Annotated in this window: 58 protein-coding genes and 1 pseudogene; 47 read left to right on the top strand and 12 right to left on the bottom strand. The window is 67.6% G+C overall.

Going from position 1 to position 101,952, the window contains the following annotated elements; genetic code table 11:
• On the top strand, positions 1-1,209 hold a 1,209-nt coding region (locus G9373_RS14160), incomplete at its 5' end, for an HNH endonuclease signature motif containing protein (RefSeq protein WP_167115546.1).
• Between the two features lie 5 nt (positions 1,210-1,214).
• Here the strand turns inward: G9373_RS14160 and mftM are convergent.
• Both mftM and mftR read right to left on the bottom strand, forming a co-directional pair.
• Positions 1,215-2,039, bottom strand: coding sequence for a mycofactocin oligosaccharide methyltransferase MftM (gene mftM / locus G9373_RS14155; RefSeq protein ID WP_133986469.1), 825 nt, complete (start codon positions 2,037-2,039; stop codon positions 1,215-1,217).
• A 38-nt stretch (positions 2,040-2,077) separates the two neighbouring features.
• Positions 2,078-2,701, bottom strand: a complete 624-nt coding sequence (gene mftR / locus G9373_RS14150; RefSeq protein WP_005253797.1) for a mycofactocin system transcriptional regulator — start codon at positions 2,699-2,701, stop codon at positions 2,078-2,080.
• A gap of 133 nt (positions 2,702-2,834) precedes the next feature.
• On the opposite strand from mftR, the gene mftA reads away from it, so the two are divergent.
• The 14 genes from mftA (at position 2,835) to eat (ending at position 19,334) form a co-directional block, all read left to right on the top strand.
• Complete coding sequence (mftA, locus tag G9373_RS14145; RefSeq protein ID WP_005573048.1) at positions 2,835-2,930, top strand: mycofactocin precursor MftA; 96 nt, start codon at positions 2,835-2,837, stop codon at positions 2,928-2,930.
• A 2-nt stretch (positions 2,931-2,932) separates the two neighbouring features.
• Positions 2,933-3,235, top strand: coding sequence for a mycofactocin biosynthesis chaperone MftB (gene mftB / locus G9373_RS14140; protein WP_080578158.1), 303 nt, complete (start codon positions 2,933-2,935; stop codon positions 3,233-3,235).
• A gap of 35 nt (positions 3,236-3,270) precedes the next feature.
• Positions 3,271-4,488, top strand: a complete 1,218-nt coding sequence (gene mftC, locus G9373_RS14135) for a mycofactocin radical SAM maturase (protein ID WP_167115543.1) — start codon at positions 3,271-3,273, stop codon at positions 4,486-4,488.
• Between the two features lie 29 nt (positions 4,489-4,517).
• Positions 4,518-5,699: a pre-mycofactocin synthase MftD gene (mftD, locus tag G9373_RS14130; protein WP_005253801.1), complete on the top strand. Its 1,182-nt coding sequence runs from the start codon at positions 4,518-4,520 to the stop codon at positions 5,697-5,699.
• Positions 5,700-5,715: 16 nt separating this feature from the next.
• A complete protein-coding gene (locus tag G9373_RS14125; RefSeq protein WP_167115540.1) occupies positions 5,716-7,680 on the top strand; it encodes a mycofactocin system FadH/OYE family oxidoreductase 1 in 1,965 nt (654 codons plus the stop codon).
• 8 nt (positions 7,681-7,688) lie between these two features.
• On the top strand, positions 7,689-8,501 hold the full coding sequence (locus G9373_RS14120) for a mycofactocin-coupled SDR family oxidoreductase (protein WP_007295770.1): 813 nt from the start codon (positions 7,689-7,691) through the stop codon (positions 8,499-8,501).
• On the top strand, positions 8,498-10,459 hold the full coding sequence (locus G9373_RS14115; protein ID WP_167115537.1) for a mycofactocin system FadH/OYE family oxidoreductase 2: 1,962 nt from the start codon (positions 8,498-8,500) through the stop codon (positions 10,457-10,459). The genes G9373_RS14120 and G9373_RS14115 overlap by 4 nt, the downstream gene beginning before the upstream one ends.
• A gap of 40 nt (positions 10,460-10,499) precedes the next feature.
• Entirely contained in the window at positions 10,500-11,222 is a 723-nt protein-coding gene (gene mftE, locus G9373_RS14110; protein WP_005571400.1) for a mycofactocin biosynthesis peptidyl-dipeptidase MftE, read from the top strand.
• A 106-nt stretch (positions 11,223-11,328) separates the two neighbouring features.
• Positions 11,329-12,729, top strand: a complete 1,401-nt coding sequence (gene mftF / locus G9373_RS14105) for a mycofactocin biosynthesis glycosyltransferase MftF (RefSeq protein WP_005571398.1) — start codon at positions 11,329-11,331, stop codon at positions 12,727-12,729.
• Entirely contained in the window at positions 12,729-14,201 is a 1,473-nt protein-coding gene (gene mftG, locus G9373_RS14100; RefSeq protein ID WP_065490273.1) for a mycofactocin system GMC family oxidoreductase MftG, read from the top strand. The genes mftF and mftG overlap by 1 nt, the downstream gene beginning before the upstream one ends.
• A gap of 66 nt (positions 14,202-14,267) precedes the next feature.
• Positions 14,268-15,584 carry a helix-turn-helix domain-containing protein gene (locus G9373_RS14095; RefSeq protein WP_167115534.1) on the top strand — a complete coding sequence of 439 codons (1,317 nt, stop codon included), beginning with the start codon at positions 14,268-14,270 and terminating at the stop codon, positions 15,582-15,584.
• 75 nt (positions 15,585-15,659) lie between these two features.
• Positions 15,660-17,183, top strand: coding sequence for an aldehyde dehydrogenase (gene adh / locus G9373_RS14090; RefSeq protein WP_120659358.1), 1,524 nt, complete (start codon positions 15,660-15,662; stop codon positions 17,181-17,183).
• Positions 17,183-17,725, top strand: coding sequence for a DUF779 domain-containing protein (locus G9373_RS14085; protein WP_005572049.1), 543 nt, complete (start codon positions 17,183-17,185; stop codon positions 17,723-17,725). Before adh ends, G9373_RS14085 begins: the two co-directional genes overlap by 1 nt.
• Before the next feature lie 154 nt (positions 17,726-17,879).
• Entirely contained in the window at positions 17,880-19,334 is a 1,455-nt protein-coding gene (gene eat / locus G9373_RS14080) for an ethanolamine permease (RefSeq protein ID WP_005253811.1), read from the top strand.
• Here eat and G9373_RS14075 read toward each other — a convergent pair.
• Complete coding sequence (locus G9373_RS14075; RefSeq protein WP_231137915.1) at positions 19,234-20,523, bottom strand: transposase; 1,290 nt, start codon at positions 20,521-20,523, stop codon at positions 19,234-19,236. The genes eat and G9373_RS14075 overlap by 101 nt on opposite strands.
• A gap of 110 nt (positions 20,524-20,633) precedes the next feature.
• Between G9373_RS14075 and G9373_RS14070 the strand changes: the two genes are divergently transcribed.
• From G9373_RS14070 to G9373_RS14050, 5 genes are all read left to right on the top strand, one after another.
• The gene (locus G9373_RS14070; protein WP_054245399.1) at positions 20,634-22,046 is read left to right on the top strand and encodes an ethanolamine ammonia-lyase subunit EutB; all 1,413 of its coding nucleotides are present in this window, start codon (positions 20,634-20,636) and stop codon (positions 22,044-22,046) included.
• A complete protein-coding gene (eutC, locus tag G9373_RS14065; RefSeq protein WP_061041812.1) occupies positions 22,043-22,810 on the top strand; it encodes an ethanolamine ammonia-lyase subunit EutC in 768 nt (255 codons plus the stop codon). Before G9373_RS14070 ends, eutC begins: the two co-directional genes overlap by 4 nt.
• 78 nt (positions 22,811-22,888) lie before the next feature.
• Positions 22,889-23,434, top strand: coding sequence for a hypothetical protein (locus G9373_RS14060; protein WP_005253815.1), 546 nt, complete (start codon positions 22,889-22,891; stop codon positions 23,432-23,434).
• A 171-nt stretch (positions 23,435-23,605) separates the two neighbouring features.
• Positions 23,606-24,895 carry an MFS transporter gene (locus G9373_RS14055; protein ID WP_085990299.1) on the top strand — a complete coding sequence of 430 codons (1,290 nt, stop codon included), beginning with the start codon at positions 23,606-23,608 and terminating at the stop codon, positions 24,893-24,895.
• Positions 24,896-25,056: 161 nt separating this feature from the next.
• The gene (locus tag G9373_RS14050) at positions 25,057-26,694 is read left to right on the top strand and encodes an AMP-binding protein (protein ID WP_167115531.1); all 1,638 of its coding nucleotides are present in this window, start codon (positions 25,057-25,059) and stop codon (positions 26,692-26,694) included.
• 110 nt (positions 26,695-26,804) lie between these two features.
• On the opposite strand, the gene G9373_RS14045 is transcribed toward G9373_RS14050, so the two are convergent.
• On the bottom strand, positions 26,805-27,389 hold the full coding sequence (locus tag G9373_RS14045; protein ID WP_120659356.1) for a heme-binding protein: 585 nt from the start codon (positions 27,387-27,389) through the stop codon (positions 26,805-26,807).
• A gap of 163 nt (positions 27,390-27,552) precedes the next feature.
• Between G9373_RS14045 and G9373_RS14040 the strand changes: the two genes are divergently transcribed.
• The 3 genes from G9373_RS14040 to G9373_RS14030 all read left to right on the top strand — a co-directional run bounded on the left by G9373_RS14040 (position 27,553) and on the right by G9373_RS14030 (position 29,796).
• A complete protein-coding gene (locus tag G9373_RS14040) occupies positions 27,553-28,755 on the top strand; it encodes a sensor histidine kinase (protein ID WP_120659355.1) in 1,203 nt (400 codons plus the stop codon).
• Positions 28,752-29,378 carry a response regulator transcription factor gene (locus G9373_RS14035; RefSeq protein ID WP_054245395.1) on the top strand — a complete coding sequence of 209 codons (627 nt, stop codon included), beginning with the start codon at positions 28,752-28,754 and terminating at the stop codon, positions 29,376-29,378. Before G9373_RS14040 ends, G9373_RS14035 begins: the two co-directional genes overlap by 4 nt.
• A 148-nt stretch (positions 29,379-29,526) precedes the next feature.
• Positions 29,527-29,796, top strand: a complete 270-nt coding sequence (locus tag G9373_RS14030; RefSeq protein WP_005575191.1) for a GlsB/YeaQ/YmgE family stress response membrane protein — start codon at positions 29,527-29,529, stop codon at positions 29,794-29,796.
• Positions 29,797-29,903: 107 nt separating this feature from the next.
• On the opposite strand, the gene G9373_RS14025 is transcribed toward G9373_RS14030, so the two are convergent.
• Positions 29,904-30,509: a TetR/AcrR family transcriptional regulator gene (locus tag G9373_RS14025; protein ID WP_005253821.1), complete on the bottom strand. Its 606-nt coding sequence runs from the start codon at positions 30,507-30,509 to the stop codon at positions 29,904-29,906.
• Positions 30,510-30,625: 116 nt separating this feature from the next.
• Between G9373_RS14025 and G9373_RS14020 the strand changes: the two genes are divergently transcribed.
• The 7 genes from G9373_RS14020 (at position 30,626) to G9373_RS13990 (ending at position 73,733) form a co-directional block, all read left to right on the top strand.
• A complete protein-coding gene (locus tag G9373_RS14020) occupies positions 30,626-32,215 on the top strand; it encodes a carboxyl transferase domain-containing protein (protein WP_005253822.1) in 1,590 nt (529 codons plus the stop codon).
• A 14-nt stretch (positions 32,216-32,229) separates the two neighbouring features.
• A complete protein-coding gene (locus G9373_RS14015) occupies positions 32,230-34,239 on the top strand; it encodes an acetyl/propionyl/methylcrotonyl-CoA carboxylase subunit alpha (protein ID WP_037203009.1) in 2,010 nt (669 codons plus the stop codon).
• Positions 34,236-35,396, top strand: a complete 1,161-nt coding sequence (locus G9373_RS14010; RefSeq protein WP_005253824.1) for an acyl-CoA dehydrogenase family protein — start codon at positions 34,236-34,238, stop codon at positions 35,394-35,396. Before G9373_RS14015 ends, G9373_RS14010 begins: the two co-directional genes overlap by 4 nt.
• Positions 35,393-35,878, top strand: a complete 486-nt coding sequence (locus tag G9373_RS14005) for a MaoC family dehydratase (RefSeq protein ID WP_005239560.1) — start codon at positions 35,393-35,395, stop codon at positions 35,876-35,878. The genes G9373_RS14010 and G9373_RS14005 overlap by 4 nt, the downstream gene beginning before the upstream one ends.
• Complete coding sequence (locus G9373_RS14000; RefSeq protein ID WP_005575198.1) at positions 35,875-36,720, top strand: CoA ester lyase; 846 nt, start codon at positions 35,875-35,877, stop codon at positions 36,718-36,720. Before G9373_RS14005 ends, G9373_RS14000 begins: the two co-directional genes overlap by 4 nt.
• A 48-nt stretch (positions 36,721-36,768) precedes the next feature.
• Complete coding sequence (locus tag G9373_RS13995) at positions 36,769-38,712, top strand: acetoacetate--CoA ligase (RefSeq protein WP_167115529.1); 1,944 nt, start codon at positions 36,769-36,771, stop codon at positions 38,710-38,712.
• Positions 38,713-39,941: 1,229 nt separating this feature from the next.
• The gene (locus tag G9373_RS13990) at positions 39,942-73,733 is read left to right on the top strand and encodes a non-ribosomal peptide synthase/polyketide synthase (protein WP_277346573.1); all 33,792 of its coding nucleotides are present in this window, start codon (positions 39,942-39,944) and stop codon (positions 73,731-73,733) included.
• 72 nt (positions 73,734-73,805) lie between these two features.
• Here G9373_RS13990 and G9373_RS13985 read toward each other — a convergent pair whose 3' ends face one another.
• From G9373_RS13985 to G9373_RS13970, 4 genes are read right to left on the bottom strand one after another with little or no spacing between them, the layout of a single operon-like run.
• Positions 73,806-74,765 (bottom strand): diiron oxygenase, encoded by a 960-nt coding sequence (locus G9373_RS13985; protein ID WP_054245390.1) that lies wholly within the window; start codon positions 74,763-74,765, stop codon positions 73,806-73,808.
• Positions 74,762-75,694, bottom strand: coding sequence for a prephenate dehydrogenase/arogenate dehydrogenase family protein (locus G9373_RS13980; protein ID WP_167115526.1), 933 nt, complete (start codon positions 75,692-75,694; stop codon positions 74,762-74,764). Before G9373_RS13980 ends, G9373_RS13985 begins: the two co-directional genes overlap by 4 nt.
• Positions 75,691-77,763: an aminodeoxychorismate synthase component I gene (gene pabB / locus G9373_RS13975; RefSeq protein WP_054245388.1), complete on the bottom strand. Its 2,073-nt coding sequence runs from the start codon at positions 77,761-77,763 to the stop codon at positions 75,691-75,693. The genes G9373_RS13980 and pabB overlap by 4 nt, the downstream gene beginning before the upstream one ends.
• Positions 77,763-78,200, bottom strand: coding sequence for a chorismate mutase family protein (locus G9373_RS13970; protein WP_054245387.1), 438 nt, complete (start codon positions 78,198-78,200; stop codon positions 77,763-77,765). Before G9373_RS13970 ends, pabB begins: the two co-directional genes overlap by 1 nt.
• Positions 78,201-78,430: 230 nt before the next feature.
• Here G9373_RS13970 and G9373_RS13965 point away from each other — a divergent pair, with 230 nt between their 5' ends.
• The gene (locus tag G9373_RS13965) at positions 78,431-79,366 is read left to right on the top strand and encodes an alpha/beta fold hydrolase (protein WP_054245386.1); all 936 of its coding nucleotides are present in this window, start codon (positions 78,431-78,433) and stop codon (positions 79,364-79,366) included.
• Between the two features lie 27 nt (positions 79,367-79,393).
• Here the strand turns inward: G9373_RS13965 and G9373_RS13960 are convergent, their stop codons facing one another.
• Both G9373_RS13960 and G9373_RS13955 read right to left on the bottom strand, forming a co-directional pair.
• Positions 79,394-80,089, bottom strand: coding sequence for a GntR family transcriptional regulator (locus tag G9373_RS13960; protein WP_054245385.1), 696 nt, complete (start codon positions 80,087-80,089; stop codon positions 79,394-79,396).
• Between the two features lie 47 nt (positions 80,090-80,136).
• Positions 80,137-81,279 (bottom strand): acyl-CoA dehydrogenase family protein, encoded by a 1,143-nt coding sequence (locus G9373_RS13955; RefSeq protein ID WP_167115523.1) that lies wholly within the window; start codon positions 81,277-81,279, stop codon positions 80,137-80,139.
• A gap of 158 nt (positions 81,280-81,437) precedes the next feature.
• On the opposite strand from G9373_RS13955, the gene G9373_RS13950 reads away from it, so the two are divergent.
• From G9373_RS13950 to G9373_RS13940, 3 genes and pseudogenes are all read left to right on the top strand, one after another.
• Positions 81,438-82,970: an aldehyde dehydrogenase family protein gene (locus G9373_RS13950; RefSeq protein WP_167115520.1), complete on the top strand. Its 1,533-nt coding sequence runs from the start codon at positions 81,438-81,440 to the stop codon at positions 82,968-82,970.
• 23 nt (positions 82,971-82,993) lie between these two features.
• Positions 82,994-83,887 (top strand): annotated as a pseudogene (locus G9373_RS13945) (oxygenase MpaB family protein); the annotation flags it as partial.
• Positions 83,888-84,086: 199 nt separating this feature from the next.
• Positions 84,087-84,833 (top strand): class I SAM-dependent methyltransferase, encoded by a 747-nt coding sequence (locus tag G9373_RS13940; RefSeq protein ID WP_054245382.1) that lies wholly within the window; start codon positions 84,087-84,089, stop codon positions 84,831-84,833.
• A 410-nt stretch (positions 84,834-85,243) separates the two neighbouring features.
• On the opposite strand, the gene G9373_RS13935 is transcribed toward G9373_RS13940, so the two are convergent.
• On the bottom strand, positions 85,244-86,482 hold the full coding sequence (locus G9373_RS13935; protein WP_054245433.1) for a TetR/AcrR family transcriptional regulator: 1,239 nt from the start codon (positions 86,480-86,482) through the stop codon (positions 85,244-85,246).
• Between the two features lie 272 nt (positions 86,483-86,754).
• On the opposite strand from G9373_RS13935, the gene G9373_RS13930 reads away from it, so the two are divergent.
• The 13 genes from G9373_RS13930 (at position 86,755) to G9373_RS13870 (ending at position 101,835) form a co-directional block, all read left to right on the top strand.
• A complete protein-coding gene (locus G9373_RS13930) occupies positions 86,755-87,990 on the top strand; it encodes an acetyl-CoA C-acetyltransferase (protein WP_005564960.1) in 1,236 nt (411 codons plus the stop codon).
• A gap of 20 nt (positions 87,991-88,010) precedes the next feature.
• Positions 88,011-90,185 (top strand): 3-hydroxyacyl-CoA dehydrogenase NAD-binding domain-containing protein, encoded by a 2,175-nt coding sequence (locus tag G9373_RS13925; protein WP_167115517.1) that lies wholly within the window; start codon positions 88,011-88,013, stop codon positions 90,183-90,185.
• Positions 90,186-91,175 carry a nitronate monooxygenase family protein gene (locus G9373_RS13920; protein WP_005564959.1) on the top strand — a complete coding sequence of 330 codons (990 nt, stop codon included), beginning with the start codon at positions 90,186-90,188 and terminating at the stop codon, positions 91,173-91,175.
• Positions 91,172-91,963, top strand: a complete 792-nt coding sequence (locus G9373_RS13915) for an enoyl-CoA hydratase (protein ID WP_005564958.1) — start codon at positions 91,172-91,174, stop codon at positions 91,961-91,963. The genes G9373_RS13920 and G9373_RS13915 overlap by 4 nt, the downstream gene beginning before the upstream one ends.
• Positions 91,964-92,089: 126 nt before the next feature.
• The gene (gene fadD5, locus G9373_RS13910) at positions 92,090-93,682 is read left to right on the top strand and encodes a fatty-acid--CoA ligase FadD5 (RefSeq protein WP_005564957.1); all 1,593 of its coding nucleotides are present in this window, start codon (positions 92,090-92,092) and stop codon (positions 93,680-93,682) included.
• 63 nt (positions 93,683-93,745) lie between these two features.
• Entirely contained in the window at positions 93,746-94,555 is an 810-nt protein-coding gene (locus tag G9373_RS13905) for an ABC transporter permease (protein ID WP_005239607.1), read from the top strand.
• Positions 94,555-95,415: an ABC transporter permease gene (locus G9373_RS13900; RefSeq protein ID WP_005564955.1), complete on the top strand. Its 861-nt coding sequence runs from the start codon at positions 94,555-94,557 to the stop codon at positions 95,413-95,415. Before G9373_RS13905 ends, G9373_RS13900 begins: the two co-directional genes overlap by 1 nt.
• Positions 95,415-96,467 carry an MCE family protein gene (locus G9373_RS13895; protein ID WP_167115514.1) on the top strand — a complete coding sequence of 351 codons (1,053 nt, stop codon included), beginning with the start codon at positions 95,415-95,417 and terminating at the stop codon, positions 96,465-96,467. Before G9373_RS13900 ends, G9373_RS13895 begins: the two co-directional genes overlap by 1 nt.
• Positions 96,464-97,480, top strand: a complete 1,017-nt coding sequence (locus G9373_RS13890) for an MlaD family protein (RefSeq protein WP_167115512.1) — start codon at positions 96,464-96,466, stop codon at positions 97,478-97,480. Before G9373_RS13895 ends, G9373_RS13890 begins: the two co-directional genes overlap by 4 nt.
• Entirely contained in the window at positions 97,477-98,517 is a 1,041-nt protein-coding gene (locus G9373_RS13885) for an MlaD family protein (protein WP_167115509.1), read from the top strand. The genes G9373_RS13890 and G9373_RS13885 overlap by 4 nt, the downstream gene beginning before the upstream one ends.
• A complete protein-coding gene (locus G9373_RS13880; RefSeq protein WP_346842824.1) occupies positions 98,514-99,605 on the top strand; it encodes an MCE family protein in 1,092 nt (363 codons plus the stop codon). The genes G9373_RS13885 and G9373_RS13880 overlap by 4 nt, the downstream gene beginning before the upstream one ends.
• Positions 99,602-100,651: an MCE family protein gene (locus G9373_RS13875; RefSeq protein ID WP_005564950.1), complete on the top strand. Its 1,050-nt coding sequence runs from the start codon at positions 99,602-99,604 to the stop codon at positions 100,649-100,651. The genes G9373_RS13880 and G9373_RS13875 overlap by 4 nt, the downstream gene beginning before the upstream one ends.
• A complete protein-coding gene (locus G9373_RS13870) occupies positions 100,648-101,835 on the top strand; it encodes an MlaD family protein (protein ID WP_005564949.1) in 1,188 nt (395 codons plus the stop codon). The genes G9373_RS13875 and G9373_RS13870 overlap by 4 nt, the downstream gene beginning before the upstream one ends.
• Positions 101,836-101,952: the final 117 nt, after the last annotated feature.

The following is a 101,952-nucleotide window of genomic DNA, read 5'->3' as shown; positions in this document are numbered from 1 at the left end:
GCGGGGTTGGGGATCGAGTGGCTCGATGCGATCGAGGCGTTGAAGTCGGTCGGGTGCGCGGTGCAGGCGGTGATCACCGATGGTGTCGCGACGAGTATTCGGGCGGACCGCAGGGCTCGGGGGTTGCCACGGGTGGAGTGGGACCGGGGTATCGCCTCGCAGATTGCTTTGGCGCGCAGAGAGTCCCCGAACCGAGGCGGGCGACATCTGGGTTTCGCGCAGGCTCTGGTGCACGAGATGCCGCACACCCTGGCCCTGTTGCGGTCGGGTCGGTTGAACGAATGGCGTGCGACGTTGCTGGTGCGGGAGACGGCGTGCCTGTCGGCGGTCGATCGGGCGATCGTGGATCGCCGGTTGTGCTCGGACCCGGCCATTCTCGACGGCGTCGGGGACCGCGGGCTGATCGCACGCGCGAAAACGTTGGCGGTGGAACTCGACGCCGCGGCGGTCGTGGCCCGGCACCGCAAGGCGGTGTCCGAGCGTCGGGTGACGACACGGCCGGCGCCGGATTCGATGGCCTATCTGAGCGTGTTGATGCCGATGGAGCAGGCGGTGTGTCTGCAGGCGACGCTGGGGCGGGATGCGGACAGTGTCATCGCCACCGGCAACAGTGGTGGCCGGACCCGCAATCAGCTGATGGTGGACCTGTTGTTCGACCGCGGCACCGGGCGGGCCGCTGCTGGTGGTGTTCCGGTGGCGGTGAACCTGGTGCTCTCGGACGAGGCCTTGCTGGCCGGCGGGCACGAGGCGGCACAGCTCCAGGGGTTCGGGCCGGTGCCGGCAGGCATCGCCCGGCAGTTGGTGGCGGACGCCGTCGATGGAGATACCGAGACGTCGTTGCGGCGGGTGTATTCGTGCCCGCAGTCGGGGGCGCTGACCGCGATGGAATCGCAAGCCCGCACGTTCCCGAAAAGCCTGCGAAAGCTGATCGACCTGCGGGATCGGACGTGTCGAACCCCGTGGTGCGATGCGCCGATCCGGCATCATGACCACATCCGCTCACGGCGGAGGTCTGGTGAGACAAGTGTGCACAACGGGTCCGGGCTGTGCGAGGGGTGCAACCATGCGAAGGAAGGCGACGGGTGGTCCGCCCGCCCCGTACACAACCCTGGCCGCACCCATCTCATCGACGTCGGCACCCCGACCGGGCACCACTACCGATCAACCGCGCCGCCGCTCCCGACCTCGGCGCATCTGTGGGCGTCGTGAGGTGGTCAGCAGTCGATGACGAGCCATCCGCCGTGGTGTTCGAACACCTCGAAGGGGCGTCCCGTCGATTCACCGAGCTTCGTGAGCGACGGAGTGTCGAAGGTGCGAATGTGTCCGTGGCAGGCCGTTGCCTCGTCCTCGTAGGGGACGGCGACGACAACCCTGTCGCGGGCAACGCGGAGGGCCTCGGATATCACTGCGGCCCCGATGTTTTCGTCGACATGTTCGAGGAGGTGGATTGCGGTGACGGTGTCGGCGCTGTCGTCGGGAACCGGCACGTGCGCGGCGTCGCACACGAGGGTGCGCAGATCGAGTCCGAGTCCCGGTGCCACGGCGTCGAGGAGGGTCATGGTGCCGGGCAGGATGTCGGTCGCCGTGACGGACCGGCCGGCGCGGGCGAGTCGGAGGGGAAGGAATCCGAAGCACGACCCGAGGTCGAGGACGGAGCCATGGACCAGTTGTTCTGCCTTCTCGTGGATCGGTGCGAAGTCGGCGGTGCCGTCGAGCAGTTCGTTCAGGGAGTTGCGGTAGTAGACGGTCCACGCTTCGAGCGCACCGTCGACGGTGGAGCGGACCAGTCCGACCATGGTCGATTCGAATTCGTCCTGACCGAAGTCGGCGTCCTCGATGGACGTGGTAACCGAGGCGACGAGTCGTTCGCTCAGATCTTCGGGTGTCAGGGCGTGCGTCACCCGCAGCTGCTCGCCGTCACGGGTGAGTGCGAGCGGCCCGGCTGCGACCCGCTCGACCGTGACGTGACCATGTGACCACAGCCCGGATTCGCACGGTGCGAGAGAGTCGAACGCGGGTGTGTCGAGAGTGGAAGTCATTCGAGGCAACCTTGCCGAGAGGTGATGGCGGGAGTGGGTCAGGTTCGGGAGTCGGGCTCGCCGAGGGAACTCAGCCCATCGTAGAGCGATTGCATTCCGCTGGCGAGTAGTTCGTTCAGTTCGAGCGAATCGTCGTCGAGCCACTGCTCGTACGCCGACATCGCAACGCCGAGTAGAAGATAACCGACTGTCCGCGGAACATGGTCGGTAGGTGAGGTTCCGAGCCGGCTCGCGACGTACTCGGCGATGACGTTGCGCCACCCTTCGTACATGACCACCGAATACGCCTGCAGGGCCGGGACTCGCAGGATCAGCCCCATGCGCTTGCGGTGGTTGATTTCCTCGCTCGCGGGGAACGCGTTGAACTGCAGGAGTGCTGCGGTGAGTCCGTCGACGATAGGGATGTCGTCGGGTTGCGCTGCGAGTTGGGCACGCATTTCGGCGAGGTGAGCGTCGAAGTCACCCCACGGGATCGCGTTCTTGGACGGGAAGTAGCGGAAGAGGGTGCGCCGGGCGATGCCGGACGCTTCGGCGACTTCGTCGACGCTGGTGGCGTCGAACCCCTGTTCCGTGAACAGTTCGATCCCGACGGTACTGATCCGATCCTGCGTCGTGGACGGGCGTCGCCCTATCCGACTGGATGGTTTTCGACGACTTCTCAATTTTCGTCCCCTCCCGATCTGTCATTCTGCACTCAATGCCATTACAGTGGTGAGGCGAGTCACAGGGACGGTCTCCTATGACGGGGAACATCCCTCCGGCTCGCGCCGTATCACCGAACAGTAGGAGGAAATCATGTCGGATCGCGACAACAACGTGCTGGAAAACGACTTGGTCGAGGAATCCCTGGTGGAAGAGGTCTCGATCGACGGCATGTGCGGCGTGTACTGATCATGTCCGCTCCAGCTTCTGCTTCAGTGGCCGGCAACGCCGGTATCGATCTCGATGTGGGCTGGAAGCTTCATCCGCAGGTGGCGCTGCGTCCCGAACCTTTCGGGGCGCTGCTCTACCACTTCGGGACGCGCAAGTTGTCGTTCCTGAAGAACCGCACGATCGTCGCGGTGGTCGAAGCGCTTCCCTCACACGCCGACGCCCGGTCCGCACTGCGGGCGCAGGGTATCGGGGACGACACTGCCGCGCAGTATGCGCGCGCGCTCGGCACGTTGGCCGAGTCGCACATGATCGTCCCCGCCTGACCAGCTCTCTCCACCCGTACCAGAGGACACAGCCCATGACCTCCATGCTCGAAAGGCCTTCCGCCCCGGTCGGCCGCCTCGTCGACCAGTTCGAACTCGGTCTCGACGCCCCGATCTGCCTCACCTGGGAGTTGACCTACGCGTGCAACCTGTCGTGCGTGCACTGTCTGTCCTCCTCCGGCCGGCGTGACCCGCGGGAGTTGAGCACCGAGCAGTGCAAGTCGATCATCGACGAACTGCAGCGTATGCAGGTCTTCTACGTGAACATCGGCGGCGGTGAGCCGACGGTTCGCTCGGACTTCTGGGAGCTGGTCGATTACGCGACCGCCCACCAGGTGGGGGTGAAGTTCTCCACGAACGGGGTGAAGATCGACAAGAAGGTCGCCGCCCGGCTCGCGGCCAGCGACTACGTCGACGTGCAGATCTCCCTCGACGGTGCGACGGCCGAGGTCAACGACGCCGTCCGTGGTCCGGGTTCGTTCGCGATGGCGGTGCGGGCACTCGAGAATCTGTCCGAAGCTGGTTTCAAGGACGCCAAGATCTCCGTGGTGGTCACCCGGCACAACGTGTCCCAGCTCGACGACTTCAAGGCCCTGGCCGACAAGTACGGCGCCACCCTGCGTATCACCCGGCTGCGACCGTCGGGGCGCGGCGCGGACGTGTGGGACGAACTGCATCCCACGCAGGCGCAGCAGCGTGAGCTGTACAACTGGCTGGTCGCCAACGGCGAGGGCGTGCTCACCGGAGACTCCTTCTTCCATCTGTCCGCCTACGGCGATGCGTTGCCCGGTCTGAACCTGTGCGGCGCCGGACGGGTGGTGTGCCTGATCGACCCGATCGGCGATGTCTACGCCTGCCCGTTCGCGATCCACGAGCAGTTCCTTGCCGGAAACATCGTGGCGGACGGCGGTTTCCAGCAGTTGTGGCAGACGTCGGAGCTGTTCCAGGAGCTGCGGTCCCCGCAGACCGGCGGCGCGTGCAGCAAGTGCAACCACTACGACTCCTGCCGCGGCGGATGCATGGCCGCGAAGTTCTTCACCGGGCTGCCGATGGACGGCCCGGACCCCGAATGTGTGATCGGCAACGGCGAACTGGCGTTGGCTGCCGCGGGGGAGATCCCGAAATCCAGTGTCGACCACTCCCGCACCGGCCAGCGCCGGACTCCGCGGGCGCCGGTTCCGCTGACGCTGATGGTGCGTCCGCCGGCCAAGATTTGTGACGAGAACCCGCTTGCGGGCATGGACCAGACGTAAGTCGTCTGCCAGGTACGAGAGGTATTGCCATGGGTAAGAATCCGTTCTTCGAGACGGTGGCGGAGGCTCAGCGTCGCGCGAAGAAGCGCTTGCCGAAGTCGGTGTACGCGGCGCTGATCGCCGGTTCCGAGCGGGGCGTGACGGTCGACGACAACATCGCGGCGTTCGCCGAGCTGGGGTTCGCCCCCCACGTCGTCGGTTTGTCCGACAAGCGTGAGCTGTCCACGACCGTGATGGGACAGCCGATTTCGCTGCCCGTCGTGATCTCCCCGACCGGTGTGCAGGCGGTGCATCCCGACGGTGAAGTCGCGGTCGCCCGCGCGGCGGCGGCACGCGGAACGGCGATCGGTCTGAGTTCGTTCGCGAGCAAGTCGATCGAGGAGGTCACGGCGGCCAATCCTCAGACGTTCTTCCAGATGTACTGGGTCGGTACCCGGGACGTGTTGATCCAGCGGATGGAACGCGCCCGTGCCGCCGGGGCGACCGGACTGATCATCACCACCGACTGGTCGTTCTCGTACGGACGCGACTGGGGGAGCCCGGCCATCCCCGAGAAGATGGATCTCAAGGCGATGCTCCAGTTCGCCCCCGAGGGCATCAGTCGTCCGAAGTGGTTGTACGAGTTCGCGAAGACCCGCAAGATCCCGGATCTGACCACCCCGAACCTGGCGCAGCCCGGTCAGGAACCGCCCACGTTCTTCGGCGCCTACGGCGAGTGGATGCAGACGCCGTTGCCGACGTGGGACGACATCGCGTGGCTGCGCGAGCAGTGGGGCGGGCCGTTCATGCTCAAGGGTGTCATGCGGGTCGACGACGCGAAGCGCGCCGTCGACGCCGGGGTCACCGCCATCTCCGTGTCGAATCACGGCGGCAACAACCTCGACGGCACCCCGGCGCCGATTCGAGCGCTGCCCGCCATCGCGGAGGCCGTCGGCGACCAGGTCGAGGTGCTTCTCGACGGTGGTATCCGCCGGGGCAGCGACGTCGTGAAGGCCGTCGCGCTCGGTGCGCGGGCGGTGATGATCGGCCGCGCGTACCTGTGGGGCCTCTCGGCGAACGGTCAGGCCGGCGTCGAGAACGTCCTCGACGTCCTCCGTGGAGGTATCGACTCGGCACTGCTCGGGCTGGGTCACGCGAACATTCACGACCTCACGCCGTCCGACGTCGTGATCCCGCCCGGATTCGCCCGTGTGCTCGGCGCCGAATCCTGACCGACGAACGGCGTAGATGTCTGCGCAATTGACAGACCCGATCACCCTGGCCGGACGCCACGCCCGGTCCAGGGTGCTTCTGGGTCCGCACACCACCAATCTCGGTGCGGGAAGAACGATTTCACCGCGGCACGTCGCGTACTACGAACGTCGGGCGCGTGGTGGCGCGGGGATCGTCGTCACCGAGGTGGCGTCGGTTCATGCCTCCGACTGGCCGTACGAGCGCGCGCCGCTGGCGTCCGACTGCGTCGGCGGCTGGCGGGACGTCGTCGCGGCGTGCCGTCCGCACGGCACGCTGGTGCTGGCCGGGCTGGGTCACACCGGACTTCAGGGGTCGAGTGCGTATTCGCAGGCGGTGCTGTGGGGACCGTCGGGGATTGCCGACGTGATCTCCCGTGAGATGCCGATGCAGATGGGGCAGGCGGAGATCGACGAGCTCGTCGAGGGCTTCCGTGCCGCGGCATCCGCGGCCGTGTCCGCGGACGTGGACGGTGTCGAGCTCGACGCCGGACCGAGAGGGCTGCTGCGACAGTTCCATTCGAACCTCACCAACATGCGCGAAGACGGATACGGCGCCGACCCGCTGCGCCTCACCCGCGAGGTCCTCGCAGCCGTCCGCGACGAGTTGGGCCCCGGCCGGGTCCTGTCCCTGCGCCTGAGCTGCGACGAGGCGACGTCCTGGGCGGGGATCACGCCGTCGATCGCCGCCGGGCACGCACGGGAACTCGCCGGGGCTCTCGACCTGCTCGTGGTGGTCCGGGGCGGGCCGATGACGCCGAACGCCTACCGCCCCGACTTCCATCGGCAACCCGCGTTCAACACCGAACTCTGCCGGGACATCCGCGTTGCCGTCGCAGGCATGGTCCCGGTCGTTCTGCAGGGCAGCGTCGTCGATCCGGCCGATGCCCGGCGGGCGCTCGACGAGGGTGTCGCCGACGTCGTCGAGATGACGCGCGCCCAGATCGCCGACCCCGACCTCGTCGTCAAGATCCGTCGCGGTGCGGTGCCGCGGCCGTGCGTCCTGTGCAATCAGACGTGCCAGGTGCTCGACCCCCGCAATCCGGTCGTCACCTGTGTCGGTAATCCGACGGCCGGACACGAGACCGTCGATCCTGCCGAGGACAGCACTGGTGGGGCCACGGGCGCGGTGCTGGTGGTCGGCGGCGGTCCGGCCGGTCTCGAAGCGGCGCGAGTGCTGGCCCTCAACGGTCACAGCGTGACCGTGGCGGACGCGTCGGCCCGGCTCGGCGGGATTATCCGGGCCGCCGCGGGTGCGCCGCACCTCACGGCGTTGGCCGACTGGCTCGAGGACGAATGCCGCAGGCTCGGAGTCGAATTCCGTCTCGGTACCGCTGTCTCGGACGCCGAACTCGACGCCGCGGAAGGTGAGGGCACGAGGATGATCCTCGCGACCGGCAGCAGGCCTCGCGCGTTGCCGTTCCCGGTCGAGGGGAGCGTCCGGTGTATCGGTGCCGCGGATCTGCTGGACGCCGACGCGTCGACGGAAGGGCCGCACGTCGTCTTCGACCCGGTCGGCGGACCGGTCGGCGTGGCAGTCGCCGAATGGCTCGCGGCGCGGGGCCGGGAGGTGAGCATCGTGACCCAGGATTCCGTTGCCGGCTCACGACTCGGCATGACCGGGGACCTGGCCGACGCCAACACCCGTCTGCAACGAGCCGGGGTGACGCGCCACCTCGACAGCCGCATCGTGTCGATCGGCGACGAAGGTGTGCGCCTACGAAACCGGTACACCGCCGAAGAGTCGGTGGTGCCGTGCGCCGTGCTCATCGACTGCTCGCATCGCCTTCCCGAGGACACACTCGGCTCGTCGCACACGGATGCGGTGCGGGTCGGCGACTGCGTGGCACCCCGCACACTGCTCGAGGCGGTCCGTGAGGGTCGCGCCGAGGCGCTGACCTGGACCGCACACGGACAGAACGAGTTCGACCACCATCCGTTCACCCTCGTCAACGAGAGATAGGACATTTCATGGGACAGTTCGACGACAAGGTCGCGTTCATCACCGGGGCTGCCCGTGGGCAGGGGCGGACGCACGCGGTGCGGTTGGCGCGGGAAGGTGCGGCGATCATCGCCGTGGACATCTGCGGGCCGGTGTCGGAGTACAACAGCTACGAGCCTGCGACGCCGGACGACCTGGCCGAGACGGTGCGGCTCGTGGAATCCGAGGGCGGCAAGATTCTCGCCGAGCAGGCGGACGTGCGGGACAGTGCGCAACTGAAGGCTGTCGTCGACCGGGGAGTCGAACAGTTCGGCCGGCTGGACATCGTGATCGCGAACGCCGGGATCTGCAATTGGAGCCGCTTCTGGGAGATGCCCGACGAGCAGTGGGAGACGCTGATCGACGTGAACCTCACCGGCGCGTGGAAGACGCTGAAGGCTGCGGTCCCGGCGCTGATCGAGGGAGGTCGCGGGGGTTCGATCATCGTGATCAGCTCCGTCGCGGGTATCAAGCCGCTTCCGGGGCAGGCGAATTACGCCGCCTCCAAGTTCGGGCTCGTCGGACTCACCCAGACCGCGGCGAAGGAACTGGGCGAATACGGCATCCGGGTCAACTCCATTCATCCGTACGGGGTGAAGACTCCGATGGGCACCGATCCGGGCAGCCTCGTGATACTCGAGAAGCACCCGCACTATCTGTCGAGCTTCGGCACCATCCTCACCGACCACCCGCTGGCCGACACCGACGACATCACCGACGCGGTGCTGTGGCTTGCCGGCGACGGTTCGCGGAGGGTCACGGGCAGTCAGGTCGCCGTCGACATGGGCAACACCAAGGTGTGAGCACCTCCGCGTACCGCCACCTGTTCACCCGATTGCGCCTGGGGCCGCTGACCCTGCGCAATCGGGTGGTCTTCTCCGCGCACCTCACGGGGTCCGCCGTCGACGGCCTGCCCACCGCGCAGCACGCCGCCTACTATGCGGCGCGCGCGAAGGGCGGTGCGGGCCTGATCATCTCCGAGGAGCACGCCACCCATCCGGGGGACTGGCCGTACGAGAAGGTGATCGCCGGGTACCGGCCGGAGGTCGTCCCGGGGTACCGGCGGATCACCGACGCGGTCCACGAGCACGGTGTCCCGATCCTGGCTCAGGTCAACCACAACGGCGGCCAGGGATCGAGCATGTACTCGCGGCGGCCGCTGTGGGCGCCGAGCGCCGTCCCCGACCCACTGTTCCGTGAAGTTCCCAAGGCGGTCGATCGGCGGGAGATCCGGACCCTCGTCGACGGGTACGCGCGCGTGGCCGAGCACTGTCTCCGAGGCGGATTCGACGGGATCGAACTGCAGTGCTCCCACTCGTCGCTGGTGCGCAGTTTCCTGGCCCCCGCCACGAACCAGCGCACGGACCGGTACGGAGGGTCGCTGGAGAACCGTGCCCGGTTCCTCCTCGAGGTCGTCGAGGCCGTGCGTGCCGCGATCGGTCCGGACCGCGCACTCGGGGTGAGGCTCGCGGGGGAGGATCTGTTCGACGGTGGAGTCCGCCTCGACGAGGCGGTGGAGGTGGCCGCTCTGGTGGAGGCGGACGGCCGGGTCGACTACATCAACACGTCCATCGGCATGGCCACCGAGACGCTCCACATGATCGAGGCGTCCATGGCCGTCCCTCGCGGGTACGCGCTGTTCGTCCCGAACGCCATCCGGCGACGGGTCGGTCTTCCCGTGGTCGGTGTCGGCCGATTCTCGGATCCGCACCAGGCCGACCAGGCTCTGCACGAGGGACACTGCGACCTGATCGGGGTGGTGCGCGGCCAGATCGCGGACCCGGACTTCGCGGCGAAAGCCCTGGCCGGCGAAGAGGGAAACATCCGAACGTGCCTGGCGTGCAATCAGGAATGCATCGGACGCATGGGGCTGGGCCGGTGGCTCGGATGCGTTGTCAACCCGCGCGCGGGCAGGGAAGCGGTCCCGCTGCCCGAACCGACCGTTCGCGGCAGGCGGGTCTTCGTGGTCGGCGGTGGACCGGCCGGGTTGAAGGCCGCGGCGACCGCGGCGCAGCGGGGCCACGACGTGACGCTGTTCGAACGCGCGACTGTTCTCGGCGGCCAGGTCCGGACGGCCGCCGTCGTCCCGGGTCGCCGCGAGTTCCTCGACCTCGTCGTCGATCTGGAATCGGAATGCGTTCGGCGCGGTGTGGACGTGCGGACGGGCACCGACGCGACCGCCGAGACCCTGGTGCGGGGACGTCCCGACGTGGTGGTGCTCGCGACCGGGGCACGTCCGCGCCGTCCGCACTGGGCGGGTGCGTCGGGGCGGGTGGTGGACGTGCGGGACGTGCTGGAGGGTCGCGCGTGTCCGTCCGGGACGGTGCTGGTGGTCGACGAACTGGGATTTCATCAGGGCACGTCCGTCGCGGAGTTCGTCGCCGACGACGGGTGTGCCGTCACGATCTGCACTCCGGGGATGATCGTCGGCCAGGACCTGGGCATCACGCTGGACCTCGAGGGATGGAACCGGCGGGCGCACGGCAAGGGCATCACGCAGGTGACGGACGTGGTGCCGACCGGGTGCGACGTCGTCGACGGCGGGCGGCTCGAGGTCACGCTCCTGCACCACCCGACCGGTGAGCCGCGGCAACTCACCGTCGACTGGGTGGTCTCCTCGGCGCATCAGCAGCCGGAGGACGGGCTCTGGAAAGAGCTGGCCGACAGCGGTATCGAGGTTCATCGCATCGGCGACGCCCTGGCTCCGCGCCGCGCGCATTCCGCCGTCATCGAGGGGGAGCGGGTGGCGCTCGCGCTCTAGTGCGAGCAGCAGCCGGTTCCGCGTCGCCTAGCATCGGGGGATGCCCCATTCCGGACACCTCGACGACGCGGTGTGGCCCGAACTCGCATCCCGTGTGTCGACGGTCGTCGTCCCGGTCGGCTCGCTCGAGCAGCACGGACCGCATCTGCCGCTCGACACCGATACCGCCATCGCCGACGCCGTGTCCCGCGCGCTGCCGCACGTGCTGGTGGCACCCCCGATCGCCTACGGCGCCAGTGGCGAGCACGAGGGGTTTCCCGGGACCGTGTCGCTCGGGGCTGAGGCGCTGGAGGCCGTGTTGGTCGAGTACGGCAGGTCCGCGTGCCGGTGGGCCGACCGTGTGCTGTTCGTCAACGGGCACGGCGGAAACGGGCCCGCATTGGTCAAGGCTGTCGCCTTGCTTCGGTACGAGGCTCGCGATGTGGCCTGGGTGCCGTGTGCGGTTCCCGGGGCGGACGCCCATGCCGGGCGTACGGAAACGTCCTTGTTGCTACACCTTTCACCTGGTCGGGTGAGGTTGTCCAGGGCTGAAGTCGGTAATACGGAACCTGTTGCGAGGTTGATGCCAAGACTGCGCGAAGGCGGTATGGTCGCCGTGTCGGCCAACGGCGTGCTCGGTGACCCGACGGGCGCAACGGCCGCGGAGGGGGCGCAGATCTTCGGCGTACTCGTCCACACAGTCACCAAGGCACTGGCCCGGTGGGAACCGGGCCCCGATGGAAGGCTCCGGTGGGAACCGGGCGCCGATGGGAGGCTCCGATGACCCGCACGGGCGTCCTCGAGTTGCCGAGGGCGGATTTCCGGCATGCCCACGCGACTAATTTCCGGCATGCCCTGCCAGCGCTCTCCGATCCGCATACGATCGACTGATGCGCCAAGCTCGACTTCCCGATGGATTCGGGATCCGAATCGACCCCAAGGTACGCGCATATTCCGGAGGTCGAGTGTTGATCGGCGGTTCGCCGACTCGGATGCTGAAGCTGGCGCCCACCGCGGCGGCCATGATCGGAGACGGCTACCTCGAGGTCGTCGATCCGCAGTCCGCGGTCGTCGCACGCCGCCTCCTCGATTCGGGAGTCGCCAACCCGCGCCCCATGAGTACTCCGTCCCCCCGGGATGTCACCGTTGTCATTCCGGTGAAGAACAACGCGTCCGGGCTGCATCGGGTGCTGGCCTCGCTCCGCGGACTCGAGGTTGTCGTCGTCGACGACGGCTCCGACGTCCCGATCGTCGCCCCCGCGCTGCAGAACGGGTGTGGTGGCCACGTCACCGTCCTGCGCCACGAGACGGCCAAGGGGCCGGCCGCGGCCCGGAACACCGGTCTGCGTTACGCCGCAACTCCGTTCGTGGCGTTCCTCGACTCCGACGTCCTGCCGCGCACCGGCTGGATCGAGGTCATGCTCGGCCACTTCAGCGATCCCGCCGTCGCACTCGTCGCCCCGAGGATCGTGGCGCTCGAACCCGAGGCGAGCACACTCGCGCGGTACGAGCACGCCCGCTCCTCCCTCGACCTCGGACGCAAGGAGTCCGCGGTCCAGTCCGGCGGCCCGGTCTCATACGTCCCGAGCGCTGCGATGATCGCCCGTCGCGAGGTGCTCGACGAGTTCGGCGGTTTCGACGAGTCCATGCACGTGGCGGAGGATGTCGACCTGTGCTGGCGACTCCAGGAGTCCGGCTGGCGACTGCGATACGAGCCCGTGGCCCACGTTGCGCACGATCACCGTGTGACGTTCGGAAAGTGGTTCGACCGCAAGCTGTTCTACGGCACCGGTGCGGCGCCGCTGGCGGCGAGGCACTCGGGCATGGTTCCCCCGCTGTCGATGTCGCCGTGGACGTTCTTCGCGTGCCTCGCCGCCGCCACGTGCACCCGGCTGGGCCTGCTCGGCGCCGTCGCCACAGTCGCGATGATGGTGCTGCGCCTGCGCCGCATGTTCACGGGCCTCGACCAGCCGACCCGCATCGCCGCGATCCTCGCGGCGCAGGGCTTCGCCGGCGGTGCCTGGCAGCTGGCGTCCGCAATGTGTCGTCACTACTGGCCCATCACCCTGCTGGCGGTGCTGCTCTCGAAACGGATTCGCCGCATCGCGCTCGCGATCGCCGTCGCCGAGGGCGTCGCCGACTGGGTGACTCACCGGGAGCCCGGAGGGCTGGGACCCGTGCGGCACACGGTGTTCAAGCGGATCGACGACGTCGCGTACGGCGCCGGGCTCTGGAAGGGCGCCATCACCGCCCGCGACCTCGACGCATTGAAGCCCCGGTTGAAGTCGTAGTGGCCGATCCGATTCGCGCCGCCGACGTCGTAGTCGTCGGCGGCGGTTCGAGCGGATGTGTGGTGGCCGCTCGGCTCAGCGAGCATCCCGGACGATCGGTCCTGCTCCTCGAGTCCGGACCCGGCTACCGGTCGGTGGCCGACTGTCCCGTGCTCGACTACCGGACACTGCCGGTCGGTCCGGGCAGCGCGTTCGCGGAGACGTACGGCGTGGAGTTGGCACCGAGCGTTCCCTCGGCCATGGTGCGTGGGCACGTCCTCGGCGGTTCGGGCGCCGTCAACGGCGCCTACTTCGTCCGTGGGACGGAAGCGGATTTCCGGCACTGGCCCGCGTCGTGGTCGTACGAGAACGTGCTGCCCGTCTTCCGGGCGCTCGAGCGTGACGCCGACTTCGACGATTCCCGGCACGGCACGACCGGGCCGATGCCCGTTCGCAGGCAGCCCGCCGAACGGCTGAGCGAGATCAGTGCGGCATTCCGCGCCGCGGCCCTCGGCGCGGGACATCCCGAGGAACCGGACAAGAACGGTGCAGGCGTCGGCGGGATCGGTCCGGTGCCCCTGAATGTCGACGGCGGCCGCCGTGTCAGCACGGCGGTGGCGTACCTGCTGCCGGCGTGGGAGCGGCCCAATCTGACGGTCGAAGCGAATTCCGACGTCATCCGAATCCTGTTCTCCGGTAACGAGACCGTCGGAGTGGAGGTGGAGTCGGACGGCGTGCGGCGCACGGTCCGCACCGGTCGGGTCGTGCTGGCGGCAGGTCCCGTCGAAACCCCGGTGCTGCTGATGCTTTCGGGAATTGGTCCGGAAGAACACCTGAAAGACAACGACATTCCTGTCATACTCGACGCGCCCGGGGTCGGCAGCGACTTCAGCGACCACCCCGAAGTGGCTCTGCCGTACCGTATCCGGGACACGCTCCGTCGCAGCGACACCAGTCCGGTCGTCGAAACGGTGCTGAATGTCGGCGACCTCGAGATCCGTCCGTACACGGCGCCGTTCGACGTGCTCGTCCCCGGATCCGGGCAGCCCGACCCGGTCCTCGGGATCGGGCTCATGGTGACGGACAGCCGGGGCGACATCCGGCTCACGTCGCGGCACCGCCGGGACCGTCCCCGAATCGAATACCGCTACGCGCAATCGGCCGCCGACCGCCGGGCGCTGCGCGAGGGGCAGGCCATCGCACTGGAACTGCTGCGTTCGCCGGAGCTCGGTCCGTTCGTCGTGCCGCTGTCGGAGGAGGTGTCCGACCGCTCGGTGCTCGCGCATCTGGGGACGTCGCTGCACCTGTGCGGCAGTTGCCGGATGGGCGGACGCGACGACGAGGGGGCGGTGGTGGACGAGTGGTGCAACGTCCGCGGAATGGAAGGGCTGACCATCGCCGACACCTCGGTGTTCCCGGTGGTCCCGAGCCGTGGGCCGCACGCCACGGCGGTGATGGTCGCCGAGCGCGTCAGTACCTTCCTGGGGGAGTGACCGAGGGGGCGACACGGGCCCGTGTGATGCGGGTTACAGTAGGCAGAGACGCCGTGGAGGAGTTCGATGCAAAGTCAACCGCCCACAGGGGGCAATCCGTGGGTCGCCGTGCGCCCGGGAGACGACGTCGCGATGCTGGCACGCAGGGTGTCGTCGGCGCATCAGTTGTTCGTCGAGCGTCACGCACCCTCCGGTCGTGCCCCGGACGGTGAGGGAAATTCCGTCCGTTCCGTCATCCTCGACTCGTGGATGCGCAGCACCAGCAAGGGAGTGAACCCGGACGGGTCGGCCCGCGCGGTCGATCTGGCGGCCGCGGATCTCGCCACGTACCGGGCGTCGCACCCGATGTCGATCATCCGCCCGGTGGTCCGCAAGCTTCTCGTCGAGGACGCCGCCGACACGGGGCTGCTCGTGGCCATCACGGACGAGAAGGGCCAGCTGCTGTGGGTCGAGGGCGATTCGTCCGCCAAGGACCGCGCACTGGAGATGAACTTCGTCGAGGGCGCCGACTGGAGTGAGGACACCGTCGGCACCAACGCCCCGGGTACCGCGCTGGCGCTCGACCATTGTGTGCAGATCTTCGGTGCCGAGCATTTCAGCCGCTCGGTGCACGACTGGAGTTGTTCGGCGGCGCCCGTCCACGACCCCGCGACCGGGCTGATCGTCGGGGCGATCGACATCACCGGTGGTCCGCGGGTGGCGGTGCCCGAGGTGCTCTCGCTGATCAGGGCGACCGTCGCGGCCGCCGAGGCGGAGTTGCGACTGCACCAGCTGCGTTCACCGCACCCGCTCGTCGAGACGGTACTGCGGTTGGAGGTGCTGGGATCGGGACGGCCGACTCTGGTTCGTGGGCCCGAACGCATCCCGCTGTCGCAGCGGCACGCGGAGATTCTCCTGCTCCTGGCGGAGCACCCCGAAGGCCTGAGTTCCGACCGCCTCGCGGTGCTGCTCGACGAGAACGAACTCGACGCCGTCACGATCCGTGCCGAGATGTCGCGCCTGCGTAAGGTTTTCGGTCCCGCAAACCTCGGTTCGCGGCCCTATCGGCTGCTCGCCGAATTGACGTCGGACGTCCGGCAGGTCCGCGGAGCCCTGGATCGCGGCGAGCTCGCCGCCGCCCTCGACGTCTACTCGGGACCGGTCCTTCCCGGGTCGGAGGCGCCCGGGGTCGAGGATCTTCGCGACGAGTTGCGGGCACGCGTCCAGGCGGCGCTGCTGCGCGAGGGTGATCAACGGTTGCTCGCCAAATGGACCACGTCCGTCCACGGCCGCGAGGACGTCGCCGCATGGGAGGCGTATCTGGCAGGCCTCGACCCGCGTTCGCCCCTGTATTACCAGGTCAAGTCCAGGATCGATCTGTTCGATCAGCAGTACGCAACGTAGTTGCAACGGTACGGTCCCTAGTGTTGTGAGTCACACCCAGTTCCACCCGAGTTTCACGACACCAGGGAGTTATCGATGACCGTGTATGCCCGCCCGGGTTCGCCGGACGCCGTCATGTCCTTCCAATCGCGTTACGACAACTGGATCGGCGGCCAGTGGGTTGCGCCCGTCAAGGGCCAGTACTTCGAGAATCCGACACCCGTCACCGGGCAGCCGTTCTGTGAGGTCGCGCGTTCGACGTCCGAGGACATCGAACTTGCGCTCGACGCCGCACACGCTGCGTCTCCGGCCTGGGGTAAGACGTCGGTGGCCGAGCGCGCCATCATCCTGAACAAGATCGCGGACCGCATCGAGGAGAACCTCGAGTCCATCGCGCTCGCCGAGTCCTGGGACAACGGCAAGCCGATCCGCGAGACCCTGAACGCCGACATTCCGTTGGCCATCGACCACTTCCGCTACTTCGCCGGCGCGATCCGGGCGCAGGAAGGTGCACTGTCGGAGATCGACTCCGACACCGTCGCCTACCACTTCCACGAGCCGCTCGGCGTCGTCGGCCAGATCATCCCCTGGAACTTCCCGATTCTCATGGCCGTGTGGAAGCTCGCTCCCGCACTCGCCGCGGGCAACGCGGTCGTTCTCAAGCCGGCCGAGCAGACCCCGGCGTCGATCCTGCACCTGATCTCCGTCATCGGCGACCTGCTGCCCGCCGGTGTGCTGAACATCGTCAACGGCTTCGGTGTGGAGGCGGGCAAGCCGCTCGCCTCGAGCCCGCGGATCCGGAAGATCGCGTTCACCGGTGAGACCACCACGGGTCGGCTCATCATGCAGTACGCGTCGCAGAACCTGATCCCGGTCACCCTCGAACTCGGTGGCAAGAGCCCCAACATCTTCTTCTCCGACGTTCTGTCCTCCAACGACGACTACCAGGACAAGGCGCTCGAGGGCTTCACCATGTTCGCCCTCAACCAGGGCGAGGTGTGCACCTGCCCGTCGCGTTCGCTGATCCAGGAGGACATCTTCGACGAGTTCCTCGCGATGGCGGCCATCCGCACCAAGGCCGTCCGCCAGGGCGACCCGCTCGACACCGACACGATGATCGGCGCGCAGGCCTCGAACGATCAGCTCGAGAAGATCCTGTCGTACATCGAGATCGGCAAGGGCGAAGGCGCCAAGGTCGTCACCGGCGGTGAGCGCGCCGAACTCGGCGGCGATCTGTCCGGCGGCTACTACGTGCAGCCGACGATCTTCACCGGTCAGAACAAGATGCGGATCTTCCAGGAGGAGATCTTCGGTCCCGTCGTCTCCGTCACGTCGTTCAAGGACTACGACCAGGCCATCGAGATCGCCAACGACACGCTGTACGGCCTCGGCGCCGGCGTGTGGTCGCGGGACGGTGGCGTCGCCTACCGGGCCGGACGTGACATCCAGGCCGGCCGCGTGTGGACCAACACGTACCACCAGTACCCCGCGCACGCCGCGTTCGGTGGCTACAAGCAGTCCGGCATCGGCCGCGAGAACCACCTGATGATGCTCGAGCACTACCAGCAGACGAAGAACCTGCTGGTCAGCTACGCCCAGAAGGCTCAGGGCTTCTTCTGATGGACGCAGCCCGGGCGCCTCAGCGCCTGAAGGCAACCGCCGGGGCGGTGGAGCTTCTCCGCCGCCTCGGCGGTACCCACGGGGCGCTGATGATGCATCAGTCCGGCGGGTGCTGCGACGGCTCCGCGCCGATGTGTTACCCCGACGGTGAATTCATCGTCGGCGACCGCGACGTGCTGCTCGGCGTCCTCGACCTGCGTCTCGGTGTCGGGGAGACCCCGTCCACCCGGGCCGAGGGTGCCGATGCCGTGCCCGTGTGGATCTCCGGTTCGCAGTTCGAGGCGTGGAAGCACACTCAGCTGGTGCTCGACGTGGTGCCCGGTCGCGGATCGGGATTCAGCCTGGAAAGTCCCGAAGGCATGCGCTTTCTCAGTCGTGCACGTGCCTTTACCCCGGAGGAGAACGCCAGCCTCGCCGCGGAGGAGGTCATCGTGGGCCAGCAGTGGGAGCAGGGCTGGAGGCCCGCGCCGTCCCCCGAACCGCAAGTGGTCGCCGAAGCCGTCGACGCATGTCCCGTGCCCGCCCGCCGCCCGGTCCCGTAGCACCCGAAGCGCGCTACGACCCAGGTTTTTACGTCGCGGTCACGTTCTGCTGACACGACGTGTACACAACTCGTTCACCATTGGCCTCGGCCGTTCGATTCCGCTCCCCGAGCGGTGCGGGCGAGGCACCATTCGGATCGACGTAGGGGACGGAATGTCACTCGTAGAACCATCCAAGAATTCCGGAACCGGTCAACATCACGATGCTGCCGATTTCCACTCGGAAGACAGCAGCTATCTGGAAAAACGCACGCTCCGCAAGGGTTCGGCGGGCTGGGTGCTGCTCGCCGGCCTCGGTGTCAGCTACGTGATCTCCGGCGACTACGCCGGATGGAACAACGGACTGGCCGAGGGCGGATTCGGCGGCCTGCTGATCGCCGGTGTCGTCATCGCGGGCATGTACCTGGCCATGGTGCTGGGTATGGCCGAGATGTCGTCCGCCCTGCCCGCCGCAGGCGGCGGTTACACGTTCGCGCGGCGCGCACTCGGGCCGTGGGGCGGATTCGCCACCGGCACGGCCATTCTCATCGAATACGCGATCGCGCCCGCCGCCATCGCGACCTTCATCGGCAGCTACGTCGAGTCACTGAACCTGTTCGGTATCACCGACGGGTGGTGGGTGTACCTGGCGGTCTACGCCATCTTCATCGGAATCCATCTGACCGGCGCCGGCGAGGCACTCAAGGCCATGTTCGTCATCACGGCGATCGCACTGGTCGGTCTCGTGATCTTCGCGGTCTCCGCGATCGGTCTGTTCGACGCGGGCAACCTCACCGACATCGCCGCGACCGATGCGGTGGGCGCGTCGAGTTTCCTGCCCTTCGGCGCATTCGGAATCTGGGCGGCCGTCCCGTTCGCCATCTGGTTCTTCCTCGCCGTCGAAGGCGTGCCGCTGGCCGCGGAGGAAGCCCGCGAGCCGGAGAAGAACGTGCCACGCGGAATCATCATCAGCATGCTCATCCTCATCGTCACGGGGGCAACTGTCCTGTTCCTTGCCACCGGAGCGCTGGGTGCCGAGAGCCTGTCGACGTCCGGCAATCCGCTCGTCGAAGCGCTCGGTGACGGAACCGCGGCGAAGGTCGTCAACTACATCGGACTGGCCGGCCTCGTCGCCAGTTTCTTCTCGATCATGTACGCCTACTCGCGGCAGACGTTCGCGCTGTCCCGCGCCGGCTACCTCCCGACGAGTCTGTCGATCACCAATTCGCGGAAGGCGCCCACGCTCGCCCTCATCGTGCCGGGTGTCATCGGGTTCGTGCTGTCGCTCACCGGTGAGGGCGCGATGCTGCTGAACATGGCGGTGTTCGGCGCGGCCGTCAGCTACGTGCTGATGATGGTCAGCCACATCGTCCTCCGCAGGCGTGAGCCGGAGATGAAGCGCCCGTACCGCACCCCGGGCGGCATCGTCACCACATCCTTCGCGCTCGTCATCGCGGCCGCCGCGGTGATCGCCACCTTCCTCGTCGATCCGGTCGCCGCACTCTGGACGCTGATCGCGTTCGCGGCCTTCATGGCGTACTTCGGCCTGTACAGCCGCCATCACCTCGTTGCCAATTCGCCCGACGAGGAGTTTGCTGTTCTTGCGAAGGCAGAGGAAGAACTCGATTAACGGCTCCTCCCGAGAGGCGGAGGATTTCACGCTCAGACTGCACGCACATCCGACCCAGAGGGGAATGCGCATGGCTGACGTCGTCAACACGAGTGTGGCCCCGTTCTGCCACAGCCAAGACCACCCTGGCAGCGTTCCTGTCTCGGTAGTCGGTAAAGCCGCACTCCCGGCACAAGAAGGTTCGTTCTGCGAGCCCGAGTCGCTGCTTGGCTCTCGCGAAACAACTCGAACACGTCATCGTCGTGTATGCGGGCGCGACCAACACCACCTTTCGACCGGCCCGCACGGCACGCTCGATCAACTCCCGTTTCAACGCCCCGATCGCTGCATCGGCGGACTTCCTGGCCATCGTAGACTTGGCGAGGAACTTCGGCGTGAAGTCCTCGACCGCGATCAGGTAGTGATTGTCGACGACGCCCTTCACCCAGGCCCTCCCATCGTGCCGGGCCTGGCGAGCAGCCTTCTTCCGCAAGGTCGCCGCCTCCTTGCGGGCCCGCTGGTATCCCTTGGATTGCGGGCCACGCCTGCCGCTGTGTCGTCGGGCCATCTTCCGCTGTGCTTTGCCGAGTTCGGCGGCGCAGCGCTTACGATGCCCCAAATATGGCAGGTCGAACTCCGGATGCGTGGTCGTGGCCGTGACGGATACACCCCAATCGATGCCGATCGAACTGCCCTCATCGACCGTGGGGGCAGCGACGACTTCGCGTCGCACCACGAAGGATGCGTACCAGTGCCCGAGCGAATCCCGGTGTACTCGCACACTGGTCGGCTCGCCCGGCAACTCCCGCGACCACACCACTGGGATCACGATGCCCTTCGCAAGGCGCAGCCGACCGTCGCGGCAGGAGAACCCTCGGGAGCTGTACTCGAGCGACGGAAGCGTCTTCCGGCGCGGCTTGAACTTCGGGCGCCCGCGGCCTTTCTGCGCGAACGAGTACTCCAGAGATTGCGCATACGTGCGCAAAATCTGCTGCTGAGGAACCTGCGCACCCTCGCGCAGCCAGGCGTTGTGGCTGCGGGCATCGGTCAGGAGCTTTCCAAGCCTGGCGAACGTCGGCTTGAGACCGCTCTTCTGCTGTCGCACAGCCTCGTTCCACAGATAGCGGCAGCGATGCCACTCCGATTCGAGCGCACGTTCAGCCACCACGCCCGGCCGGAGCCGATAGCTGTAACGCACGATTTCCTCCACAGCATGACCATAGTCAGGAGTACCGACATGAAAAGGCGTCAACCTCACACCATCTGGCTGAAGGTCTTCATTCACATTCTGGAAGGTGGGGCACTCACCCGGGAGTCCCGATGACCACCTACAGTCACGGAGTCGCGGGAACCGGGTACACGTTCGACGGTCTCGTCGACCTGATGGCCAAGGCGACACCGCTGCGCAGCGGAGACGAACTGGCCGGGTGCGCGGCGTCCTCCGACGCCGAACGCGCCGCCGCGCAGTGGGCGCTGGCCGACGTCCCGCTCGGCACGTTTCTGAACGAACTCGTCGTTCCCTACGAGGACGACGAGGTCACGAGGCTCATCATCGACTCGCACGACCGGGTCGCGTTCGGCGAGATCTCCCATCTCACCGTCGGCGGACTGCGCGACTGGCTGCTGGACGTCGCGGCGCGAGACGGTGCGGCCGAGACGTTCCGCCGCGTCGCCCCGGGGCTCACCCCGGAGATGGTCGCGGCCGTCAGCAAGATCATGCGCAACCAGGACCTCATCGCGGTCGCGCGGGCCGTCACCGTCACCGCGGGGTTCCGGACGACGCTCGGCGTACCGGGACACCTGGGGACCCGGCTGCAGCCCAACCATCCCACCGACGACCCGCGTGGAATCGCGGCCGCCACGCTCGACGGCCTGCTGCTCGGCTGCGGTGACGCCGTGATCGGAATCAACCCGGCCACCGATTCGCCGCACGCCACGGCGGAACTGCTCCACCTGCTCGACGACATCCGTCAGCGCTTCGACATTCCGGCGCAGTCGTGCGTGCTGTCGCACGTGACCACCACGATGGGCCTGATCGAGGACGGCGTTCCCGTCGACCTCGTGTTCCAGTCCATCGCCGGAACTCAGGGCGCCAATTCCAGTTTCGGTGTGGACATTTCGCTGCTCCGTGAGGCCAACGCGGCCGGCCGGTCCCTGAAACGCGGCACCGTCGGCGACAACGTCATGTATCTCGAAACCGGTCAGGGTTCGGCGCTCAGTGCGGGCGCCCACCTCGGCACGGGTGGCAGGCCCGTCGACCAGCAGACCCTCGAGACCAGGGCGTACGCGGTGGCCCGTGATCTCGAACCGCTGCTCATCAACACGGTGGTCGGGTTCATCGGTCCGGAGTACCTGTACGACGGCAAGCAGATCATCCGGGCCGGGCTCGAGGATCACTTCTGCGGAAAGCTCCTGGGCCTGCCGATGGGTGTCGACGTCTGCTACACCAATCACGCCGAGGCCGACCAGGACGACATGGACACGCTGCTCACCCTGCTCGGGGTGGCAGGCGCGGCCTTCGTCATCGCGGTACCCGGCGCGGACGACGTCATGCTCGGGTACCAGAGTCTGTCGTTCCACGACGCGCTGTACGCACGTCAGGTGCTCGGACTCAGACCGGCACCGGAATTCGAGGACTGGATGCGCCGTCTCGGCATGGTCGACGACGCGGGACGGGTCCTGCCGGTCGACGCCGCGGCGTCGCCGCTGCGGGCGCTGACGGTGGCACGATGAGCGATCCTGTGGTGCACGACTTCTGGGCGGAACTGCGGGCCACGACGCAGGCGCGTATCGGACTCGGCCGCACCGGTGACGCCCTGCCCACGCAGCGCGTCCTCGAGTTCCGGTCGGCGCACGCCGCCGCACGGGACGCCGTCCACCAGCCGCTCGACGCGGAGGCGCTGGCCGAGCAGGTCGAGGCCGTGGGCCTGGGCAGGCCCGTGGTCGTCACGAGTCAGGCGTCGGACCGCAGCGAGTACCTGCGGCGGCCCGACCTGGGCCGCACACCGGCAGACCTGTCCGCGGTACCCGCGGGAACGGCCGAGGTGGGATTCGTCCTCGCCGACGGGTTGTCGCCCCGGGCGCTCACCGATCACGGGGTGTCCCTGCTGTCCGCACTGGTCGACGAGTTCGGCGGGACGTACTCGCTGGCGCCGCCGGTGATCGCGACCCAGGCCCGGGTGGCGCTCGGAGACCACATCGCGCAGGCACTGGGCGTGCAGACCCTCGTCCTGCTGATCGGGGAGCGGCCCGGACTGTCGGTGGCCGACAGTGTCGGCGTCTACCTCACGCACCTCCCACGTCCCGGACGCACCGACGCGGACCGGAACTGCGTGTCCAACATCCACCCACCCGAGGGGCTCGGCTACGAACTCGCAGCCCGCGTCGTGGCGGGTCTCGTGTCCGGCGCCAGGAAACTGGGCCGGTCCGGAGTGGAGTTGAAGGACACCTCCCGCGCGGATGCGCTCGCAGCCCCCTCGGAGATCCTCGAACTGTAGTCGTGTTATCTAAAGGGCGGCAGGTCCGACCGGACCTGCGGAGAACCGCCCTGGACGGGGTGTGACGAGGAGAGATCTATGGCCTTCGCTGGCAATGTGGACGAGTTGGCCCTGCTGCAGGCGGTCCGGTTGAAAGAGCAGGTCAGCGCGGCCGTTCTGGCCGAGCATCTCGGTGTGAGCGCCGCGTCCGCGCAGGCCGCCTACGACGCGCTGCTGACCCAGGGCAAGGCGCAGGAAGTGTCGGACGGCCGGATCGGGCTCACCGAGGCCGGACACTCGGAGCTCGAGGATCAGCTCGACGCCGAGCGGGTGTCCATCGACGAGGACTCCATCGCGGAGGTGTACGAGAGCTTCGTGCCGTTCCACGAGGAGTTCGTCGGACTGATCGATTCGGCCGACGCCGATCAGCTGGCCGACCTGGACCGCCGGGCGTCGGTCGTGTTCGACGACCTGTCGGCGTTCGTACCCCGGTTGTCCCGCTACCAGGACCTGTTCGCCGACGCTCTCGCGAAAGTCGCGGCGGGGGAGTCGAAGTGGATCTCGGAACCCGTGATCGACTCGTACGCCACCGTGTGGACCGAACTCCGCAAGGAGCTGCTCGGCGCGTCCGGCACCGCCGAGTGACGTGACACGCGTCACCACCCCCCTATCCGGGGGTGGTGACACAGTGAGCCGGATCACTACTTTTCCTCTCATCCGGGATACGCCCACCAGGGTGTTCCCCACGGACCACGGAGGAATCGAGTGACCACAGTCTCCAACTCGGGTGCGGGCGCCCCCCACGCCCCCACACCGGTGCGCCAGGGCGGTACCAGCGTCCGCAAGGTGGCCGTCGCCAGCGGCATCGGCACGACCATCGAGTTCTACGACTTCTTCATCTACGGCACCGCCGCAGCCCTGGTGTTCCCCACGGTGTTCTTCCCCGCGCTCGGCTCCACCGCCGGCACCGTCGCCTCCTTCGCGACCTTCGCCGTCGCGTTCGTCGCCAGGCCCGTGGGTGCCATGCTGTTCGGCCACTACGGTGACCGGATCGGACGTAAGAAGACTCTGATCTCCACGCTCATCCTGATGGGTGTCTCGACGTTCCTGATCGGCCTGCTGCCCGGTGCCGAGACGATCGGGGTCGCGGCCCCGATCCTGCTGGTGCTGCTGCGTTTCGGTCAGGGATTCGCGGTCGGCGGCGAGTGGGCGGGCGCCACGCTGCTGACGGCGGAGTACGCACCCCCGGGCAAGCGCGGCCTCTACGCGATGTTCCCGCAACTCGGCCCCGCGGTGGCCTTCATCCTCTCCAGCGCCACGTTCCTCGTCACCGGCACCCTGCTCGGCGACACCAACGAGGTCTTCCTCGAATACGGGTGGCGGATTCCCTTCCTGTTCAGTGCCGTCCTGGTCGGCATCGGCCTCTACATGCGGCTGGCGATCGAGGAGACGCCGGTGTTCCGCGCGGCCCAGCAGGCCGACCGTGCCGACGCGACCCCGCGGACCCTCCCGCTGATGGACGCCTGGCGGTACCAGACCAAGGAGATCCTCCTCTCGGCCGGCGCTCTCGCCACGCTGTTCGCGTTCTTCTACATGGGCACAGCGTTTCTCACCAGCTACGGCACCAAGACCCTCGGGTTCAGCCGCCCGTTCGTGCTGACGGTCGGGATCGCCTCGGCCGTAGTCTTCGGACTCACGATCGTCGTCTCCGCTCTGTACTCGGACCGGATCGGGCGTCGGCGGGTCATCATGATCTCCTGCGGACTGGCCGTCGTGTGGGCGCTCGCGCTGTTCCCGCTGCTCGACACGGGTTCACCTGTGGCGTTCACGATCGGCGTGATGGTCACGCTCGCCATCTTCGGAATCGCCTACGGCCCCTGCGGGGCTCTGCTTCCGGAAATGTTCCAGACGCGCTACCGCTACACCGGCGCCGGCCTCGGCTACAACCTCGCCGGCGTGCTCGGCGGCGCCGTGCCGCCGCTGATCGCCGCACCCTTGGCGTCCGCGTACGGCAGCGCCGCGATCGGCGTCATGCTCGCCGTCCTCGGCGTGGTCAGCCTACTGTGCACGAAGGCCCTGGTGGAAACGAAAGACGACGCGCTCTGACAGAGCCGGCGAGGGGTGTCCGGACTTCGCACAGATATCGGCGCCCCTCGCCGTGCAGTATGCCCTGGATCACATCAACCAAGAGTAAGTTCGACCGCGGAAGGGCCTCCGGGTCCGCCCGTCCCGTAGGTGCCCGAACGGGCTCCTGGAGAGGAAGAGTGATGACAACCCCGCTTCCCAGCTATACCAACGGCGTGTGGGACGCCCCGATGCTCGGCGACACCATCGGAGACAACTTGGACCGGACGGTGGCAGCCCACGCCGATCGTGACGCCCTGGTCGACCGGCCCTCGGGGCGGCGGTGGACGTACGCGGAGCTGAGGCGGGACGTCGACGCCGTGGCGGTGGGGTTGCTGAAGCGGGGTATCGGGAAGGGCGACCGGGTGGGGATCTGGGCGCCGAACTGCCCGGAGTGGACCCTGATCCAGTTCGCGACGGCCAAGATCGGCGCCGTGCTCGTCAACATCAACCCCGCTTACCGGGCGCACGAGTTGAAGTACGTGCTCGATCAAGCCGGTATCCGTCTGCTGGTGTCGGCGCCCGAGTTCAAGTCCTCGGACTACGCGGGCATGATCGAGGAGGTCCGGCCGCAGTGCCCCGACCTCGAGAGGGTGGTGCTCCTCGGAAGTGCCGAGTGGAGCAAGCTGGCGTCGGACGGCATGGCTGCGCACGCCGCCGACCCGTCCCTGCTGCCCGCCGCGCAGGCGGCCTTGTCCTCGGACGACCCGATCAATATCCAATACACCTCGGGGACAACCGGATTCCCCAAGGGTGCGACGCTCAGCCATCACAATATCCTGAACAACGGATACTTCGTCGGCGAGCTGTGCCACTACACGGAGAACGACCGCGTCTGCATCCCGGTGCCGTTCTACCACTGCTTCGGCATGGTCATGGGCAACCTGGCATGCACGAGTCACGGCGCGACCATGGTCATTCCGGGGCCTTCCTTCGACCCGAAAGCCACGCTGCAGGCCGTCGAAGCGGAGAAGTGCACGTCGCTGTACGGGGTGCCGACGATGTTCATCGCCGAACTCGCCGAACCGGACTTCGCATCGTTCGACCTGTCGAGCCTGCGGACCGGAATCATGGCCGGATCACCCTGCCCGGTGGAGGTGATGAAGCAGGTCATCGAACAGATGGGGATGGCCGAGGTCTCCATTTGTTACGGCATGACCGAGACGTCCCCGGTGTCGCTGCAGACCCGGTCGGACGACACGATCGATCAGCGCGTGTCGACGGTCGGCCGCGTCGGTCCGCATCTCGAGGTCAAGATCGTCGATCCGGCAACAGGATTGACCGTTCCGCGGGGCACACCGGGTGAACTCTGTACCCGGGGCTACTCGGTGATGCTCGGGTACTGGAACAACCCGGAGAAGACCGCGGAAGCAATCGACGCCGGACGGTGGATGCACACCGGCGACATCGGTGTGATGGATTCCGACGGCTACGTCGCGATCACCGGGCGGATCAAGGACATGGTCATCCGCGGCGGCGAGAACGTCTATCCCCGCGAGATCGAGGAGTTCCTGTACACGCATCCGGACATCCTCGATGCCCAGGTCATCGGGGTGCCGGACGCGAAGTACGGCGAGGAACTGATGGTGTGGGTGCGGATGAAGGACGGTGCCGAACCCCTGGACGCGGTGAAGGTGCGCGAATTCTGCACCGGCAAGCTCGCCCACTACAAGATCCCGAAGTACGTGCACGTCGTCGACGAGTTCCCGATGACCGTGACGGGCAAGGTGCGCAAGGTCGAGATGCGCGAGCAGTCCCTCGACCTGATCGGGCGCACCTGACCCGCCGCGTCACCTGGTCCGCAGCAACGTCGCGACGGGGGTGAGCGCGAGAATCTCGTTCAGTCCCTACAGCGCGCGTTCCGGTTCGGGCGTCGACACGGGGCGGCTCTTCACCCCAGCGCCCCGGCGATCGCGTCGAGCCCGGCGGCCGCGCACGCCTGATCCCGCATTCCGTCGGGAGCGCCGCCGACGCCGATACCCGCGATCGACCCGCCGGCCGACTTCACGCTCACCCCGCCGGCGAGGAACAACGTGCCGGGAAGGTCGGCGACCGTCGCGCCGTCGCCTTTGGCCCGTTCGCTCAGATCACCGGTGTTCGCGCCGAACGCGGCAGCGGTGTACGCCTTCTGGCGGGCCGCCTCCACGGTGTGCTGAGCCGCGTTGTCCCCGCGCAACATGGCCTGCACGTTGCCGGCGCGATCGACCACCGACACGGTGACGAAGCCGAGCCCGTCGGCCTGGCACTTCGCGAGCGCCGCCTGCGCGGCGGCCTGCGCAGTGCCGATACCGAGACGGTTCTGGCTCACCACGCCGTCCGCACCGTCGATCGGGGCCGGCGCAGCGGCGGCCGCGACCGGAGTGGACGCCGGACTGGCCTCGTCGGACGCGGACGTGCCGCACGCCGAGGTGGCGACGATCGCGGCGAGCGGGACGGTGATCGCCAGAATGCGGGGCAGGCGGTGGAAGGTGCGCATCGGAAGGCCTTTCGGGAAGTGACGAGCTGACCTGACCAGCCTGGCCCGGCGGTGCCGGGGACCGCATCGGGCCGACGGCGCTCCCGAACTCATCCGTCCGGCCCCGGCAGATCATCCGAACGGTTGATCCGCGACCCACGGCAGATCCGTAGGATCAATCGACGTGACGACACCCGTGGACGGAGTGGACAGGGCGGACTGCGCGGGTCTGCGCGGCCCGCTCGCTACCGCCATCCATGTGTCGTTCTACGTCCTCCTCGCGACGTCGACGGCGCGGTATCTGACCTACCACGGAGTGAGCGAGCAGTTCGTCGTCGTGGTCGCGTTGATTGCCGCGCTCGCCGCGTTGTACACGGTCACCGCCGTGGTCGCACGGCGGGAAGGCGTATGGGAACCGTGGGTGTGGCCGGTCCTGACGACGTGGGCGGTGCTCGTCTGGCTCGCGCCGAGTTTCGCCTGGTGCGCGTTTCCCATGTTCTTCCTGTGCACGAGGGCCTACCCGAGCCGGATCGCGTACCCGGTCGTCGGGGTTCTCGCCGTGCTCACGTCGCTGGCGTTCTTCACCTTCTCCGGCCGCAGCGAGTGGGCGGTGCTGGTCGGACCGCTGTGTACCGGAGCGCTGATCGTCGTGGCGTACAGCCAGATCGAGCGGGACGGCCGGGAACGGGTGCGACTGCTCCGCCAGGTGGCGGAGACCCGGTCCCGGCTCGCGGAGACCGAGCGGGAGGCGGGAATGCTCGCCGAACGCGAACGACTGGCCCGCGAGATCCACGACACCGTGACACAGGGACTGACCAGCAGCCTGCTTCGGCTCGAGGCGGCCGAGCAGATCTGGGCGCAGGCAGATCCGCGGACGGAGGCTCGGGCACGTGAGGACGTCCGCGTGGCGACCGGAACATTGCGCGAGAACCTGGCGGAAACACGCAGTCTCGTGCACCATCTCGCGGCGCCCAACCTGGAATCCCAGCCGCTCGACGCGGCACTGCTCGCTGCCGCGCGTACCCACCATCCGCGGGCGGAGCTCCGGGTCGTGGGTACTCCGATCGCGATTCCGGCGGAGGTGACGCACGCTCTGCTGCGGATCACCCAGAGCGCTGTGTCCAACATTGCCCGGCACGCGCACGCCGAGACCGTGGGTGTCACGTTGACGTATCTTCCGGACGCCGTCGCGCTCGACATCTTCGACGACGGCGCCGGTTTCGAACCCGCGCCCGCCGGAACTCGTTCGGCGCGCGGCGGATACGGCCTGCGCGCGATGCGCGGTCGCGTCGAGCAACTGGGCGGCACGTTCACCGTCGAGAGCGCACCGGGCGAGGGCACCGTGGTGGCCGCTCAGATACCGTGCGCGCGAGGAACCGTGGCATGACGACCGTGACCGTGCTGCTGGTCGACGACCACGTGGTCGTGCGCGCCGGGCTGCGAGCGCTACTCGACTCGCAGCCGGACATCGAGGTGATCGCCGAGGCGGGCACGGGGGAAGAGGCGGTCGACGCCGTGAGCACATTCCGGCCGCAGCTCGTGACGATGGATCTCGCCCTCGGCACCGGTATCGACGGGGTGGAGGCCATTCGCCGCATCCGGCAGGTCGATCGGAACCTGCCGGTGCTGGTGTTCACGACGTACGACACGGATGCCGACGTGGTGCGCGCCATCGATGCCGGTGCCATCGGATACCTCCTGAAGGATTCGACGCCCCAGGAGATCTTCGCGGCCGTGCGCGGCGCGGCCGCCGGCCAGAGTGTGCTGTCGCCGCCCGTCGCCTCGCGACTACTGCAGCAGATGCAGCGCCCCGAGGAGGCTCTCACACCGCGGGAGGCCGAACTGCTGACTCTGCTGGCCAAGGGCATGACCAACAAGGAGCTCGGCAAAGCCCTCTTCATCAGCGAGGCGACGGTCAAGACCCATCTCGCCCACATCTACGCGAAGCTCGGTGTCGACACCCGGGCCGCAGCGGTGTCCGTAGCCCTGCGACGGCAGGGCATTCGCTGAACCGAGGGGGTTCACAGCGGTACGCCGCATGAACCTTTTGGCAACGATTTGCCGAAGCCCTGTCGAACGGGTGTCCAGGTGGTTATGTTCGAGATGAGCGGTGACCTTCCGCTCGCACCATGAATTGCGTGTTGAGAGGACAAGGGCCATGGTCGGCAACATCATCGGCACCATCATCTTCGGTGCGGTCATCGGCGTTCTGGCGCGTCTCGTGATTCCGGGAAAGCAGGCGATGGGGTGGGTCATCACCGTCGTGCTCGGCATCATCGGCGCGCTGATCGGGTACTGGGTGTGGGAGGGGCTCCTCGACAAGGGAGACACCGGCGGCATCGACTGGATCCGGTGGGTCATCAGCATCGCCGTGGCGGCCGTGCTGACCCTCGGATACACCTCGATGACGAGCAAGAACAGGGTGTAGACGGCACATCGCACCGTCACGAGGAGGGCCCCGTCCGGTCAGGGCGGGGCCCTTCTGCGGCTTCGCCGCCCGTGAGTACTTGTTAACCGCGGGCGGTTAACAAGTACTCACGGGCGCAGGCAGAGAAGCGTCATGTCGCGCAGCACTTTCCGGGTGCGCGAGGGGGTGGTGGGATCGGCGCTGTGCGGGGTCGAGTTGATGAGCCCGAACGTGGCGTGCGCCTTGGTGCGGGCATCCGTCTCGTCCAGTGACGTGTCCACCTGCAGAAGCACCTTCACCCAGATCTCCACGTAGCGCCGCTGCGTCTGCCGGACCTCCCGGCGGGCCTCGGCGGGCAGGCTCTCCAGGTCCCGGTCCTGGATGCGAATGAGGTCGGGTTCCCCGAGCGCGAAGTCCAGGTGGAAGTCGATCAGACCCTCCAGGGCCGCTTCCGGGGAGGCGGCCTCCGCGACGACGAGCGACCCGCCCTCGAGCAGTCGCGTGCTGATCCCGACGAGCAGTTCGACGAGCACGGCGTCCTTGTTGGGGAAGTGCCGGTACACGGCGGGGCCGCTGATTCCCGCTGCGGAACCGAGGTCCTCGAGGCGGACGCCGAGGAAGCCCCGTTCGGCGATGAGGCGGGCGGCGGCCTCGAGCAGTTGGCGGCGACGATCCGCCTTCATCTGCTCCCGGCGCGTGATCGGCGCTTCGGCGCCGTCGACGTCTGTGGTCATCGCCTTTGCTCTTTCTCGGATGTGGTCTGGACAACTCAGTTAATCACAGTTATCTTAGATTCAGTTATCGAGTATTAACTCACTCGGCACGCGCGTCAAGACGAGAAGGCGGCAGGATGGCACTGAGCGGAACCACTGCACGGGAGGGCTACCGGGCAGAGCACACGAAATTGGTGGACGAGCTGAAGTCGAGGCTGGCCGTGGCCGCGCTCGGCGGCAGCGAAAAGTCGCGCGAGCGGCACGTCAGCCGAGGCAAGCTCCTGCCCCGCGATCGAGTGGACACGCTGCTCGACCCCGGCAGCCCGTTCCTCGAGATCTCCCCGCTCGCGGCGAACGGCCTGTACGACGACGAGTGCCCCGGAGCGGGCGTCATCGCCGGCATCGGCCGGGTGTCCGGCCGGGAATGCGTGATCGTCGCCAACGACGCGACCGTCAAGGGCGGCACCTACTACCCGATGACGGTGAAGAAGCACCTGCGGGCGCAGGAGATCGCGCTGCAGAACCAGCTGCCGTGCATCTACCTCGTCGACTCCGGCGGCGCGTTCCTGCCGCGGCAGGACGAGGTGTTCCCGGACCGCGAGCACTTCGGCCGCATCTTCTACAACCAGGCCACGATGAGCGCGCAGGGCATCCCGCAGATCGCGGCGGTCCTCGGCTCCTGCACCGCCGGCGGCGCCTACGTGCCCGCGATGAGCGACGAGGCCGTCATCGTCCGCAACCAGGGCACCATCTTCCTGGGCGGTCCGCCGCTGGTGAAGGCTGCCACCGGTGAGGTCGTGACAGCGGAGGAACTCGGCGGCGGCGACCTGCACTCGAAGGTCTCCGGCGTCACCGACCACCTCGCGGAGGACGACCAGGACGCGTTGCGGATCGTGCGGAACATCGTCGCGACCCTCGGCCCGCGTGCCGAGCGGCCGTGGGACGTGATCAGCGCCGTCCCCGCGTCGGCGCCGCAGACCGACCTCTACGACGTGGTCCCCACCGACCCGCGCACCCCGTACGACGTCCACGAGGTCATCGACCGGATCGTGGATGGCGCCGAGTTCCAGGAGTTCAAGGCGGAGTACGGCAAGACCCTGGTCACCGGTTTCGCGCACGTCGAGGGCCACCCGGTCGGCATCGTCGCCAACAACGGCGTGCTGTTCGCCGAGTCCGCGATGAAAGGCGCGCATTTCATCGAACTGTGCGACAAGCGCAAGATTCCGCTTGTGTTCCTGCAGAACATCGCCGGTTTCATGGTCGGTCGCGACTACGAGGCGGGCGGCATCGCCAAGCACGGCGCCAAGATGGTGACCGCGGTGGCGTGCGCCCGGGTTCCCAAGCTGACCGTCGTGATCGGCGGCTCCTACGGGGCGGGCAACTACTCGATGTGCGGGCGGGCGTACTCGCCTCGGTTCCTGTGGATGTGGCCGAACGCCCGGATCTCCGTGATGGGCGGAGAGCAGGCGGCGTCGGTGCTGTCGACGGTGCGCAGCGAGCAACTCGACAGCGCGGGCAACCCGTGGTCGGCCGAGGACGAAGAGGCGTTCAAGGCGCCGATCCGCGAGCAGTACGAGGCGCAGGGCAATCCGTACTACTCGACGGCCCGGCTGTGGGACGACGGCATCATCGACCCCGCCGATACCAGAACTGTTCTCGGACTGGCGCTCTCGGTGTGTGCGAACGCACCGGTCGAGCCGGTCTCCTACGGCGTTTTCCGGATGTGAGTGGAATGACTGAAATGACTCGGATAGATACCGTCCTGGTGGCCAACCGCGGCGAGATCGCGGTGCGCGTGATCCGCACACTGCGGGCCATGGGAATCCGCTCCGTCGCCGTGTTCAGCGAGGCGGACCGCGACGCGCGGCACGTCCGCGAGGCCGACACCGCGGTGCTGCTCGGTCCCGCCGCGGCGCGGGAGAGTTACCTCGTCATCGAGAAAGTGATCGCGGCGGCCCGCGCCACCGGCGCGCAGGCGATCCATCCCGGTTACGGGTTCCTGTCGGAGAACTCCAAGTTCGCCGGGGCCTGCGCGGACGCGGGGATCGCGTTCCTCGGTCCCTCCGCTCACGCCATCGAGGTGATGGGCGACAAGATCACCGCCAAGAACGCGGTGGCGAAGTTCGACGTGCCCGTCGTCCCCGGCATCGCCCGCCCCGGCCTGTCCGACGACGAACTGATCGCGGCCGCCGAGGACATCGGATACCCCGTCCTCGTCAAGCCGTCGGCAGGCGGCGGCGGCAAGGGCATGCGTCTGGTGGAGGAGCCGGGCGCACTCGCCGAGGCACTTCGCAGCGCGCGTCGTGAAGCGGCGTCGGCGTTCGGCGACGACACACTCTTCCTCGAGCGATTCGTGCTGCGGCCCCGGCACATCGAGGTGCAGATCCTCGCGGACGGACACGGGAACGTCGTCCACCTCGGCGAGCGCGAATGCAGTCTGCAGCGTCGCCACCAGAAGGTCATCGAGGAAGCGCCGTCGCCGCTGCTGGACGAGGCCACACGCGCCCGGATCGGCGAGGCCGCCTGCAACACGGCGCGCAGCGTCGACTACTCGGGAGCGGGAACGGTCGAGTTCATCGTCTCCGCCGACAAGCCCGACGAGTTCTTCTTCATGGAGATGAACACCCGGCTGCAGGTCGAGCACCCGGTCACCGAACTCGTGACGGGCCTGGACCTCGTCGAGTGGCAGGTGCGAGTGGCCTCCGGTGAGCCTCTCGGCTTCACCCAGGACGACATCACCCTCACCGGTCACGCCATCGAAGCCCGCGTCTACGCCGAGGACCCGAGTCGCGGATTCCTCCCCACCGGTGGACTCGTGGCCGACGTCGTCGAACCCGCCGGCCCCGGTGTCCGCGTCGATTCCGGACTGCAGCCCGGCACGGTGGTCGGCAGCGATTACGACCCGATGCTGGCGAAGGTCATCGCCCACGCCGACGACCGCGCCGGCGCGCTGCGGAAACTGGACCGGGCACTGGCCGGCACCGGTGTGCTGGGAGTGGTCACCAACATCGAGTTCGCGCGCTTCCTGCTCGCCGATCCCGACGTGGTGGCCGGCAACCTCGACACCGGTCTGCTCGACCGACGGCTCGAGGACTTCGCCGCGGCGGAGGCCACCGATGCCGCCCTGATCGCCGCTGCTGCTTTCCGCTGGTTGCAGCGCTGGCCCGAGCGGGCACAGGCCGATCCCTGGGACGTTCCCAGCGGCTGGCGGGTCGGGGTTCCCGCACCCACCAGCATCCGGTTGTCCTCAGCCACCCGCACCGACCACGTGCGGATCACCGGCAGTCCGGCCGAGGCCACCGCGCAGGTCGAGGACGGCGACACCCTGTCCCTGACGGCGGCGCTCGACGGAACCACCCTCTCCGTGGTGATCGACGGCAGACGCGAAACCTACCGGGTCGCCCAGACCGACGGGCACATCTGGCTCGCCGGTTCCGACGGCACGACGATGCTGCGTGAGGTCCGCGAACTCAGTGTCCGCACCGGCGACGTCCATGCCGGCGAGGCCGAGATCACCAGCCCCATGCCCGGATCCGTCATCGCCGTCGGCGCCGAGGCGGGCGCCCACGTCACCGCAGGCCAGACGCTCGTCGTGGTCGAGGCGATGAAGATGGAGCACTCGCTCACCGCCCCCGTCGACGGCGTCGTCGACATCCTCGTCGCACCCGGTGACCAGGTGATGGTCGACCAGCTGCTCGCACGAGTCACCCCGCACACCGACACCACCGACACGAAAGAAGATGCGTCATGACCGAATTCCTTGCCACCGGCCAGCTTCCCGACGAGTACCAGCAGTTGGCGAAGACCGTCGCCGATTTCGCCAAGAACGTGGTGGCACCGGTCGCGGCGGAACACGACGCCAACCACACGTTCCCGTACGAGGTGGTGTCGGGGATGGCCGACATGGGCCTGTTCGGCCTGCCGTTCCCCGAGGAGTACGGCGGAATGGGCGGCGACTACTTCGCCCTCTGCCTGGCACTCGAAGAACTGGGCAAGGTCGACCAGAGTGTCGCGATCACCCTGGAAGCCGGTGTGTCGCTGGGTGCGATGCCGATCTACCGGTTCGGCAACGAGGAGCAGAAGCAGGAGTGGCTGCCGCAGCTGACGAGCGGCAAGAGCCTGGCCGCGTTCGGGCTCACCGAGCCGGGCGCCGGAAGCGATGCCGGCGGGACGAAGACCACCGCGAAGTTTGACAGCGGCGAATGGATCATCAACGGCAACAAGCAGTTCATCACCAACTCCGGCACCGACATCACCAAGCTCGTCACCGTCACCGCGGTGACCGGTACGAAGGACGGCAAGAAGGAGATCTCCACCATCCTCGTGCCGACGTCGACGCCGGGCTTCACTGCCGAGCCGGCGTACAACAAGGTCGGCTGGAACGCCTCCGACACCCACCCGCTCACGTTCTCGGACGTGCGCGTTCCCGAGGAGAATCTGCTCGGCGAGCGTGGCCGCGGGTACGCGAACTTCCTGCGGATCCTCGACGAGGGACGCATCGCCATCGCCGCGCTCAGCGTCGGCGCCGCCCAGGGATGCGTCGACGAGTCGGTCAAGTACGCCAAGGAACGGGAGGCGTTCGGACGGCCCATCGGACACAACCAGGCCATCGCGTTCAAGATCGCCCGCATGGAGGCGCGCGCCCACACCGCGCGCACGGCGTACTACGACGCCGCCGCCCGGATGTTGTCCGGCAAGCCGTTCAAGAAGCAGGCCGCCATCGCGAAGCTCGTCGCCTCCGAGGCCGCGATGGACAACGCCCGCGACGCCACCCAGATCCACGGCGGCTACGGATTCATGAACGAGTACACCGTGGCCCGGCACTACCGCGACAGCAAGATCCTGGAGATCGGCGAGGGCACCACCGAGGTGCAGCTGATGCTGATCGCGCGGGAGGCAGGCCTGTGACCGCCACGACCGAACCGAAGCGAATCGTTCAGCGGGGTCTGTGGTTCGAGGAGTTCGAGCTGGGAGCGGTGTACGAGCACCGGCCCGGCCGGACCGTCACCGAGGCCGACAACGTCCTCTTCACGACGCAGACGATGAACACCCAGGCCCTGCACCTGGACGCCGCGTACAGCGAGAACACCCAGTTCGGTGAGCGTCTCGTCAACTCGATGTTCACCCTCTCGACGCTGGTCGGGTTGTCGGTGGCGCAACTGACGCAGGGGACCATCGTCGCGAACCTGGGGTTCTCGGAGATCAGTTTCCCGAAGCCGTTGTTCCACGGCGACACGCTGTACGCGGAGACGAAGATCGCGGACAAGCGCGAGTCGAAGAGCAGGCCCGGCGAGGGCATCGTCACCCTCGAGCACACCGGCCGCAACCAGAACGGCGACGTGGTGGCGATCGCGGTCCGCAAGACCCTCGTCCAGAAGAAGCCGTCATGAGCTGGGAACTGCCCGGGCCCGCCTGGCTGTTCTGCCCGGCCGACCGGCCCGAACGGTATGCGAAGGCGGCTGCGGCAGCCGACGTCGTGATCCTCGACCTCGAGGACGGGGTGGCGCCCGCGGACAAGGAAGCGGCGCGGGTCGCCCTGATCGACACCCCGCTGGATCCGGATCGCACGGTGGTGCGGGTCAATCCGGTCGGGACCGAGGACCACGAGCGCGATCTGCTGGCACTCGACGGCACCCGCTACACGAGGCTGATGCTGGCCAAGTGCGAGTCCGCCGACCAGGTGCTGTCGCTGGCGCCGCGTGAGGTAATTGCCCTCGTCGAGTCGCCGCTCGGTGCGCTCGCGGTGAGCGAGATCGCGCTGGCGGCGAGCACGATCGGCGTGATGTGGGGCGCCGAGGATCTCGTGGCGGCGATGGGCGGCAACTCCAGTCGCCGCGAGGACGGCAGCTACCGTGACGTCGCCACCCACGTGCGGTCGTCGACACTGCTGGCCGCCAAGGCGTATCACCGGCTCGCCCTGGATTCCGTCTATCTCGACATCAAGGACCTCGACGGGTTGCGCACCGAAGCGGTCGACGCCGTCGCCGTCGGATTCGACATCAAGGTGGGCATCCACCCCAGCCAGGTCGCGGTGATCCGGGAGGCGTACGCGCCGTCCGACGAGGACGTCGACTGGGCGACGCGGGTTCTCGCCGCTGTCGCCGACGAGCGAGGAGTCTTCGCGTTCGAGGGAAAGATGGTGGACGCACCGGTCCTGCGTCACGCCGAGGCGATTCTGCGCCGCTCCCAGGTCGAGTCGAAGGGGACAAGCACGTCCGAGTCCCCTCGGTAGGCGGCGAAAGAGCGCGGAACGGCCGCGCTCTCGGGGAAGATGGTGCCCATGACTGCCGATCCGCAATGGGTGCCCACCGAGTCCGACGTGCGCGACGCGGTCGTCACCGACTTCGCCCGGTTCGTCGCCCGGCGTCACGGCGCCCGGGTCGACGACTACCGGGCGTTGTGGCGCTGGTCGGTCGCCGATCCGGCGGCGTTCTGGCAGGACGTGTGGGACTACTTCGAGATCCGGTCCGCCACCGACCCCGGACCGGCCCTCGCGGACGGTGCGATGCCGGGCGCCGTCTGGTTCCCCGGGGCGACGCTCAGCTACGTCGACCACGTCTTCCGGAACGCCCGCCCCGGAACACCGGCGATCCTGTACGCGGGTGAGGGCGCTACCGACATCTCCGTCGGGTGGGACGAGTTGCGGTCCGCGGTGGCGGGCCTTGCCGCGACTCTCCGCGAGCACGGAGTCGGGGTCGGTGACCGGGTCGTCGGCTATCTCCCCAACATTCCCGAGGCCGTCGTCGCGTTCCTCGCGACGGCGTCGCTCGGTGCCGTATGGGCCGCGTGCGGACAGGACTACTCCGCGCCGGCCGCGCTCGATCGACTGGGTCAACTGGAACCGAAAGCGCTGATCACCGCGGACGGCTACCGGTTCGGGGGCAAGGAACACGATCGGCTCGCGGCGTCGGCCGACCTGCGCAGCGGATTGTCGTCGCCGGCTCTCACGGTGGTCGTGCCGCACCTCGATCCGGACGCCGTCGTCGACGGCACTCTCACCTGGGCGGAGGCCACCGGCCGGGACGCCGCACTCGAGCCCGTCGCCGTCCCGTTCGACCATCCGTTGTGGGTGGTGTTCTCCTCGGGAACCACGGGCCTGCCGAAGGGCATCGTGCACGGTCACGGCGGCGTTCTCCTCGAACACGTGAAGTCGCTCGCGCTCCAACTCGACATCGGCCGCGACGACACCCTCTTCTGGTACACCAGTCCCAGTTGGATGATGTGGAACTTCCAGACGGCGGGACTGCTGGTGGGGGCCACCATCGTCTGTTACGACGGGAGTCCGTCCTATCCGACGCCGGATGCGTTGTGGGCCTTGGTGTCACGCTTGGGTGTGACCGTGGTCGGCACCAGTCCCGGTTATGTTCTCGCGTGCGACAAGGCGGGGGTGGTCCCTGTACGCGAGCACGACCTGAGCACGCTCCGCGCGGTGGGGGTGACCGGGTCCACGCTGCCGGCGGCGTCGTCACTGTGGTTGTCCGAGAACGTCGGGCGCCGCGTTCCCGTCGTGTCGATCACAGGTGGGACCGACGTGGTGTCGGCGTTCGTCGGGGGAGCGCGGAGTGTGCCGGTCTGGCCGGGGGAGCTGTCCGCCCCGTGTCTGGGTGTCGCCGTCGACGCGTTCGACGAGTCGGGGCAGCCGGTGCGAGGCGAGGTGGGTGAACTGGTCGTGACGGCGCCGATGCCGTCCATGCCGGTGTCGTTCTGGAACGATCCGGACGGAAAGCGTTACCGTGAAGCATATTTCGATGTGTTTCCCGGAGTGTGGCGGCACGGCGACTGGATCACGATCACCGATCGCGGGACCGTCCTGATGCATGGAAGGTCCGATTCCACATTGAACCGCAATGGAATTCGGATGGGTAGCGCCGACATCTACCAGGTGGTGGAAAAGCTCCCGGAGGTCGCGGAGGCGCTTGTCGTCGGTGTGGATCTGGCGGACGGGGGATACTGGATGCCACTGTTCGTGGTCCTGTCGGAGGGGACGGAACTCGACGACGCGCTGAAGCAGCGTATCCGCGGAGCGATCCGTGAGCAGGCCTCTCCCCGGCACGTGCCCGACGACATCATCGAGGCCCCCGGCATCCCGCACACCCGGACCGGCAAGAAACTCGAGGTGCCTCTCAAGCGCATATTCCAGGGTGCGGACGCGGACCGCACGGTGGACCGCAGCGCCGTGGACGACCCCGACCTGCTCGACTGGTTCGCGCGGCACGGACGCTGAGCGGCGAGTCCGTCGATGTCAGTGTCGTTGGGTGACAACGGTTAGGTTAGTCTTACTTTGGTTACTTGTTGGTAGAGGTCTGCGGTCCGACGTCCGCGCAATCGGCGAATGTGAGAAATCTCCCGTCTGCCTGCGGCCGGTCGCGCCGCGGCGATCGCGACTAATCGGACATCGGCAGTGTCGCGCAGCGGGAGGACGTTCCAGATGCTGGGATGTCGCCGTGTCGCCGTCGATGTTCATCTCTTCGGCGAAGACGTCTTCGTTGTCCTCGTGGCAGGTCAGCGGGCGATCTGACGGCGCCCGGGTGCTCACCTGAACGTCCAAGTTTTCGTTCGATGCGGCTCGGCGACGGACCTGGTCGATTATTCCCTGTGCGCAACTCCGGGTGTTCTTCGTTTGGAGACCTGCGCGGGGCTTTGGTAGACACGGTGGTTGGCAAAAACTGCGGTCACGGGGGGCAGTAAGTGTTCAACGCCGCGGTCGGTCACCAGATCGATTGCACCGTGCACGGATAACAGTCGGGAGGCGGAACATGAAACTGGATACGACAGTTGTACACCTAGTGAAATTCCGACTCTCGGTACGGTATCCACGTTCTGGTTGTACGCAGTGTCTGGAATGTGGTTCGGCCTGTTGAATATGTGCGCGTCGAAGATCGAATTCAGGCCTGATTCTGGAAGTATCGAGGGTTGGGTACGTCACACCGGCGCCGGTAACGGCAGTGGATCCGACACCGATGTAATTCCCGGCGCAACCGCAGAACCGTACGAACCGAAATCGTCACCACCGAGGGAGAGGAGGCCGAAGCGATGAGCGCGACGAAGTTTCGCTGCTCCACCAGCGCCGTAGACTCGGCTCTCGACTCGGAGGATGACGAGCACCGATTGGGTGGCCGCTTGTTGGATCGATGAGAGAACGGAGCCACGTATGAACCCGCTCACCGTAAGTAGTTCGGGATGTAAGGGCCTTGGAGTGTTCAGCGTCGCAGGCAATCGGGTTTCGGACGATCGTCTGACATCGACTCCGAGTGTGGTGGAACTCTTCGATCAGCGCAGGGCGTCCCATGCCCGGCACGTCCCCGCTACGCGAGATGCTTCGAACCGGCAAGGCCTGTTCATGTGATGGCGTTCATCGGAGAACCGGCCCACGGCGAAGTCCGTGGGACCGAGAGCTACGAATCACCAAAGACACAGGCGGCAGTCGCCACGCGTTCGAGAACGGAGTAACCCTTGGGGTCGGGACAAGCAGCGGGTAGTAGCGGTGCTCCGGAAGGGGCGTTTCCGCTGTCAGCTGCGCAGCGAGGCATCTGGTTCGCGCAACACGCGATGGGCGACGTTCCTCTCACCATCGCCCAGTACATCGAGCTTCGCGGTGACATCGACCTCGATCTGCTGACCGAGGCCACGGTCCGTACCGGCCGGGAGTTCGGTTCCGGCTTCCTCCGCCTCGTCGAGATCGAGGGGATGCCCTACCAGTACGTCGACAAGTCCCTCGACGACGCCATCACCTATGTCGACCTCCGCGCCGAGAACGATTCCGTCGACGCCGCCGAGAAGTGGATGCGGGCCAACTACAGCGCCCCCGTCGACCTCCTCGAGGACCGCCTCGTCGTGGTCTACCTGCTCCACGTCGGGGAGAATCACTACTTCTGGTTCTGCCGCATCCATCACATCGCGCTCGACGGCTTCGGCGCGATGGCGCTGATCGCACGCATCGCCGAGATCTACACCGCCCTGGTCGAGGGCACCGAGCCGCCGGCCTGCCGCGCGGAGGACCTGGTCCGGATCGTCGAGGACGAGCAGCGGTACCGCAACTCCGAGCGGTTCGCGAAGGATCGCGAATACTGGGCCGAACGCACCGCGCACCTGCCCGAGGCCCCGAGCCTCGCCGGTCGTGCGGCCATGGTGGGCAAGTTCGCGCGGCTCTCCTCCGAGGCACTGCCCGAGTCCACCGCCACCCTTCTCGACGAGGCTCTCGGCGGCAGCAACGCCAGCTCCGCGCCCATCGTGGTGGCCGCATTCGCCGCGTACCTGGCCCACATGACCGACCGCACGGACGTCGTCCTCAGCCTCCCGGTCTCGGCGCGCACCACCGCCACGTTGCGCCGCTCCGGCGGAATGGTGTCGAACATCGTTCCGCTCCGACTCCAGATCACCCCGGAGATGACCGTCCCCGAGCTGGTCAAGAGCGTCCAGATCGAGCTCACCGGCGCCCTGCGCCGCCAGCGGTACCGGCACGAGGACATCCGCCGGGACGCCGGAGCGCCCCAGGGGCAGCGTGGCTTCTTCGGTCCCTCGATCAACATCATGATGTTCCACAGCGAGATCAAGCTGGGGACGGTCACCGGACACCAGAACGTCCTCACCACCGGACCGGTCGAAGATCTCTCGCTGAACATCTACCAGGGTGTGGCGGGCAGCAAGATCCACATCGACTTCGAGGCCAACCCCAACCTGTACTCGGCGGACGAGCTGGACCGTCACCACAGCCGCTTCTTCGACTTCTTCGAGCGCTTCCTCGGAGCCGGCGACGATGCTTCGGTGTCGGATCTGGCCGCGATGAGCGACGAGGAACGCGGACAGGTCGTGACCGGGTGGAACGGTGATGTCGTGTCGCCGCCGGCGGGGACCGTCGTCGACCTGTTCGACGCCCAGGTCGCGCGCACGCCCGACGCGACGGCACTCGTCTTCGACGGCGAGGAGCTCACGTACGCCGAGTTCGACGCGCGGGTGAACCGTCTCGCCCGGACGCTGATCGGCAGGGGAGTGGGTCCGGAGACGAAGGTCGCGCTCGCGATCCGCCGCTCGCTCGACTCCATGGTCGCGATGTACGCCGTCGTCAAGGCGGGCGGCGCATACGTGCCCCTCGACCCCGACCACCCCGCCGAGCGCACGGCGTACGTGCTCGAGAGCGCCCGCCCGCTGTGCATCCTCACGGTCACGCGGGACCACCTCGCCTTCCCTGCCGATCAGGACGTCGTGGAGATCGACGCCCTGGATCTGCGCGGCGTCCCGGCGGGCCCGATCCGCGACGACGAACGGCTCGCCGATCTGCGTCCGGCCAACCCGGCCTACGTCATCTACACGTCCGGGTCCACCGGACGTCCGAAGGGTGTGGCGGTGAGTCACGCTTCGGTCCTGAACCAGGTCAGGTGGATCGCGTCGCGCTACGCGCTCGATGCGGACGATGTCGTGCTGCAGAAGACCCCGACGACGTTCGACGTGTCGGTGTGGGAACTGTTCGCCGCACTCGCTTCCGGGTCGCGCCTGGTGATCGCCGCGCCCGAGGGGCATCGCGATCCCGCCTACCTCGCCGACGTGATCGCGCGCGAGAAGGTCACCGCGACGTCGTTCGTCCCGTCGATGCTGTCGGTGTTCGTCGCCGAGTCCGACCGCGAACAACTCGTCAGCCTGCGCGTCGTTCTCGTTGCGGGAGAGGCGTTTCCGCCTGCCGTCGCCGCAGCGTTCCGCGCGAAGTCCGACGCCGGGTTGCACAATCTCTACGGCCCCACCGAGTTCACCGTGCACGCCACCGCGGGAGAGGTGGAGCGGGAGACCCTCCACACGATTCCGATCGGCACCCCGGTGTGGAACACCGAGGCGTACGTGCTCGACGGCCACCTCCGGCCCGCTCCCATCGGATCCGCGGGAGAGCTCTATCTCGCGGGAGCCCAGGTCGCGCGCGGCTACGAGGGCCGGCCGGAGCTCACGGCAGAACGCTTCGTGGCCAATCCCTTCGGCGCCGCGGGAACCCGTCTGTACCGCACCGGCGACCTCGTCAAGTGGCGCGTCGACGGCAGCATCGAGTACCTCGGTCGCACCGACTTCCAGGTGAAGGTGCGCGGCCTGCGCATCGAACTGGGCGAGATCGAGGCCGCGATGTCCTCGTATCCCCATGTGGCGCAGTCCGTTGCGGTCGTCCACGACAGCTCCCTGGGGCAGCGGCTCGTCGGTTACGTCGTCCCCGAACCCGATTCGGCGCTGGACGTCGAGGATCTGACGGTCCACGTCGGCCGTGCGGTGCCCTCGTACATGGTTCCCGACGCCGTCGTGGTGATCGCCGAGATGCCGGTCGGCGCGAGCGGCAAGCTCGACCGGAAGGCCCTGCCCGAACCCACGTTCGCGGCGGAGTCCAGTGAGTACGTGGCCCCTCGCAGCACCATGGAGGAGTCGATCGCAGGACTGTTCGCCGAGGTTCTCGGTCTGCCACGGGTCAGTGTCGGCGACTCGTTCTTCGCGCTCGGCGGCGACAGCATCGTCTCGATCCAGCTGGTGTCCCGCGCGAAGGAAGCCGGTGTCCTGTTCACGGCCCGCGACGTCTTCGAGCGCAAGACCGTGGCCTCACTCGCCGAGGTCGCGAAGTCGGCATCCGAATCGGCGACGGTGCACGTCCTCGAGGAACTGCCGGGCGCCGGTATCGGCACGATGCCGCTGACACCGGTCGTGCACTGGATGACGGAGCTGGGCGGCGACTTCCACCGCTTCTCGCAGTCCATCCTCCTGGCACTGCCACCGAAGGTGGACCGCGACCGCCTGGTGCGCACGCTGGCGGCCGTCGTCGATCGCCACGACGCTCTGCGTTCGTCGCTGCGCCGCACCGACTCTCCGGCCGGATGGTCGCTGGAGGTCGCACCGATCGGCTCCGTCGACGTCGACCGGCTCGTCGATCGCGTCGAGTTCAGCGAGGGACCCGGCACCGACTCGTTCGAGGCGCTTGCCGCGCACGCCCTCGAGCGCACGGTGGACACGTTGGACCCGGCGACCGGCAGCGTGGTGCGTTTCGTCTGGTTCGCGCCCGCTGAGGACTCCGGAGATCTCGCACCGCGGGACGGCGAGGACGGCGACAGCGGGGAGGGTGAGAGCACCCCGCAGTCGGGACGACTGCTCGTCGTGATCCACCATCTCGCCGTGGACGGGGTGTCCTGGCGAGTGCTGGTGCCCGACTTCGCGTCCGCGTGGGCGCAGATCGCCGCCGGGGCGGACCCGCTGCTCCCGGCGGTCGGCACCTCGGTCCGCCGCTGGGCGCACGGCCTCGCCGACAACGCCCGGAGCGCCCGCCGCGTGGCCGAACTCGACTACTGGCGCACCACCCTCGACGGTGCGGACCCGCTGATCGGTTCGCGGGCCCTCGACGGCCGCGATACGGTCTCGACCACCGGCCGGGTCCGCCTCGAGGTCCCGGCCGACGTCACCGACGGTCTGCTGACCGACGTGCCGCGCGCGTTCCACGGCGGTGTCAACGACGGTCTCCTCACCGCCCTCGCCCTGGCCGTCGCGGCATGGCGCGCGGAACGCGGCGTCACCGAGACCTCGACCCTCGTGCACCTCGAAGGTCACGGCCGCGAGGAGACGGTGCTGCCCGGCGCCGATCTCTCCCGTACGGTCGGCTGGTTCACCAGCATGTTCCCGGTCCGGTTGTCGGCCCCCGGCGTCGACGTGCGCGACGCCCTCGCCGGCGGTGCGGCCGCAGGTCAGGCCGTCAAATCGGTGAAGGAACAACTCGCACGGGTACCCGAGCACGGCATCGGCTACGGAATGCTGCGATTCCTCAACGCCGAGACCCGCGCGGTTCTCGCGGCGTTGCCGAGCCCGCAGATCAGTTTCAACTACCTCGGTCGGGTGTCGGTGGGCGAGATCCCCGACGCGTTCCGGGCGGCGGGCTGGGTGCCCGACACCGACACGATGGAGCTGACCGGTACCCGCAACAGCGAGATGCCGGTGCACTTCGCCCTCGACATCAACGCGATGATCGTGGATGTCGAAGGAGAACAGCGGCTTTCGGCCACCGTCGACTTCCCCCAAGGTGTTCTCACCGACTCCGAGGTCGGCGAGCTCACCGGCCTGTGGACCCGCGCGCTCGAAGGGCTCGTCGAACACACGAGGCGGCCCGGAGCCGGTGGCCGGACGCCGTCGGACCTCGACCTCGTTTCCCTGAGTCAGAGCCGGATCGACACCCTCGAGAGCGACTACCCCGCGCTCGCCGACGTCTGGTCGCTGGCCCCGCTGCAGGTAGGCTTGCTGTTCCACGCGTCGCTGGCCGGTACCGCCACCGATGTGTACACCACCCAGCTCGTCATGGACCTGGGCGGATCCGTCGACACCGACCGTCTCCGCCGTGCCGCGGAGTCGCTCGTCGCGAGGCACCCCAACCTGCGCACCGCGTTCGTCGCGGGCGACGACGGCACCGGCATGCAGGTGGTCGTCGACCGGGTGGACGTGCCGTGGACGCACGTCGACCTCTCGGCCGCGTCCGACGCCGACCGTGAGGCGGAACTCGATGCGCTGATGCTCGCGAACCGGACCGACCGGTTCGACATGACCGCACCGCCTCTCGTGCGATTCCTGCTGGTCGAGACGGGCGAGGACCGCTACCGGTTCGCCGTCACCAACCACCACATCCTCCTCGACGGCTGGTCGCTGCCGATCCTCATCCAGGATCTGCTGACCCTGTACGCGGTGGACGGCGACGCGCTGGCACTGCCGCAGCCGCGTCCGTACCGCAGCTACCTGGAGTGGCTGTCCGCGCAGAACCCCCAGGTGCCCGTGGCCGCATGGGCGAAGGCCCTGGACGGTATCGAGGAACCCACCCTCCTCGCACCCGCGCACGCGGAGACCGCCCCGACGCTCACCCCCGGTGAGCTCGTCATCGATCTGCCGGACGAACTGCTCGCCGACATGACCGCACGCTCGCGCGAACTCGGCGTCACCATGAACACTCTCGTGCAGGCCGCGTGGGGAATCGTGGTGGGCAGGCTGACCGGGCGGGACGACGTGGTGTTCGGCACCACCGTCTCGGGCCGTCCGCCGCAGGTGCCCGGCATCGAGTCCATGCTCGGGCTCTTCATCAACACCCTGCCGGTGCGTGTCCGCGTCCGGGCCGGCGACGCCGTCCGCACCCTGCTCGACCGTATCCAGCACGAGCAGACCGAGTTGCTCGATCACCACCACGTCGGGCTCACCGACATCCAGCAGGGACTCGGCCTCGGCGCGCTGTTCGACACGCTGATGGTCTACGAGTCCTACCCGCTCGACCGTGAGGCGCTCACGAAGAGCAGTGACATCGAGGGTCTCCGCGTTCTCGATGTGACGTCCAACGACGCCACGCACTACCCGCTGGCGATCGTCGCGATGACCGACCCGCGGCTGCACCTGACCGCCAAGTTCCTTCCCGAGATCTTCGAGGCCGCCGAGGTCGAGGAGATCATGGAGCGGGTCGTCCGCGTGCTCGGGGCGCTGTCCGGCGACGTCGACACGCTCGTCGCGGACATCGACATCCTCGCTCCCGGCGAGCGTGCGTCCCTGCTTGCGGCGCACGGCACCGACGCCGCCGCACCGCTGTCGCTGCCGCAGATCCTCGCCGCGACCGCGGCGGAGAACGGTGAACGCACCGCTCTCGTCGCGGATGGCGAATCGCTCACCTACGAGGAACTCGACGCGCGCTCGAACCGGCTCGCCCGGGTCCTCGTCGATCGCGGTGTGGGACCGGAAACGTCTGTGGCGCTCGGGATGACGCGCTCGCTGCACTCGGTGATCGGAACGTGGGCCGTCGCCAAGGCCGGCGGCACCTTCGTGCCCGTCGACCCCCGCTACCCGTCCGAGCGCATCGCACACATGGTCGTCGACTCCGGTGCGATTCTCGGCCTGACCTTGGCCGCTCAACGCGACACCCTTCCCTCGGACGTCGAATGGCTCGCCCTCGACTCGTCCGAGTGCGACGCGCTGTGCGCTGCGAAGTCGGCGGAGCCGGTCACCGATTCCGAGCGGACCGCGTCGGTTCGGCTCGAGCACCCGGCGTACATGATCTACACGTCCGGTACCACCGGTCTGCCCAAGGGCGTCGTCGTCACCCACACCGGTCTGGCCAACTTCTCCGCCGAGCAGCGCACCCACTACGGGGTGAGCCCGTCGGCGCGGACTCTGCACTTCGCGTCCCCGAGCTTCGACGCGTCCGTCCTCGAACTGCTGCTCGCCTTCGGCTGCGGCGCGACGATGATCGTCGCGCCCGCCGACCTGTACGGCGGTGAGGAACTCCGAAACTTCCTCGCGGACAACGAAGTCACCCACGCCTTCGTCACGCCGGCCGCGCTCGCGTCGGTGGAGCCGGCCGGACTCGACCGGCTCGAGGTCGTCGTGGTCGGCGGCGAGGCGTGCCCGCCGGAACTGGTGGAACGCTGGGCGACGGGTCGTCGGATGTACAACGCTTACGGCCCCACGGAAGCAACCGTGATGAGCAATGTCAGCGATCTGGTTCCGGGCAGGCTCGTAGAGATCGGCGGTCCGATCCGAGGGGCCGCGGTGTATGTACTCGACGACAAGCTCCGCCCCGTGCCGGTTGGAGTCGCGGGTGAGCTGTACGTGGCGGGGCCGGCACTCGCCCGCGGCTATCACAAGCGTTCAGGACTGACAGCCGAACGATTCGTCGCGAATCCGTTCGGTGCGCCCGGTGACCGTCTCTATCGGACGGGGGACGTCGTTCGATGGACGGCAGTTCGTCCAGGCGGTCACAGCGTCGAGTACGTGGGCCGCAGTGACTTCCAGGTGAAGGTCCGCGGCTTCCGGATCGAACTCGGCGAGATCGACGCGGCGCTGGTCAAGCACCCGGACCTCGAATTCGCGGCCACCCTCGGCACGTCGATGCCGTCGGGTTCGACCGCCCTCGTGTCGTACGTGCTGCCGACAGCGGGCGCCGCGGTGGACGTGGCCGAAGTGACGCATTTCGTCGGCGACACGCTGCCGGCGCACATGGTGCCGAGCGCGGTCGTCGTCCTCGACGAGATCCCGCTCACCACCGCAGGCAAACTCGACCGGAAGGCCCTGCCCGAGCCCGACTTCGACTCGCTGCAGGGAGACATGGTCGAGCCACGCACGCCCACCGAGGAACTTGTCGCCGGTGTCCTCGCCGACGTGCTCGGGCTCGCGAAGATCAGTGTCGCCGAGTCGTTTTTCGATCTCGGCGGGAACTCGCTCGTGGCCACCAAGGCTGTCGCACGGCTCAACGCTGCCGCGGGCACCCGTCTGGGTGTTCGCGAGTTGTTCGATGCGCCGACCGTGGAGCGGCTCGCAGTAAAGGTGGCCGAGCTGGCCGGCGCCGGCTCCGACCGCCCGGTCCTCGTCGCGGGACCCCGCCCCGAGCGTATTCCGCTCTCGATGGCTCAGCAGAGCATGTGGCTGATGAACCGGTTCGACACGGCGTCCTCGGCGTACAACATCCCGCTCGCCGTGCGGCTGTCCGGTTCGCTCGACATCGACGCGATGTCGTCGGCCGTGTCGGATGTGCTCGCGCGGCACGAGTCTCTGCGGACCGTGTTCCCCGATTCCGGCGACGGCCCGTACCAAAAGGTCGTCGAGTCGGAGCAGGTTCCCTTCGACCTGACGCCCGTCCCGGTGACCGAGGCCGAACTCCACACGGCCCTCACCGAATTCGCCACCGAGGGATTCGACGTCACAGTTGCGCCCCCGCTCCGCATCCGGCTGTTCGCCACGAGCGAGAGCGAGTTCCTGCTCGTCCTCGTCGTGCACCACATCTGCGCCGACGGCGCGTCGATGTCGCCGCTCGCTCGCGACGTCATGGTCGCTTACAGCGCGCGCACCGCGGGTGCGGCTCCCCTGTGGCAGCCGCTGCCGGTGCAGTACCCCGACTTCGCGCTGTGGCAGCGCGAAGTCCTCGGCGACCCCGCCGACACCCAGTCGCTCGCGGCGAAGCAGATCGGCCACTGGGCCGACAAGTTGGCCGGCATGCCCGAGTTGCTGGATCTCCCGACTGACCGCCCCCGGCCAAGACGGCAGTCGATGCAGGGTGACTTCATCGACTTTGCGATTGATCCGTCTGTTTACGAGGGTCTCAGCAGCCTGGCGAAGGCATACGATGCGTCGCTGTTCATGGTTGCGCACGCCGCGCTTGCGACTTTGCTCTCGCGCCTTAGCAACAGCGACGATATTGCGATCGGGACGCCGCTCGCGGCCCGTACTGACCAGGCGCTGGACGATTTGGTTGGCATGTTCGTCAACACTCTGGTTCTTCGGGAAGCGGTTTCACCAGGCGACACTTTCGCGAACCTACTGAATCGAGTGCGCGAGAATGATTTGGTGGCCTTCGAGAACTCGGACGTGCCGTTCGAGAGCCTTGTCGAGACACTGAACGTACGTCGGTCCACTGCGTATTCGCCGCTATTTCAGGTGATGCTGTCATTCCAAAACAACCGGATCGGTGCGCTCCAGCTGCCAGGCTTGACCGTGCATGTTCTCGAGGACATGGTCGAAGGCGCGAAGTACGACCTGGCCCTCACGCTTACCGAGCGAATCGATGAGAGCGGGCGTCCGGTCGGTCTTACCGGGCGGTTCACATTCGCCGTCGACATTTTCGATTCAGTAGCTGTAGAACGAATTGCCGACCGATTCGTCCGGATTCTCCATGCTGTCATTGCCGATCCCGGTGTCGCCGTTGGGGACATTGACATTCTCACCGAACACGAGAGAGCACAGTTGAGCCAAGCGAGACCCGCCCGCACGATGACTGTTCGCGAGCTGCCGCAGCTTCTGGCTGCTGCGGTCGAGGTCGCCCCCGACGCAGTCGCAGTTGCGCACGACGGCATGCAGGTGACGTACCGCGAGTTCGATGAGCGGCTGCGTTTGATGTCGGGACCGCTGGCCGATCGGGGTATGGGGCCTGACGCGATTGTCTCCGTGGTGCTTTCCGGTCTCGTTCCGACCATCATGATGGCCCCGCCGTCGGAGGATGGGAAAGACGGCTTCGGTGCGATTCTCGATCAGGTCATTGCCGACGCTCATACGCTGGTCGGGGACATCGAACTTGAAGAACCCGTGGTGGAGCCACAGCCAGTGGCGGCCCGTGTAACCGAATTTCCTGGTTCTTCCGGTTGGCCTCTCGAGAGTGCAGTCACCCGGTGGCAAGAGATGGTCGAACGTGAACCCGGGGCCGTGGCCATCGTCTGGGGGAGTGGTTCGGCGACGCGTGCCGAGTTAAACTGGCGTGCAAATCAATTGGCCCGTGAGCTTTTGGCTCGTGGTGTCGGACCGGACGACGTGGTTGCCCTCGTACTTCCGCGATCGCTCGACTGGATTGTGGGAATGCTTGCAGCGTGGAAACTCGGTGCCGCCCACGCGCCGATCGACCCTGAGTGGTCCCTCGAACGTGTGACGGGTCTACTGGAAGCCTGTGGCGCTCGTTCGGTGGTCACCGTCAGTAGTTGGGGCGGACTACATGACGCTCCCTTCGAGTCGATTGTCGTCGACGACCCGGCGACGTTGAACAGGCTCGGAATGTATGACGCCACTGATTTTGCACAGGATCCCTGGGCCTCGGAAGTCGCCGGCACACGTCTTGCCTACGTAATCTCGACTTCGGGTTCGACTGGGCGTCCGAAGCCGACGATGGTGACGATGGCAGGCGTATCCAATACATTCCAGTGGTATCGACGGCAGTTGGGCTTCACGGAAGGCACCGGTGTTCTGGTTGCGCTTTCGCCTGTTGTCGATGCCGCGCAGAAAAACGTCTGGGTGTCACTGGCATATGGTGGCGTCATTCACCTGGCCGGCGACGGCTTCGATCCCTTGGCTATTCTGCACCGAATCGGCACTGGCCAAGTGGATGTCGTCAATCTGACGCCCAGCGCATTCGAGGTTCTGAGCGACTTGGACGTTGACGGTGTGCTGTCGAAGTTGAGCTTTGTGCTCCTCGGCGGAGAACAACTGAGACCCGCTGCGTCCAGTGGTTTGATCGGTGGGAGCACGCGCCTGATCAATGTCTACGGACCAACCGAGACTTCAGACATTGTTGCGTGTTACGAGGTCGATCTATCGTCGCGCGACGCCGAGCAGCAGCCGATTCCCATAGGTGCAGGATTTGAGGGCGTCGAGTGCTACGTACTCGATTCTCGTCTGCGGCCAGTCGTTCAGGGAGTGACGGGCGAACTGTACATCGGTGGTGTCGTAGTCGGCCGTGGGTACGGTGGAATGTCTGGAACTACTGCGGCGCGGTTTGTCGCGAGTCCGTTCGGCAACAACGGTGCACGGCTCTACCGCACAGGCGACCTCGTCAGGCAGCGCGCGGATGGTGCGCTCGTGTTCGTTGGACGTAGTGACTTCCAGGTGAAGATCCGCGGTCTTCGCATCGAGCTCGGCGAGATCGAATCGGCATTGACGGCGAACAATGATGTGCTGCAGGCCATCGTCATAGTCCATGAGGCAGATCAGACTCAACGTTTGGTTGCCTATGTGACCGGCGCGACAAGTGTGCAACTCGACGCCAATTCGATACTGGACGATTTGCGCACCGTTCTGCCGTCCCACATGGTGCCGGACTCCCTGCTTGTACTTGACGAGATCCCTCTTGCCGGCAGCGGGAAGATTGACCGCAGGGCACTTCCCTCACCCGAGTTCGCCTCCGAGAACGTCGGTTTCGTCGCTCCGCGCACGCCAGTCGAGGAAATTGTCGCAGGCATATTCGGCGACGTGGTTGGTCTCGATCGCGTCAGCGTCGACGCGTCGTTCTTCGATCTCGGTGGCAATTCGCTCAGCGCCACTCGGGTCGCGGCACGCCTGTCGTCGTCGACCGGCGCGATCGTAGGCATGCGGGATCTCTTCGAGGCTCCCACCGCCGCCGAACTGGCCGCCTTCGTCGAGCAGCAGGGCGGCGACGGAACACCGCGCCCCGCTCTCGTCGCGCAGGCCCGGCCACAGGAACTCCCGCTGTCGCTGGCGCAGCAGCGCATGTGGTTCCTCAACCGCTTCGATCCGGCGTCCCCGGCGTACAACGTGCCGCTGACGGTCCGGCTCCGTGGCGACCTCGACGTCGCGGCGATGTCGTCTGCTCTTTCCGACGTCGTGACGCGCCACGAAATCCTACGGACGGTGTTCCCCGACTCGGATTCCGGTGCGCACCAGGTCATTCTTCCTGCGTCGAAAGTCGACCTGGGGCTCGAATCGTTCGAGGTCGCCGAGGCGGATCTGACGGTGCGGCTGTTCGAGTTCGCGTCCCAGGGATTTGACGTCACCGACACCCTCCCGGTTCGCGCACGCTTGTTCCGGATCGGTGCGGACGACCATGTACTGGTTCTGGTGATGCACCACATCGCCTCCGACGGCGCGTCGACGCTGCCGCTGGCACGCGACATCATGGCGGCCTACACCGCGCGTCGCGAGGAGAGCGAGCCGCAGTGGCCGGAACTCCCGGTCCAGTATGCCGACTACGCGATTTGGCAGCGCGCTCTCCTCGGATCCGAAGACGATCCGGAATCTGTTGCCACGCAGCAGATCGATTTCTGGTCGAAGACTCTCGCAGGTCTGCCTGACGTGCTCGAGCTGCCGACCGACCGGCCCCGCCCCACAGTGCGGTCGATGGCAGGTGGCTCGGTCGGCTTCACCGTCAGCGCCGACCTGCACCGTCGGCTGGGGGAGACCGCACGGGAGCACAATGTCTCCCTCTTCATGGTTCTGCACGCGTCGCTGTCCGTGCTGCTGGCGCGGCTGAGCTCGACAACCGACATCGCCATCGGTACGGCAATCGCGGGCCGCGGCGACGAGGCGCTCGACAACCTCGTCGGCATGTTCGTCAACACGCTGGTACTGCGGACGGAGGTCGAACCCGGTGCGTCGTTCACGGCTCTCCTCGAACAGGTCCGCGAACAAGATCTGAAGGCGTTCAGCCACCAGGACGTTCCTTTCGAGCAGTTGGTCGACGCGTTGAAGCCGACCCGATCCACGGCGTACACGCCGTTGTTCCAGGTAGTCCTGACGCACCAAGTCAACGGAATTCCCGCGCTGGAATTCGCGGGGCTCGAAGCAACCCCCGGCGCGGTCGATGTCGAGTTCAGCAAGTTCGACCTCACCGTCGACCTACAGGAGCAGTGGTCCGACGAGGGAGTTCCCACCGGCATCAGTGGGTCGCTCGGCTACGCGACGGAGATCTTCGATGCAGGCACGGTCGAGGGTTTCGCGGATCGTTTCGTGCGGATCCTCGAGGCTGTGGCGACGACCACCGACATCGCGGTAGGGGACATACCCATCCTCGACGCCGAGGAGACCGAGGAACTGACACCGGTCCGCGGTATCGAGGGCACCCCGCCCACGACTCTCGTCGAACTGCTGTCCGCGGCCGTCGCCGCGAATCCCGACGGTGACGCGGTCGTCTCGGGCGGCGAGAGCATCACCTACCGCGAGCTGGACGAGCGCTCGAACCGTCTGGCGCGCATCCTGATCGAGCGCGGAGTCGGCGCGGAGACGTTCGTCGGGCTCGGCATCACCCGCTCGATCGCGTCGATCGTCGGCATCTGGGCCGTCGCCAAGAGCGGCGGCGCCTACGTGCCGATCGACCCCCGGTACCCGGACGAGCGCATCGCACACATGGTCACCGATTCGGGTGTGTCGCTGGGGCTTTCCGTGAGCTCCGAGGTCGGCCGGCTTCCGGCGGACGTCGACTGGCTGGTCCTCGACAGCGAAGACTTCGAGAACGCCGCCGAGCAGTACTCCACGGCCCCCGTCGCGGAGGCGGAGCGTCGCACGGCGGTGACACCGGCCAACAGCGCCTACGTGATCTACACGTCCGGCACCACCGGGCAGCCCAAGGGCGTCGTCGTGACGCACCGGGGTCTCGCCAACTTCGCGGCCGAACAGCGTGAGCGTTACCAGGTGACGACGGACTCGCGGACGCTGCACTTCGCGTCGCCGAGCTTCGACGCGTCCGTTCTCGAACTGCTGCTCGCGGTCGGCGCCGGTGCCACGATGGTGATCGCTCCCACCGACGTGTACGGCGGACCCGAGTTCGCGAAGTTCCTGCGCGAGCATCGCGTCACGCACGGCTTCGTCACGCCTTCGGCGCTGGCGTCCGTGGATCCGTCCGGGCTCGACGACTTCCAGTTCGTCGTCGCCGGCGGCGAGGCCGTGCCGGCGGAACTCGCGGCGCGCTGGGCACCCGGACGCTCGCTGTTCAACGGATACGGTCCCACCGAGACCACGATCATGACCAACATCAGCGACCCGATGGCCGCCGTCGGCCCGGTCACGATCGGTGGTCCGATCCGCGGCATCAGCGCGCTGGTCCTCGACGATCGGCTCCGCCCCGTTCCGGTCGGTATCGCAGGTGACCTCTATCTGTCGGGTCTCGGACTCGCCCGTGGCTACCACCGGCGCACGCCGCTGACCGCGGGACGCTTCGTCGCGAACCCGTACGGTGAGCCGGGCGACCGGATGTACCGCACCGGCGACGTGGTGCGCTGGACGAAGGACGCGGACGGTGCGCTGACCGCCGACTACGTCGGCCGCTCGGACCAGCAGGTGAAGGTCCGCGGGTTCCGCATCGAACTCGGCGAGATCGACGCGGTGCTCGCCAAGCATCCCGCGGTCGACTTCGCCACGACGTCCGTGCTGCCCGGACCGTCCGGGGATTCGGTCCTCGTGTCGTACGTGCTCCCGGTGCCGGGTACCGAGGTGGACGTCACCCGGGTGCTGGACTTCGTGGGCGAGTTCGTGCCCACGTACATGGTGCCGTCGACGATCGTGACGCTCGACGCCATCCCGCTCACTCCGGTGGGCAAGCTCGACCGCCGTGCGCTGCCCGAGCCCGAGTTCCTGGCTGAGGACCGTGAGTTCCGTGCCGCGGGAACCGCTCTCGAACAGCGGGTCGCCGCGGTGTTCGCGGCGGTGCTGGGCGTCGACCAAGTCGGTGCCGACGACTCCTTCTTCACTCTCGGCGGCAACTCGCTCGCAGCCACCCGGGTGATGGCCCGGATCAACGAGGCCGTCGGTGTCGACGCGTCGGTTCGCGAGATCTTCGAGGCCCCCTCGGTGGCGCAGCTGGCCCGCAGACTGGAGGCGCTCGGTGTCGACGGCGGCGCTCGTCCGCCCGTCACCGCTGGACCGCGTCCGGACCGTCTACCGCTGTCGCTGGCACAGCAGCGGATGTGGTACGTCAACCGATTCGATCCCGAATCGGCCGAGTACAACATCCCGTTGGCACTCCGGCTCACCGGTGCACTGGACGTCGATGCACTGCGGTCGGCGATCGCGGACGTCGTGTCCCGGCACGAGTCGCTGCGCACGGTGTACCCGGATTCCGTCGACGGCCCCTATCAGGTCGTCGTGTCCGCCTCCGACACGAAGTCCGGGCTCGACGTCGTCCGCGTGGCCGACGAGCAGGAACTGCGGGGGCGGGTCGTCGCGCTGGCATCGGCCGGCTTCGATGTCACCGCCGACGTCCCGGTGCGCGCCGCCCTGTTCGAACTCGGGGAACGCGACCACGTCCTCGTGGTCGTGGTCCACCACATCTCGGCGGACGGTTCGTCGATGGCCCCGCTCGCGCGGGACCTGTTCGGCGCATACGGCGCTCGCGTGCAGGGGGAGGAGCCCAGCTTCTCACCGCTGGCCGTCCAGTACCCGGACTTCGCCCTGTGGCAGCGGAAGCTCCTCGGCTCCGAGGACGACCCGGAGTCGCTCGCGGGCAAGCAGATCGCGTACTGGACGCACGCGCTCGGCGATGCACCGGAGGTCCTCGACCTCCCGGCCGACCGGCCGCGCCCGGCCGTCCGCAACCCGCAGGGTGGTCTGATCGAGTTCGAGATCGGGCAGGACGTGCACCGGTCGCTGAACGAACTCGCGCAGACCCACCAGGCGTCGCTGTTCATGGTGGTGCACACCGCGCTCGCCGTGCTCCTGGGACGACTGAGCAACACCAGCGACATCTCCGTCAGCACCCCCGTCGCGGGCCGTGGTGACCGAGCACTCGACGACCTCGTCGGGATGTTCGTCAACACGCTCGTGCTGCGCACCGATGTCGACCCGAACGCCCGCTTCAGCACGCTGCTGACGCAGGCGCGTGAGGTCGACCTCAATGCCTTCGGCAACGCCGACGTGCCGTTCGAGCAGGTCGTCGAGGTGCTTCGTCCGTCGCGCACCGCTGCGTACGCGCCGCTCGCGCAGGTGATGCTGAGTTTCCAGAACCTGGAGCGGGCGAAGCTCGAGCTCGCCGGGCTGACCGTGGAGATCCTCGACAGCGGGCTCACCACGAGCAAGACCGATCTCGGTGTCGCCGTCGAGGAACGGTTCGACGAGGAATCCGTCGCGAATGGCATGCGGGGCTGGTTCTCCTACGCCACCGACCTCTTCGACGAGTCGACGGTCCGCGGCTTTGCGAATCGCTTTATTCGCGTGCTCGAGGCCGTCACGGCCGACGCGGACGCCGTCGTCGGTGACATCGACATCCTGACCGAGGACGAGAAGGCTGGACTGACCGGACCGGACGAGGGGACGCAGTCCCTCATGTCGCACTCGATCTCGGAGGAACTCGCGGCCACCAAGTCGCTGCCCGAACTTCTCGACGGTGCGGCGTCGATCAACCCGGACGGAATCGCGCTGTCGCACAACGGCACCGATGTGTCGTATGTGCAGTTGCGGGACAAGTCGGCGGAACTCGCGCGTACGCTCGCCGGTGTGGGCGTGGGCCCGGAGGCTGCGGTTACGGTCGCCCTGTCCACGCTGCTGCCCGGACTGCTCGACGGCTCGTCGGGCGAAGGTTTCGCTGACACGTTCGCCGGTGTCCTCGCCGGCGTGATCGCCGACGCGACGTCGGCGACCTCCGCGACCGCGGCAGAGGAGCGGACCCTCGTCGACCTGTTCGACGAGCAGGTGGCGCGGACGCCGGACGCGATTGCCCTGGTGTTCGGCGATGACGCGCTGACGTATGCCGAGTTCGATGCCCGGACCAACCGCCTGGCACGGGAACTGCTCGCACGGGGTGTCGGCCCGGAGTCCCGGGTCGCGGTCGCCCTGCGCCGTTCCCTCGAGATGATGATCGCGATCTACGCGATCGAGAAGACGGGCGCCGCGTATGTGCCGCTCGACCCGGATCATCCGGCGGCGCGCACCGCGTACGTGATCGACAGCGCCTCCCCGGTCTGCGTGTTGACCTCGACGGCCGATCGGACTGCCGAGACGGACGCGCCGCAGATCGACGTGGACACCGTCGACCTATCCGGTCACTCCGACGGTCCGATCACCGACGACGAACGCGGGGCACCGGTCCGTCCGGATTCGACCGCCTACGTGATCTACACCTCCGGATCGACCGGTAAGCCGAAGGGCGTCGCGGTCAGTCACCGGGCGATCGTCAACCGGTTGCTGTGGATGCAGGACACGTACCCGATGGATTCCACGGACGTCGTCCTGCAGAAGACCCCCGTCACGTTCGATGTGTCCGTGTGGGAACTGTTCTGGCCGCTCGAGGTCGGAGCCAAGCTCGTCGTCGCGATCCCGGACGGGCACCGCGACCCGGCGTACCTCTCCGAGGTCATCGCCGAGCACAGCGTGACCACGATGCACTTCGTGCCGTCCATGCTGGCGGTGTTCACCGCAGGTGCGGCCGCCGCGCTGTGCGGTTCGTTGCGTCAGGTGTTCTGCAGTGGTGAAGCCCTTCCGCCGGCCTCCGCCGACGCATTCCGGGACTTCTCCTCGGCAGCGCTGCACAACCTGTACGGCCCGACGGAGGCCGCGGTCGACGTCACCTACTGGGAGTGCACCGAAGCGGACCGCACGACGGTGCCGATCGGCGCGCCCGTGTGGAACACGCAGCTGTACGTCCTCGATTCGCGGCTGCGTCCCGTCCCCGCGGGCGTGCACGGCGAGCTGTACCTCGCCGGAATCCAGCTGGCCCGCGGCTACGTCGGCCGCAGCGACCTGACGTCGGACCGGTTCGTGGCGAACCCGTTCGGCACGGCCGGGCAGAGGATGTACCGCACCGGTGACATCGTCCGCAAGCGCGCCGACGGCATCGTCGAGTACATCGGGCGCCGCGACTTCCAGGTCAAGCTCCGCGGACAGCGACTCGAGCTCGGCGAGGTCGAGTCTGCGCTACTCGCGCACCCGTCGGTGGCGCAGGCCGTGGTCGTCGTGCATCGCAGCGAGACCACCGGCGAGAACCTGGTGGGCTACGTGATCCCGGTGTCTGGTGCGGCGATCGACACCGCGTCGGTGCTGGACGCGGCGGCGGAGACGCTGCCCGCGTACATGGTGCCCGCCCGGATCCTCGTCTTGGACAGCTTCCCGCTCGGCGCCACCGGCAAGTTGGACCGGGGCGCACTTCCCGAACCGGACTTCGTCACGTCCGAGGCCGAATACGTCGCACCCCGTACCCCGGTCGAGGAGATCGTCGCAGGGGTGTTCGGCGAGGTGCTCGGCGTCGAACGCGTCGGCGCCGCCGACTCGTTCTTCGATCTCGGCGGAAACTCCATCAGCGCAACGAGGCTCACCGCCAGGCTGACCGCCGCGCTCGGCGCGCAGCTGTCGGTTCGGGAGTGCTTCGAGCACCCGACCGTCGCGGAGCTCGCAACGCTGCTCGAAGCGACCGCGGGAACGGCCGAATACCGTCCCGCGCTCGTCGCCCGTCCGCGGCCCGACCGCATCCCGCTGTCGCTGGCTCAGCAGCGGATGTGGTTCATCAACCAGTTCGACCCGAACTCCCCGGCGTACAACCTGCCGCTGGCAGTGCGATTGACCGGCTCGATCGATACCGCGGCGCTGAATTCGGCGTGGGCGGACGTCGTGGAGCGGCACGAGTCGCTGCGGACGGTCTTCCCGGTCGGCGACGAGGACGCGCACCAGGTCGTGCTGCCCGCAGCCGACGTGGCGTCCGACCTGACCCCGACCCCGGTCGCGGACGAGCAGGACCTGTACGCGCGGATGCGTGAACTCGGCGCCACCGGATTCGACGTCACCGAGACGGTCCCGGTGCGGGTCGCCTGCTTCGAGGTGAACCCCGCCGACCACATCCTGATGATGGTCGTGCACCACATCTCGGCCGACGGTGCGTCGCTGGCGCCTCTGTTCACCGACATCATGACCGCCTACGCGGCGCGTGCCGCCGGCACCGCTCCCGGCTGGGAACCGCTGCCCGTCCAGTACGCCGATTACGCGCTGTGGCAGCGTGAGTCGCTCGGTGACGAGTCCGACCCCGAATCGCTGGTCGCCCGCCAGCTCGGCTACTGGCAGCAGGCGCTCGGCGGGCTCCCCGAGGTGCTCGAGTTGCCGACCGACCGGCCCCGGCCGCCCGTGCAGTCGCTGCGCGGCGCGTCGGCACGGTTCACGATCGACGCGCAGACCCACCGCGAGCTGCTCGCGATCGCCCGGGAAACGAACTCGACCCTCTTCATGGTCGTGCACGCCGCGCTCGCGGTCCTGCTCGAGCGGCTGTCGTCACAGACGGACGTCGCGATCGGCACGCCGGTCGCCGGCCGCGGCGAGCAGGAACTCGACAGGCTCGTCGGCATGTTCGTCAACACCCTCGTGCTCCGCGCATCGGTGCGTCCCGACGACACCTTCGCCGACCTGCTGGCGCAGGTGCGAGCCACCGATCTGAATGCGTTCAGCCACAGCGACGTTCCGTTCGAGCGCCTCGTCGAGGTTCTCGACGTCCCGCGGTCGACGGCGCACCAGCCGCTGTTCCAGGTGGCGTTGTCGTTCGACAACAACGAGTCGGTCCGGATGGAATTCCCGGGCCTCGAGATCTCCGCGCTCGATGCCCCGCTCGAGGTCGCCAAGTTCGACCTCCAGCTCAGTGTCGGTGAGCGCTACGTCGACGGGGCCGCCGCGGGTATCGCCGCGACGTTCGACTACTCGACCGACATCTTCGACGAGCAGACCGTCCTGCGCTTCGCGGACCGGTTCGGCCGGATCCTCGATGCCGTGTCGGCCGACCGCGACGTGGTCCTCGGCGACATCGAGATCCTCGACCCCGTGGAGAAGGCCGCGATCGCCCCGGTCCGCGGACCGCAGTCGATCGAGCCGCGCACACTACCCGAACTGCTGCGTTCGGGTGTCGAGATCTCCCCGGAGTCGGTCGCGGTGACCTTCGAGGGACGTGAGGTCACCTACCGGGAACTCGACGAGCGGTCGAATCAGCTGGCGCGCGTCCTGATCGATCGGGGCGTGGGGCCGGAGACCTATGTAGCACTGGCGATCACGCGTTCCGTCGAATCCATCCTCGGGATCTGGTCGATCGCCAAGGCCGGCGGCGCCTACCTGCCCGTCGACCCGAAGCTGCCGTTCGAGCGGATCGGCGAGATGCTGTCCGATTCGGCGGCGGTCCTCGGACTGACGGTCGCCCGCCATCACGACGACCTTCCCGGCACGGTGCCGTGGATCGTCCTCGACGAGACGGCGGCGGCCGAGGAGATCGGAGCCCGCAGTGCGGGCGCGGTGGAGGACGCGGATCTGCGCCGCGCGCTGACGGTCGACCACCCGGCGTATCTCATCTACACCTCGGGTTCGACGGGTAAGCCGAAGGGCGTGGTGGTCACCCACCGCGGTCTGGCGAACCTCACCCGCGAGGTGCGCGAGCACTACGTCGTGTCGCCGAACTCCCGATTCCTGCACGTGGCGTCGCCGAGCTTCGACACGTCGGTCGGGGAGATGCTCGCCGCGTTCAGCGCGGGCGCCACCCTGGTGATCTCGCCCGCGGACGTCTACGGCGGCGACGAACTCGCCGACCTGATCCGCCGCGAACGGGTCAACAACGTGGTCATGACACCGACGGCGCTGATGACCGTCGACCCCGACGGTCTCGACTCCGTCACGTCCGTCGTGGTCGGCGGCGACACCTGCACACCGGAACTCGTGGCGCGGTGGGCTCCCGGCCGCGAGATGCGCAACGCCTACGGTCCCACCGAGACCACGGTCATCGTCACCATCACCGAACCGATGGTGGCGGGCGAACGCGTGACGATCGGTTCGCCGCTGCGTGGTGTCGAATCCCTCATCCTCGACTCGCGGTTGCGTCCGGTGCCGGAGGGAGTTCCCGGCGAGCTCTACATCTGCGGTCCGTCGGTGACCCGCGGCTACCACAACCGTCCGTCGGTCACGGCGGAGCGGTTCGTGGCCAACCCGTTCGGTGAACCCGGCGCGCGCATGTACCGCACCGGCGACGTCGTGCGCTGGGCGGACGGACATCGGGTGGAGTACGTCGGCCGGTCCGACTTCCAGGTGAAGGTCCGCGGGTTCCGCGTCGAACTCGGTGAGATCGACGCCGCCCTGGCCGCACAGTCGGACGTCGAGTTCGCCGTGACCGTGGGTCGCGAGAACCCGGCCGGGCTGACGACCCTCGTGTCGTACGTCCTGCCCGCCGACGGCGCGACGGTCGATCCGGAATCGCTGAAGTCGGTTGTCGGCGAGACGCTTCCGCCGTACATGGTGCCGTCCGTCGTGATCCTCCTCGACGAGATCCCGCTGACGGGCATCGGCAAGCTGGATCGCGCGCGGCTGCCGGAGCCCGAGTTCGTCACCGCGGGCGCGGAGTTCCGTGCCCCGACGACGCCCGCGGAAGAGACGATCGCAGACATCTTCGCCGACGTGCTCGGACTCGAGCAGGTCAGCGTCGACGACAGCTTCTTCGACCTCGGCGGGAACTCGCTGAGCGCCACCCGTGTCGTGTCCCGGGCCGGACAGGTCTTCGGTCGCCGCATCGGAGTGCGGGAACTGTTCGAGTCGCCGACGGTCGCGGGCCTCGCCGCCCGCACCCCGGACGAGAACGTCCGGCCTCGACCCGTCCTCGCGCCGCGGGAGAGGTCTGCCTTCGTCCCGTTGTCGCTGGCACAGTCCCGGATGTGGTTCATCAACCGCTTCGACCCGGACTCGCCCGCCTACAACATTCCGCTCGCGGTCCGGTTGACCGGTGCGCTGGACGTGGACGCGCTGCAGTCCGCCGTGTTCGACGTGCTCGACCGCCACGAGTCGCTGCGCACGATCTACCCGGATTCGCCGGAGGGCCCGCACCAGGTGATCCTTCCCGCCGATCGGGTTCCGCTGGACCTCACGCCCGTCGCGGTGTCGGACGAGGAGCTGCGCGAGCAGTTGGTGGAGATGGTCACCGCCGGATTCGACGTCACCGCCGACGTCCCGCCGATCCGGACGCGACTGTTCGAGGTCGGCCCGCAGGACTACGTGCTGGCACTCGTCGTGCACCACGTGTCCACCGACGGCGAATCCACTGCGCCGTTCGTGCGCGACGTCATGGTGGCGTACGCGTCGCGGGCGGCAGGCCGGGAACCCGGCTTCGCGCCGCTCCCGGTGCAGTACGCGGATTACGCGATCTGGCAGCGTGAACTCCTCGGCAGCGAGGACGACCCCGACAGCCTGATCGCCGCCCAGCTGGCCTTCTGGAAGAAGACGCTGGCCGGCGTGCCCGACCTCCTCGAGCTGCCGGTGGACCGGCCGCGACCGCCCGTGCAGTCCCTGCGCGGGTCGCGGATCGACTTCACCATCGACGCCGAGGTGCACCGCGGTCTGGCAGCACTGGCCCGCAGGCACAACGCCAGCGTGTTCATGGCCGTGCACGCCGCGTTCGCGGTGCTGCTCAGCCGTCTGTCCGGCACCGAGGACATCTCGGTGGGCACCCCGATCGCAGGCCGCGGTGAGCGCGAACTCGACGACGTCGTCGGCATGTTCGTCAACACCCTCGCACTGCGGGTGCAGGTCGACGGGCAGCAGACGTTCGACGAGATCCTCGACCGTGCCCGGGAGGCCGACCTCGAGGCGTTCTCGCACGCCGACGTCCCGTTCGAGCGCCTGGTCGAGGTCCTGAACCCGGCACGCTCGATGGCCCACCACCCGATCTTCCAGGTGGGCTACTCGTTCCAGAACACGACGAAGGCCGAGCTGGAACTGCCCGACCTCACCGTCACACCGCTCGAGGTCGAGGGTGACACCGCGCAGTTCGACCTGCATCTGATCCTGGGGGACAGCCCCGAGGGGGAACAGATGTCGGGCGTGTTCACGTTCGCCACCGACCTGTTCGACGCCGCCACCGTCAAGCGTTTCGCGGCCATGTTCCGCCGCGTCCTCGCCGCCGCGGTGGATTCGCCGCGGACCGCGGTCGGCGACCTGCCCCTCGCAGGCAGCGACGAGCGCGCGCTCGTGGTGTCCGGATGGAACGACACCGAGCGGGCGCTGCCGGAGACGACGCTCGCGGACATGTTCGCGTCCGCCGCCGCGGAGAACCCGGACGTCACCGCTCTCGTGTTCGAGGGCGAGTCGCTGACGTACGCCGATTTCTCGGCGAGGGTCAACCGGTTGGCCCGGCACCTCGTCGGCCGCGGGGTCGGCCCGGAAACCGTGGTCGGCCTGGCGATTCCGCGCTCGGTGGAACTGCTGGTCGGCATGTACGCGATCGCCGCGGCCGGCGGCGCTTACCTGCCGATCGACCCGGACCATCCGGCCGAGCGCACCGCGTACGTGCTGGAGAGCGCGCAACCCGTCTGCGTCCTGGCGACCCGCGCCGTCGTCGGGGGACTGCCGGGCGGGGTCGACTACCTCCTCCTCGACGAACTGGATCTGGGTGGAATGGACCCGGCCCCGCTGACCGATTCGGAGCGGATCGCACCGCTGCGGCCGGAGAACGCCGCGTACGTGATCTACACGTCCGGCTCGACCGGTCGCCCGAAGGGTGTGGCGATCGCGCACCGTGCGATCGCGAACCAGTTGCGGTGGAAGCAGTCGGAATACCCGCTCACCGCGGAGGATTCGGTGCTGCTCAAGACGGCGGCGACATTCGACCTGTCGGTGTGGGAGTTCTGGTGGGCGCTGACCGCGGGTGCACGTCTGGTCGTCGCCACACCGGACGGCCACCGCGACCCGTCGTACCTGGCCGCACTCGTTGCGGAGCAGCAGGTCTCGACCGTGCACTTCGTGCCTTCGCTGCTGTCGGCGTTCGTCGCGGTGGCGGAGCCTGCCCAGCTGGTGTCGTTGACACGGGTGCTCTGCATCGGTGAGGCACTGCCCGCCGACACGATGCTCCGCTTCCGCGACGTCTCGAACGCGGAGATCTTCAACCTGTACGGCCCCACCGAGGCCGCCGTCAGCGTCACCCACTACCGGTGCGGCGACGAGCGCGACGGTTCGGTCCCGATCGGCAGGCCCGAATGGAACACGCAGACCTACGTTCTCGATTCGCGTCTGCACCCCGTTCCCGCCGGAGTCACAGGTGAGCTCTATCTCGCGGGCGAGCAGTTGGCACGCGGCTACTTCGGCCGCCACGACCTCACCGCGGAACGGTTCGTCGCCAACCCGTTCGGCGACGCCGGACACCGGATGTACCGCACCGGTGACCTGGTGCGATGGAACCGCGACGGCAACCTCGACTACGTCGGCCGGAGCGACTTCCAGGTCAAGGTCCGCGGTTTCCGGATCGAACTCGGCGAGATCGAGCGGGCGCTCGTGGCGCATCCGTCGGTGGCGCAGGCCGTCGTCGTGGTCCACCACGACCGTCACACCGGGGACCGGCTCGTCGGCTACGTGGTGCCGGAGCAAGGCAACTCCGTCGACGACACCGACGTTCTCACGTTCGCCGGCCGGTCGGTGCCGGGGTACATGGTGCCGTCCGCGCTGATCGCCCTCGATGCGCTGCCGCTGAACATCAACGGCAAGCTCGATCGCAAGGCGCTCCCCGAACCCGAGTTCGGTGGCGCCGCGGACCATTACAAGGGTCCGCGCACCCCCGTCGAGGAGATCGTCGCCGGAGTCTTCGCGGACGTGCTCGGTCACGAGCGGGTCAGCGTGGACACGAGCTTCTTCGACCTCGGCGGCAACTCGCTGGTCGCGACGCGCGTGGTCGCCCGCGTCAATGCCGCGCTCGACACGTCGATCGGTGTGCGCGAACTGTTCGAGGCTCCGACGGTGATCGCGCTGTCGGCACGCGCCGAGCAGTCCGATTCGGCGGGCGCGAACCGCCCGGCGCTGGTGCCCCAGCCGCGTCCGGCCCGGATTCCGCTGTCCCCGGCGCAGTCCCGCATGTGGTTCATCAACCAGTTCGACACGGCGTCGGCGGCGTACAACATTCCGCTGGCGATCAAGCTGACGGGCCACCTCGACGTCGCGGCGCTCGAACAGGCACTCGGCGACGTCGTCGAACGGCACGAGACGCTGCGCACGACGTACCCCGACACCGGCGCCGGTCCGGGCCAGGTCGTGTTGTCGCGGGCCCGGAGTTTCACCTCACTGGACGTGGAGAACGTCGCCGACGAGAACACCCTGCGTGAGCGCGTGATCTCCCTCGTCACCGCCGGTTTCGACGTCGCGAAAGCCGTCCCGGTCCGCGCGCGTCTCCTGCGGATCGACGCCGAGCAGCACGTACTGGTCATCGTCGTCCACCACATCTCGTCCGACGGCGCCTCGACGGCACCGCTGGCACGCGACGTGGTGATCGCCTACAGCGCCCGCGCCGCCGGTTCCGAACCCGCCTGGGCTCCGCTCGACGTCCAGTACGCGGACTTCTCGCTCTGGCAGCACGAGTTGCTGGGCGACGAGAACGCGTCGGATTCGCTGGCCACCAAGCAGATCGACTACTGGCGGACCACGCTCAGCGGTCTGCCGGACGTGCTGCCGTTGCCGACGGACCGGCCGCGGCCGCCCGCGCAGTCGATGCGCGGCGCGAACTTCGACTTCGAGATCGACGCGGAACTGCGCGGTCGGCTCGGGGCGCTGGCGCGCGAGCACAACGCGTCGCTGTTCATGGTCGCGCACGCGGCACTGTCGGTGCTGCTCGCTCGGCTGAGCGCCACGGACGACATCGCGGTGGGTACTGCCATCGAGGGCCGCGGCGAGGCCGCGCTCGACGATCTGGTCGGCATGTTCGTCAACACGCTCGTGTTGCGCGCGCAGGTCGACGTCGACGCGACGTTCTCCGACCTCCTCGCGCAGGTGCGTCAGCACGACCTCGGTGCGTTCACGCACACCGACGTGCCGTTCGAGCGGCTGGTCGAGATCCTCCAGCCGGAACGTTCGACGGCGTTCTCGCCGCTCTTCCAGGTGGCTCTGGCGTTCCAGAACATCGAGCAGGCGCACCTGGAGCTGCCCGGCCTGACGGTCGAGGGACTCGACGGTGGCATAAGCGCCGCGAAGTTCGATCTGCAGCTCACGCTCGCGGACGCCGCCGACGCGGACGGGGACGCGCCGATGCGGGGCGTCTTCACCTACGCGACGGATCTGTTCGACGAACGCACCATCGCGTCGTTCGCGTTCCGTTTCCAGCGCATCCTCGAGGCGATCACCGCCGACGCGTCCGTGCTGATCGGGGACATCGACGTCCTGAGCGAGAACGAGCACGAGGTGCTGGCACCCGTCCGCGGCGCCGACAGTGCCGCACCCGAGCTCCTGTCGAGCATCCTGGCCGCCGCCGCGGCGGTCGACCCCGACGCCGTCGCCGTCGTGTGCAGCGACGAGCAGGTCACCTACCGTGAGCTCGACGAGCGCTCGAACCGTCTCGCCCGCGTCCTGATCGGCAGGGGCATCGGGGCCGACGACTTCGTCGCGCTGGCGCTGACGCGTTCCGTCGAATCCATCCTCTCCATCTGGGCGGTCGCGAAGACCGGCGCGGCGTTCGTGCCCGTCGATCCGAGCTACCCGTTCGACCGGATCCTGCACATGGTCACGGACTCTCGCGTGGAGGTCGGTCTCACCACCGGCGCCCACGTCGGCGAGCTGCCCGACACCGTGCGGTGGCTGGTGCTCGGTGAGGACGAGATGGACGGCGACTGCGCGTCCGTGTCCTCCGAGGCCGTCACCGACGCCGACCGCATCCGTCCGACACGGGTCGACGACGCGGCGTACGTCATCTACACGTCGGGGTCGACTGGTCTGCCCAAGGGCGTCGTCGTCACCCACACCGGGTTGGCGAACGTCACGACCGAACAGGTCGAGCGGCTCCGGCTCACCCCGCAGTCGCGGGTGCTGCACTTCGCCTCGCCGAGCTTCGATGCGTCCGTGTTCGAGTTGCTGCACGCCGTCGCCGCCGCGTCGACGATGGTCATCGCGTCCGGCGTCGTCTACGGCGGCGACGAACTCGCCCGGTTGCTGAAGAAGCAGAAGGTCACGCACGCGTTCATCACGCCCGCGGCCCTCACCACGGTCGACCCGGCCGGGCTGGAAGGCATCGAGGTGCTGTCGGTGGCCGGCGAGGCCTGCCCGCCGGAACTCATGCAGAAGTGGGCACCGGGCCGGCGCATGTTCAACCTGTACGGCCCGTCCGAGGCGACGATCTGGAGCACGTCGAGCAACCCGATGAAGGCGGATCAGCCCGTCACCATCGGTGGTCCCACCCGGGGCGTCGACGTGGTCGTGCTCGACTCCCGGCTCACGCCCGTCCCGGTGGGGGTCGCGGGTGAGCTGTACGTGGCGGGTCCGAGCGTGGCACGCGGCTATCACAACCGGTTCGCCCTGACGGCGGAGCGTTTCGTCGCCAACCCGTTCGGCGGTCCCGGTGAACGGCTCTACCGCACCGGCGACGTCGTCCGCTGGGTGCACGACGGGGAGACCGGCGACCTCGTCCTCGACTACGTCGGCCGGTCCGACTTCCAGGTGAAGGTCCGCGGGTTCCGCATCGAACTCGGCGAGATCGACGCCGAACTCGGCAGCCACCCGAGCGTGGACTTCGCGGTCACGCTGGGCCATCACCGCGAGCAGACCGGTCAGACCGTCCTGGTGTCGTACGTGATGCCGGCTCCGGGCGCGTCGATCGACGTCGCGGAGCTGTCGGCGTTCGTGTCGGAGACCCTGCCCGGGTACATGGTGCCGTCGTCGATCATGGCGATCGACTCGGTGCCGCTGACGCCCGCCGGAAAGCTCGACCGCAAGGCGCTTCCCGAGCCGCAGTTCGTGTCGGCAGCCAGTGAGTACTGCGCGCCGTCGACGCCGATGGAGAAGGCCATCGCCGACGTCTTCGCGCAGGTGCTCGGTGTGGACCGCGTCAGCGTCGACGACTCGTTCTTCGCCCTCGGCGGCGACAGCATCGTGTCCATCCAGCTCACGACCCGCGCGAAGAACGCCGGGGTGCTGTTCACGGCGCGGGACGTCTTCGAGCGCAAGACCGTCTCGGCGCTGGCCGACGTGGCCGACTGGGCCACCGACGTCGAGTCGGTGAAGCTCGAGGAGCTGCCGGGCGGCGGCGTCGGTTCGATTCCGCTCACGCCTATCGCGCACTGGCTGGTGGAGACGGCAGGGACCTTCGAGAAGTTCTCGCAGGCGGTTCTGCTGACCACCCCGCCCGCGGTCACGCGGGATCAACTGGTGGCCACGGTGGATGCTGTCCTGGAACGCCACGACATCCTCCGATCCCGGCTCACCCGGACCGGGGACGACTGGGCGTTCGAGACTCTCCCGACCGAAGCCGCATTCGGTGCGGACGACCTGATCGAGCAGATCGAGTTCACCGACAAGCCGGGAACGGACGGATTCGAGAGACTGGCACGCGCGGCTCTCGACCGTGCGGCGGAACGGCTGGATCCGGCGTCGGGCCGGATGACGCAGTTCGTGTGGTTCGCTCCCGCGGCCTCGTTGCCGGGGCAGAGCGGCCGCCTCCTGGTGCTCGCGCATCACCTCGTCGTCGACGGTGTGTCCTGGCGAGTGCTGTTGCCGGACTTCGCGACCGCGGGTTCGCAGATCACGGCGGGACAGCCGGCGCAGCTCGAACCGGTCGGCTCCTCGGTCCGTGCGTGGGCGCACGGTCTGGTCGAGGAGGCGAAGTCGCCGCACCGCGTGGCGGAACTCGACTTCTGGCGCGGGATGCTCGCGGACACGGATCCGCTGATCGGAAAGCGTGCGTTCGATCCCGCACGCGACGTGATCGCCCGGACGGACCGCCTGAGCATGACGTTCTCGACGCAGGTGACGCAGGCGCTGCTCACCACGATCCCGCAGTCCGTGAACGGAGGTGTCAACGACGGCCTGCTCGCGGCTCTCGCTCTCGCGGTCGCGCGCTGGCGTGGACTCCGCAACGGGACCGAGGATCGCTCGGTGCTGATCAACCTCGAGGGACACGGCAGGGAAGAGGCGACCGTGCCCGGTGCCGACCTCTCCCGTACGGTGGGCTGGTTCACGAGCCTGTACCCGGTGCGGCTGGACGTCTCCCGGGCCGATCTCGACGACGCGTTCGACGGCGGGACGTCGACAGGCGCGGCGCTGAAGGCGGTCAAGGAACAGCTGCTTGCCGTGCCCGACAAGGGCATCGGCTACGGGCTGCTTCGCTACCTGAACGAGGAGACCGCTCCGGCCCTGGCATCGTTGCCGACTCCGCAGATCGGGTTCAACTACCTCGGTCGCGCGGGCTCGGTGGATCTGCCCGCCGAGATCCGGGATCTCGGCTGGATCCCCGACAGCGATTCGGGTGAGTTCGGCGGTGCCATGGACGACGACATGGTGGCACCGGCGGTGCTCAGCATCAACGCGGTGACGTCGGAGACGGCGTCCGGTCCACAGATCGAGGCCAAGATCGCGTTCGCCACCGAGATTCTCGACGAGGCGGACGTCTGGGAGCTCGCCGAACTGTGGCACGCCGCGGCGACCGCACTGGCCGAGCGCGCCTCCGGGCCGAACGGCGGCGGTCTCACACCGTCCGACGTTCCGCTGGTGTCCGTGACGCAGGACGACCTCGAGGCGCTCGAGCGGCGCTACCCCGACGCCACCGACGTGTGGCCGCTCGCCCCGCTGCAGTCCGGAATGTTCTTCCATTCCGTTCTCGCCGAGGACGCGGTGGACGTCTACACCGCCCAGGTGGTGCTGGACTTCCAGGGCATCGTCGACACCAGCCGGCTCCGCGGCGCGGCGGAGGCGTTGATCGCACGTCACGCGAACCTGCGCACGGCGTTCGTCCCCGACGATTCGGGGACCGCGGTCCAGGTGGTCGTCGACCGTGTCGCACTGCCGTGGGAAGAGCTCGACCTCTCCGGTCTGTCCGAGGCCGAACGCGCGGAGCGGATGAGTTCCGTTCTGAGCGAACATCGTTCGGCGCGGTTCGACATGAGTCGTCCGCCCCTGATGCGGTTCCTGCTGATCCGCACGGGTGAGAACAGCTACCGGTTCTCCATCAGCAACCACCACATCCTGCTCGACGGATGGTCGATGCCGTTGCTGATGAAGGACCTGCTGGTGCTGTACGCCACCCGCGGAGACGGTTCGGTGCTGCCGCGCGTGCGTGGCTACCGCGACTTCCTCGGCTGGCTGTCCGAACGCGACACCGACGCATCGCGCAGCGCGTGGGCGCACGCACTGGCGGGACTGGACGGTCCGACCGTGCTGGCCCCGGCGCCGAGCAGCGAGGACCGTCCCGAACCGGCCGAGTTCGCGCTGCACCTCGGCGAGGTGGTGAGCGAGAACCTGGCGCGCATCGCCCGGGACCGTGGCCTGACGATGAACACGATCGTCCAGGCGGCGTGGGGTCTGCTGCTGGCCCGCATGACGGCCTCGGACGACGTCGTCTTCGGCGCCACCGTGTCGGGTCGCCCGCCGGAGGTCGCAGGCATCGAGTCGATGGTGGGCTTGTTCATCAACACCATCCCGATTCGCGTGCGTATCGATCCCCGTGAGTCGCTCCTCGGACTGCTCGAGCGGCTGCAGGCGGAACAGTCGACGTTGTTCGACCACCATCACATCGGTCTTCCGGAGATCCAGCAGATCGCCGGAATCGGTGGGCTGTTCGACACTTTGACGGTGTTCGAGTCGTACCCGGTGGACCGCGCAGGTCTCACCGAGGACAGCGACATCGACGGGCTCCGGGTCGCCGGGGTGCAGATCAGCGACGCCTCGCACTACCCGCTGAGCCTGCTGGCCCAGTCGGACAGCGAGCTACAGCTGGTCCTGAAGTACCTCCCGGACGTATTCGGCGCCGACACCGTCGAGCGGCTCGGGTCCCGGCTGAACCGGATCCTGCAGACCATCGCGGCCGGCAGTTCCACGCTGGTGGGAGATCTCGATCTGCTGACCGGCGACGAACGCGAACTCGTCCTGTCCGGGTGGAACGACTCGGGGCACGACGTCACCGACGAATCCGTGGTGTCGATGTTCGGCGCCCAGGTCGCTCGCACGCCGGATCGAACGGCCGTGGTGGCGGACCACGTGCGCCTCACCTACGCCGAGTTCGACGCGCGCGTGAATCGTCTGGCGCGGCACCTGATGTCGATGGGTGTGGGGCCGGACTCGGTGGTGGGCATCGCGATGCGACGCTCGCTCGACATGGTGATCAGCCTCTACGCCGTCCACACGGCGGGCGGCGCGTACGTGCCGATCGACCCGGAGCACCCCGCGGACCGCACCTCGTACGTCGTGGACAGTGCCATGCCGACCTGTGTGCTGAGCCTGGCCGACGACATCGCGAATCTCGACGTGGACGTGCCGGTATACCTGGTCGAGGACTTCGACCTGTCCGAGTACGCGGACGGCCCGGTCGAGGATTCCGAGCGGCTCGCCGAGTTGCGCCCGGACAACCTGGCCTACGCGCTGTACACGTCGGGTTCGACGGGACGTCCGAAGGGCGTGGCGATTCCGCACTCGGCGCTGGCCAACCAGCTGGCGTGGATGCGGGACGTCTACGGCATCGGCGCGCAGGACGTGGTGCTGCAGAAGACACCGTTCACGTTCGACGCCTCGGTGTGGGAGCTGTTCCTGCCGTTGGTGGTCGGTGGCACTCTCGTGATCGCGTCGCCGGACGGTCACCGCGACCCCGAGTACATGGCAGCGACCGTGGGTACGGAAGCGGTGACGGTGATCCAGTTCGTCCCGTCCGTGCTGACCATGTTCCTCGACGCTGCGACGGCCGACCGGTGCGGTTCGCTGCGCCTGGTCTTCGCGGGCGGTGAGCCGCTGCCGCAGTCGGCGGCCGACCGGGTTTCCGGTCTCGGTTCCGCGGAATTGGTGAACCTGTACGGCCCGACCGAGGTGACCATCAACTCGACGGCCCACGTGGTGGAGCCGTCGGGCACGGCGACGATCGCGCCGATCGGTTCGCCGGCCTGGAACACCCGCGTGTACGTGCTCGACGCTCATCTGAACCCGGCGCCGATCGGTGTTCCCGGTGAGCTGTACCTCGACGGCGCGCAACTCGCTCGCGGATACGTCAATAGTTCCGCACTGAGTGCAGAACGGTTCGTCGCGAACCCGTTCGGCGATTCGGGTGCGCGAATGTACCGCACCGGCGACCTCGTCCGGTGGAACGAGAACGGCGTCCTCGAGTTCGTGGGCCGCACCGACTTCCAGGTGAAGGTGCGCGGACTGCGTATCGAGCTCGGCGAGGTCGAGGAGGCGTTCGTCCGGTATCGCGACGTGGCGCAGGCCGCCGTCATCGTCCACAACAGCGAGGTGGGTGCGCGGCTCGTCGCCTACGTCGTGCCGAAGCCGGACGCGGTTCTCGACCCGGCAGCGCTGAATGGGTTCGTCGCGGAATCGTTGCCCGAGTATATGATTCCGGATTCTGTGATGGTTCTCGCCGAACTTCCGCTGGGCACCAGCGGCAAGCTCGACCGGCGCGCGCTGCCGGTGCCGGACTTCGCGTCGGCGGCCGACTTCCGGGCGCCGCGCACCGACACCGAGCGTGCACTCGCGACCGTGTTCGGTGAACTGCTCGGCCGGGAGAGCGTCGGAATCGACGATTCCTTCTTCGAGCTCGGCGGCGACAGCATCGTGTCCATCCAGCTGGTGGCGCGGGCGCGTTCGGCCGGTATCCACTTCACCGCGCGAGATGTGTTCGAGCGGCGCACGGTTGCCGAGCTGGCCGCGGTGGCGGATTCGGGCGAGTCCGCGGCGGCCGTACTGCAGGAGTACGAGGGTGGTGGCGTCGGAACTGTGCCGCTCACCCCGGTCGCCCGCAAGATGGTCGAGCGCGGCGGCGACTTCGACCGGTTCGTCATGCCGTTGATGCTGACGTTGCCCGCCGGGATCGAACGCGAGCAGGTGACCGCGACGATCGCCGCCGTGGTCGACAAGCACGACGTGCTGCGGTCGACCCTGGTCACGTCCGGTGTAGAGGACGCGCTCGAGATCGCACCCGCGGGTAGCGTCGACATCGACGCCACCGTGCATCGGGTGGAGATCGCGGCCGGCGACGAGCCCGGTTCGCCGGAGTTCGACGCGGTGGCGGGTGCGGCCTTCGACGCGGCGCTGGATCGCCTGGATCCGCGCACCGGGTCGATGCTCCAGTTCGTCTGGTTCGACCCCGCCGAGTCGGATCGGCGCGGACGGCTCCTCGTGGTGCCGCACCACCTCGTCATCGACTCCGTGTCGTGGCGGATCCTGGTGCCGGACTTCGCGACCGCGGGCGCGCAGATCGCCGCCGGCACGTCGCCGTCACTCGAGCCGGTCGGAACGTCGCTGCGGCGCTGGACCGACGGTCTGCTCGAGGCGGCGGTCGAGCCGGAGCGGGTGGCCGAACTCGAGGTGTGGGAACACATGCTGACCGGCCCGGATCCGCTGCTCGGATCCCGTGAGCTGGACCTGGAAACCGACCTGGTCAGCACGCTGGAGCGGACCCGGGTGGATGTTCCCGCACCGGTCACCGAGGCATTGCTGGGTGGCACGCCGGGTGCGCTCGACGGTGAGATCGGCGACGTTCTCGCGGCAGCCGTCGCGTTGGCGGTGGCCGCATGGCGACGCGACCGCGGAGTCGAGGCTTCGTCGACGGTCGTCACCCTCGAGGGCCACGGACGTGAAGAGTCCACGGTGCCGGGTGCTGATCTGTCGCGGACGGTCGGCTGGTTCACCACGATGTACCCGGCACGTCTCGACCTCGCCGGGGTCGACATCGCCGATGCACTGCGGGGTGGCGCGGGCGCGGCGGACGCCGTACAAGCGGTCCGGGATCAGCTGAGCGCGATCCCGGACCGGGGAATCGGATACGGGCTGCTCCGGTATCTGAACCCCGACACGTCGGCGGTCATGAGGAACTGGCCGGAACCGCAGATCGTGTTCAACTACATCGGACGCGTCAGCGCGGCCGAGGTTCCCGAGGCGGTACGTGGACTCGACTGGCTGCCCGATTTCGAATCGCCCGTCACGGGTGGATTCGAGAAGAGCGCGATGCCCGCCCAGGCCGTCCTCGACATCCAGTCGGTGATCTCGGAAACCGCGGAGGGCCTGCAGTTGTCGGCCTTCATGTCCTTCCCGCCCGGCATCCTCTCGACGCCGGAAGTGGACCAGTTCGGAGAGTTCTGGGTTGCCGCGCTCACCGCGCTCGTGGGTCAGGCCGAGGAGCGATCCGGGCGCTGATCTCCGCGGCCCGTGGTGGGAAGGCTCCGCGCGTTCCCACCACGTGGCCCCGTCTGTCCCGTCGCCGCGGAGTCAGGCCCACTCGAAGGACATCTCGCCGGCGACGCCGAGGTGCTTGCACAGCTTGTGGATTCCACCGAAATCCTGGACCAGTGCGGATCGGCGGGTGTCGTGCTCGGCGTCGTCGATCATCGCCTGACCGCCGCCCAGGTCCATGAGTCCGACGATGGTGTGCCACGTCGAGTAGTCGTTGCTGCTGAAAGCGGTCATCGCGTCGACGAGCCCGTCCAGGAAGTGGCGGCGGTCGTCGGGGCTCAGCGTGTCGTAGACGACGCCGGCGATGTCGTCGGCGATCGAGGCGTGGCAGTACTCGTCGCGATTGTGCAGCCTCACCGTCGCCCGGTTGACCGGCTGGATGACGTCGTTCTCGGAGATCAGGTCGAGGTAGGAGCTGATCGAGATCTCCGCCACCGTCATGAAGGCGAACGTCGTGATCGCCCGTTTCCTCGGGTCGGCGGCCTCGGCCGTCGCCGCGCGTTGTCGGCGCAACGTCAGGACGTCGGGAAGGGCGTTGTTCGGCATCGCCCAACCGCGTTGCCTGCGCGTGACCGCGCTCGCGTTCAGGTGCATGAGGGTGTGGTACTGCTCGTCGACCATCGCCTGGTGGACGGCCACGGCGAACGTGTCTCCGAGCCCGGTGTCCAGGGCGTCGTGCGCGACGAGGTCGAACCCGGGATTGACCACGTACTGCTCGATGTCCATGACGTTCTTGTTGAATGCGATCCAGGCCCACGCCCGGAGCTGGTTCCGTTGCTCCTCGCTCATGCCGAGGAACCGATCGTGATCGGCGAAGGGCAGCAACTCGTTCGGGTAGTCCTGCTTGTCGAGGTCGAACAGCGCGTCGAGGTCCGGTTCCGGCTTCTTCACGGTCGCCCGCTGACCCCAGTTCCGGGCGAGCCGGGACACCACGGCACTCTCCACCGGATCCGCCGGGTCGTACTCCGGGAGCGAGGGCGTCTTCTGGGGCGTCATGACGAATCTCCGTTCCTGTCCCACGACTGCGGCTGTCTGTGAACGAGATCGGTGAAGAGATCGGCGCACACCCGGGCGAGGGGTTCGCTCCGGTCGCCGAGCGCCGATGTCGAGCGGGACATGAGCGAAGCGAAATCGTCCTCCGAGCCCCGCTCGACGGTTTCGGTGAGAGTGGTCAGCGCCGCGGCGAGCGCGCGGCGGGCCTCGCCCGCGAAGGGATTGCCCGCCTGGATGTCCCGGTAGACCTCCGGGACGCCTCCGCCGACCCGCGCGAGGAGCGCGAGCGACACGAGATGGGGAGGGGTCGCCACCGCGGTGAGTTCGGCGCCGTCGACACCGAGGTCCGCCAGCGCGAGGCCGAACGCGAGGACGCCGGCGTGTGTCAGCGCCTGGGTCGCTGCGGTGAGCCGGTCGTGGTGTTCGGCGTCCAGGCGGACCACCGACGACCCCCAGCCGGACAGCACCGACAGGAACCACTCGACCTCACCACTGTCCCGGTAGGTCACCGCCGCGACGGGGCGGCCCTCCGGTCCGAGGGAAGGCGCGAACATCGGGTTGATGCCCACCGCACCGGTGCGCAGCGCACTGTCGCGCAGGGCGGCGTCGAATCGGGACTTCACCGACAGCGTGTCGACCAGCAGGGCGTGTTCGGCCAACTCCGCGACGACGAACGGAATCGCCTCCAGCGCGATGCTTTCGGGGATCGCCAGGATCACCGCATCGGCCGCGTTCACCGCCGTCCGCAGTTCGGGCGACGGGTCGGTGACGTCGCCCTTCACCTGATCCGGGTCGGATCGATCGGTGAATCGGATGTCGATGGTGCGCACCGTGTTTCCGTCGGCACGCAGCCGAGCAGCCAGCATCCGGCCGACATCGCCGGAACCGCCGATCAGCGCGACGGTCCGGATGGATGCGGCCGGGACGTTCACGGCCCGATCTCGTTCGGCCGGTCTGCCGTCACGGTCAGTGCCCGCAACATGGTGGCGGCCTTGACCATCGCCTCGTCGAACTCCTCCTCCGGGTCGGAGAGGGCGGTGATCGCCCCACCGATACCGAACGTCACCTCGGTGTTTGTGGCGACGATCGTGCGGATGACGATCGACAGGTCGGCCGTCCCCGTCAGTGAGAAGTAGCCGATCGACCCGGAATACACACCGCGCGGCCCGGACTCGAGCCGGTCGATGATCTCCATGGTCCGGATCTTCGGGGCGCCCGTCATCGATCCGCCCGGGAAGGCGGCGCGAACACACTCGACGACGGAGGCGTCCGCGCTGAGGGTCCCGCGCACGGTCGACACGAGTTGATGCACGGCCGCGTACGTCTCGACGTCGAAGAGCTTGGGAACGTGCACCGATCCGGGAACGCACACCCGAGCCAGATCGTTGCGCGTCAGATCGACGATCATCAGGTTCTCGGCGCGGTCCTTCTCGCTGTCGAGCAGGTCCTGCCGCAGCGCCGCGTCCTTGGCAGGGGTCGCGCCGCGCGGCCGCGTCCCCTTGATGGGTTTGGACTCCACCACCCGGTCCGCGCCGATCCTGAGGAACCGTTCGGGGGAGGCGCTGAGAACCGACAGTCCGGCGAACTGGAGGTACGCGCTGTACGGGGTGGGGCTGATGGAGCGCAGCAACTCGAACGTGTGCAGGGGATCGATCGACTGGTCCACCGTCGCCATGTTGGTCAGGCACACCTCGTAGGACTCGCCGGTCCGGATCTCGCCGAGCGAGGTCGCGATGTGTTCGAGGTACTTGTCGTGCTCGTGGCGCAGGGCGAGTTCGGCGGACTCCGGCTTCCGGATCGGCGACACCGCGGTCGGCGGGTTGTCCGGCTCGGCCAGCCGATGCAGCGCCACCTCCATCTCGTCGAGCCAGCGGCGCAACTCCGGATCGTCCTGGTGATCGCTCAGGCACAGCGCGTAGGTGCGCTCGCCGGAATGGTCGATGACGACAGCGCGGTCCGCGAACACCAGCGCGGCGTCCGGGGTGGGCGACTTGTGGGCCGCCGTGCCGCCGGTCTCGGCCTTCAGTTCGTAGCCGAGGTACCCCACGTAGCCGAGGCCGAACGGCACACCCGGGAGACCGGGCACCGACCGGGCCTGCAGTTGCCGCTCGAGGTAGTCGAAGAACGGTGCGTGCACCTGTTCGACCGGCAACCCCTCGCGGGTGATCCGGACGATCGATTCGCTGACGTCGTACGTGATGTACTCGGCGCGCGGGCCGGAACAATTGCCCATGATGGTGAATCGCGACGTCGGTTCCGAGGCCGACGTCCCGTCCAGCCAGAACGCGTTGGGTCCGGACGCGAAGAGATCCTCGAACGTGGTGCGGGGATCGACTTCGTGATCGACGCGCACCTGCTGGACCACGTACGGCGCGTGGGGAATCGGGATTCTCAGCATGGACCCGTGCGTGGGTGTCCCGGAATGCGTCTGCGTGAGATCGCGGAAGTTCGCGAGCAGTTCGTGACCGAACGCGGTGCTGATCGATTCGGGGTGGAACTGGACGCCCCACAGCGGACGAGTCCGGTGGCGGACACCCATCAGCAGGCCGTCGGCGGTCCAGGCGGTGGCCTCGAGGTCGTCGGGGAGATCCTCGACGATCAGCGAGTGGTAGCGGACGGTCGGGAACGGTGACGGAATGCCGGCGAAGAGCTCGGAACCGTCGTGTTCGACGAGGGACACGCGGCCGTGCATCGGTTCGGGTGCGAGAACCACGCTGCCCCCGAACAGCTGGCACAGCCCCTGATGGCCGAGGCACACGCCGAGGACGGGGAGTGCGGTCTCCGTGATGACGCGCGCACTGATGCCGAAGTCCCGTTGCCGCTCCGGGCGTCCGGGGCCGGGGGAGATGACGATGTTGTCGAAGTCGGACCAGGGGATCGAATCCCACTCCACATCGTTGTGCACGACCGTGGGGGGTTCACCGTTCACCTCGGCCAGCAGGGTGAACAGGTTGTAGGTGAAGGAATCGTAGTTGTCGACCAGGAGCGTTCGGGTACTCATCACGACTCGACATTCGCAGAGGGCACGGAACTGTGACGAACGTGGTGGTTGTCACGGTGGTCGTGGTGTCCGTTGTGGTAGGGGCCCTCGTCGGCGGGCTCCGCGTTGATCACGAGGTCCTCGAGCCTGCAGGTCTCGGCGATGAGAAGGTCGTAGAGCGAGTCGAAGAACTCCGGGGACAGTGAGTGGCTGTCCGCGTACTGTCGCGCCCGTTCGTGGACGATGTGGATCCGGCCGGGCTGCATCATGGCGATGTGCTCGCGTCGCTTCAGTTCGCCGATGCGCAGGCACACCTCCAAGCGCTGCCGCACCGCGTCGAGAAGGGTCGCGTCGACTGCGTCGAGTTCCGCGCGCAGACCGTCAAGTGCCTGCTGCGCCGAGGCGTCAGAATGCTCTCCGGAATCGTCGCCGTTCCGCTGTTCTACGGAGAAATACATAATCGCCCCACTCACTCGATTGGCAGTAGCTTTCTCATCCCGACTATCGTGTGTCGTTGGTGGTTCGTTTCGGTGAGCCTTCCGGATGGCCGGGAGGGCTGTCTGTGATCAGCCGAAGACGAATCGTGTGGGTTATCACCCCCAGAGTCTCGATCTCAGGTTGAGACTTTGATGGACAGTTGGGTAACGTAACCTGAAGTCTATTTCCGTCAACTCAGGATACGAGGAATATGCGTATATCGTCGGCCGGTAGGGCCCTGTTGTTCGCGCTGGCAGGCATCGTGATGCTCTGCGGCGGGGCACCGGCGGCAGCGGATCCCGTGGAAGCGGAACCCGCACCCGCGGCCGACCCGTCGGTACTGCCGGGGGCGAATGACTGGAGCTGTAAGCCGTCCGCGGCGCATCCGCGTCCCGTCGTGCTGGTGCACGGCACCTGGACCGGCATGGTGGGAACGTGGAAGGACCTCGCCCCGGCGCTCACGGCGGAGGGGTACTGCGTCTTCGCCCTCAACTACGGACAGGCCGCCGGTCTGACCGAGGGTAACCTGATGCGCATGTTCGGCGGCGCGGACATCGCCGAGTCCGCGCGGCAGCTCGCCGGTTTCGTCGACCAGGTCCGTACCACCACCGGCGCTTCGCAGGTCGACATGATCGGGCATTCGCTCGGCGGCACAGTGTCCCGCCAGTACCTGCGGTTCGACGGCGGCGCCGACCGCACGAACCCCGCGCTGAACAAGGTGCATTCCCTCGTCACGCTCGGCGCCACCAACCACGGCACCAGCTTCGGGGACGTCCAGGCGCTCGGTGCGATCGCGCAGGCACTGGGTGTACCGGTCACGACGCTCGCCGGTGTCGCGGTCGGACCGTCCTACATCCAGCAGATGGTGGGTTCGCCCTTCCTTCAGGTCCTCAACGCGGGTGGCGACACCGACCCGGGCATCGAGTACACGGCGGTCGCCAGTCGCAGCGACACTGTGTCGACCCCGCCGGAGAACACGTTCCTGACGGCCGGTCCGGGGGCCGTCGTGCACAACATCTGGCTCCAGGACGGCTGCGAGGCGAACACGGCCGAACACGGCCAGCTGACCACCGATGCGCGGGCCGTGTACATCATCCAGCGGGCGCTGGACCCCACCTACGGGGATCGCAACCCCGCACCGTGCTGACCGGGCGCCGGGCAGCGGTGGTGCCGGTCAGTCCCAGATGCCGACCTCGTCGAGATGCGCGACCAGCCGCTGGGCGCCGTCGATGAAGTGGGCCTTGTTCTCGGCACCCACCACGTCGGCCTTCCCGTCGGCGAGGGCGGCGATGAGACGGCGATGGCTGTCGACCGCCGACTCGCCCCAGGCCGGATCGGACGAATAGAACTGCACAGGGGTGTACCGGGTGGCGCTGAGCAGGAACCACGACAGCTTGCTCGCGTCGGCAAGCCGGTTGATGACCCGGTGGAACGAGAACTCGAGGTCCTCGATGCGGTCGGCGTCGCCGTCCTCGACGGCACGTCGCAGCTTCTCGTTGATCGCGGTCAGCTCCTCCACGGCCTCCGGAGTGGCCGACCGCGTCGCGCGGACCGCGAGTTCCTCGGCGATCTGCCCCTGCAGCCAGAAGAGGTCGTGGATGTCGTCCCGGCTGAGCGGGGCGACGACGTACCCGCGGTGAGGAACCAGTTCGACGAGTCCCTCGCCGCGCAGGGTCAGGAGCGCCTCACGGACAGGTGTGACGCTGACCCCCAGGTCCGCCGCGGTCTCGTCGAGCCGGATGAAGTCACCCGGGCGAACGCCCCCGGACATGATCAGGTTACGGACGTGCACGGCGACGTCGTCCGACAGCTGGGGTCGGCGGCGCAGGGTGCGGCCCGCTGGGGATCGTGACACGGAGGGCGATGCCATGGAGAACTCCTTCGATGCGGCAAACCAGCATAAACCGCAGGGGATGATTACAAGCCGTAGGTCTTGCCGATGATGTCGCGCTGAATTTCGTTGGTACCGCCGTAGATGGTCGACACGATGGTGGAGCGGACGTGCTTCTCCATGTCGAACTCGGTGGCGTAGCCGTACCCGCCCATCATCTGCATGCCCTCGAGCGCGACCTTCTTCGCCGTCTCCGTGACCTTCAGTTTGGCCATCGACGCCTCGCGGGCCAGCATCTTGTCCGGGTTCGCGTCGACGTCCTTGGCGACGCTGTAGACGAGCAGCTTGCAGCACTCGATCTCGGTCGCGAGATCGGCGATGCGGTGGCGCAGCGCCTGGAACGATCCGACGGGCCGCCCGAACTGCTTGCGCTGGGTGACGAAGTCGAGGGTGTCGGCGAACGCGCGCTGCGCGGTGCCGAGCATCATGGCGGCGAGGATCAGGCGTTCGAAGTTCAGGCCGGTCATCAGCTGGCGCCAGCCGTTGCCGACCTCGCCCACCACCGCGTCCTCGGGTAGGACGCAATCGGTGAAGTAGAGGTCGTTGACCTCCTTGCCGCCCATCGTGTCGATGCCGCTGATCTTCAGCCCGGCGGTATCCGCCGGGACGTGGAACATCGTGAGGCCTTCGTGCTTGCCGTCGCCGCGCCCGGTGCGGGCCACGAGCAGGATGTTGTCGGCGAAGTGCGCGTTGGAGCACCACGTCTTCTGACCGTTGATCACCCAGCCGTCGGCGGTCTTCTCCGCGCGGGTGCTGAGGTTGCCGACGTCGGAACCGGCTTCCGGTTCGGACATCGAGATGGACTGTGATCGGCCGGCCACGATGCCGCGCAGCACGATGTCCTTCTGCGCGTCGGTTCCGAACTTGGTGTAGGCACCGCCCGTGATCAGGGTGGGACCGATGCCGCCGATGGGTGCCATCCCCTTGGCGGCCTCCTCGAGGAGGATGCACATGTCGACGTGGCTGGCGGCCGAGCCGTCGTACTCCTCGGGAATGGTGATGCCCAGCCAGCCCAGCTTGGCCATCTTCTCGTAGACGTCCTGATTGTGGTTGTGCTCGCCGTGATTCGTCAGCCTGTCGCGCTGCTCGCGGGTGCCGCTCTCGCGCTTGCAGAAATCGACGATCGCCGCCGCGAAGTCCTTCTGTTCACTGGTGAATTCGACGCTCATGTCCGGGGGACTCCTCATGGTTGATGCGGCCGGCGAATCGGACGGCCGGAGGTGACGGTGCGGGGCTTGCCGCGATGGGGTCTGCCGCATACTGTGATGTCCACTACATTACATCACATCACATATATTTGATGTGATCTCGAGGGAGGACATCGACCATGCCACAGCAGGCGGAGACGACCGAGACGACGGCCGGCGAGCAGCCCGCAGCCCGGACGGAGCAGGCGCCGAAGACGTTCGCGTCCCTGGACCCGCGCAACGGCAACGTCCTGGCCGAGTACCCGATCCAGGGGGAGCAGGAGGTGCGCGACGCCGTCGACGCGGCCCGCGCCGCCGCGCAGTGGTGGAACGCTCTCGGGTTCGACGGCCGCAAGCAATGGCTCCTCGACTGGAAGAAGTCGATGGCCCGGGACGGCGAGCAGCTGGCCGCGCTCGTCGCCGCGGAAACCGGCAAGCCGTACGACGACGCGCTCCTCGAAGTGATGCTCGCCATCGAACACCTCGACTGGGCCGCGAAGAACGCGGGCAAGGTTCTGAAGCGGCGGAAGGTGCCATCGGGCCTGGTCAGCGCGAACCAGGCCAGCAGCGTCGGATACGAGCCGATGGGTGTGGTCGGTGTCATCGGGCCGTGGAACTACCCCGTGTACACGCCGATGGGGTCGATCTCCTATGCGCTGGCGGCGGGCAACACCGTCGTCTTCAAGCCCAGCGAGCTGACCCCCGGGGTCGCGGTGTGGCTCGCCGACAAGTGGAAGGCGCTCGTCCCCAACCAACCTGTACTGCAGGTGGTCACCGGAGACGGGTCGACCGGCGCTGCTCTCGTCTCGGCCGGGGTCGACAAGATTGCCTTCACCGGATCTGCCGCCACCGGCAAGCGCGTCATGGCCGCGTGTGCCGAAACGCTGACCCCCCTCGTCGTCGAGGCGGGCGGCAAGGACGCCATGCTCGTCGACGCCGACGCGAACCTGGACGAGGCCGCCGGCTTCGCGGTGTTCGGGGCGATGGGCAACGCTGGACAGACGTGCGCCGGCGTCGAGCGCATCTACGTCGTCGACTCGGTCTACGACGAGTTCGTCCGGCTGGTCGCCGAGAAGTCGAAGGTCCTGCGCCCCGGCCCCCGGGACGCCGCATACGGTCCGATGACGATGGCCAGCCAGTCCGACGTCGTCCGCGGCCACGTCCAGGATGCACTCGACAAGGGCGGATCCGCTGTGGTCGGCGGACTGGAATCCATCAAGGACGGCTACGTCGGACCGATCGTGCTGACCGGCGTTCCCGAGGACAGCACCGCGATCCGCGAGGAGACGTTCGGCCCCACGGTCGTCATCAACAGGGTCGCCAGCCTCGACGAGGCGGTCACGAAGGCCAACGGCACCACGTTCGGGCTCGGCGCGTCCATCTTCACCAGGGATGCGACGAAGGCGATGCAGGCTGCCGAAAAACTCAGGGCCGGAGTGGTGACGATCGGTTCGGTGCTCGGGTTCGCCGGCGTGGCGGCGCTGCCGTTCGGCGGTGTCGGAGACTCGGGCTTCGGCCGGATCCACGGAGCGGACGGTCTGCGTGAATTCAGCCGGGTCAAATCCATCGCCCGGCAGAGATTCGCGGCTCCGCTGAACCTGCTCACCATGCAGCGCAAGTCGCGGGACATGAAGATCTCGGCCTGGATGTTGAAGAACCGGCACGGACGCTGATCACGCGGCAGGAGGGTATTCACATGCTGATGAAGAGCAAGCGCGCCGACTCCGGCGCGCCGGGCGGGGTTCCGCGGGGCAGGCACGGCTGGCAGCGGCGGATCGAGGAACTCGACCCGGTCCGGGATCACCAGGAGATCCATCGCATCACGGCCGGCTACGAGTTTCCGTGGGACTACCAGCGGTCGCTCGAGTTCGCGCTGTTCCGGACATACTGTGTCCCCACCATTTCGGAACTGCTGCAGCGCACCGGTGAGTTCGAGAAACGGCCGCAGAAGAGGTACGACGACACCGCACTGCTGATGGCCGAACTCGTCGAACACGGCTACGACTCCGAGCGCGGCATCGAATCACTGCGCGTCGTGAACCGAATGCACGGCAAGTACGACATCGACAACGGCGACATGCTGTACGTGCTGACCACCTTCATCTACGAGCCGATCGACTGGATCGACCGCTTCGGATGGCGGCGGCTGACTCCGAACGAGCGTCTCGCGTGTTTCCACTTCTACCGTCAGGTGGGAATCCGAATGGGAATCAAGAACATTCCCGAGAGTTTCGAGGACTTCTACCGGTTCAAAGTCGACTACGAGCGGAAGTATTTCCGGTACACCGACGACAACCATCGCGTCGGCACCTACACGCTGAAGCTGTTCTGTTCCTGGTTTCCGGCGCCACTCCGGCCCCTCGTCGCGCAGGGGGTCTACGCGCTCCTCGACCCGATGATGCTGGCAGCGTTCGGGTTTCCCGCCGCCCCGATCTGGCTGCAGAATGCGTCCCGTCGTGCGCTGCGGATCCGTGCGAGGTTCGTGCGCTTCCTGCCGCCGCGGCGGGAGTCCAAAGCGGCGCGAGATCAGCACAACCGGAGTTATCCCGGATATCCGGTAGGTTACCGGCCGCGAGATCTGGGTGCAGATAATTGCAACCGTCCTACCGGGGTCGAGAGAGATTGTGCGGAGCATCTATTCGTTGACCCGAGTTCGTCATTGACTGTTGGCGGAATGTTCATCGAGGCGTGCCATGTGTTTCTGCATATCGGTAGCGCTCCGCCTGTACGATCCCATTCGACGACGGGTTCTCTGTCGATCGCTTATTGTCGTCGGAGATTGGGGTCGAATGGGACGTTCGGACAAGGCGTTGCGGGCAATCCCTGGGTGGTTCTACCCGTCTGACATCGCACTCTTCCGATTCGCGTTGACAGAATCCGGAGTCCAAGTCGGCAGGGGTGATCTCGCCGAAGTGGGAACGTATCTCGGCAAGAGTGCTGTGCTCATCGGTGAGTACCTCCACCCAGGAGAAGTGTTCACAGTGATCGATCTTTTCGGCGACGTGTCGGGTGCATTGGCAAACGATACGGAGAACGCGCAACAGTACCCTGCGCTGACCGAACAGCGGTTTCGCGAGAACTACAAGAAGGCCCACGACCATCTTCCCGTCATCGTGAAGGGGCCGAGTGAGATCCTTCCAGACCATGCCGCCGCGGACGCGCACCGGTTCATACACATCGACGGCTCACATCTGTACGAGCATGTCGCCACGGATGTCATGACCGCGCAGAAACTCCTTGCACCACAGGGGATTGCAGTGTTCGACGACTACCGTAGTGTCCACACACCGGGTGTTGCTGCGGCGGTGTGGCAGGCAGTGGAACATGGAATGCACGTCATCGCTGTTTCTCCAATGAAGATGTACGCAACGTGGGGAGACCCTCGGCCGTGGCGAAAATCTCTTACCTCGTGGCTGCCTGGGTCCGGATTGGACTATGAGGAGCAGTCTGTCTTGGGCGAAGCTCTTTTTCGTGTGAGCCCGAAGCCAAGCGTCCTGCTGCGGGCCCTTGTTGCGTATCAGAAGCGCAGGAAGTAGACCCCTTCAGTGATGACGGGCACCGCCGTCGATGCCAAGGCCTCGGGGTGGATATGATTTCGTCTTTCAGTCGTCATCCCTGTGCTCGGTGAAGAAGTTGTCATCGGGCGGTCCTTGGAGGCCCTCGTTTCCCAACTCGAGATGATGACATGCGCATTGTTTTCGAACCCCAACCTGGCCTTATTCCAACCAGGAGTACACCTCCTCCCTGCCGCGCATTCCCGTCGCCACGGAATGACATCCAGGCGCAGGCGGCATGGGTATCTGTGTGCTGGCCCGAGCGTTCTACTTCGTATCTGGATTCTGGCAAGCACATACGACCCCGGCTATCGCAGGCACATCGTGGGTGGACTGTTCACCAGGGGGCGAGGACCGTATGATTCCGTGAATCACGTTTGATCGGCCGATCGTTACCCACCCAGTAGTACCGCCGTCATCAGGGTGTGGAGACGCGCACGCGACTCCTCGCGGGTGTCGAAGTGGACCAGTCGGCCGATGTCGAGCACCAGCCCCAGCGCTGCGTGTACCAGGAACCGTGCCTCCGGAGCCGAGAGTTCGGTGCGCACGGTGGTCACCAGGTGGACCCACTCCTCGACGTGCAGGCGCTGCACGTTGCGGAGATTGGTCCGCTCGTTCTTCGGGAGGTTCCCGATTTCCGCGAAGTACACCGACAGCACTTCCGGGTTCCCGAACGAGAGTTCCAGGTAGGACTCGGCGAGTTTGCGGAGCGCATCCTCGGGGCCGGTGGCGGTGGACAGCGCCGCCGAGGTGGCCACGGCCAGCCGGTCGGACGCGCGGTAGAACACCGCTGCGAGAAGGTCGGCCTTACTGGGGAAGTGGCGGTACACGCTCGACGCGTTGATGCCGGCCGCGGCGCCGATTTCTTCGATGCTCGAGTCGTGGTAGCCGTGCCGGTCGAAGATCTTGACGGCCTCGTTGATCAGCAACTCACGCTTGGACGTCACCGCCAGGCCGCGTACCGCACCTGTGCCCGTGTTCCTTCCTTCGGTCGGGACGGCGGGAGGCAGTGTCGCGCGCAGGATCGATTCGCACGCCGACTTCAGAAGCGCGTCGAGCCGGCGCGTCGCGAGAGTGGTGCGGTGTGCGCTGATGCTCCCCATCACGCTCAGCGTCGACGCCCCCAGCGTCGTGGCGTCGACGGACGTGAGTTCGGGTCGCAGTTCCCGCAGGGGGTCTGCCACGCATCGGGTGACGTGAACGAAGACGTCGCGGATGCGCGTGCGATCCTCGGCCTCGAGGTACCGGCCCTCCCAGCGGTAGAGCCCGGCGACCTTGCGGTTCTCGATGGTGTTCGCGACGAGCGCGGAGATCAGATGGTCGAGTCGGTCGCCGGGCTCGCGCTCGGCCATGCCGTCGAGGGCGCCGTCCGCTGCCGCCTGCAGTGCGTCGGCTGTCGTGGTGGCGGCGTGTACGAGCAGGGCGTACTTGTTGGGGTAGTGCCGGTAGAGGGCGGGGCCGGAGATCCCGATGGTGGCCGCGATCTCGTCGACGCCGACCGCGTGGTAGCCGCGCTCGCTGAAGGCCTCGGCCGCGACGTTCGCGATCTGGGCCTTGCGATTCTTCGGGCGACGGCGGATCGGCCGCTCGGTGGCGGCACCGGCCGCCGTGCTGGTCCGGGCCACGGTCACCTCCATCGATCGGCAGTCTTCTGCCAGTTTAACTGTCGATGATCTTAACCGAGACTTTCGCATCGTCGGGTCGGCTGAGGGTCGCGTGCGGAGAAATTGTGACCCCACATTCTCGGAACATGCCGGTGAATCTGGCTGCGGAGTTGCCGTAGAGCTATTGACACGTGAGGAACGCGCAGAATAAGTTAACGACAATTCGCATGTGTCCGCGGTCTCCTGACGGTCGTGCGCTCCTGGATGTCACATTTCGAACTATCGGAGGTAGCTGGATCATGGGTGCAACCCGGCAGAGCGGGCAGGCATTGATCTTCGACGCGATCAGAACCCCTCGCGGACGGGGTAAGAGCAACGGTGCCCTCCACGGCACCAAGCCCATCGACCTGGCGGTCGGGTTGATCGAGGAGATCCAGGTCCGGAATCCGAGTCTGGACCCGGCACTGATCGACGACATCGTGCTCGGAATCGTGTCGCCGCTGGGTGAACAGGGCGGCGTGCTTCCGCGTGTCGCGGCGCTGGCTGCCGGACTGCCCGAGACCGTCGCGGGTGTCCAGATCAACCGCTTCTGTGCCTCCGGTCTCGAGGCCGTCAACCTCGCCGCGCAGAAAGTGGCCTCCGGCTGGGAAGACTTCGTTCTCGCGGGCGGCGTCGAGTCCATGTCGAAGGTGCCCATGGGATCGGACGGCGGTGCATGGGGACTCGATCCGGCGACGAACTACGACACCTACATGGTCCCGCAGGGGATCGGCGCCGATCTCATCGCGACCATCGAGGGATTCGGTCGCAGCCAGGTCGACGAGTTCGCAGTTCGCTCACAGGAACTGGCGGCCGACGCCTGGGCCGACGGACGGTTCGATCGCTCGGTCGTCCCGGTGCGGGACCGCAACGGTGTCGTCGTCCTCGACCGGGACGAGCACATGCGGCCCGGCGCCACCGTCGAGGGCCTGTCGGCGTTGACGCCGTCGTTCGCCGCTCTCGGGGAGCAGGGCGGATTCTCCGCGGTGGCACTGCAGAAATACCACTGGGTGGAGCGCATCGACCATGTCCACCACGCCGGCAACTCGTCCGGAATCGTGGACGGTGCCTCCCTGGTGCTCATCGGCAGCGCAGAAGCAGGTGAACGCGCCGGCCTCGCGCCGCGCGGCGGAATCGTGTCCACGGCAGTCATCGGCTCCGAGTCGACGATCATGCTCACCGGTCCCGCGCCCTCGGCGCGCAAAGCACTGGCGAAGGCCGGGCTCGACGTCTCCGACATCGATCTGTTCGAGATCAACGAGGCCTTCGCCTCCGTGGCGCTGAAGTTCGCCAAGGACCTCGAGATCCCGCTCGACAAGGTGAACGTGAACGGTGGCGCCATCGCGATGGGCCACCCCCTGGGCGCCACCGGCGCAATGATCCTCGGCACGCTGCTCGACGAACTCGAACGCCGGGGCAAGCGTTACGGCCTGGCCACCCTGTGCGTCGGCGCGGGCATGGGCATCGCGACGGTCGTCGAACGCATCCAGCACTGACCACAGGAGAAGCGAACAGCATGACTGACAGCACAATTCGGTACGAGAAGGACGCCGATGGAATCGTCACCCTCGTTCTCGACGACCCCGCCCAGTCCGCGAACACGATGAACGAGGGGTTCATCGTGTCCCTGGGCGAGGTCGTCGACCGCTTGACCGCCGAGCGCGACACCATCGCCGGGGTGGTGGTCACCTCCGCGAAGAAGACCTTCTTCGCCGGCGGCGACCTCAACGACATCCTGAAGTCCCGCGCGGGACAGGCCGAGGCGGTGATGGCGAACGTCGACCGCATCAAGGAACCACTCCGCAGGTTGGAGACGCTGGGCAGGCCCGTCGTCGCGGCCATCGGCGGCGCCGCCCTGGGCGGCGGACTCGAGATCGCACTCGCCACCCACCATCGGATCGCGCTGAATGCCGCAGGCGTGCAGATCGGACTCCCCGAGGTGACGCTCGGTCTCCTTCCCGGCGGGGGCGGCGTGGTCCGGACGGTGCGCCTGCTCGGAATCGTCCCCGCTCTCACCCAGGTTCTCCTGCAGGGGCAGCGTCACACCGCGGAGAAGGCGCACGGTCTCGGCCTGATCGACGAACTCGTGGACGACGTCGATCACCTGGTGCCCGCGGCGAAGAAGTGGATCGCCGACAACCCCGACGCAGTGCAGCCGTGGGATGTGAAGGGGTACCGGCTTCCCGGTGGAACTCCCGCGTCCCCGGCGCTGGCCGCGAACCTTCCCACATTCCCTGCCAACCTGCGGAAACAGCTCAAAGGCGCGCCCTATCCGGCTCCGATTGCGATCATGAGCGCTGCCGTCGAAGGCGCGCTCGTCGACTTCGACACGGCTCAGAAGATCGAGAACCGCTACTTCGCCGGGCTGGCCACGGGACAGATCTCGAAGAACATGATCCGCGCGTTCTTCTTCGACCTCCAGAAGGCCAACAGTCTGGTCGAGCAGTACGACGGAGCAGGCCGCGTACCCGTCGGCACGGTCGCGGTGCTCGGCGCCGGGATGATGGGCGCCGCCATCGCGTACGTGTGTGCCAAGTCGGGCATGAACGTGGTGCTGAAGGACGTGAGCCTGGCCGCGGCCGAGAAGGGCAAGGGCTACTCGAAGACTCTTCTGGACAAGGCGGTCGCCAAGGGCCGGACGTCCCCCGAGAAGGCCGAATCGATCCTCGCGCGGATCCTCCCCACCGACAGGCCCGACGACACTGCGGGCGCCCAGCTGGTCATCGAGGCCGTGTTCGAGGACCCGGCCGTGAAGAACACGGTGTTCGCCGAGATCGACGGCTTCATCGCGCCCGACGCACTGCTCTGCTCCAACACGTCGACATTGCCGATCACCCTCCTCGGCGAAAACGTCTCGCGCACCGATGACTTCATCGGCCTGCACTTCTTCTCGCCGGTCGACAAGATGCCCCTTGTCGAGATCATCAAGGGGGAGAAGACGAGCGACGACGCGCTCGGACGCGCGCTCGCCGTGGTCCGGCAGATCGGCAAGACTCCGATCGTCGTCAACGACAGCCGCGGGTTCTTCACGAGCCGCGTCATCGGTACGTTCACCAACGAAGGTATCGCGATGCTCGGCGAGGGCGTCTCCCCGGTGTCGATCGAGCAGGCGGCGTCGCAGGCCGGATACCCCGCTCCTGTCCTCGCGCTGATGGACGAACTGACGCTCACGCTGCCCCGCAAGATCCGCGAGGAGACGAAGGCCGCGATACTCGCCGAGGGGAAATCCTGGGAGCCACATCCGGCGGATGCCGTCGTCGATCGCATGATCGACGAGTTCGGCCGCAGGGGTCGCTCCACGGGCGCCGGCTTCTACGAATACGCGGACGGTAAGCGCGTCGGATTGTGGTCCGGGCTCGAGACGTTCCGGCGCGACGGTGCGCGCACCGAGATTCCGTTCGAGGACATCAAGGAGCGGATGCTCTTCATCGAAGCCGTCGAGACGGTCCGCTGCCTGGAAGAGGGGGTGCTCGAATCGACCACCGACGCCAACGTCGGTTCCATTCTGGGCATCGGCTACCCCGGCTGGACGGGCGGCGTGGCCCGCTACATCGACCAGTACCCGGGCGGGATCCAGGGATTCGTCTCCCGGGCGCAGCTTCTCGCCGCGCGGTACGGGGACCGATTCCTCCCACCCCAACTACTGCTGGACAAGGCCGCCACCGGCGGCACGTTCGAAGAGGTGAACTGAATGAGGACGAAATTCACCGAGGCCTTCGGTGTCGAGCACCCGATCGTCCAGGGTGGCATGATGTGGGTCGGCCGTGCCGAACTCGTAGCGGCCGTGGCCGATTCGGGAGCGCTCGGATTTCTCACCGCGCTCACCCAGCCGACCCCCGAACATCTCGTCGCGGAGATCGCCCGCACACGGGAGCTCACCGACAAACCGTTCGGCGTGAATCTCACCATCCTCCCGTCGATCAACCCGCCGCCGTACGCCGAGTACCGCCAGGCGATCATCGATTCCGGAATCGGCATCGTCGAGACCGCCGGCTCCAATCCGGTGGACCACCTCCCGCACCTCAAGGACGCGGGGATCAAGGTGATCCACAAGTGCACGAGCGTGCGGCACGCGGTGAAGGCGGAACAGGTCGGTGTCGACGCGGTCAGCATCGACGGCTTCGAATGTGCAGGCCACCCCGGTGAGGACGACGTCGCGGGCCTGATCCTGATCCCGGCCGCCACCCGAAAGCTCACGATCCCCGTGATCGCGTCCGGCGGTATCGCGGACGCGCGCGGTCTCGTCGCCGCGCTCGCACTCGGCGCCGACGGCGTGAACATGGGCACCCGATTCATGTGCACGGTCGAATCCCCGGTGGCACACGCCGTCAAGGAACAGATCGTCGCCAACACCGAATGCGACACCGAACTCATCTTCCGATCCCTTCGCAACACCGCCCGCGTCGCGAGCAACGCGATCAGTGCCGAGGTGGTCGACATCGAGTCCCGTGGCTGCGAATTCGCCGACATCCAGCATCTCGTCGCCGGAGCCCGGGGACGCACGGTGTTCGAAGTGGGCGATCTCGACGCCGGAATCTGGACCGCGGGACAGAGTCAGGGCCTGATCGACGACATCCCGACCGTGCGCGAACTCGTGACCCGGATGGTCGCGGAGGCGGAATCGATCATCACCGGGCGGCTCGCGCGCACGGTCGACTCGCGCATCGGAGCGGTGTCGTGACCGCGCCGGCGGTCGACGGGCTGCGCGTCGTCAACGAGGCCGGGGTCCTCCGGATCACGATCGACCGCCCCGACCGGATGAATGCCCTCGACCTGGCACACATGACGGCGCTGGGCGACGTGCTCACCGCAGCCGCCACGGACTCCTCGGTTCGCGTCGTGATCATCGCGGGGGCGGGCAAGGCGTTCAGCACGGGCGCGGACCTCGCGGCGGCCGCCGCGGCCGGAGGCCGGGAAGCGACCGCGGAGGTGGTGATGGACTCCGCCAACAGGGTGGTTCGTGCCATCGTCGAGTTGCCGGTCCCGGTCATCGCTCAGGTGAACGGGGCGGCCGCGGGCGTCGGGGCGTCCATCGCTCTGACGGCCGACCTGACATATGCCTCCGAGAATGCCTATCTACTCCTCGCGTTCGTCAACATCGGGTTGATGCCCGACGGCGGTTCCAGCGCGCTGATCGCGGCGTCCATCGGCCGGGCACGGGCTACCCGGATGGCTCTCCTCGGAGAGCGCTTACCCGCCGCACAGGCGGAGCGGGACGGACTGATCGCCGGCGTCCTTCCTCCGGACGAACTCGCCGCGCACGTCGATGCCGTGGCGGCCCGGCTCGCCCGTGGTCCGAGGCGGGCCATCGAACTCACCAAGCGGGCACTCACCGCAGCGACGCTCACAGCTCTGGATGCATCACTCGACCGCGAGAAGGCGGGCCAGGCGGAACTGCTGCAGGCCCCCGACTTCGTCGAAGGCGTCACCGCGATGCTCGCGAAACGCGCTCCGAACTTCCGGAGCTGATGCGAATTGCGGTTAACAAGACTGTTCCGATAGACGTCGAGATCTGTAATACTCGTCACAGCTCGGTGCGGGTCCGAACGGACGGACGGGCGCCGGGCGCGAGTACAGCGAAGGGACCACCACCACATGTCGTCACGTAGCGAGCTGCTGGAGCAGCCACTGCAATCCCGCCGCAACCACTGGAACAACTGGGTTGCGTCGCACGCGGAGATGAAGCCCGATCAGGCCGCGTTCCGCTTTCTCGGCCACAGTACGACCTGGCGCGAATTGCACGACCGATCGGAGGCGCTCGCCGGCGCGCTGTCCCGCCGCGGTGTGAACTTCGGCGACCGTGTTCTGCTGCTCACCCTCAACCGCACCGAATTCTTCGAAGCGGTTCTCGCGATCAATGCCCTCGGTGCCATCGCGGTCCCCGTCAACTTCCGGCTCACCCCGCCCGAGGTCGCGTTCATCGCCCGTGACTGCGGGGCTCGTGCGGTGTTCACCGAGCCCGCGCTCGCACCGCTGGTCGCGGCGGTGCGTCAGGACGTTCCCGAACTGAGCCTGGTCGTGAACATCGGCGCCGACTCGGAAGCCGGCGTGCTCGGTTACGAAGAACTCGTGTCGGAGGCCGGCCCGGCGTATGCACCCGTCGATCTGCCCGAGGACACACCGTCCCTGATTCTCTACACGTCCGGAACGACGGGTACACCCAAGGGTGCGGTGCTCTCGCACTCGAACATGGTCGGACAGTCCATCACCTGTATCCGCGCGATGCGCTACGACCGCGGCGACGACATCGGGTTCCTCGCGTCCCCCGTCTTCCACGTGGCAGCTCTCGGTTCCGTCGCCCCGATGCTGATGCTGGGCGGTACCACGGTGATTCACCCGCTCAAGGCGTTCAACCCCACCGAGATGCTCGACGTGTGGGAGCAGGAGCGGATCACGACGGTGTTCCTCGTGCCGGTGCAGTGGCAGGCCGTCTGCGCCGACCCGACCGTCCGGGGTCGCGACCTCGCCCTTCGCGTCATCAGCTGGGGTGCGGCGCCCGCATCGGATACGGTGCTGCGCGCCATGGCGGACACGTTCCCGCGGGCGCTCATCGTCGCCGTGTTCGGGCAGACCGAGATGTCGCCCATCACCTGCGTCCTCGACGGGGACGACGCGATCCGCAAGCTGGGCTCGGTGGGCAAACCGATCCCGACGATCCAGACGCGCGTCGTGGACGACGACATGAACGACGTCGCACCCGGGACCGTCGGCGAAATCGTCTACCGCGGACCGACGATGATGCTCGAGTACTGGCAGAACCCGGCCGCCACGGCGGATGCGTTCGCCGGTGGGTGGTTCCACTCCGGAGATCTGGTGCGGCAGGACGACGAAGGATTCGTCTACGTCGTCGACAGAAAGAAGGACATGATCATCTCCGGCGGCGAGAACATCTACTGCGCCGAGGTGGAGAACGTCCTGTTCGGACACCCGCGGATCCGGGAGGCCGCCGTCGTGGGCAGGCCCGATCCCAAGTGGACCGAGGTGCCCGTCGCCGTCGTCGCACTCGACGACGAGGGATCCGACCTGACCGTGGAAGAACTCGCGGCGTGGCTCGACGACAAGCTTGCCCGGTACAAGCACCCGAAAGACGTCGTGATCGTCGACGCACTGCCCCGCAACGCCAGCGGCAAGGTCGTCAAAGGCGAGCTCCGAAAGGCCCACGGCGCAACCGGCGTCGCGGTCGTCTGACCCCGTATCGAACATCTCGAGCCGATCGCCACTCTGCGGTGACCGGCAACGGGGGAGGACCGCGTGACATTCGAGTTGCCACCCGCCAAAGGGCCCGTGAGTCATTTCGCCAACGAAGTCGGCGCACTCATCGGATTCTCGATCGCGACTACGGTGGCCGCGGTGCGAGTTCTGGTGCGGCGCAAGCTGGCCTGGCGGGAACTGCTGGACCAGGCCTGGCGGATCGCGTCGGTCACGTCGGCGCCCGCCCTGCTGTTGATGATCCCCATCGGAGTCCTCATCGCGGTCACGATCGGTAGCCTCGCCGGTCAGCTCGGCGCCGAGGGGTACACCGGGGCGGTCGTAGGGTTCGTGATCGTCGGGCAGGCGTCCGCACTGGTCTGCGCGCTGATGCTGGCCGGGGTCGGAGGGTCCGCGATCTGCGCCGACCTCGGCTCGCGGACGATCCGCGAAGAGGTCGAGGCCATGGAGGTCCTCGGGCTCAACGTGATCGAGCGGCTCGTCGTCCCGCGAGTGCTCGCGGCGGTGATCGTCGGCGTCGCACTGTGCGCGATGGTCACCGCCGTCGGAGTGTCGGCCTGCTTCCTCTTCCAGGTGGTCGTCCAGAACAGTTCGGCGGGAAGCTTTCTCACCGCACTGTCCCAGTACACGCGGTTGTCGGATTTCGTGGTCGCCCTCGTCAAATCGATGGCGTTCGCGGTGACATCGGCGCTCGTCGCCAGTTTCAAGGGGCTGCACGCCAAGGGCGGACCCAGCGGTGTCGCCGACGCCGTCAACGAGGCCGTCGTCCTGGCCTTCATCCTGGTCTTCATCGTCAACACGGTGCTCAGTCAGCTCTATTCCGTTCTCGTCGTCCCGGTAGGTGGTTACTGATGGTCGTGAGTGCCAGATGGCCCGCCGGGCACTGGGTGCGGACCCGGGCCCGCCAGCCCCTCGACCTGATGACGGGGCTGGGCCGGGAATTCACGTTCTACGGCAATGTGATCGCTGGAATTCCCCTCGCGATCGTCAAGTACTGGCGGCACATCATGCGGCAGATCGGCGACATCAGTTTCGGCGGTGCCACGCTGCTCGCCGGCGGCGGCGCGATCGGCGTCGTCTTCGCGATGTCCGCCGTCGCCGCGACGCAGGTGGGCATCGAGGGGCTGCGCGGACTGGACCTGCTCGGTATGGGATCCCTGTCCGGACTCCTGTCGGCGATCCTCAACACCCGCGAACTGGCGCCCGTGATCGCCAGCATCGCGCTCGCGGCGAAGGTCGGAACCGGGTTCACCGCCCAGCTCGGCGCCATGCGAATCTCGGAGGAGATCAGTGCGCTGGATGCGATGGCGATCCGGTCGCTGCCGTTCCTCGCGAGCACACGACTCGTCTCGTGCCTGATCTGTGTGATCCCGTTGTACATCGTCGGCCTGCTGTCGTCGTACCTCGCTTCGCGGCTGGTGATCGTCACATTCGGCGGGCAGTCGGCCGGAACCTACGACTACTACTTCCATCTCATGCTCACCCCCACCGACGTCGTGTACTCCTTCGTCAAGGCTGTCGTGTTCGCGACGATCATCGCGCTCGTCCATTGCTCGTACGGGTACCACGCGTACGGCGGCCCCGAGGGCGTCGGCCGTGCGGCCGGACGCGCCTTGCGTACCAGCATCCTCGCCATCGGCATCGTCGACCTGCTCCTGACGCTCTCGCTGTGGGGCCTCGTCCCGTCCGCCCCCGCACTGGGGTTGCCGTGATGCGCGGCCGTCCGGGGGGACCGGGCAACGGCGCACTCGCCGTGCGGGGGGTGATCGGAGTGGCCGTCCTGATCCTGGGATCGGCATTGCTGGTCGGTTTCGGCACCGGTGCGATCGTCACCGATCCGGTGGTGACAGCGACGCTTCCGGCCGACGCCGGTGCCGTGAAGTCGCACACCACGGTGTCCTACAAGGGGGCGACCGTGGGGACCGTGTCGAGTGTCGACCCCGGAATGAACGAGACCGGCATGGACATCAGTCTCCGCCCGGAACAGATGCGTCACATCCCGGCGTCCGTGCAGGTGCGGGTCGTGCCCCGCACGCTGTTCGGTGACCAGACCGTGGAGCTGGTGTCGACCGCCGGAACCGGCGGCGCCCGACTCGAGGCCGGCGCGCGGCTGCAACCCGACACCTCGGCCGAGACCGTCCAGATGTACGACCTGTACTCGAAGGTCTACGACATGCTGTCGCGGGTGAAGCCGGAGCAGATGCAGGCCGCACTCAGTGCCGTCGCGGACGCGTTGCGTGGCCGCGGCGAGCAGCTGGGGCACACCATCGACAGCCTCCACACGGTGGCGACGTCGACCGCGCCCCTCGTCGAGTCGGTCGCGGAGCGGGCGCCGCAGATCGCCCGGATCAGTGAGCAGCTGGCCGCGGCCGCACCGGACGTCCTCGCCACCATGGACGCGGCGGTGTCCCTGTCGAGCACTCTCGTCGAGAACACCGACAGCTTCACGGGCTTCCTCGCCGCCTCACTCGTCGTGTCGAGGAACTCCGGCGACGTCCTGGAACAGAACGCGGACAACATGATCGCGGTGGCCCTGAACGTCTCGCCGACCCTGGGCACCATGGCCAGCAAGTCCGATCTGCTGCGGGCCACCCTCGACGAGGCAGGCCCGTTCGGCGAGGCCGGCGCCGCCGTCTTCTCCACCGGCAGGTTCGCGGTCCGCGTTGCCGCGGACCTGTCCAACCCGCGGCCCTACACGTCGGTCGACTGCCCGCGGTATCCCGGCGTGGACGGACCGAACTGCGGGGGAGGTGGCGGAGGATGAGCGTCCGGAACTCGGCAATCAAACTGGCGATATTCGCCGTCCTCGGCATCCTCTCGGCAGTGCTCGTGGTGAACACTCTGCGGGTGCCGGTCGAGGGGCAGACCGTGACGTACACGGCGTTGTTCACCGACGCCCAGGGGGTCACTCCCGGCAGCGACGTCACCATCGCCGGCGTGCGGGTGGGACGCGTCGATTCGATCGACATCGTCGACGGCGACGCCGGAAGTGCCACCGCCCTGGTGGACTTCGAGGTGCAGCGCGATCAGGTACTTCCCGCCGACACCACCGTCGCCATCCGATACGGCGACCTGCTGGGGGTCCGGTATCTCGATCTCGCGGCCGGGCCGTCGGGCCAGGGCACGCTCGAGGAGGGCGACACGATCCCGCTCGACCGAACGTCGCCCGCACTCGATCTCACCAGTCTCTTCAACGGATTCAAGCCACTGTTCGACGCCATCGACCCGAAACAGGCCAACGCACTCGCCACCGAAGTCGTCGCCGTGTTCGACGGCAGGAAGACGAGCATGGAAACTCTGCTGCGCCGGGTGGCGGACGTCACCGGCAACCTGGCAAATCACGATCAGCTGATCGGTGATCTCATCCGAAACCTCGAGGTGGTGGTGGGTACGGCGGCGGCGCGGGGTCCCGAGCTGTCCCACCTCGTCGACAGCCTCACCCAGTTCACCGGAATGCTCGCCGAGAACAACGAGGTGCTCATGGACACCCTCGATCAGAGTGCGGCGGTGAGCCGCTCGGCGCTGCAGATCGTGGACGGCCGCGTCCCGGAGCTCAGCCGCACCGTGGAACGGCTCGATTCGCTGACGGGGGCGATGCTGGGCGCCAACCCGGAATTCGATCACCTGATGGTCGCCATGCCGGAGTTCTTCTCGTCCGTCGACCGCTCGGGCTCGTACGGCTCGTGGCTCAACATCTACCTGTGCACCTTCATCGTCAACGTCGACGGTCGCGAAGGTGTCCTCGGTCCCGACCTGCATTCGAGGTACTGCCAATGAGTGTCACCGAGAAGGTGCGCGACGTCTGGGACTCGCTGGCCGGGAATCAGCGAGTGCGCCCCGTCAACCCGCTGATCGTCGGGATTGCCGGAATCCTCGCGGCAACGCTGGCGCTGGCGCTGGTTCTGGTGATCCCGCGGGTGAGCTTCGCGGTGCGGACCGACGGTTACACGGCCGAACTCGCGAACGCTGCGGGCCTGACCGATTCGGACTACGTGTACGTGGCGGGTGTCCCCGCCGGCCGGGTGACCGCAGTGGACCTGGCGGGCGATCACGTGGTCGTGCACTTCCGGCTCGACAGTGAGCGTCACCTCGGATCGACGACGTCCGCGGGAGTGAAGCTGTCGACCATCCTCGGCAAGCGATATCTGGACGTGGCGCCGTCGGGGCCGGGAGACCTGGGGGACGACGGGGGGATTCCACTCCGCCGCACCAGCGTCCCGTACTCGCTCGACGACATCGGGTCGTCCGCGATCGAGACGGCGGACGAACTCGACCTCGGGGGACTGCAGAAGATGCTCGCTGTCGTGACGGAGACGTTGCCGCAGGACGCGAACCTGAACCGGGAGGCACTGGCGGGTGTGAGTGCGGCGTCCGCGATCCTGGCGAAGAACGCCGACCAGGTGACGCAGCTGCTCGACAGCTCGCGGACCCTCACGGACGTGCTGGTCGGTCAGCAGGATCAGCTCACCACCCTGCTCGGTAATGCGGACGTCGTGATGAACACGCTCGCCACCCGGCGTGCGGCCATCCGCCAGATGGTCGACGATCTCCAGGCGCTCGTCGCACAGGCATCTCAGTTCCTGGGTGAGAACACCGCCGAGCTGGATTCACTGCTCGCGAACGCGAGGCAGGTGACGGACCGGTTGCAGGCGAACCTCGCGAACCTCGACGCGCTCCTGACCACGGGTGCACCGGCCGCGAGGGCACTCGTGAACGCGACCGGAACCGGCGACTGGGCCGACGTCTCGGCGCCGTCGGCCGTGATCGCCGACAACCTGCTCTGCGTCGTCGGGCTGATCACGGGGTGCTCGTGAACGCGGGCATCGCGCGCCGGGCCGCCGGGATCGGCGGCGTGCTCGCCCTCGTGGTGGCGGTCGTCGTGGCCGGCTGGCTGCTGATCTTCCGCACGTCGTCCACTGTCGTGCATTCCGAATTCGGCTACGTCAACGGCGTGTTCCCCGGCACCACGGTCTCGGTGCTCGGGGTTCCGGTCGGCACCGTCGAGGTGGTCGAGCCGAGAGGCGCGACCGTGATGGTCACGATGTCCGTCGCGTCGGACGTCGTGCTCCCCGCGGACGCGAACGCGTACGTGCTGGTGACGTCCGCGATCGGTGAGCGCTTCGTCGAACTCGGTCCCGCGTACACCGGCGGCCCGGTGTTCGAGAGTGGGCAGACCATTCCACCCGAACGCAGTCATTCGCCCATCACCTGGGACCAGCTGATGGACAGCGTCGACACCGTCGTCAAGGCGCTCGGCCCGGACGGAGGCGACGCCGGCGCCGCGATCTCCGCTGCCGCCGCGTCGACGGACGGCCTCGGTCCCGCGATGAACGACGCCATCCGCACACTGTCGCAGGCGAGTTCGGTGGTCGCGGGCAACAGTGCGGATGTCGGAGCGCTCGTCGACAACCTCGAGGTGCTCGTGAACACGATCTCGTCGCGTCAGGCGCAGGTCGATTCACTGGCCGGTTCGCTCACCGCGATCGGGGACGAGTTCGCCGGCCAGAAGTTCGCGATCGGCGACACGGTGAACCAGTTGTCCGCGCTCCTGAACCAGATCGACCAACTCGTGTCCGCCAGGGGCGGCGACGTCGCCGCCGGCCTCGACAACCTCGCGGGCGTGAGCGAGGTGCTGCAGAGGCACGACACCGACCTCGCCGAGATCATGGACCTGGTGCCCTTGCTGATCGACAACATCCAGCGTGCGGTCACTCCGGACCAGCGTGCCCGCATCAGACTGAACATCTCCACGAACCTGGCGCAAGCCGAGCCGACGTCCCCGCTCTGCGCGGTGGTCGATCCGATCCTCTGCCGAGGAGCGGGAATCACCAACCCGATTCAGTTTCCGCCCAGCATGTCCGACCCGTTCGGGCTGCGCGAACTCATGGTCGGAGGACGATGACGATCCGGACGAGAACGAAGTCGCTGACGGCGGCACTGATCGTCGGTGTGATGCTGCCCGCCGCAGGGTGTTCGCTGAGCCTGCAGGATCTGTCGGTGGGCCGTTCGCCGGAAGGTCCGTCTTATCAGATCTCCGCGCAGTTCGACGGAGTCGATCGCGTCGTCCCGGGCGCCGAGGTCCGGGTGGGCCAGGAGGTGGTGGGCCGCGTCTCGGACGTGTCGACCCGGGACTTCACCGCTCACATCGAGATGCGGATCCGCGACGACGTCCCGATACCGCAGGATGCGACGGCCCGGATCGAATTGCCCACGGCCCTCGGCAATCCCTTCGTCCGGCTCGACGTCGGGGACGCGGCGGGCGCGCCGATGAGCGAGGGCGACACCATCCCACTGGATCGGACGTCGCGCGGTCCCGACATCGAGAGCGGCCTGGCCGCGCTGGCCACCGTGCTGAACGGCAGCGGCATCGACCAGATGCACGCCATCATGAACGAATTGACCGTCGCCTTCACGGGCCGCTCGGACAAGGTCCGGGAACTGGTGGACATGCTGAACGACACGCTGGGGGTCGTCGACGACCACCGGGACGAACTCGACCGGGCGATGGTGGCGTCCAATGCCTTCGCAGCGGAACTCGCTGCCGGGCAACCGATCCTCGACCGGGCGATGACCGGTCTGGTGCCGGCGGTGGATCTCCTGGTGTCGCAACGAGATCAGATCGTCGCGCTGATGGGGGAGGCGTCCCGTCTCAGCCGCGAGGCGCAGCACGTCCTCGGCAGCGCCGGATCCGAATTGTCGGCCGAGATCAGCGACGCGGGGGCCGTACTCACGGCGCTCGACGGGTTCGAGTCGCAACTCGCGCCGACACTGAATTCGGTGGCGACGTTCCTGGGTGGATTCGCCGCGGCCACACCGGGCGATTACACGACGTTCGACGGAACGTTCGACGTCACCGCCGTCATCGCCAAGCTGCTCACCGGATCGGCTCCGCTCGAGGTGCCGGAAGCCCGCACGCTGCCCGAGGTACTCGGCGGAGGCGTCCGATGATGACACGTCACGTGGTGGCGCAGCTGGTCCTGTTCCTCGTGATCTCGATCGCCGCGATTCTGTTCGGGCTGCGGTACGTCGCGGGCCCGGACACGTTCGGAACTCCCATTCACCTGAGTGCCCGGCTCGACCACGCCGCGGGCCTCGCCCAGGGAGCGTCCGTCAACTATCGCGGCGTCGGAGTGGGCACAATCAGCTCCGTCGACGTGAACCCCGGAGGGACGGGCGTCGTCCTCGGCATCGAACTGCATCCCGGTATGCAGGTGCCGGCCGGTTCGACCGCGAAGATCACCACCGAGAACGCGATCGGCATCCAGGCGCTCGACATCATGCCCGACGGCGCGGACCCGCCGTACCTCGCGGACGGAGACGTCGTCGAGGTTCCGGAGGAGGGAATCCCGCGCTCGCTCGACGCGACCCTCGTCGAGACCACGGACCTCGTGAACTCGATGGACGTCACCGCTCTGTCCTCGCTGGCCGACACGTTCGGCACCGCCTTCGGGGGCACGGGACCGGACCTGCAGAACCTGCTCGACGGTTCCGCCGACATCGCCCGGACACTCGAAACCCGCACCGACGCACTGTCGACCATCGTGAACAAGGGCATGCCGCTCCTGGACACGGCGGACGGTCTCACCGCGGCTCTGCCGGAATCGGCGAGTACGGCGCGGAACGTCCTCGAGCAATTGCGGGCCCACGATTCCGCCCTCGTCGACCTGCTCGGACGCTCGCCGCAGACGATGGCGAGCCTGGACGCGTTGCTGTCCGGAAATCGGGACTCACTGGGCGCGCTGATGGCGAATCTGGTTCTCCCCACCCAGATCGTCGGTGACCGCACACCCTCCCTCGACTACGGCCTGACGATCATGCCCGGCGCGCTGCCGAAGATCGCGTCGATCGAGAAGGGCGGACTCGCCGACCTACTCCTGGTCGGAACGCAGGGACCGATGTGCGTCTACGACGCCCCGCGCCGTCTGGTGACCGACGCGGAACCGAGTCAGCCCGCTCTGGACTGGACGTGCCAGTCGCAGCAGTACCTGGAGCAGCGGGGTGCCGTGAACGTGCCACGACCGGACGACCTGGGTCAGGAGAACGCGACGAGGAACGGCGGCGTCTACGGACCACCGGCTGCGGACGATCCGCTGGTGATCGAGCCGCCACTCACCGGGCACACCCCGCGCTAGGTCCGTGCACGAGCCGAGGAGAGAACATCGATGAGTAAACCGACGGGTGAGGCGGCGGGTGTCAGCGGTCATGTAATTCCCCAGATTGAGGGGTTTGTCCGTCACATAATTCCCCAC

It is taken from the genome of Rhodococcus sp. A14 (genome assembly GCF_011603105.1).
GTDB classification, from domain to species: Bacteria; Actinomycetota; Actinomycetes; order Mycobacteriales; family Mycobacteriaceae; genus Rhodococcus_F; species Rhodococcus_F opacus.
The sequence above is the reverse complement of the archived record's forward strand: the minus strand, read 5'-3'. Positions and strand labels throughout refer to the sequence as shown.

Excerpts from the sequence above, each read along its gene's own strand:
- mftM (WP_133986469.1), bottom strand. The coding sequence starts at position 2,039 with ATGACTTCCACTCTCGACACACCCGCGTTCGACTCTCTCGCACCGTGC.
- mftA (WP_005573048.1), top strand. The coding sequence starts at position 2,835 with ATGTCGGATCGCGACAACAACGTGCTGGAAAACGACTTGGTCGAGGAA.
- mftB (WP_080578158.1), top strand. The coding sequence starts at position 2,933 with ATGTCCGCTCCAGCTTCTGCTTCAGTGGCCGGCAACGCCGGTATCGAT.
- mftC (WP_167115543.1), top strand. The coding sequence starts at position 3,271 with ATGACCTCCATGCTCGAAAGGCCTTCCGCCCCGGTCGGCCGCCTCGTC.
- mftD (WP_005253801.1), top strand. The coding sequence starts at position 4,518 with ATGGGTAAGAATCCGTTCTTCGAGACGGTGGCGGAGGCTCAGCGTCGC.
- G9373_RS14125 (WP_167115540.1), top strand. The coding sequence starts at position 5,716 with ATGTCTGCGCAATTGACAGACCCGATCACCCTGGCCGGACGCCACGCC.
- G9373_RS14120 (WP_007295770.1), top strand. The coding sequence starts at position 7,689 with ATGGGACAGTTCGACGACAAGGTCGCGTTCATCACCGGGGCTGCCCGT.
- mftE (WP_005571400.1), top strand. The coding sequence starts at position 10,500 with ATGCCCCATTCCGGACACCTCGACGACGCGGTGTGGCCCGAACTCGCA.
- mftF (WP_005571398.1), top strand. The coding sequence starts at position 11,329 with ATGCGCCAAGCTCGACTTCCCGATGGATTCGGGATCCGAATCGACCCC.
- G9373_RS14095 (WP_167115534.1), top strand. The coding sequence starts at position 14,268 with ATGCAAAGTCAACCGCCCACAGGGGGCAATCCGTGGGTCGCCGTGCGC.
- adh (WP_120659358.1), top strand. The coding sequence starts at position 15,660 with ATGACCGTGTATGCCCGCCCGGGTTCGCCGGACGCCGTCATGTCCTTC.
- G9373_RS14085 (WP_005572049.1), top strand. The coding sequence starts at position 17,183 with ATGGACGCAGCCCGGGCGCCTCAGCGCCTGAAGGCAACCGCCGGGGCG.
- eat (WP_005253811.1), top strand. The coding sequence starts at position 17,880 with ATGTCACTCGTAGAACCATCCAAGAATTCCGGAACCGGTCAACATCAC.
- G9373_RS14070 (WP_054245399.1), top strand. The coding sequence starts at position 20,634 with ATGACCACCTACAGTCACGGAGTCGCGGGAACCGGGTACACGTTCGAC.
- eutC (WP_061041812.1), top strand. The coding sequence starts at position 22,043 with ATGAGCGATCCTGTGGTGCACGACTTCTGGGCGGAACTGCGGGCCACG.
- G9373_RS14060 (WP_005253815.1), top strand. The coding sequence starts at position 22,889 with ATGGCCTTCGCTGGCAATGTGGACGAGTTGGCCCTGCTGCAGGCGGTC.
- G9373_RS14050 (WP_167115531.1), top strand. The coding sequence starts at position 25,057 with ATGACAACCCCGCTTCCCAGCTATACCAACGGCGTGTGGGACGCCCCG.
- G9373_RS14045 (WP_120659356.1), bottom strand. The coding sequence starts at position 27,389 with ATGCGCACCTTCCACCGCCTGCCCCGCATTCTGGCGATCACCGTCCCG.
- G9373_RS14035 (WP_054245395.1), top strand. The coding sequence starts at position 28,752 with ATGACGACCGTGACCGTGCTGCTGGTCGACGACCACGTGGTCGTGCGC.
- G9373_RS14030 (WP_005575191.1), top strand. The coding sequence starts at position 29,527 with ATGGTCGGCAACATCATCGGCACCATCATCTTCGGTGCGGTCATCGGC.
- G9373_RS14025 (WP_005253821.1), bottom strand. The coding sequence starts at position 30,509 with ATGACCACAGACGTCGACGGCGCCGAAGCGCCGATCACGCGCCGGGAG.
- G9373_RS14020 (WP_005253822.1), top strand. The coding sequence starts at position 30,626 with ATGGCACTGAGCGGAACCACTGCACGGGAGGGCTACCGGGCAGAGCAC.
- G9373_RS14015 (WP_037203009.1), top strand. The coding sequence starts at position 32,230 with ATGACTCGGATAGATACCGTCCTGGTGGCCAACCGCGGCGAGATCGCG.
- G9373_RS14010 (WP_005253824.1), top strand. The coding sequence starts at position 34,236 with ATGACCGAATTCCTTGCCACCGGCCAGCTTCCCGACGAGTACCAGCAG.
- G9373_RS14000 (WP_005575198.1), top strand. The coding sequence starts at position 35,875 with ATGAGCTGGGAACTGCCCGGGCCCGCCTGGCTGTTCTGCCCGGCCGAC.
- G9373_RS13995 (WP_167115529.1), top strand. The coding sequence starts at position 36,769 with ATGACTGCCGATCCGCAATGGGTGCCCACCGAGTCCGACGTGCGCGAC.
- G9373_RS13985 (WP_054245390.1), bottom strand. The coding sequence starts at position 74,765 with ATGACGCCCCAGAAGACGCCCTCGCTCCCGGAGTACGACCCGGCGGAT.
- pabB (WP_054245388.1), bottom strand. The coding sequence starts at position 77,763 with ATGAGTACCCGAACGCTCCTGGTCGACAACTACGATTCCTTCACCTAC.
- G9373_RS13970 (WP_054245387.1), bottom strand. The coding sequence starts at position 78,200 with ATGTATTTCTCCGTAGAACAGCGGAACGGCGACGATTCCGGAGAGCAT.
- G9373_RS13965 (WP_054245386.1), top strand. The coding sequence starts at position 78,431 with ATGCGTATATCGTCGGCCGGTAGGGCCCTGTTGTTCGCGCTGGCAGGC.
- G9373_RS13960 (WP_054245385.1), bottom strand. The coding sequence starts at position 80,089 with ATGGCATCGCCCTCCGTGTCACGATCCCCAGCGGGCCGCACCCTGCGC.
- G9373_RS13955 (WP_167115523.1), bottom strand. The coding sequence starts at position 81,279 with ATGAGCGTCGAATTCACCAGTGAACAGAAGGACTTCGCGGCGGCGATC.
- G9373_RS13950 (WP_167115520.1), top strand. The coding sequence starts at position 81,438 with ATGCCACAGCAGGCGGAGACGACCGAGACGACGGCCGGCGAGCAGCCC.
- G9373_RS13940 (WP_054245382.1), top strand. The coding sequence starts at position 84,087 with ATGGGACGTTCGGACAAGGCGTTGCGGGCAATCCCTGGGTGGTTCTAC.
- G9373_RS13930 (WP_005564960.1), top strand. The coding sequence starts at position 86,755 with ATGGGTGCAACCCGGCAGAGCGGGCAGGCATTGATCTTCGACGCGATC.
- G9373_RS13925 (WP_167115517.1), top strand. The coding sequence starts at position 88,011 with ATGACTGACAGCACAATTCGGTACGAGAAGGACGCCGATGGAATCGTC.
- G9373_RS13920 (WP_005564959.1), top strand. The coding sequence starts at position 90,186 with ATGAGGACGAAATTCACCGAGGCCTTCGGTGTCGAGCACCCGATCGTC.
- fadD5 (WP_005564957.1), top strand. The coding sequence starts at position 92,090 with ATGTCGTCACGTAGCGAGCTGCTGGAGCAGCCACTGCAATCCCGCCGC.
- G9373_RS13900 (WP_005564955.1), top strand. The coding sequence starts at position 94,555 with ATGGTCGTGAGTGCCAGATGGCCCGCCGGGCACTGGGTGCGGACCCGG.
- G9373_RS13895 (WP_167115514.1), top strand. The coding sequence starts at position 95,415 with ATGCGCGGCCGTCCGGGGGGACCGGGCAACGGCGCACTCGCCGTGCGG.
- G9373_RS13890 (WP_167115512.1), top strand. The coding sequence starts at position 96,464 with ATGAGCGTCCGGAACTCGGCAATCAAACTGGCGATATTCGCCGTCCTC.
- G9373_RS13885 (WP_167115509.1), top strand. The coding sequence starts at position 97,477 with ATGAGTGTCACCGAGAAGGTGCGCGACGTCTGGGACTCGCTGGCCGGG.
- G9373_RS13875 (WP_005564950.1), top strand. The coding sequence starts at position 99,602 with ATGACGATCCGGACGAGAACGAAGTCGCTGACGGCGGCACTGATCGTC.
- G9373_RS13870 (WP_005564949.1), top strand. The coding sequence starts at position 100,648 with ATGATGACACGTCACGTGGTGGCGCAGCTGGTCCTGTTCCTCGTGATC.